The 115,343-nt window shown below is 63.3% G+C and carries 83 protein-coding genes, 1 tRNA gene and 2 pseudogenes (2 of these 86 cut by a window edge); 49 read left to right on the top strand and 37 right to left on the bottom strand.

Annotation, left to right across the window (positions count from 1 at the left end):
• The 16 genes from leuC to purF all read left to right on the top strand — a co-directional run.
• Nucleotides 1-1,381, top strand: partial view of a 3-isopropylmalate dehydratase large subunit gene (leuC, locus tag QCE62_RS33290; RefSeq protein WP_309927267.1) — the 3' portion only. The gene continues 29 nt to the left of window position 1, outside the view; the window shows 1,381 of its 1,410 coding nt (coding positions 30-1,410); the start codon falls outside the window, past its left edge; the stop codon is at nt 1,379-1,381.
• Nucleotides 1,382-1,405: 24 nt separating this feature from the next.
• Entirely contained in the window at nt 1,406-2,056 is a 651-nt protein-coding gene (gene leuD, locus QCE62_RS33285) for a 3-isopropylmalate dehydratase small subunit (RefSeq protein ID WP_309821142.1), read from the top strand.
• A 29-nt stretch (nt 2,057-2,085) separates the two neighbouring features.
• Nucleotides 2,086-3,153: a 3-isopropylmalate dehydrogenase gene (leuB, locus tag QCE62_RS33280; protein WP_309927265.1), complete on the top strand. Its 1,068-nt coding sequence runs from the start codon at nt 2,086-2,088 to the stop codon at nt 3,151-3,153.
• 143 nt (nt 3,154-3,296) lie between these two features.
• The gene (locus QCE62_RS33275; protein ID WP_309927263.1) at nt 3,297-3,464 is read left to right on the top strand and encodes a hypothetical protein; all 168 of its coding nucleotides are present in this window, start codon (nt 3,297-3,299) and stop codon (nt 3,462-3,464) included.
• Nucleotides 3,465-3,548: 84 nt separating this feature from the next.
• Nucleotides 3,549-4,670: an aspartate-semialdehyde dehydrogenase gene (gene asd / locus QCE62_RS33270; protein WP_309821139.1), complete on the top strand. Its 1,122-nt coding sequence runs from the start codon at nt 3,549-3,551 to the stop codon at nt 4,668-4,670.
• A gap of 162 nt (nt 4,671-4,832) precedes the next feature.
• Complete coding sequence (locus QCE62_RS33265) at nt 4,833-6,710, top strand: FimV/HubP family polar landmark protein (RefSeq protein WP_309927261.1); 1,878 nt, start codon at nt 4,833-4,835, stop codon at nt 6,708-6,710.
• A gap of 1 nt (nt 6,711) precedes the next feature.
• Nucleotides 6,712-7,515 (top strand): tRNA pseudouridine(38-40) synthase TruA, encoded by an 804-nt coding sequence (truA, locus tag QCE62_RS33260; RefSeq protein WP_309927258.1) that lies wholly within the window; start codon nt 6,712-6,714, stop codon nt 7,513-7,515.
• Nucleotides 7,512-8,180 (top strand): phosphoribosylanthranilate isomerase, encoded by a 669-nt coding sequence (locus tag QCE62_RS33255; protein ID WP_309927256.1) that lies wholly within the window; start codon nt 7,512-7,514, stop codon nt 8,178-8,180. Before truA ends, QCE62_RS33255 begins: the two co-directional genes overlap by 4 nt.
• 48 nt (nt 8,181-8,228) lie before the next feature.
• A complete protein-coding gene (trpB, locus tag QCE62_RS33250; protein WP_309927254.1) occupies nt 8,229-9,422 on the top strand; it encodes a tryptophan synthase subunit beta in 1,194 nt (397 codons plus the stop codon).
• A gap of 11 nt (nt 9,423-9,433) precedes the next feature.
• Nucleotides 9,434-10,297, top strand: coding sequence for a site-specific DNA-methyltransferase (locus QCE62_RS33245; protein ID WP_309927252.1), 864 nt, complete (start codon nt 9,434-9,436; stop codon nt 10,295-10,297).
• Between the two features lie 84 nt (nt 10,298-10,381).
• Nucleotides 10,382-11,179, top strand: coding sequence for a tryptophan synthase subunit alpha (gene trpA, locus QCE62_RS33240; RefSeq protein WP_309927250.1), 798 nt, complete (start codon nt 10,382-10,384; stop codon nt 11,177-11,179).
• A 73-nt stretch (nt 11,180-11,252) separates the two neighbouring features.
• On the top strand, nt 11,253-12,125 hold the full coding sequence (gene accD, locus QCE62_RS33235) for an acetyl-CoA carboxylase, carboxyltransferase subunit beta (protein WP_309821132.1): 873 nt from the start codon (nt 11,253-11,255) through the stop codon (nt 12,123-12,125).
• Between the two features lie 77 nt (nt 12,126-12,202).
• The gene (gene folC, locus QCE62_RS33230; RefSeq protein WP_309927248.1) at nt 12,203-13,513 is read left to right on the top strand and encodes a bifunctional tetrahydrofolate synthase/dihydrofolate synthase; all 1,311 of its coding nucleotides are present in this window, start codon (nt 12,203-12,205) and stop codon (nt 13,511-13,513) included.
• Between the two features lie 90 nt (nt 13,514-13,603).
• The gene (locus QCE62_RS33225) at nt 13,604-14,470 is read left to right on the top strand and encodes an SPOR domain-containing protein (RefSeq protein ID WP_309927246.1); all 867 of its coding nucleotides are present in this window, start codon (nt 13,604-13,606) and stop codon (nt 14,468-14,470) included.
• 9 nt (nt 14,471-14,479) lie between these two features.
• Nucleotides 14,480-15,019 (top strand): CvpA family protein, encoded by a 540-nt coding sequence (locus QCE62_RS33220; protein WP_309927244.1) that lies wholly within the window; start codon nt 14,480-14,482, stop codon nt 15,017-15,019.
• Between the two features lie 147 nt (nt 15,020-15,166).
• A complete protein-coding gene (gene purF, locus QCE62_RS33215; RefSeq protein ID WP_309821128.1) occupies nt 15,167-16,714 on the top strand; it encodes an amidophosphoribosyltransferase in 1,548 nt (515 codons plus the stop codon).
• Between the two features lie 66 nt (nt 16,715-16,780).
• Here the strand turns inward: purF and QCE62_RS33210 are convergent, their stop codons facing one another.
• The 13 genes from QCE62_RS33210 to QCE62_RS33150 form a co-directional block, all read right to left on the bottom strand.
• Complete coding sequence (locus tag QCE62_RS33210; RefSeq protein WP_309927242.1) at nt 16,781-17,548, bottom strand: AraC family transcriptional regulator; 768 nt, start codon at nt 17,546-17,548, stop codon at nt 16,781-16,783.
• 11 nt (nt 17,549-17,559) lie between these two features.
• Entirely contained in the window at nt 17,560-17,901 is a 342-nt protein-coding gene (locus tag QCE62_RS33205; protein ID WP_309821126.1) for an FKBP-type peptidyl-prolyl cis-trans isomerase, read from the bottom strand.
• A gap of 97 nt (nt 17,902-17,998) precedes the next feature.
• The gene (locus QCE62_RS33200) at nt 17,999-19,411 is read right to left on the bottom strand and encodes a hypothetical protein (RefSeq protein ID WP_309927239.1); all 1,413 of its coding nucleotides are present in this window, start codon (nt 19,409-19,411) and stop codon (nt 17,999-18,001) included.
• A gap of 10 nt (nt 19,412-19,421) precedes the next feature.
• Nucleotides 19,422-19,895, bottom strand: coding sequence for a hypothetical protein (locus QCE62_RS33195; RefSeq protein ID WP_309927237.1), 474 nt, complete (start codon nt 19,893-19,895; stop codon nt 19,422-19,424).
• A gap of 103 nt (nt 19,896-19,998) precedes the next feature.
• On the bottom strand, nt 19,999-22,350 hold the full coding sequence (locus QCE62_RS33190) for a polysaccharide biosynthesis tyrosine autokinase (protein WP_309927235.1): 2,352 nt from the start codon (nt 22,348-22,350) through the stop codon (nt 19,999-20,001).
• Between the two features lie 499 nt (nt 22,351-22,849).
• Nucleotides 22,850-23,887, bottom strand: a complete 1,038-nt coding sequence (locus tag QCE62_RS33185) for a glycosyl hydrolase (RefSeq protein WP_309927233.1) — start codon at nt 23,885-23,887, stop codon at nt 22,850-22,852.
• Nucleotides 23,888-23,977: 90 nt separating this feature from the next.
• Nucleotides 23,978-25,171 (bottom strand): glycosyltransferase, encoded by a 1,194-nt coding sequence (locus tag QCE62_RS33180; protein WP_309927231.1) that lies wholly within the window; start codon nt 25,169-25,171, stop codon nt 23,978-23,980.
• A 32-nt stretch (nt 25,172-25,203) separates the two neighbouring features.
• Nucleotides 25,204-26,286: a glycosyltransferase family 1 protein gene (locus tag QCE62_RS33175; RefSeq protein WP_309927229.1), complete on the bottom strand. Its 1,083-nt coding sequence runs from the start codon at nt 26,284-26,286 to the stop codon at nt 25,204-25,206.
• 10 nt (nt 26,287-26,296) lie between these two features.
• Complete coding sequence (locus QCE62_RS33170) at nt 26,297-27,451, bottom strand: glycosyltransferase (protein WP_309927227.1); 1,155 nt, start codon at nt 27,449-27,451, stop codon at nt 26,297-26,299.
• A gap of 581 nt (nt 27,452-28,032) precedes the next feature.
• A complete protein-coding gene (locus QCE62_RS33165; RefSeq protein WP_309927225.1) occupies nt 28,033-28,194 on the bottom strand; it encodes a hypothetical protein in 162 nt (53 codons plus the stop codon).
• A gap of 307 nt (nt 28,195-28,501) precedes the next feature.
• Entirely contained in the window at nt 28,502-29,773 is a 1,272-nt protein-coding gene (locus QCE62_RS33160) for a flippase (protein WP_309927565.1), read from the bottom strand.
• 423 nt (nt 29,774-30,196) lie between these two features.
• On the bottom strand, nt 30,197-31,699 hold the full coding sequence (locus QCE62_RS33155; RefSeq protein WP_309927223.1) for a N,N-dimethylformamidase beta subunit family domain-containing protein: 1,503 nt from the start codon (nt 31,697-31,699) through the stop codon (nt 30,197-30,199).
• 26 nt (nt 31,700-31,725) lie between these two features.
• Complete coding sequence (locus tag QCE62_RS33150) at nt 31,726-32,811, bottom strand: glycosyltransferase family 2 protein (protein ID WP_309821116.1); 1,086 nt, start codon at nt 32,809-32,811, stop codon at nt 31,726-31,728.
• Nucleotides 32,812-33,519: 708 nt separating this feature from the next.
• Here QCE62_RS33150 and QCE62_RS33145 point away from each other — a divergent pair.
• From QCE62_RS33145 to QCE62_RS33130, 4 genes are all read left to right on the top strand, one after another.
• Nucleotides 33,520-34,638, top strand: a complete 1,119-nt coding sequence (locus QCE62_RS33145; protein WP_309927221.1) for a sensor histidine kinase — start codon at nt 33,520-33,522, stop codon at nt 34,636-34,638.
• Nucleotides 34,639-34,699: 61 nt separating this feature from the next.
• Nucleotides 34,700-36,061, top strand: coding sequence for a hemolysin family protein (locus QCE62_RS33140; protein ID WP_309927219.1), 1,362 nt, complete (start codon nt 34,700-34,702; stop codon nt 36,059-36,061).
• Nucleotides 36,062-36,490: 429 nt separating this feature from the next.
• Nucleotides 36,491-40,432 carry a hypothetical protein gene (locus tag QCE62_RS33135; protein ID WP_309927218.1) on the top strand — a complete coding sequence of 1,314 codons (3,942 nt, stop codon included), beginning with the start codon at nt 36,491-36,493 and terminating at the stop codon, nt 40,430-40,432.
• Between the two features lie 49 nt (nt 40,433-40,481).
• Nucleotides 40,482-45,884 carry a hypothetical protein gene (locus QCE62_RS33130; RefSeq protein ID WP_309927215.1) on the top strand — a complete coding sequence of 1,801 codons (5,403 nt, stop codon included), beginning with the start codon at nt 40,482-40,484 and terminating at the stop codon, nt 45,882-45,884.
• 36 nt (nt 45,885-45,920) lie between these two features.
• On the opposite strand, the gene treY is transcribed toward QCE62_RS33130, so the two are convergent.
• From treY to glgX, 4 genes are all read right to left on the bottom strand, one after another.
• Entirely contained in the window at nt 45,921-48,863 is a 2,943-nt protein-coding gene (gene treY, locus QCE62_RS33125) for a malto-oligosyltrehalose synthase (RefSeq protein WP_309927213.1), read from the bottom strand.
• A complete protein-coding gene (malQ, locus tag QCE62_RS33120; protein ID WP_309927211.1) occupies nt 48,860-51,055 on the bottom strand; it encodes a 4-alpha-glucanotransferase in 2,196 nt (731 codons plus the stop codon). The genes treY and malQ overlap by 4 nt, the downstream gene beginning before the upstream one ends.
• Nucleotides 51,052-52,971 carry a malto-oligosyltrehalose trehalohydrolase gene (gene treZ / locus QCE62_RS33115; RefSeq protein ID WP_309927209.1) on the bottom strand — a complete coding sequence of 640 codons (1,920 nt, stop codon included), beginning with the start codon at nt 52,969-52,971 and terminating at the stop codon, nt 51,052-51,054. The genes malQ and treZ overlap by 4 nt, the downstream gene beginning before the upstream one ends.
• Nucleotides 52,972-53,047: 76 nt before the next feature.
• A complete protein-coding gene (gene glgX / locus QCE62_RS33110; RefSeq protein WP_309927207.1) occupies nt 53,048-55,273 on the bottom strand; it encodes a glycogen debranching protein GlgX in 2,226 nt (741 codons plus the stop codon).
• A 175-nt stretch (nt 55,274-55,448) separates the two neighbouring features.
• On the opposite strand from glgX, the gene QCE62_RS33105 reads away from it, so the two are divergent.
• Both QCE62_RS33105 and QCE62_RS33100 read left to right on the top strand, forming a co-directional pair.
• Nucleotides 55,449-56,099, top strand: a complete 651-nt coding sequence (locus tag QCE62_RS33105) for a hypothetical protein (RefSeq protein WP_309927206.1) — start codon at nt 55,449-55,451, stop codon at nt 56,097-56,099.
• Between the two features lie 286 nt (nt 56,100-56,385).
• Nucleotides 56,386-57,777 carry a hypothetical protein gene (locus QCE62_RS33100; protein WP_309927204.1) on the top strand — a complete coding sequence of 464 codons (1,392 nt, stop codon included), beginning with the start codon at nt 56,386-56,388 and terminating at the stop codon, nt 57,775-57,777.
• A gap of 94 nt (nt 57,778-57,871) precedes the next feature.
• Here QCE62_RS33100 and QCE62_RS33095 read toward each other — a convergent pair.
• Nucleotides 57,872-58,103 (bottom strand): annotated as a pseudogene (locus QCE62_RS33095) (1,4-alpha-glucan branching enzyme); the annotation flags it as partial.
• On the opposite strand from QCE62_RS33095, the gene QCE62_RS33090 reads away from it, so the two are divergent.
• Nucleotides 58,066-58,953, top strand: coding sequence for a hypothetical protein (locus QCE62_RS33090; protein ID WP_309927575.1), 888 nt, complete (start codon nt 58,066-58,068; stop codon nt 58,951-58,953). The pseudogene QCE62_RS33095 and the gene QCE62_RS33090 sit on opposite strands and share 38 nt — an antisense overlap.
• Nucleotides 58,954-59,110: 157 nt before the next feature.
• Nucleotides 59,111-59,465, top strand: a pseudogene (locus QCE62_RS33085) (IS5/IS1182 family transposase); the annotation flags it as partial.
• 237 nt (nt 59,466-59,702) lie between these two features.
• Here the strand turns inward: QCE62_RS33085 and glgB are convergent.
• The 5 genes from glgB to QCE62_RS33060 form a co-directional block, all read right to left on the bottom strand.
• Nucleotides 59,703-61,928 carry a 1,4-alpha-glucan branching protein GlgB gene (gene glgB / locus QCE62_RS33080; RefSeq protein ID WP_309927203.1) on the bottom strand — a complete coding sequence of 742 codons (2,226 nt, stop codon included), beginning with the start codon at nt 61,926-61,928 and terminating at the stop codon, nt 59,703-59,705.
• The gene (treS, locus tag QCE62_RS33075; protein ID WP_409017953.1) at nt 61,915-65,313 is read right to left on the bottom strand and encodes a maltose alpha-D-glucosyltransferase; all 3,399 of its coding nucleotides are present in this window, start codon (nt 65,311-65,313) and stop codon (nt 61,915-61,917) included. Before treS ends, glgB begins: the two co-directional genes overlap by 14 nt.
• A 95-nt stretch (nt 65,314-65,408) precedes the next feature.
• Nucleotides 65,409-68,813 carry a maltotransferase domain-containing protein gene (locus QCE62_RS33070; RefSeq protein WP_309927201.1) on the bottom strand — a complete coding sequence of 1,135 codons (3,405 nt, stop codon included), beginning with the start codon at nt 68,811-68,813 and terminating at the stop codon, nt 65,409-65,411.
• Nucleotides 68,814-69,187: 374 nt separating this feature from the next.
• On the bottom strand, nt 69,188-70,864 hold the full coding sequence (gene glgA, locus QCE62_RS33065; RefSeq protein WP_309927199.1) for a glycogen synthase GlgA: 1,677 nt from the start codon (nt 70,862-70,864) through the stop codon (nt 69,188-69,190).
• 334 nt (nt 70,865-71,198) lie between these two features.
• Entirely contained in the window at nt 71,199-71,870 is a 672-nt protein-coding gene (locus tag QCE62_RS33060; RefSeq protein ID WP_309927197.1) for a DUF1345 domain-containing protein, read from the bottom strand.
• Between the two features lie 158 nt (nt 71,871-72,028).
• Between QCE62_RS33060 and QCE62_RS33055 the strand changes: the two genes are divergently transcribed.
• Complete coding sequence (locus QCE62_RS33055) at nt 72,029-72,766, top strand: metallophosphoesterase (RefSeq protein WP_309927195.1); 738 nt, start codon at nt 72,029-72,031, stop codon at nt 72,764-72,766.
• A gap of 84 nt (nt 72,767-72,850) precedes the next feature.
• Nucleotides 72,851-74,170 carry a DNA topoisomerase IB gene (locus tag QCE62_RS33050; protein WP_309927193.1) on the top strand — a complete coding sequence of 440 codons (1,320 nt, stop codon included), beginning with the start codon at nt 72,851-72,853 and terminating at the stop codon, nt 74,168-74,170.
• A 27-nt stretch (nt 74,171-74,197) separates the two neighbouring features.
• Here the strand turns inward: QCE62_RS33050 and QCE62_RS33045 are convergent, their stop codons facing one another.
• The 3 genes from QCE62_RS33045 to QCE62_RS33035 all read right to left on the bottom strand — a co-directional run bounded on the left by QCE62_RS33045 (nt 74,198) and on the right by QCE62_RS33035 (nt 75,732).
• The gene (locus tag QCE62_RS33045; RefSeq protein ID WP_309927191.1) at nt 74,198-74,929 is read right to left on the bottom strand and encodes an RES family NAD+ phosphorylase; all 732 of its coding nucleotides are present in this window, start codon (nt 74,927-74,929) and stop codon (nt 74,198-74,200) included.
• Nucleotides 74,929-75,366 carry an MbcA/ParS/Xre antitoxin family protein gene (locus QCE62_RS33040; RefSeq protein ID WP_309927562.1) on the bottom strand — a complete coding sequence of 146 codons (438 nt, stop codon included), beginning with the start codon at nt 75,364-75,366 and terminating at the stop codon, nt 74,929-74,931. Before QCE62_RS33040 ends, QCE62_RS33045 begins: the two co-directional genes overlap by 1 nt.
• Nucleotides 75,367-75,459: 93 nt before the next feature.
• A complete protein-coding gene (locus tag QCE62_RS33035) occupies nt 75,460-75,732 on the bottom strand; it encodes a DUF2866 domain-containing protein (RefSeq protein WP_309927188.1) in 273 nt (90 codons plus the stop codon).
• A gap of 275 nt (nt 75,733-76,007) precedes the next feature.
• Between QCE62_RS33035 and QCE62_RS33030 the strand changes: the two genes are divergently transcribed.
• Nucleotides 76,008-76,253: a hypothetical protein gene (locus QCE62_RS33030; protein ID WP_309927186.1), complete on the top strand. Its 246-nt coding sequence runs from the start codon at nt 76,008-76,010 to the stop codon at nt 76,251-76,253.
• Entirely contained in the window at nt 76,250-76,558 is a 309-nt protein-coding gene (locus QCE62_RS33025) for a hypothetical protein (RefSeq protein WP_309927184.1), read from the top strand. The genes QCE62_RS33030 and QCE62_RS33025 overlap by 4 nt, the downstream gene beginning before the upstream one ends.
• A 104-nt stretch (nt 76,559-76,662) precedes the next feature.
• Here the strand turns inward: QCE62_RS33025 and QCE62_RS33020 are convergent, their stop codons facing one another.
• Entirely contained in the window at nt 76,663-76,821 is a 159-nt protein-coding gene (locus tag QCE62_RS33020) for a DUF3309 family protein (RefSeq protein WP_086971801.1), read from the bottom strand.
• A gap of 320 nt (nt 76,822-77,141) precedes the next feature.
• A complete protein-coding gene (locus tag QCE62_RS33015; protein ID WP_309927182.1) occupies nt 77,142-78,728 on the bottom strand; it encodes an inorganic phosphate transporter in 1,587 nt (528 codons plus the stop codon).
• Nucleotides 78,729-78,925: 197 nt separating this feature from the next.
• On the opposite strand from QCE62_RS33015, the gene QCE62_RS33010 reads away from it, so the two are divergent.
• Both QCE62_RS33010 and QCE62_RS33005 read left to right on the top strand, forming a co-directional pair.
• Nucleotides 78,926-80,410 (top strand): CHAD domain-containing protein, encoded by a 1,485-nt coding sequence (locus QCE62_RS33010; protein WP_309927181.1) that lies wholly within the window; start codon nt 78,926-78,928, stop codon nt 80,408-80,410.
• Nucleotides 80,411-80,466: 56 nt separating this feature from the next.
• Nucleotides 80,467-81,291: a TOBE domain-containing protein gene (locus tag QCE62_RS33005; RefSeq protein ID WP_309927177.1), complete on the top strand. Its 825-nt coding sequence runs from the start codon at nt 80,467-80,469 to the stop codon at nt 81,289-81,291.
• 21 nt (nt 81,292-81,312) lie between these two features.
• On the opposite strand, the gene QCE62_RS33000 is transcribed toward QCE62_RS33005, so the two are convergent.
• Nucleotides 81,313-81,999 (bottom strand): phosphatase PAP2 family protein, encoded by a 687-nt coding sequence (locus QCE62_RS33000; protein ID WP_309927175.1) that lies wholly within the window; start codon nt 81,997-81,999, stop codon nt 81,313-81,315.
• A gap of 322 nt (nt 82,000-82,321) precedes the next feature.
• Between QCE62_RS33000 and QCE62_RS32995 the strand changes: the two genes are divergently transcribed.
• Both QCE62_RS32995 and QCE62_RS32990 read left to right on the top strand, forming a co-directional pair.
• Nucleotides 82,322-83,494, top strand: a complete 1,173-nt coding sequence (locus tag QCE62_RS32995; protein WP_309927560.1) for a PHB depolymerase family esterase — start codon at nt 82,322-82,324, stop codon at nt 83,492-83,494.
• 128 nt (nt 83,495-83,622) lie between these two features.
• Nucleotides 83,623-83,796, top strand: coding sequence for a DUF3563 family protein (locus QCE62_RS32990; protein WP_309821089.1), 174 nt, complete (start codon nt 83,623-83,625; stop codon nt 83,794-83,796).
• 111 nt (nt 83,797-83,907) lie between these two features.
• Here QCE62_RS32990 and QCE62_RS32985 read toward each other — a convergent pair whose 3' ends face one another.
• The 3 genes from QCE62_RS32985 to QCE62_RS32975 form a co-directional block, all read right to left on the bottom strand.
• Nucleotides 83,908-84,729 carry a BPSS1780 family membrane protein gene (locus tag QCE62_RS32985; protein WP_309927172.1) on the bottom strand — a complete coding sequence of 274 codons (822 nt, stop codon included), beginning with the start codon at nt 84,727-84,729 and terminating at the stop codon, nt 83,908-83,910.
• An 8-nt stretch (nt 84,730-84,737) separates the two neighbouring features.
• Nucleotides 84,738-85,709 (bottom strand): homoserine kinase, encoded by a 972-nt coding sequence (locus tag QCE62_RS32980; RefSeq protein WP_309927170.1) that lies wholly within the window; start codon nt 85,707-85,709, stop codon nt 84,738-84,740.
• A gap of 125 nt (nt 85,710-85,834) precedes the next feature.
• A complete protein-coding gene (locus QCE62_RS32975; RefSeq protein WP_309927168.1) occupies nt 85,835-86,245 on the bottom strand; it encodes a hypothetical protein in 411 nt (136 codons plus the stop codon).
• 218 nt (nt 86,246-86,463) lie between these two features.
• On the opposite strand from QCE62_RS32975, the gene QCE62_RS32970 reads away from it, so the two are divergent.
• Nucleotides 86,464-87,990 carry an AMP nucleosidase gene (locus tag QCE62_RS32970; RefSeq protein WP_309927167.1) on the top strand — a complete coding sequence of 509 codons (1,527 nt, stop codon included), beginning with the start codon at nt 86,464-86,466 and terminating at the stop codon, nt 87,988-87,990.
• A 48-nt stretch (nt 87,991-88,038) separates the two neighbouring features.
• Here QCE62_RS32970 and QCE62_RS32965 read toward each other — a convergent pair whose 3' ends face one another.
• Nucleotides 88,039-88,788, bottom strand: coding sequence for a TIGR00730 family Rossman fold protein (locus QCE62_RS32965; protein WP_309821083.1), 750 nt, complete (start codon nt 88,786-88,788; stop codon nt 88,039-88,041).
• Nucleotide 88,789: 1 nt separating this feature from the next.
• Here QCE62_RS32965 and polA point away from each other — a divergent pair, with 1 nt between their 5' ends.
• The 3 genes from polA (at nt 88,790) to QCE62_RS32950 (ending at nt 94,182) form a co-directional block, all read left to right on the top strand.
• Nucleotides 88,790-91,528: a DNA polymerase I gene (gene polA, locus QCE62_RS32960; RefSeq protein WP_309927556.1), complete on the top strand. Its 2,739-nt coding sequence runs from the start codon at nt 88,790-88,792 to the stop codon at nt 91,526-91,528.
• A gap of 199 nt (nt 91,529-91,727) precedes the next feature.
• A complete protein-coding gene (locus QCE62_RS32955; RefSeq protein ID WP_309927163.1) occupies nt 91,728-93,098 on the top strand; it encodes an NAD(P)/FAD-dependent oxidoreductase in 1,371 nt (456 codons plus the stop codon).
• A 208-nt stretch (nt 93,099-93,306) separates the two neighbouring features.
• On the top strand, nt 93,307-94,182 hold the full coding sequence (locus tag QCE62_RS32950; RefSeq protein WP_309927161.1) for a dienelactone hydrolase family protein: 876 nt from the start codon (nt 93,307-93,309) through the stop codon (nt 94,180-94,182).
• A 6-nt stretch (nt 94,183-94,188) separates the two neighbouring features.
• On the opposite strand, the gene QCE62_RS32945 is transcribed toward QCE62_RS32950, so the two are convergent.
• A complete protein-coding gene (locus QCE62_RS32945) occupies nt 94,189-95,058 on the bottom strand; it encodes a sulfurtransferase (RefSeq protein WP_309927160.1) in 870 nt (289 codons plus the stop codon).
• A gap of 137 nt (nt 95,059-95,195) precedes the next feature.
• Between QCE62_RS32945 and QCE62_RS32940 the strand changes: the two genes are divergently transcribed.
• Nucleotides 95,196-95,456: a PepSY domain-containing protein gene (locus QCE62_RS32940; RefSeq protein WP_309927158.1), complete on the top strand. Its 261-nt coding sequence runs from the start codon at nt 95,196-95,198 to the stop codon at nt 95,454-95,456.
• A gap of 102 nt (nt 95,457-95,558) precedes the next feature.
• Here QCE62_RS32940 and QCE62_RS32935 read toward each other — a convergent pair whose 3' ends face one another.
• Nucleotides 95,559-96,665, bottom strand: coding sequence for an aromatic ring-hydroxylating dioxygenase subunit alpha (locus tag QCE62_RS32935; RefSeq protein ID WP_309821077.1), 1,107 nt, complete (start codon nt 96,663-96,665; stop codon nt 95,559-95,561).
• A 312-nt stretch (nt 96,666-96,977) separates the two neighbouring features.
• On the opposite strand from QCE62_RS32935, the gene QCE62_RS32930 reads away from it, so the two are divergent.
• The 4 genes from QCE62_RS32930 (at nt 96,978) to folE2 (ending at nt 101,166) form a co-directional block, all read left to right on the top strand.
• Nucleotides 96,978-97,316, top strand: a complete 339-nt coding sequence (locus tag QCE62_RS32930; protein ID WP_309927156.1) for an exodeoxyribonuclease VII small subunit — start codon at nt 96,978-96,980, stop codon at nt 97,314-97,316.
• On the top strand, nt 97,313-98,200 hold the full coding sequence (locus QCE62_RS32925) for a farnesyl diphosphate synthase (protein ID WP_309927153.1): 888 nt from the start codon (nt 97,313-97,315) through the stop codon (nt 98,198-98,200). Before QCE62_RS32930 ends, QCE62_RS32925 begins: the two co-directional genes overlap by 4 nt.
• A gap of 95 nt (nt 98,201-98,295) precedes the next feature.
• Nucleotides 98,296-100,212 carry a 1-deoxy-D-xylulose-5-phosphate synthase gene (gene dxs / locus QCE62_RS32920; RefSeq protein WP_309927150.1) on the top strand — a complete coding sequence of 639 codons (1,917 nt, stop codon included), beginning with the start codon at nt 98,296-98,298 and terminating at the stop codon, nt 100,210-100,212.
• 147 nt (nt 100,213-100,359) lie between these two features.
• Nucleotides 100,360-101,166, top strand: coding sequence for a GTP cyclohydrolase FolE2 (folE2, locus tag QCE62_RS32915; RefSeq protein WP_309927149.1), 807 nt, complete (start codon nt 100,360-100,362; stop codon nt 101,164-101,166).
• A 50-nt stretch (nt 101,167-101,216) separates the two neighbouring features.
• On the opposite strand, the gene QCE62_RS32910 is transcribed toward folE2, so the two are convergent.
• The gene (locus tag QCE62_RS32910; protein WP_309927147.1) at nt 101,217-102,134 is read right to left on the bottom strand and encodes a LysR substrate-binding domain-containing protein; all 918 of its coding nucleotides are present in this window, start codon (nt 102,132-102,134) and stop codon (nt 101,217-101,219) included.
• A gap of 104 nt (nt 102,135-102,238) precedes the next feature.
• Between QCE62_RS32910 and QCE62_RS32905 the strand changes: the two genes are divergently transcribed.
• The gene (locus QCE62_RS32905) at nt 102,239-103,480 is read left to right on the top strand and encodes an MFS transporter (RefSeq protein WP_309927145.1); all 1,242 of its coding nucleotides are present in this window, start codon (nt 102,239-102,241) and stop codon (nt 103,478-103,480) included.
• A 35-nt stretch (nt 103,481-103,515) separates the two neighbouring features.
• Nucleotides 103,516-104,142: a glutathione S-transferase N-terminal domain-containing protein gene (locus tag QCE62_RS32900; RefSeq protein ID WP_309927143.1), complete on the top strand. Its 627-nt coding sequence runs from the start codon at nt 103,516-103,518 to the stop codon at nt 104,140-104,142.
• Nucleotides 104,143-104,147: 5 nt separating this feature from the next.
• Here the strand turns inward: QCE62_RS32900 and tsaD are convergent, their stop codons facing one another.
• The gene (gene tsaD, locus QCE62_RS32895) at nt 104,148-105,176 is read right to left on the bottom strand and encodes a tRNA (adenosine(37)-N6)-threonylcarbamoyltransferase complex transferase subunit TsaD (protein WP_309821069.1); all 1,029 of its coding nucleotides are present in this window, start codon (nt 105,174-105,176) and stop codon (nt 104,148-104,150) included.
• A gap of 100 nt (nt 105,177-105,276) precedes the next feature.
• On the opposite strand from tsaD, the gene QCE62_RS32890 reads away from it, so the two are divergent.
• The 6 genes from QCE62_RS32890 to QCE62_RS32865 form a co-directional block, all read left to right on the top strand.
• On the top strand, nt 105,277-106,503 hold the full coding sequence (locus QCE62_RS32890) for an NAD(P)/FAD-dependent oxidoreductase (RefSeq protein ID WP_309927141.1): 1,227 nt from the start codon (nt 105,277-105,279) through the stop codon (nt 106,501-106,503).
• Nucleotides 106,504-106,798: 295 nt separating this feature from the next.
• Complete coding sequence (locus QCE62_RS32885; RefSeq protein WP_309927138.1) at nt 106,799-107,245, top strand: GatB/YqeY domain-containing protein; 447 nt, start codon at nt 106,799-106,801, stop codon at nt 107,243-107,245.
• A gap of 19 nt (nt 107,246-107,264) precedes the next feature.
• Nucleotides 107,265-109,142 carry a DNA primase gene (gene dnaG / locus QCE62_RS32880; RefSeq protein WP_309927136.1) on the top strand — a complete coding sequence of 626 codons (1,878 nt, stop codon included), beginning with the start codon at nt 107,265-107,267 and terminating at the stop codon, nt 109,140-109,142.
• A 457-nt stretch (nt 109,143-109,599) separates the two neighbouring features.
• Nucleotides 109,600-111,666, top strand: a complete 2,067-nt coding sequence (gene rpoD, locus QCE62_RS32875; protein WP_309821065.1) for an RNA polymerase sigma factor RpoD — start codon at nt 109,600-109,602, stop codon at nt 111,664-111,666.
• A gap of 146 nt (nt 111,667-111,812) precedes the next feature.
• Nucleotides 111,813-111,889: transfer RNA gene (locus tag QCE62_RS32870), tRNA-Ile, on the top strand.
• Between the two features lie 423 nt (nt 111,890-112,312).
• A protein-coding gene (locus QCE62_RS32865) for a hypothetical protein (RefSeq protein ID WP_309927134.1) crosses the window boundary here: on the top strand, nt 112,313-115,343 show its start. 5,924 nt of this gene lie beyond the right edge of the window; the window shows 3,031 of its 8,955 coding nt (coding positions 1-3,031); the start codon lies at nt 112,313-112,315; the stop codon falls past the right edge of the window.

Genomic DNA, 115,343 nt, shown 5'->3' with positions numbered 1-115,343 from the left:
GAACACACACGTGATCCACACGGAAGAGGACGGCACCTCGATCCTCTACATCGACCGTCATCTGCTGCACGAAGTGACGAGTCCGCAGGCCTTCGAAGGCCTCAAGCTCGAACAGCGCCCGGTATGGCGCATCAGCGCGAATCTGGCGGTGTCCGATCACAACGTCCCGACCACGGACCGTACGCACGGCATCGCCGATCCCGTCTCGAAATTGCAGGTCGACACGCTCGACCAGAACTGCGATAGCTTCGGCATCACGCAGTTCAAGATGAACGACCTGCGTCAGGGCATCGTGCACATCATCGGACCTGAGCAGGGCGCGACACTGCCCGGCATGACCATCGTCTGCGGCGACTCGCACACGTCCACACACGGCGCATTCGGCGCGCTGGCGCACGGTATCGGCACGTCGGAAGTCGAGCACGTGCTCGCCACGCAAACGCTGCTGCAGAAAAAGAGCAAGAACATGCTCGTCAAGGTGGAAGGGCAGTTGCCGCGCGGCTGCACCGCGAAGGACATCGTACTGGCCATCATCGGCAAGATCGGCACGGCGGGCGGAACGGGCTACGCCATCGAATTCGGCGGCTCCACGATCCGCGCGCTGTCGATGGAAGGCCGCATGACCGTCTGCAACATGGCCATCGAAGCGGGCGCGCGCGCCGGCATGGTCGCCGTGGACGACACCACCATCAGTTACCTGAAGGACCGTCCGTACTCGCCGCAGGGTGTCGAGTGGAACCATGCGGTCGAGTACTGGCGCCAGTTCAAGTCGGACCCGGACGCGCAGTTCGACCGCGTCGTCGAACTCAATGCCGCCGAGATCGTGCCGCAGGTGACGTGGGGCACGTCGCCGGAAATGGTGACGTCCATCGACGGCCGCGTGCCCGATCCCGACAAGGAAAAGGATCCGGTCAAACGCGACGCAATGGAACGCGCGCTGACCTACATGGCGCTCCAGCCGAATACGCCGATCGAATCGATCAAGCCGGACAAGATTTTCATCGGCTCGTGCACCAATGCGCGCATCGAGGATCTGCGCGCTGCCGCCTACGTCGTGAAGTCGCTGGGCAAGCGCGTGGCGTCGAACATCCGTCTGGCGATGGTCGTGCCGGGCTCCGGACTCGTGAAGGCGCAAGCCGAGCGCGAGGGCCTCGACAAGATCTTCACGAACGCCGGTTTCGAATGGCGCGAACCGGGCTGCTCGATGTGCCTCGCAATGAACGCCGACCGGCTCGATGCCGGCGAACGCTGCGCGTCGACGTCGAACCGCAACTTCGAAGGCCGTCAGGGCGCGGGCGGGCGCACGCACCTCGTGAGCCCGGCCATGGCGGCTGCCGCGGCGATCGAAGGTCACTTCGTCGACGTCCGCAAGCTCGCTTAAACATTTCGAAAAGGTCCGAACGTCATGGAAAAATTCAATGTGCATAGCGGGCTCGTAGCGCCGCTCGATCGCGAGAACGTGGACACCGACGCGATCATCCCGAAGCAGTTCCTGAAGTCGATCAAGCGCACCGGCTTCGGCCCGAACGCGTTCGACGAATGGCGTTATCTCGATGTCGGCGAGCCCGGCCAGGACAACAGCAAGCGTCCGCTGAACCCGGACTTCGTGCTGAACCAGCCGCGCTATCAGGGCGCGTCCATCCTGCTGACGCGCAAGAACTTCGGCTGCGGCAGTTCGCGCGAGCACGCGCCGTGGGCGCTGGACCAGTACGGCTTCCGCGCGATCATCGCGCCGAGCTTCGCGGATATTTTCTATAACAACTGCTTCAAGAACGGCTTGCTGCCGGTGGTGCTGTCGGAACAGGATGTCGACAAGCTCATCAACGAGACGAATGCGTTCGTCGGCTTCAAGCTGACCATCGATCTCGAAGCGCAGGTCGTGCGAACCGGCGACGGCACCGAGTACACCTTCGACGTGCCGGGCTTCCGCAAGTACTGTCTGCTGAACGGTTTCGACGATATCGGCCTCACGCTGCGCCACGCCGACAAGATCCGCCAGTACGAAGCCGAGCGTCTTGCGAAGCAGCCGTGGCTGAATCACCGGCTCGCCGGCTAAATCCATCACGATCAGGAAAGGAACACACGATGAAGATTGCAGTGCTGCCCGGCGACGGGATCGGTCCGGAAATCATGGCCGAAGCGGTCAAGGTGCTGAACGCGCTCGGCGAGAAGTTCGAGCTGGAAGAAGCGCCGGTCGGCGGCGCGGGCTACGAGGCGCACGGTCATCCGCTGCCCGAGTCCACGCTCAAGCTGGCGAAGGAAGCCGATGCCATCCTGTTCGGCGCAGTAGGCGACTGGAAGTACGACAAGCTCGAACGCGCGCTGCGTCCCGAGCAAGCCATCCTCGGCCTGCGCAAGCACTTGCAGCTGTTCGCGAACTTCCGTCCGGCGATCTGCTATGCGCAGCTGACGGGCGCGTCGTCGCTGAAGCCGGAAATCGTGTCGGGTCTGGACATCCTGATCGTGCGCGAACTGAACGGCGACATCTACTTCGGCGCGCCGCGCGGCGTGCGTCAGGCGCCGGATGGTCCGTTCGAAGGCGCGCAGGAAGGCTTCGACACGATGCGCTATTCGGAACCCGAAGTGCGCCGCATCGCGCACGTCGCTTTCCAGGCAGCGCAGAAGCGCCAGAAGAAGCTGACCAGCGTCGACAAGGCCAACGTGCTCGAAACCTCGCAGCTGTGGCGCGACACGATGATCGACGTGGCGAAGGAATACGCGGACGTCGAGCTGTCGCACATGTACGTCGACAACGCCGCGATGCAGCTGGTCAAGGCGCCGAAGGCATTCGACGTGGTCGTGACCGGCAACATGTTCGGCGACATCCTGTCCGACGAAGCGGCCATGCTGACGGGCTCCATCGGCATGTTGCCGTCGGCTTCGCTCGACAAGGACAACAAGGGCCTGTACGAGCCGTCGCATGGCTCCGCGCCGGATATCGCGGGCAAGGGCGTCGCCAATCCGCTTGCCACCATCCTCTCGGCCGCGATGATGCTGCGCTATTCGCTCGGCAAGACCGAACAGGCGGAGCGCGTGGAAAGCGCGGTGAAGAAGGTGCTGGAGCAGGGCTACCGGACGGGTGATATCGCCACGCCGGACGGCAAGATCGTCGGCACGAAGGAAATGGGCGATGCGGTGCTGAAGGCGCTGTAATCGCGGGAGGCGATTGGCCGCATCGCGGATAAAGCGGCCGATCGTCTCTTTTTACCGCTGTTCCTGCACGATCGATACGAATTTCACCCGGAAGACGCATCGCACCGACGAAAACAGCGGCTTATCGTGTATATTCTTTCGTCATGGCGAAGAAGTCTCAATTCTCTCTGGTTTCCATCGGACGCGGCGCACATGCCGTCGCCACGGAACTCGCCATCGGCACGCGTATCGACGCCATTCAAGTTGCGTCCGGGTTCTCCAAAACCACGCGCATTACGAAAATCTCCATCAAAGCGATCACGATTCGCTGATCGTCCCTCGTGTCCGAGCGTCTTCCCCGCGCGGCCACGCCGGGTAAAGATGCGGGGAAGCGTCCACTTCAAGGGTAGTGAGTCATGAACGTAGGTCTCGTTGGTTGGCGCGGCATGGTCGGCAGCGTCCTGATGCAACGCATGCAGCAGGAAGGCGATTTCGACTTGATCGAACCGGTGTTCTTCAGCACCAGCAATGCGGGCGGCAACGCGCCGTCGTTCGCCAAAAACGAGACGAAACTCAAGGATGCAACGAGCATCGACGACCTGAAGAAGTGCGACGCCATCATCACGTGCCAGGGCGGCGACTACACCAACGAGGTGTATCCGAAGCTGCGCGCGGCGGGCTGGAAGGGCTACTGGATCGACGCGGCGTCGGCGCTGCGCATGAAGGACGACGCAGTCATCATCCTCGATCCGGTCAATCTCGACGTCATCAAGGATTCGCTGGTCAAGGGCGGCCGTGATTTCGTCGGCGGCAACTGCACGGTCAGCCTGATGCTGATGGCGCTGGGCGGCCTGTTCCGCGAAAACCTTGTCGACTGGATGACGGCCATGACGTACCAGGCCGCATCGGGCGCGGGCGCGCAGAACATGCGCGAACTGCTCCAGCAAATGGGCGTGCTCTACGGCGCGGCCAAGGAAGATCTGGCGGATCCAGCCTCGGCCATTCTCGACATCGACCGCCGCGTGCTCGCCGCGATGAACGGCGAACGCATGCCGGTCGACAACTTCGGCGTGCCGCTCGCCGGCTCGCTGATTCCGTGGATCGACAAGGATCTCGGCAACGGCATGTCGAAGGAAGAATGGAAGGGCGGCGCGGAAACCAACAAGATTCTCGGCAAGCCGGCGATGGGCCAGCCGGGCTCGATTCCCGTCGATGGCCTGTGCGTGCGTATCGGCGCCATGCGCTGCCATTCGCAGGCGCTGACCATCAAGCTCAACAAGGATGTGCCGCTCGACGAAGTGAACGACATCCTGGCTTCGGCCAACGACTGGGTGAAGGTGGTGCCGAACGAACGTGAAGCGTCGATGCGCGATCTGTCGCCTTCGGTCGTCACGGGCACGCTCACGGTGCCGGTGGGCCGCCTGCGCAAGCTGGCCATGGGCGGCGAGTATCTGTCGGCGTTCACGGTCGGCGACCAGCTGCTGTGGGGCGCCGCAGAACCGCTGCGCCGGATGCTGCGCATTCTGTTGGACAAGTAAAGTAAACTACGCGCCTGAAGCGTGTAGCTGAAACAGGAAGGCGTCGCGTTTCACGCGGCGCCTTTTGTTTTGGGCGATCGCGTGCCGTATCGGGGCACAACCGTTTTCGAGCGGGCGGGCCGTGCCCGCGTCGCGTCAATCTCGCCGTATTCCGGAGCCTCAATGATCCAACGACCTCGCCGGTCTCTCGTTTCGACGTCGCGTGCAGCGTTGGCCGCGGTCAGCCTCACCGTATGCGCGATGTTCTGGGCGCATCCCGGCGACGCGTTCGCCCAGGCCAGCGATGCGGCCTCTGCCGCCGCGCCGGGTCAGACCTATGCGGTCAAGCCGGGGCAGTCGCTCAATGACATTGCCGGCGAGCTGACGGGATCGAAGGATCGTGACGTCAAGGCACGTGCGGCGCGCGCACTGTTCGACGCGAATCCGACCTCGTTCGGTAATCACGACATCAACAAGCTGAAGCTCGGCGCCGTGCTGAACGTGCCCGCCGATCTGAGCGGCGCGTCGGCGCCGGCAGCGGCTTCGGCTTCTGCCTCAGCTTCAGCGCCGGTGGAGGCGGCCACTGCCGCTTCCGCGCCGGTCGCGCCAGCTTCGGAAAGCGCGCCGGCCATGGCTGCGAGCGCGGCGCCCGCGTCGTCGGTTGCACCCGCCGCGAGCGCGCCGGCGGACACGGCATCGACGCCCACACAGACGACCGAACCGGCGCCCGCACCTGCCGTCACCGCCAGCGCCTCCGCCAGCACCGCGCCCGCCAAAAGCGGCGGCATGTCGCCGATGCTGATCGGCCTCGTGATCGCGGTCATCGTCGTGCTGATGGTGGTGATGCGGATGCGGCGAGGCAAGCAGCGTCCGACCGAGGCCGCGGACGACGCTCGCTCAGAGCGTGGACCTGAAGCTGGCGCGGCTGCTGCGGCGCTTGCGCGTGCTGATGAGCCTGTCGAGGAAAGCCAGCCTGAAATCGACGCAGCCGCGGCGAATCTCGAACGTGCCGAGGCGCCGCAGATTCCGGCGGCACGCTCCGAATCCGACTTGCCCCCGACGACCGAGGCACACCCTTCGACGTCCGCCCGCGCGACGCCGGAAGCGCCGCGCGAAGTCCCCGTTACCGAAGCGTTCACACCCGTCGCGCCGGCCGCGCATCACCCCGATTTCGTTCCGCCGATGCCTGGTACGCTGGCAGGCGGCGACGCCACGGAGCAGCAAGCACAAGAGGCGCTGGAGCACGAGAGGAGCGTGCGGGAAGCCGTCGCTCGCGAAGCCGAGTCCCGCGAAGCCGAACTGCGCAAGATGACGGAGCGCGAAGAACAGGCACGGGAAGCGGCGGAGAAGGAGATCGTCGGGCGGGAAGCGGAACTGCGTGACTTGCAGGCCCGTACGGCCGATGAGCCGGCGCACTCGCCTGATCTCGCGCCTGATGAAGAACCCGTGCTCAGGCACAGCTTCCCGATGCCGAAGTTCCCGCAGGAGGCTATCCAGGCGCTCGATTCGCTCGACATGGCGTTGCCGCCACGCATGGAACTGAAGGCAGAGCCGTCACCCGCGGCGCCGGTCGAACCCGCGCCGACAGCGGCGCTGGAACCGCCTCCGCGCGAGGCACTGCCGGACACGCCGCCGGTCAGCGCGCGGTCCGCCGGTGAACACGAGATCGACCAGACGCCGATCGAGCAGGCGCCTTTCGTGCCGCAGCCGGTAGCGAATCCTCCGGCGCAGGCTTCGGAGCAACCGTCCGTGGCGTCGCAGATCGAAGCGGGCACAGCAGGCGCGGCATCCGTGGCGGGGCTCGGCGCAACGCGCTTCGGGCCGCTGAGTCTCGATTTCGATCTGGGGCCGTCGTCGAGCGCGACCGAGCCGCTGCCCGCGCTGACGCCCGCACAACTCGCGACGATCGCCCGCAACAAGCTCGAACTGGCTGCCGAGTACATCGAACTGGGCGATCTTCAGGGCGCGCGCACCTTGTTGCAGGAAGTGATCGAATCGAACGATTCCGCCACGCGCCAGCAGGCCGCCACGCTGCTCTCGACGCTCGCGCCGCACTCCTGAAATGCGCATTGCTTTAGGCATTCAGTACGACGGCTCGGCGTTTTGCGGCTGGCAGTCCCAGCCGCACGGCAAGACCGTGCAGAACGCGCTGGAGCGCGCGCTCGCGGAGTTTGCGCAGACGCCGCTGCCGACGATCGTCGCTGGCCGCACGGATACCGGGGTTCACGGTCTGGGACAAGTCGTGCACTTCGACACCGACCTGGACCGCGCCGAGTTCTCCTGGGTGCGCGGCACCAACGCCTTTCTGCCGGAGACCGTCGCCGTGCAATGGGCCCGGCCGATGCCCGACGATTTCCACGCGCGTTTCGCGGCGTTCGAGCGCACTTACTATTACGTGCTAAACGTGAATCCGGTGCGCTCGCCGATGCTGGCGAGGCGCGCGGGCTGGGTCCATACGCCGCTCGATGTCGCCGCGATGCGCGACGCGGCTGCCTGCCTGATCGGCGAGCATGATTTTTCGTCGTTCCGCGCCGCCGATTGCCAGTCGAAGACGCCGGTCAAGCATCTCCATCAGATCGATGTGCGGGAACAGGGCGACTTCATCCACTTCCGCTTGCGCGCCAATGCGTTTCTGCATCACATGGTGCGCAACCTGATGGGATGTTTCGTGGCGATCGGCCGGGGGCGTCATCCGGCGTCCTGGATGGCCGACGTGCTCGCCGCGCGCGACCGGCGCGTCGCCGCGCCCACTTTCATGCCGGACGGGCTGTATCTTGCCGAGGTCGGCTATCCTGAACACTTTGCGGTGCCGCCGCCGCACCTCGCTGCCATGCCCTGGAGCGCCGTCTGGGCCGAGCCGACATGAACGAAACCGATCTGCATCGAACCCGCATCAAACTGTGCGGACTGTCGCGCGTCGAGGACGTGCAGCATGCCGTGGCGCTTGGCGCGGACGCCGTCGGCTTTGTGTTCTATCCGCCCAGCCCGCGCTCGGTGAGCGTCGCGCAGGCGGCCGAACTGGCCCGGCATGTGCCGCCGCTGGTCTCGATCGTCGGCCTGTTCGTGAATGCGACGCCCGACTGGATCCGCGAAGTCACGTCGAATGTGCCGCTCTCGCTGCTGCAATTCCACGGCGATGAAACCCCTGAACAATGCGAGGAACTGGCGCGCATTGCGGGTTTGTCCTATTGGCGCGCACTGCGAATTGGGCCTGATGCGTCCCCAGGCCATTTGATAGAATCGTCAAATCAGTTCAAAGCCGCAGGCGGCCTTCTGCTCGACGCCCTCGTCGAGGGCTTCGGCGGCGGTGGAAAGGTATTCGATTGGTCACTTATCCCAACAGATCTCGGGCATCAGGCCGTTTTGAGTGGTGGCTTGAACGCGCAAAACGTCCATGACGCCATTCGGCGTGTGCGCCCGTACGCGGTCGATGTCTCCAGCGGCATCGAAGTACCGGGCGCCAAGGGCGTGAAAGATCCCGCCCGAATGGCGGCATTCGTGCGCGCGGTGCGCGCAGCGGATGCTGGGTAAATCGAACGCGGAACGCACAGCCGGTCCGCGTAACCGAGAGTGACGCAAATGTACAACTTGCCAGACGAAAGAGGCCATTTCGGCCAGTTTGGAGGCGTGTTCGTCTCCGAAACGCTCATCCACGCGCTCGACGAATTGCGCGTCGCGTATGAAGCGGCTCAAAAAGATCCCGAATTCATCGCTGAGTACGAGTACGAGCTCAAGCACTACGTGGGCCGTCCGTCGCCCATTTATCATGCGCGGCGCTGGAGCGAGATGCTGGGCGGCGCGCAGCTTTATCTGAAGCGCGAAGACCTGAATCACACGGGCGCGCACAAGGTCAACAACGTGATCGGTCAGGCGCTGCTCGCTCGCAAGATGGGCAAGCCGCGTGTGATCGCGGAAACCGGCGCGGGCCAGCACGGCGTGGCGACGGCGACCATCGCGGCGCGTTTCGGCATGGAATGCGTGGTCTACATGGGCGCGGAAGACGTGCGCCGGCAGGCCGCGAATGTCTATCGAATGAAGTTGCTCGGTGCGACGGTCGTGCCGGTGGAATCCGGCTCGAAGACGTTGAAGGACGCCCTCAACGAAGCGATGCGCGACTGGGTCACGAATGTCGAGAACACGTTCTACATCATCGGCACGGTAGCGGGCCCGCATCCCTATCCGATGATGGTGCGCGACTTCCAGCGCGTGATCGGCGACGAATGCCGCGTGCAGATGCCTGAGATGGCCGGTCGTCAGCCGGACGCGGTGATCGCGTGCGTTGGCGGCGGATCGAATGCGATGGGCATCTTTTATCCCTACATCGACGACAAGGACGTGCGGCTGATCGGCGTCGAAGCGGCGGGAGACGGCATCGACACCGGCCGTCACGCTGCCTCGCTGATGGGCGGAAGCCCCGGCGTGTTGCACGGCAATCGTACTTATCTGCTGCAGGACGCGGACGGGCAGATCATCGAGACGCATTCGATCTCGGCGGGCCTGGACTACCCGGGCGTGGGCCCCGAGCACGCGTGGCTGAAGGACGAGGGTCGTGCCGAATACGTCGGCATCACCGACGACGAAGCGCTCAAGGCCTTCCACGACTGCTGCCGCATCGAGGGCATCATCCCTGCGCTTGAATCGAGCCACGCGCTCGCCTACGGCGCGAAGCTCGCGCAGACGCTGCCGCGCGACAAGGTGCTGCTCGTCAATCTGTCGGGCCGGGGTGACAAGGACATGCATACGGTCGCCGAGCGATCGGGCATCCAGTTCTGAGCCCCCGATAGATGCGCACCGTCATCGACGAGCCCTTGTCCGCCGGCGCTCTCACCAGCGCCGGCAGTGACATTCGCAACCGTGACTTTCTGGCCGATGCCGAGAACATCCCCAATGCGTCGATCGATCTGATCGTCGCCGATCCGCCTTATGGTCTGGGCAAGGATTACGGGAACGACTCGGACATGTTGTCCGGCGAGGCTTTCCTGGAGTGGACGTATCGCTGGCTTGACTTGGCGATACCGAAGCTGAAGCCCAGCGGCTCGCTGTACATCTTCTGCACGTGGCAATACTCGCCTGAACTCTTCGTGTTCCTGAAGCGGCGCCTGCTGATGATCAACGAGATCGTCTGGGACCGCCGTGTGCCGAGCATGGGGGGAACGACGCGTAAATTCACGTCAGTGCATGACAACATCGGTTATTTCGCGGTGTCGAAGGATTATTACTTCGATCTCGATCCGGTGCGCATCCCCTACGACGCAGAGACGAAAAAGGCGCGCTCGCGCAAGATCTTCGAAGGCAGCAAGTGGCTGGAGCTCGGCTATAACCCGAAGGATGTCTGGTCCGTATCGCGGCTGCATCGGCAGCACGCGGAGCGGGTCGATCATCCGACGCAAAAGCCGCTGGAGATCGTCGAACGCATGGTGCTGGCGAGCTGTCCGCCGGGCGGGCGCGTGCTCGATCCGTTCATGGGCAGCGGCACGACCGCAGTGGCCTGTGCCCGTCACGGCCGAGCTTTTACCGGCTACGAGATCAACGCGGATTACTGTGCAATTGCGGAAAACCGGCTGGCCGAGGATCGCAAGCCGAAACTGCCGGAGACCCGCCGCCGACCGCCGCTCGTGATCGACGCCGCGACTGAAACGGCCGAATAACGCCCGTAGCACGCATTTTCGTCGCAGATCGCCTCCGATGTCCGCACGACTTCAGAGGCCAACGAATCCGAATAGAGAATTCTCATGTCCCGTATCAAGAACACTTTTGCGGCGCTGGCCGCGCAAGGCCGGAAGGGATTGATCCCGTTCATTACCGCCGGCGACCCGAACCCGGAACAGACGGTCGACTTCATGCATGCGCTGGCCAAGGGCGGCGCGGACGTCATCGAACTGGGCGTGCCGTTTTCCGACCCGATGGCGGACGGTCCCGTCATCCAGCGTTCCTCGGAACGGGCGCTGGCGCGCGGCGTTACGCTGAAGCGCGTGCTCGCCGACGTGGCGCGCTTCCGCGAAACCAACGACACGACGCCCGTTGTCCTGATGGGCTATGCCAATCCGATCGAACGCATGGGCGCCCAGCACTTCGCGAAAGCCGCCCAGGAAGCTGGCGTGGACGGCGTGCTGGTGGTGGACTACCCGCCCGAGGAAGCTGCGGACTTCGGTCAGGCCATGACCGCGGCCGGCATCGATCCGATCTTCCTGCTCGCGCCCACGTCCACCGACGCGCGGGTGGCGGCGGTCGGCAAAATTGCGAGCGGCTATGTCTATTACGTCTCCCTCAAGGGCGTGACCGGCTCGGCAAATCTGGACGTTTCCAGCATCGCGAGTAAAATCCCGGCCATCAAGTCGCATGTGCCCCTGCCGATCGGCGTCGGTTTCGGCATTCGCGACGCGCAAACCGCCCGCGCCGTCGCCGAAGTCGCGGATGCCGTCGTGATCGGCAGCCGCCTCGTGCAACTGCTCGAGGAAGCCAAGCCCGACACCGCTGCCGCGTCGCTGACGAGTTTCATCGCGGAAATTCGTCAGGCGCTCGATGCCTGAGTAAAATACGCGCCGCCGCGGCCCGCCCGATTCTGGGCGCGCCGTGCGGCGACTGAATAGTCAAGGAAAAACGATGAGCTGGCTCGACAAACTGCTGCCGCCCAAGATCAAGCAAACCGATCCCAAAAGCCGCAAGGGCATTCCCGAAGGCCTGTGGGTGAAGTGCCCGTCGTGCGAGGCCGTGCTGTATCGCAACGACGTCGAGGCGAACCTGCATGTCTGCCCGAAGTGCAGCCATCACATGCGCATCGGCGCGCGCGAGCGGCTCGACCGCCTGCTGGATCCGGAAGGCCGTTATGAAATCGGCCAGGAAGTCGTGCCGGTCGATGCGCTCAAGTTCAAGGACAGCCGCAAGTACCCGGACCGCATCAAGGAAGCAATGGACGACACCGGCGAAACCGACGCCATGGTCGTCATGGGCGGCGCCATCCATACGATTCCCTGCGTGGTCGCCTGCTTCGAGTTCTCCTTCATGGGCGGCTCGATGGGTTCGGTGGTCGGCGAACGCTTCGCCCGCGGCGCGCGCAATGCGCTCGAACAAAACGTGCCGTTCATCTGCTTCACGGCTTCGGGCGGCGCCCGCATGCAGGAAAGCCTGCTTTCGCTGATGCAGATGGCCAAGACCACTGCCTTGCTGACCAAGCTGGCTGACGCCAAGCTGCCTTTCATCTCCGTCCTGACCGATCCGACGATGGGCGGCGTGTCGGCGAGCTTTGCGTTCCTGGGCGACGTGGTCATCGCCGAGCCGAAGGCGCTGATCGGCTTCGCCGGTCCGCGCGTGATCGAGCAGACCGTGCGCGAGAAACTGCCGGAAGGCTTCCAGCGCGCCGAATTCCTGCTGACGAAGGGCGCGGTCGACATGATCGTGGACCGCCGCAAGCTGCGCGAGGAAATCGCCCAGTTGATGGCGCTGATGACCCGGCAGCCGGCCGACGCCGTCGCCTGAGCGTGCCCCACGCAGCGCCGCGCCGCGCGTGAACCCTCAAGGTTCCGCGCGGCGTTTTTGCTTTCATCATTCCGCATATGAACACTTTTCCCTCCCTCGACGCCTGGCTTACCCATCTGGAAGCCGCGCATCCGGTCGGCATCGACATGGGGCTGACGCGCATCGGCCGGGTCAAGGACGCGCTCGGCCTGCACTTCGACTGCCCGGTGATCACGGTCGGCGGCACGAACGGCAAGGGCTCGACCTGCGCGATCCTCGAAACCATCCTGCTGCGCGCGGGTTATCGCGTGGGCTGCCACACGTCGCCGCATCTGCTGACCTTCAACGAAAGGGCGCGCATCGATGGCGCCGAAGCCAGCGATGCCGACCTGCTCGAGCACTTCGAGGCCGTGGAAAAGGCGCGCGCGAGCCTGCCTGAGCCGGTGTCGCTGACGTACTTCGAATTCACGACCCTGGCCATCCTGCATCTGTTCGCGTCGCGCGGGCTGGACGCGGTGGTGCTCGAAGTCGGGCTCGGCGGACGTCTGGACGCGGTGAATATCGTCGATACGGATTGCGCGGTGATCACGAGCATCGACATCGACCATACGGACTTTCTCGGTGACACGCGCGAGAAGATCGGCTTCGAGAAGGCAGGCATCTTCCGCCCGGGCAAGCCCGCGATCTGCGGCGATCCGTCGCCGCCGCAAAGCCTGATCGATCATGCCGAAGCAGTCGGTGCGGATCTCTGGCTGGTCGGCCGCGACTTCCGCTACGAAGCGCAGCCGGGCAACGAGCGCCAGCAGTGGAGCTATCTCGGCCGTGAGCAGCGTCGTTCGGCGCTCGCCTATCCGGCGCTGCGCGGCGCGAACCAGCTGATCAACACGTCGGCGGCGCTGGCGGCGCTGGAATCCTTGCGCGACCGCGTGCCGGTGTCGGCGCAGGACATCCGGCTCGGACTTGCCAACGTGGAACTGGCGGGCCGCTTCCAGGTGTTGCCCGGCAAGCCGCAAGTCATTCTCGATGTCGCGCACAATCCGCATGCAGCCGCGGTACTGGCGCAAAATCTCGGCAACATGGGCTACTTTCCGTACACTTACGCGGTGTTTGGCGCCATGCGCGACAAGGACATCGAAGGTGTGCTGACGCATCTGAAAGGCGAGATCGATCACTGGAACGTGACCGCGCTGCCAACGTCGCGGGGTGCATCGGCGGAGCAGCTGGAGAGCGCTTTGCGCGATGCCGGGGTCAACGACGGACCCGACAGCAGCGTTTCCCGTTTTGAAAACCCTGCCGCCGCCTTTCAAGACGCGTTAAGCAGGGCCTCCGAAAATGATAGAATTTTGGTTTTCGGCAGTTTCTACACGGTGGCCGGCGTCATGGCCTTCCGCAAGTCGCAACATCATTGAGCGGCATCACTGAGACGGGCGGCCGTCGGCGCTGATCGGCAGCATTCGCAGGATCAGCACTCGCGGGCACCCATCTGCACCAAGCGATACATGGGACTCTTCTCGTTCGGCAAGAAAGACGACTCCGGTCGCGACGCATATTCGGACTCCGGACGCGGTTCGCGTCAAACCGTCCGCACGGAACGCCGCACGCGCAGATCCGAGCGCACCGACGCCGACGCCATGATGCTCGACCCCACGCTGCCGGAAAAGCAGCGCGCGCGCCGCCGGCTGGTGGGCGCCATTGCGCTGGTGCTGGCGGCGGTCATCATCCTGCCGATGGTGCTCGACTCCCGCCCGAAGCCCGTCACCGACGACATCTCCATCGACATTCCGAATCGCCCCGCGCCGGCCATGAAGCCGTCGCGCGACGCGAACGACGCCGACACGCAAGCGGGCGTGGCCCACGATGGCCCGGTGAACGCGTCTAGTGTCACCGGCGGCATGACGCCGCCGCAGGCCGCGTCGTCGGCGGCGGTGGCGCAGGCCAAGCCGGAGGCCAAGGAAGCACCCAAGCCCGAAGCGAAGCCGCAGGCATCGAAGCCTGCCGCCACCGCTACTCAGGCTGCCAAGCCCCCCGCAGCCAAGCCGCAGGCCACGACACCTTCCGAAGACGCCAACGCGACCACCGCGGCCAACGCCGCTGCGAGCGCCGCGAACACGCCGGCATCGCCGGCCGGCAGCCGCTTCGTGCTGCAGATCGGCCAGTTCGACGACGAAACCGCCGCCCAGAACTGGGTCAGCAAGTTGAAGTCCGCGGGTGTGCCCGCATATCTCGAACATCGCAAGCAATCGGACGGCTCGACCCGTTCGCTGCTGCGCGCCGGGCCGTTCGCGGATCGCGCGGCGGCGCAGGCGGCGCTGGTCAAGGTGCGCCAGGCCGGTCTCGGCGGCGGCACCCGGTCGACATCGAACTAAGCGCATCCGATGTTCACCGCTTTCGACTATGGCGTGATGGCCGTGATCGGCCTGTCCGCCCTGCGCGGCATGTGGCGCGGCCTGCTGGCCGAGGCCTTCGGGTTGGTCGGGTGGATCGCCGCCATCCTGATCGCGGGGCGTTTTGTCGGGCTCGTCGTTCCGTATATTCCGGACACCTGGCCGGGCGGCGCGCTCACGCAATGGCTGGTGGCGTTCCTGCTGGTCGTGGCGGCGGTGCTGTTGCTGTCAAGCGTACTGTCCGCATTGCTGACGCGCGTCACGGAAGTGACCGGCCTGCGCGGCGTGGACCGCTCGCTGGGCTTGCTTTTCGGCCTCGTCAGAGGCGCTATATTGGTAGTCATCCTGGTCGCCCTGGCGGGCTTGACCGAACTACCTCAGAAAGATTTCTGGCGCAATGCGCTGCTGAGGCCGACGGCCGAGCAGGGCGTGCGTGAACTGAAACTGCTGCTCCCCGATACGCTCGCCGCGTATGTGCACGTCGCCCCCGCTGTTGGCTCCAGCGGCATGGCGCCAAACGCCGCACAATAGACGAACGGCCGGCTACATGGGGCGCGCGACGGCTCGAAGACCCACTTCGACCCGGTAAGGGCAGCTTCGTGCAGCCGGACGCGTGAATGCGTCCGCTGGACCAGCAACGCCTTCTCACCCCGTTTCGACTCTTTGAAGGACCATGCCATGTGCGGCATCGTAGGTGTAGTTTCCCAAAGCCCCGTCAACCAGCTGATCTATGACAGCCTGCTCCTGCTGCAACATCGCGGCCAGGACGCAGCGGGCATTGCCACGGCGAACGGCAACAACTTCCACATGCACAAGGCCAACGGCATGGTGCGCGACGTGTTCCGCACGCGCAACATGCGCAGCCTGCCGGGCAACGTCGGCATCGGCCAGGTGCGTTATCCGACCGCCGGATCCGCCGCGAGCGAGGAAGAAGCGCAGCCGTTCTACGTGAATGCGCCGTTCGGGATCATCCTCGCGCACAACGGCAATCTGACGAACTGGCCGCAGTTGAAGGACGAGATGTTCCGCATCGACCGCCGGCACATCAACACCGCATCCGACACCGAAGTTCTGCTCAACGTCTTCGCCCACGAACTGCAGCTCGCCAGCTCCGGCCTGCAGCTCGACGCCGCCGCGCTGTGGAAGGCCGTGGCCGGCGTGCATCGCCGGGTGAAGGGCTCGTATGCGATCGTGTCGCTGATCGCGGGCTATGGACTCGTGGCCTTCCGCGATCCGTTCGGCATTCGTCCGCTGGTGCTCGGCAAGCTGGAAACGACGACGGGCGTCGAGTGGATGGTGGCATCGGAATCGGTGGCGATCGAAGGCATTGGTTTCGAATTCGTGCGTGACGTGGAACCGGGCGAAGCGATCTTCATCGACAGCGACGGCAACCTGCACAGCCACCAGTGCGCCGAGAAGCCCGCGCTGAATCCGTGCATCTTCGAGCTCGTCTATCTCGCGCGTCCGGACTCGTGCCTCGACGGCGTGCCGGTCTACAACGCGCGCCTGCGCATGGGCGATTACCTCGCCGAGAAGATCAAGCGCGTGCTGCCGGACGTGGCCATCGACGTCGTCATGCCGATTCCCGATTCCTCGCGTCCCGCCGCGATGCAGGTCGCCGCGAAGCTGGGCGTCGAGTATCGCGAGGGCTTCTTCAAGAACCGCTACGTGGGCCGCACCTTCATCATGCCGGGCCAGGCGGTGCGCAAGAAGTCGGTGCGCCAGAAGCTCAATGCGATGGGCATCGAGTTCAAGGGCAAGAATGTGCTGATCGTCGATGATTCGATCGTGCGCGGCACGACGTCCCACGAGATCGTGCAGATGGCGCGTGACGCGGGCGCGAACAAGGTGATCTTCGCTTCGGCGGCGCCGCCGGTGAAGTACCCGAACGTGTACGGCATCGACATGCCGACGCGCGGCGAACTCGTGGCGCACGGCCGCACGGATGAGGAAGTGGCGCGCATGATCGGCGCGGACTATCTCGTGTATCAGGACGTGGAAGACCTGAAGAACGCGATCCGCGACATCAATCCGGAACTGAAGGACTTCGAGGCCTCGTGCTTCGACGGCAACTACATCACCGGCGACGTGACGACCGATTATCTGGATCGCATCGAGTCGGCGCGTCTGGCGCCGCAGTCGCAATCGGATCGCGATGCTGCGAGCGAAGCGATGGATGGCGGCATGGCGCGCTCACAGTTGCATCTGCAACTATCGGTCGAATAACGCGCTTTACGGCGTGATCTTGGGAGCCCGCTTCGTCTGTGAGGACGAGCGGGCTTTTTTGCAGAATCAGTGCGTGCGCGTGCTGCCCGCACGCCATTGTCCCGGCGCCATGCCGAAACGTTTCGTGAAGGCATGCGTGAACGTGCTCTGATCGGCGAAGCCGCAATCGAGCGCGATGTCCGTGAGCGCGGCGAGCGGATCGGCCAATCGTGTCAGCGCGGTATCGAGCCGCAGACGTTGCACATAGCGATGCGGCGTCTCGCCGAAGGCATCGTTGAACAGCTGGTGGAACCGCCGCATGCCGAAGCCGCAATGCGCCGCGAGATCGGCGATGCGCAGCGGCTCGGCGAGATGCCGGCGCAGCCACGCGTCGATGCGGGCGAAATCGAGGCCTTTCGAAGGGAATGCGGCATTGCCGGCATCGTGCATGAGCGCGCCGCACAGATGCGCGGCCGCTTGCCAGGCAAAGCGATGACACTCATGCGATTGACCGACGCCCGCGCCAGGTGCGAACCCGGCGACCAGCCGCGTGATGGAAGGATGAAGCGCGATGCAACGCGCCTGCTCGAAGAAGCGCTCGGGCACGGCGAGCGACGCCAGCGGAAGATCGAGCACGAGCTGGCGGTTGTCGCCGGCGGCCCAGTAATCGTGACGCGCGCCCGCTGGAATGATCCACGCGCCGCTTCGGTCGATACGCGCGCCGCGTCCGTCCACGGCCATCTCCATCGATCCCTCTACACCCAGCACGATCTGATGGAAGTCGTGGACCTCGGACGCCTGCGTCGCGGCATAGCGGCGTAGCGCAAGGGCGGGACGGGGCCGCGGCGCGTTCACGCGGACCTGGCTCAGACGTCGAGCAGTTCGACTTCGAACACCAGCGTGGCGTTCGGCGGAATCACGCCGCCCGCGCCGCGTGCACCATAGCCGAGTTGCGGCGGAATGGTGAGACGGCGCACGCCGCCGACCTTCATGCCCTGGACGCCTTCGTCCCAGCCGCGAATGACCATGCCGCCGCCCAGCACGAAGGCGAACGGGTCGTTACGGTCCTTGCTCGAATCGAACTTCTGGCCATCCGTGAGCCAGCCCGTGTAATGCACGCTGACCGTCTTGCCGGCGACAGCTTCGGCGCCTTCGCCGACAGTGAGATCTTCGTATTTGAGACCGGAATCGGTCGTGACAGTCGACATGGTTGCTCCCAGGTTGTCGGTGGTCGAAACCGCCATTGTAGAACGCCGCCGGAAGCAGGCGGCGCGCGAACCTCATGCGTGGAAGGGTTGAAAGTCCTCAGAGATGCCGGCCGCGCGGCCCGAAACGCGAGCCGATGCGCGGCCCGAGTTCCGGCGCGACATGCCGGCCAATCGACGTGCCGATGCTCGCGCCCAGTTGCGCGTCTTCCATGGCCGAGGCAGCGGCTTCGTCGCCGCGCTGTTGTCTCGCGAGCTTGAGCGCACGCACCCGGACATAGGCCATCGCGACCAGGGTCCACGGCGCGAGATAGGCGAACTCCGGCACCGAGACCATCATCATCGTCCAGGTAGCCACGCAGCACTGGCGCAACGCCATGCCGCGCGCATCCCAGTCGAGCTTGAATGCCGGATAGAGCATCAGCCCGCTGATGAAGATCGTGCCGATAATGCCGGTGTTGACCATCAACGTGGAGAACAGGTCGGTCGAGCGGACGTAGCCGAAACCGATGCCGAACAGCTGGTTCATCGGCGTCCCGTGGAACCAGAGGCGCATCGACTCGACGAACAGCAGCGCACGGTCAGAGCCCGACTCGTCCTTCTGTTCGAGCTTGTTCGTCACCATCTGCTTGAAGAGATCGGCGATGTAGTCCTGCGCGATATACGCGATCACGCACAGCACGAACAGCCCGATGAGCGCCTTGACCGGGTTGATGCCGAGCTTGCGCATGCGGATCAGCGCGAACACCGCATAACCGATCAGCACGGTGGACGAGGTGCTCATCAGCAGCGAGATGCCGATGATCCAGACCGGCCAGCGCACCCGCGAGGTGGCGTTGAAATACACCCAGAACGGGAACATGGACATGGCGTACATCGAGGGTTCGCCGGTCAGCGCCTTGAGGCGCTGGAAGCGCATGCCGCCGATGTCCATCTGCTGGAACGAACTGCCGTTCACCGTGCCGTCCGAGCGCACGATGCCCTTGCCGAACTGGTCGCCGAATGCACGGTTGGAGATGAAGTCGCCCGGCTGGCCCGTGATGACGAAGTACGCGACTTCGAACATCCCGTAGAGCGCGAAGAGCGTGATGGCGGCGAGCAGCCACTGGTCCCAGGTCGGCTTGTAGTAGTGGTACACGTAGGCCGCGTAGAGCACGACGGCGGCCACATAGACCGACTGCGTGAACATGCTCTTGCGCAGGATGAACGTGAACGGATCGGTTTCCTCGACCAGCACGATTCTGGAGAAGTCGGGATCGTAGGGGGCCATGACGTCCGCGACCTGCGTCGTGCAGAGCATCAGCAGCCATACCACGAGCGCCGCGCCCACGAAGTGCATCCAGCTCTTGCGCGCCCGGCCGCCGAACAGCAGCACGAGCGGCACCGAGAGGAAGCACATCATGTAGCCGATGGTCGTGCCCTGGATGGACGGGACGAGCAAAAACGACGTCACCGGCATCGCGAAGGCCCAGATCCTGTAGTAGAGGTCGGTCAGCGCCGCTTTTTCTTTCATCGTCGAATGGTTATACCCGCGTGGAACGGGCTTCTTCAAAATTCAGTGATCCGATCGGAACCGGCGCACTGCTTGCAGCTTCGTTTTCGGGTGCATGGTTCGGCTGTTCATCGACGGAGCCGAGCCAGTGATGCGAACTGAGCGACTTCAGGCGAGTTTCGATGCCTGATTCGCGCAGCGAGATGTAACCGCTGATGGACAGCAGCGCCATCACGAGAACCAGTAGTGCCCGCAACGGCGGTCGCCTGCGGGCGGCTTTCACGACGCGTGGCTGCGGCGTCGAATTCGCCGGCGCGGGCAGCCTCGGTACGAAGGCGCGCTCCGGCAGCCGATGGAAGTCGCAATGCGGACAGACCGGAACATCGGCCCCGACCGGCCTGCGACAACGCGGACACTGCTTGAGCCGATGCCTGAAGGAAAAACGCGCGCCCATTGGGTCACCTTGTGCGTACTCTTCCCCGATCCGGTCGGCTGCGCGCCACACGTCGGCATCCGCGCCGCAACCCCTTCAGCCTTTTGTCGCCCTACAACTTGAAACGCCGCGTGACATGTCACGCGGCGCTGTGTTCGACATCGGAATGCAGACGTCAGTTCTGTGCCTTGAAGGTGCTCGTATAAGCCGCCGCATAACCGTAACTGCGGCGATTGCTCGGACGACGCGGAATCGCGTTGAATACCGATCCCACGAGCCTGCCGCCCGCACGCTGCACCTTCTTCACCGTCTCTTCGATCTCTTCCTCGCTCTGGATGCCGGAGCGCAGCACGAGCACCGTGGAGCCGGCATCGCTTGCCACGATCGCCGCGTCGGTGACGACGAGGAACGGCGGCGTATCCACCAGCACGAGATCGAACTGATCGCTCATGCGCGCAAGCGTATCGCGGAAGCCGGGCATCATCAGCAGCTCGGACGGATTCTCCGGATAGCCGCCGCACGACAGGAACGACAGCCCCGGCACGCCCACATAGCGCAGCGCGTCGCCGAGCGGCATCTCGCCCTTCAGCACTTCGGAGAGACCGCCCGGATTCGACTGCTTGAAGAACGAGGCGATATGACCACGACGCATGTCGGCGTCGATCAGCAACACGCGCAGGCCGATTTCCGCGAGCAGCACGGCCAGGTTCGCCGCGACGAAGCTCTTGCCCGCCGAAGGAATCGGGCCGGTCAGCATCACGATGTTGTTCGGCGCGTTGGCCAGGTCGCGATACAGCTCGGTTCGCACTGCGCGCAGGGCTTCCACGGCAGGATCGTGCGGATAGCGCGAGGCAAGGACGCGGGCGTCGCGATGAGACTCGGGCACGTGCGGCATCGCGAAGGCATCATGCCGCGGCGCCTCGGTGTAGGCCAGCGCCTTGGGCGCGGCATGCCCTTGCGCACCCGCATAGGTGAGCGGCGCATGCTCGACCGGCGACACTGCGATCTCGTGATCCAGCATTGCCTGCTGGCGGCTGTACAGCACTTCGCCCAGCACCGGTACGGACAAGCGGCGCTCCACGAACATCGGATCCGTGACGCCGATCATTGCGTGACGGCGCAGGAAGATGAAGAACGTGCCGACGAAAAAGCCCAGGCCCGTGCCCGCGAGAATCACGAGCGGCTTGTTAGGCTTCACCGGACGATACGGACGCAGCGCGGTATCGACGATATGCGCGCCGCCGCTCGTGCTCGCACGGCGCACCGAGAGCTCCTCGGCCTTGTTGACCATGCCCATATAGATGGTCTCGGCCACGCGCGCATCGCGCGTCAGCTCAGCGTTCTGGCGCTCGGATGCCGGCATGCTGTCGAAGCGCGACTGGATCTGCTGGTTCGACGACTCGAGCTGCGCGATCTGCTGATCGAGATTCTGCACCTGCGGGCTGCTCGGCTGGAAGCGTTGCAGCATCTGCGTACGTTGCAGCTTGAGCGTGGCGAGCTGCTGCATCGACACGATGCTGCCTTGCAAATAGGCTTGCGCTTCGTTGATCGGCTGGACCGATTGCGACTTCGCGCGATAGGCGCTCAGGTTGCCTTCGGCTTTCTTCAGATCGGATTCGAGACGCGGCAGTTCTCCGCGGATGAATTCGAGCGTCTTCGTATCGTTGGCCTGGCGCGCCTGCACGGCGGCGCCGAGATACGCCTGAGCCAGCGCGTTGGCGACGTCGGCGGTGAGTTGCGGATCGTCGGCGTTGAAGGTGATCTGCACGACGCCCGTATCCTTCGACGATTCCGCGACCTTCGTCGTCTTCTTCATCAGCGCGATGGCGTCGAGCGTGTTGAGACGGGTCACGTCGAAATGCACGCCAGGGTGGCCCACGACATGATTGACCAGCATCGATACGCCGTTCGCCGACGCCGGGCGGCCCACCGTGCCGTGCAGGATCACTTCGCCGTCCGGATCGCGCAGCTCGTACTGGTTGTTGTCGAGGAGAACGAAGTCGAGCTTCTGGTCTTCGAGTGCGGGCGGAACATCGAGGCGGCCGATCTGCAGATCTTCACCGCCCCAAGCGTACGAGTCGAGACCGAACCACGCCGGTGCAAGATGCCCCTTCTTGGCGAACATGTTCGCAAGCTGGCCGAGGATCGGAAACGTGTTGGGCTTGACCCGGATGTCGAAGTGGAACTGCTTGACGACCGGCTCGAGCACCGAGCGGCTCTGCATCACCGAGATCTCGGCGGGCGCAATCTGGTTGACGGTTTGCCCCTGCTGCTGCATCTGCTGCTGGTTTTGCGGCGCGATGCCGAGCGCATTCGGATCCGGCGGATCGACCCGCACGACTACATCCGATGAATAGATGGGCTTGGCAAGAAATGCATAGGCGGACGCGAGGGCAGCCGCGACCCCGACGAACAGGAGCAGCATGCCGAGGTGATCGCGCAGCAGCCGGAGCATGTCGCCCGCGGTAAATTCACCGTCTTCCTTGCCGTGCCGCGAAGATGCTGAGTTGACATAGAGGGTGTTCAAAGGCGCCGTCCTCAGTTCGATAAGTTGAGCAGTTATTCCCGGACCATTGAAAAAGCGAAGATCCGCGCGGCATGTCCGCGTTGCGACTTACGTTGTTGTTGATCCGGCGCATGGCCGTTGGAACTTCAAGACCAGAGACGCGAGAGGCAGGTAGAACGAGCGAAGCGCGTGGCGCTTCTGGTTCGCATTGACGGAACACGTGGGCCCGTCGGAGTACGATCGCTGGTGAATGGAAGCACACTTCGTGCCTCGACACCGTGGCTGCCGCCTCGTGCGCGTCACCGCACCTTCATTGCGACGATTCGCTTGCGCAACGACACGAAAGGCCTTGAAGCAATTAGCATCAAGGCCATCTTCCGGTCACGAGGTGGGCGCGTCTGTTAAGTAGCGAACGTTCGATGCCTTGCAAGGTCGGGAACGGCACTTGCGCACGGCCTGTTTCGCGCGATAATCGGCGGTTCCGCTGCGACCGTATCGGTAGCATCAAAGCGTTAAAAATTTAAGGCATTGGATTAGCCTTGATGAAATCGCGCACGGTATTGAAGCGGGGCTTGCGTGTTTTTCCATCGTCGCCGATCACGCCGTAGTTGCCGTCGCCGCCATAGCGCTGATCGTCATAGAGCTCATAGAGCGTCACGTTCTGAACGTTGTAGGTCTTCGCAAGCGACACGAAACCCTTCAATGCATCCTTGCCCACGAGATAGCCGCCCGGATCCTGATGATTCGGACGCACGCCATACTCGGTGATCCAGATGGGCTTGCCATAGCTGTCGCGCAGACGTTCCAGCACGTTGACCTTGTTCTGGCCAGCCGCCGTGATGGAACCCATGTTCGAATACCAGTGCCACGCGGTGATGTCCCATTGAGGAATCGGGTGACCGCTCGAACCGTCCGGCTGCGTGCCCGCAAAGAGCATGTCTGTGAAGCCGTAGTGAAGCCAGCTGAACGACGTCAGCAGGATCTTCGCATCCGGATTGCTCTCACGAATGCCCTTGATGAGCCCGAGAATCGAGCCGCGCGCCTTCATGAACATCGCATTGTCATAGTCTGACGGATGCTCGCCGCTGCGGTCGGCGCCCTTGATGGTCCAGTTGTCGTACTCGTTGCCCACCTGGTAGTACGTAACCAGCCCCTTGAGCACGCGGCCCGCGGTCTTCCCGAGCGCATAGGCGCGTTCGTATGTCTCCTGCTCGTTCGCGCGCTTCTCCTGTTCAAAGGGCGTGACGAGCGCGAGTACGCCGATGCATTGCTTCGCGGCCGCGCGCGCGAAATCCGCGACCATGTGCGCGCTGCCTTCGCTGGAGACATCCTGCGCATACATGGTGATGCCCAGGTCGCGCAACTGCGAGATCTGCAGATCGTAATCGCTCATGCGATACGCGCCGCGATGTTCGAGATGACCCGCAATGCCATAGAACACGCCGGTCGTACCCTTGCCGCAAGCGAGCTTCGGCGGGGGCGGCTCGGCGGCTTCGGCATCGGCGATGATCGAGCGGTTGCTGTGATGCGCATCAGGCGAGCCGCTGCGCGAGGACATCAGAAGGGCCGCGCAAGACAATGCGCCCAATACGGATACGGCGACCAGGAAGGTACGCATCGGCGTTGACCTCTGAAAAGGTGCGCGCGGTTACTTGGCCAGCACGTCGGTATGGTTGGGCGCGGAATGAGCGCCTGCATCGCGCGGGGCGCTGGGTTGCAGCAGCACCTGTTGCGCTTGCGCGTCGAAGGCTTCACGCGAGAAGCGACGCCTGAATTCGCCACGCAGCGAGGCCATGGAGAAATCGCGTGCGGTGAAAATGCGCTCGACGAAGGCTTCGCGGTCATCGGCAGGGAACAGCAGTGCGTCGGGCAAGTACGAATCGAGTCCCGAGACCCGCGATACGACAATCGGCCGCTCAGCGAGCACGGCCTCGATCATCACGAGCGGCACGCCTTCATAGGCCGATGGCAGCACGAGGGCATCGCTTGCGACGATATAAGGCAGCACGTCCTTCTGCGGTCCGACCATGCGCACGCACGCGGACAGCGCGGGACTGGCCGCGATGCGCTCGCGCAGGCGCGGGTCATCCGGACCTTCTCCAACGATCAGCACGAGCGTATGACTGAAAGCCTTCGCATTGCGCTCGATGGCCTCCATGAAGAAGTCCTGACGCTTCTGCTGGAAATTCAGCCGGCCGATCTGCGCGACGATGGTCGTGCCGTCATCAGGCAGCCCGAGCGACTCGCGCGCGGCTTCCTTCGAGAGCGTCGAACGGCTGAAGCGGTCGTCGACGTAGTTCTCCAGGATCATCGTGCGCGCCTTGGGCGCGAGCTTGCGCAGCTTGTCGCGCAGATGATCGTTGAGCGTCACGTACTCGTCCGGCATGCGGTACAGCACGCGCTTCACGAGCCATTTGACCTGTTCCGCGCGGCCGGCCTTCACGGGCGCGTCATCCACCAGCGGCAGATAGCTCACCGCCAGCGTGCGCGCGCGGCGCGCGGCGATCAGTCCTGCGAGCCCCGAGGCGATCGTGCCTTGCGCGATCATGAGCTTGTCGAGATGCAGCGTGCGCAGCGTGGCCGCGGTCGAGCGAATCATGCGCAGCAGCGCGAAGATGTTGCCGCGGATGGACTCGGCCGTGTAGGTCAGCGCGATGACCTTGACCTTCGGATGCTGGGCCGCGAGTTCGCGCACATGACGCGACAACGCTTCGTTAGCAGCCGGCACGAGGACGTGCAAGGTCTCGACCTGCGCGCTCGCGACCAGCGCCAGCATGAAACGCTTCAGCATTTCCTCATGGCCGCCGTTGACGCCCGAGTCGCAATAGATTCCCAACTTCACCGGCTTTCTCCCTTGCAGCGCGCGTGCGCCCGTCATTGCGGCTTGTCGATGAACTGCTTGAGCAGACGCGCGCTCTCCGTCCAGCGGAAACGTTCGGCGTGCGCGAGACCGCGCCGGCGCAACTCTTCGCTCAGCGTGGGTGAGTCGAGCAGTTCGCGCAGCTTGCCCGCGATGTCATCGACCGAATAGGGATCGCAGTACACCGAGGCGTCGCCGCAGGTTTCCGGCAGGGCAGCGGCACGGCCGACGAGCGTCGGACAGCCGTTGCGCATGGCTTCCAGCGGCGGAATGCCGAAGCCTTCATAGATGGAAGGATAGAGGAAGCATGCGGCATGTTGATAAAGCGCCCGGAGCCGATGGTCGCTCACATAGCCCGCCTGCTTGATGTTGGGCGCGCTCGACAGGTCCTGGGCCTTGCCGAAGATCGTGGCGTTCTTCATGCCGACGATCACGAGATCGATCGACGGATCGTTCAGGCGCATGAAAGCCTCGACCAGCCGCTTGAAATTCTTGGTCGGATTCATGCTGCTCACGGCTAGCACATAGCGGTTCTTCGTGAGCTTGAGTTCGTCGAGCACCGACGTATCCGGCGTGATGTGATCGAGATGATCCGCCGCGAGCGGCACGACGCCGATGCGCTCCGCGGGCACGCCCACATGATGCGCCAGGCGATCGCGCGAGAACTTCGAATTGGTCAGCACGCAACTCGAGGTACGCGCGAGGATCCAGAACATCACGTGATACCAGGTGCGAAACTTCCACGAGAAATGCGACGGGGTGTCGAACACCGCGGCATCGTGCATGTAGATGATCTGGTTCGCTCGAAAGATCGAGCCGGAATTCGACAGATTCACGATGCGCGAACGTCCTGCGAACAGCGGCAATACGAGCTGCTCCCAGAAGACGCCCTTGCCGAAGCCGAGCTTGACGGTCTCGACGCCATCGACGGGATCCAGACCGGTTTGCGGCGGCACGGCGAGCGTCACATGCGAACCCTGCGGCAGTTGTCCGAGCGCCGCGACGAGTTCGCGCGCGACGCGCTGGACGCCGGTGGTTTTCTGGCTCGTGAAGCGTCCGTTATAGACAAGCTTGTTCGTAGCGATGGAAGTGTCCATGGGAGAGGCGTCAGAACTGGGAGTCGGAGCTGGTTTCATACGAGGCTGCCTCTTTGGAGGCGAGCGGCTCGCGCGTGGGCCGGTCGGAGCCGAGCTGGTAGACCGAGAGCCACTGACGGAAGATGGCGTCCATCGAGAAGCGCTTGCTGGCGGATTCCCTCGATGCAGCGCCCATGCGGGCGCGCAATGCGGGGTCGTCGCGCAGCATGGCAACGTACCTGGCCATGTCCTCCACGCTCGATGCAACGAAGCCCGTCACGCCGTGTTGCACGACATCGCGGTTGCCGACCACGTCGGTCACGACGGCGGGAATGCCCGCGACCTGTGCTTCGATCAGCGCGATCGGCATGCCTTCCCAGCGCGAGGTCTGCACGTAGATGTCGAGTTCGGAGGTCAGTTCGAGTGCGCGTTCGCGCGTGACCCAGCCGCTGCACGTGACGGCGCCGCTCGGCATCTGACCCGGCAGCTCCTCGAGATTGCCGCCGATCCACAGGAACTTGACCGACGGACCGCTCAGGTCGGTGGCGAGCTTCACGAATGCCTGATGGTTCTTTTGATAAGAAGCGCGACCGCTCATGCCGACGACGACATCGCCGGGATTGCGCTCGATGCGCGGCGGAATCTCAGGAACGTTCACGCCGTTCTCGATCATGCGCGCCTCGCGCGCACCCATTCGAGTTTCGATCTCGCTCAGCTCGCTCTTCGAACACGCGACGATGGTGCCGCCCATGCGAGCGGCGATGCGCTCGAAGCTCAGATAGGCAAACTGCTTGACGGGCGAGACATCGCGCCGCAGGAACGCCAGGCCATGCGGCGAATAGAACACGCGGGCACGCGGCGCGGCAATGCGTGCGGCGGCGCGGCCCAGCACGCCGGCCTTCGACGAATGCAGATGCACGACCGAAGGATCGAGTTCCTTGAGCTTGCGCACCAGGTTCCACAAGCTGGTCCAGTCGTTCTTGACGCTTACTTCGCGGAACATGCTGACGTAGGTAAGCTTGACGGCCGGATGAAAGAGCTTGGAAAAGTTAATCGGTGTTTCCTGCCGGATCGAATGAAGGATCGTTACGCCGACTCCAGCGGCCGCTGCGCGATTGGAAAGCTGCGTCAGCATTGACAGAACTCCGCCTCCGAAAGCCTCGGTTATATGTACGATCTCTTTCATATTGAACTCATCGTTTGGCGTGTCGCCGAGCGCCCGCGGCGACCGCATGAGAAGGAAGCGGCCTAATCGTTATCAGTTAAGGACATCACACTTTCAAGCACGCCGAATGCATGCAAGGTGGGCGGGCGCTAGCCCACCTGCAAAGAGCACATTAAAGAATCCGGTAATGTGCGCGTTGGAGTACTAATGGACCGTAAAACAAACCGATCCATTCGTGCCACGCGCTCCGACCCAAGCATTACTCGTTCCTCGCGACGACCTCCGCGAGAAACCCCGTCGAGCTTGCTCCCCAAGCCTGGATTCCAGGAGCCTCTGGGCCAGCCTGAGCAGGCCCGGAAGACGCCTTGATACCGGTCTTTGCGAAAATTGTTTCGCGTCGCGCCGATAAGGCGCAGGTCGGCCGTCTGATTACGACCACCTGCCGCGAGACGTAAAGCCCGATTGATCAATCATATTTTTGACTTCTCGAAGCCGTGCCTTTCGGAACGGCCTGAGCACTTTCCTTGAGCCCGTGCTCAGGACCCATCAACACAAAGCTTTACTCTGCTGATATGGCTGTTTCATTACTTTCTTCATCGCCGTTATTTGGCGGTGGAAGAATTCTGCTGAGCGATCACCGCTTCACAGACCTGCAGAAGCATGCGCAGATCCTTTAGCGGGACCGCGACCGATTGCATGCGCAGGCTCTGCGCCTGTTCGACCAGCTTCTGCACACGCTCGATCGACGTATCCTCTGATTCCATGTCGGACCGCTCACTTAATTAAATAACTGTTCGTACCAATACGATATCGACTCGACTCGCTCTGGTCCGTGCGCTGCTCCACATACAAGCATGCAACTTTTGGAGTAGGTCGCTATCGAAAGCGCTGCGCCGCACCAACGCCGCGCACGGATTCTTCATTGAGGGGCAGTCATTCACACTGCTGGCCCAATGCCTTCCATAACCTGCACGACACACTTGATGCTTTTATAGCACGCACTGTTTTAGCCATTACGTGCGCTCGACCGTGTAACTCGGCGGCTTAGGAGAGGCAGGTCACATAACGCGATCACGTGCCCGATCCCGCGCCTTCGGTGATGGGCCGGCGCAGGAACGGCACCTTCTGCAGATGCAGCGTAAGGGCCATCGCGCCTGCGACGCAGGTCTCCACGATCAGCACCGTGGCTGCGGCGCCCTGCTCGCCGAAAAGCTTCGCCAGCACGGCAAGCAACGCGAAGTTCAGCACCGCCGAACCGATCAGCACACGGCTGAAGTGGCTCTTCATGCCGAGCGGAAGCATCGTCTGAACGCCGAAGAGATCCGACAGTCCGGCCATGAGCGGCACGAACGCCATCCAGCGCAGCACTTCTACCGTAGGCAAGAACTGCGGACCATACAAGAGCTTTACTGCAAGCGGAGCCGCGAAGAAGATGCAGACTGATATGAGCGAGACGATCGAGCCTTGCAACACGAACATCTTGCGCAAGAACGCAAACGCATCATCCTTTGCGTGGTGCATGAGGAAGCTGACACGGGGATAAGCAGCGGTCTTGAGCGGCTGAAGCATATTCAATGCCGCGCGGATCAATTTGTCGCCGGCAGCGAAGTAGCCGGCCGCCACGTTACCGGAGATGAAGGTCAGCAGCACGATGTTGCTCGAGGCGTAGATATCCACCAGCGACGTCGCAATGAACACGCTCCAGCCTTCCTTCAGACGTTCGACAATGGTCTTGAACGACACTCTGACGAAATCGAGCTCGTGTCGAAAATACAAATAAATGCAAATTGCGACACCCGACAAAAGTGGGACAAGCGCATTCACGGCCATCGCGATATAGACATCGTCGTGCTGGCGCACGAACAGATACATCGCCGGAATGCTGAGCGCGCGGCCTACGAAGACGAAGCCGCTCAGCATCCCCAGGTCTTCGATGCCCTGGAAGTACCACGTCGGAATCAGCATGGCGCCGATGGCCTGGCCGTAGCCGAGCAACAGTAGCTCGCGATTCTCTTCGAGATAAGGAATGACGGAGGTCAGCACGATCAGGACGACCAGGCCGGCGACGGCCAGTGCAGCCTGCGTGAGGATCGTTTCCCAGAAGACCTGCGAACGCAACGCGCGGTCTCCACGATTGATCGAGACCTTCGGCGTAGCGGTAAGAGAGAAGCTGTAATTCGTGAGTGAAATGAAATATGCGGTAAATGCGAGGCCGAACGAAAGGCGTCCATATTCGCTTGGCCCCAGCACGCGTGCGAGCCACGGCAACGTCAAGAGCGGTGCAAGGTAGGTGGATACCTGCAGCGTCATCAAAATCGTAAAGTTCTTCTTGAATGAAGCCATTGAACGGTTTTCCCGGCTTGGAGCTGTGCGTGATCTTGATGACTGAGGGGCAAAGGCTGCAAACGTCGTGCGTTTGCGCCTGAGCGGTGGGCCTAAACATGACAGCGCCACAGGCGAATAGTTTCGCTTGTACGCCGCGCCGTCAATGCAGCATGCAATGAAAGCATGTCTGCATGCCCGCACGCTGTTCAGGTCGAATGGACGGATACAGCACGAAACGCACCGGTTCCGAGCACTCGCTTGCCCGGTGACGACGCGACTTGTACTACCGTATGCATTTGACAGGCCGCGGCCGCAATCATCAGTGGGTTGGCCCACGCAATGCCGGAGTCGCAACGATTTTGAGCGATTGAAAATCCGGCACAACCCTGTTAGGACTGTCAGGGTGCGGGCAGCAAACCAGCGAAGTCTGGGGGCTTCCGCTCAGGCGAGGGCGCCGTTGAGGGCACCGTCTCTTGCCAACGCTGCAACCCCTTTCGACGGCTCATCCGCTCCCACGTCCATGCGCGCAATCACGCGTGGCTGCAAACCGATGAAGCGGCGCACGACGTTGCGCGTGATCTGATCGACGATGACACGGCTCTCCGCTTCCGGGTCCATCAGCACGCGCGGCCAGTCGGTCGTGCCGCCGTTGAAGACGAGGCCTTGTTGCGGACCTCCGTTGCGATCGGGCTGGAACACGCCCATCGCGCCGACGCCGCCCATGTCCCATCCGGTCAGCTGCACCGTGTCCGCAAGCGTCACGAAGCCATTCGGCTCGGGCGGCACGCCATCCACCTCATAGCCCACCAGGCGGTCCTGCGCGCCGAAGGTCTGCCCATCGACGAGGCCCGTACCCGCGAAGATCCAATGGTCCGCCTGCCGCACGGTATATCCGATCGCCTCGCGTTCGCGCTTGATCCAGCCGCCGCGCAAACGCTTCCACACGCCGTACTTGCCGCCGCCATAGGCGTAGCTCAGGCCGATCAGGTTGGACTCGTCATAACCCGGCCATTTCTCGCCGAGCCGGTTCATCACCGTATAGTCGCCGTCGATCGGCGCGTCGCCGAAGTCGATGGGACGGAAGCAGGTATTGCCGCTGAAGATCGCGAGATTGCCGCCTTGCGCGATGAATTGCGCCACGCGCTCGCGCATCTGCGTCGACCAGTATTCGTGATGCCCGACGCTCAACATGCAGCGATAGTTCTCGAGCTTCAGATCCGTGCCGCGATGCAGATCGTGATCGGTATAGAAGTCGCATGCGATGCCTTCCGCGCGCAGCCAGCGAATGAACTTCGCATCCCAGTGTGTGAACTGCTGGCGCGGCGAGCGCGGATCATAAGGATCGGTCGGCTCGCCCAGTTGCGCGCCAAGCCCGCCGCCGGGGCGCTGGACGCTCACGGTGGTCTGCGGATGCGTGCGGTGGATCGGGTCGCCGTAATAACAGCCGCCGCCCATCGAGTTATAGGCGTGGTACGTGTTGATCGGCACGATGTACGCAATCTCCGCCGACGGCTTGCGTGGCCGCGCGATGACGAGCGCCATGCTGTCCGAAGCGGGCGGTCCCGCGAAGATGGGCTTGTGCGCGGCCGCGCGCCGGCCGAGTTCGTCGCGCGGCTCGCCGTTCGCGCCCACTTCATAGGCGATCGCAACGTACGCGCCGCTTTCGATGTCGTCGGCATTCGGCCTGATTGAGATGGTCGGCCAGTTCCAGTCTTCATCGTGACGCGGCCGTCCCGTGCGGCCCGGCGACTGGAACACGTATCTGCCGTTCTGCAACTGCGCCTGCACGGCGCCGCCCGGCTGCACGACGATGCCGCCCATGCTGGTCAGCGTTTCGTCATTGCCCTGGTGATAGATCGCGACAGAAAAACGCGAACCCGGCTGCACCGCGAGTTCGAACGACTCGCCCGCGGTGAAGCCGGGCCTCTTCGGGTAGATCTGCATGCTGAAGGCCCCTTACGGCATTTTTATCATTGTTGGCTGCCCGCGGACGGACGCCCGCGCAGATTGGCGGACGGCACGGCGCGCGCCGGCGCGGCAGGCGGACGCAGTTCGAGTCCGAGTACCCGCTTGACCACGCGCTTGGCCTGGAACCAGCGGCGATCCGCGACGATCTTCTTGTGGAACAACAACTCACTGGGCGTATCCCGCCGATTCGCCGCAAACGCGCGATAGTGCGCAGCGGTGGCCTCGACGGTCCGGATGGCTTCGGCGAACGCACTTGCATCGACACGCGCCGCCTGATGGCACGCGTACGAGAAGACCTTGTGGAACATCGCGAGCCAGAAGGCATCGAGCGGGCCGCCATTGCAGCGTTCCATGGTCTCTTCCGCGCAGATCGTGAGCGACGTGACCGTATAGGGCGTCGCTCTCGTCGTGATGCTGCCGGCGCGGCGCCGATAGAAGTAGAGATTGTCCGCGAGACGGAACAGCGTGCTGGCGCGCGCATAGACGAGCGGGATGGCCGCGGCATCTTCATACACGCGGCCTGCGGGAAACTCGATGCCGTCCCACAGCGCACGCCGGTACACGCGCGCCGCCGGAAAGACCTGATACACGCGGGCGAAGTCGAGCAGCGCGTCGAGATTGCACGGACGCGTGCCGACGGTCGCGGGATCGATCAGCTGCACCTTGTCGATCACCTTGCCTGCCGAATTGATGATCCCGACATTGAACTCGATGATGTCGGCGACGTTCTGGTCCAGCAGCGGCATGATCTTCTGCGTGAAGTCCTCGGACCAGACATCGTCCGAATCGAGGAAGCCGATGTAGGGCGACGTTGCTTCGGCGATCGCGCGATTGCGCGCGGCGGACACGCCGCGGTTCTCCTGATGGATCACGCGGATGTTGCGGCCCAGCTCCGTGCGCTGCACGTCGAGAATGCGTTCGAGCGTGTGATCGGTGGAACCGTCGTCGATGACGATGAGCTCGATCTCCTCCGAGCGCGGTTGCGAGAGCGCGGACGCCAGCGAGGCGGCGATGAAATGCTCCACGTTATACGCGGGAATGATCACCGACAGCAGGGTCTTGCGAGTACCGTTGTGGACGCGTGTCATAGCTCGTGTCACCGGTTAGTGTTGGTATTGAGGCCACCGTGGCAGAGGCCGGTTCATGCGCGCCGGCTGTCCAATGCGTCATTGGTCAGGTGGAATGCTATAGGGAGTTGTAAGCCGGGAATGTTCGCGTACGCACGCATGGAAATTCGCGGCTGCCGATTTATTTTTTTATTTGCGCGACGGCGCATATTTGGAAGCGGACGCCAAGCCGGTTCAAGCGCTTATCCCGTTCAAAACAGTTCCATTCACTCATCGATACGCGCAATGCCCCGTCGCCATTGCGTTTGCGGGCGCCGCTCGAGATCCGCATACGCGCATTGATTAATTGCCTGCTGTGGTTATATCAAAACAGATAACCCGCGAATTTGTAACGCGTGTTTAAAAATTTGCAAGACGAGTAACGCCGCTTTATGTCAGGAGCGAAACATGCTGCGAGCCCGAAGCGTCCGGTTCTTACGGACTGGAAGCTTGTCCGCTGAAACCGGTGCAGCGCACAACGTGATGACGTGTAACGTTTGCGCGTTGGCTTCAGACGGGAAACGAGCACGGAGGGCGGCAGCATGCACAGGAGGCACTCACATATAATGACTTGCAGAATCCATTCATGAAAGCCGTCTGCCTTCATGATCCGCATGTCTTCAGCGTCGTTGCGAAGCGTTGCCTTCCCTTGACATCAACCGCATCAGCCCAATAGCAAGGACCCTAACCGTGACAACGTCTTTTTCCAGTACGGTCGAACCGGGCGGCGCCCGGACCTTCGACGCGGCCGTTGCAGGTAACGACGGCGTGCTGGTGCTCGACGCCGCTCAGCGGTGCCTGTCGGCCGACGCCGTCTTTGCTCATCTCTTCGATCTGGATTCCGCTTCACTGAACGGCCGTACGCTGGCGGAAACGCCGTTGCCCGGTCCGCTTGCCGCCGTGCTCGGCGAAGTCGCCGACGCCGCGCTGGCCGGCAACGGCACGCGTCGCGCGCAGGTGAGCATCGGCGCGGACGCCGGGACGCGTTCCTTCGCGATCATCGCGCTGCCGGGTCAGGATTGCGTCACGCTGATCGTGTCGCCGTCGGCGTCGGAACGGGGTGAAGAACACGTTGACCGTGTGGCGCATCTGCGCGCCGAGGCCGCGCTCTTCATGCGCGATCATGTGCTGTCCATCGTGTCGCATGATCTGCGTGGTCCGCTGAACGCCATCCACAGCTGGGGTTATGTACTCGAGCGCAAGGTCGACGCGAACGATCCCGCCGCGCAACGCGCGCTGGCCGGCATTCGCTCGGGCGTCGAGCAGCAGGTGAAGCTGATCGAGCGGTCCGTCGATACGACGCGCGCCGAAACCAAGGCCCTGCAGGTCGCGCTCGCGCCGGTCGCCTTGCGTCCGTTGCTGGAGCAAAGCGCGGCGTTGGCGCGTGCGAGTGTGGCAAACGCGCGCGGCGTGACCATCGAACTGGATACGCCGCTCGCCGAAGAACAAGTGGAAGGCGATGCAGAGCGCCTTCTGCAAACGCTCTGGCTGATGCTGGCGTTTGCCGCCGAGGCAAGCCCGGCCGGCGCGGCCGTACGGGCGGCCAGCAACATCGAAGGCAGCATGTGGCGGACCGATGTGCGCTTCACCGCGTCGGCGCAGGCGCTCAGCGATACAGCTTCCCCTCATGTGCTCGAAGCGTTCGCGCGCCGCCAGGCGCTGGAACCGCGTGAAGGCGGGCGCATCGCGTGGGGGCTCGCTTTGTGCAAGCGCGTGTCCGAGGCGCATGGCGGCGGCTTCGAGCAGAGCGACATCGCGGATAACGCCGAGGTTACGTTGTCGGTGCGCATTCCTGTCGCAGGGATGTGAATTTACTTTCGATTTGCTGTCGCCTCTATACTGACGCTTTCCACTTTCGAAGAGAGTTGCCTTGGCTCAGGTCGTTGCGCTGATCGGCGCATTGTTGCTCGTCGCGTTGAATGGTTTTTTCGTCGCGGCGGAGTTCGGGCTCGTCAAACTGCGGCCCACGCGCGTCAAGGCAATCGCGCGGACCAACGGCCTGCCGGGCCGTCTGCTCGCGAAGGTTCACGGGCAGCTCGACGCCTATCTGTCCGCCTGCCAGCTCGGCATCACGCTGGCTTCTCTCGGTCTCGGCTGGATCGGCGAACCGGCCTTCGCGACCTTGCTGCATCCGCTCTTCGCGCTGATTGGCGTGGAGTCGGAAAAGCTCATCGATTCCATCTCGCTGTTCTTCGCCTTCACGGTCATTTCATTCCTGCACATCGTCGTGGGCGAACTCGCGCCGAAGTCGTGGGCCATCCGCCGCTCGGAACAGGTGGGGCTGTGGCTCGCCATGCCGCTGTACGGATTCTACTGGCTGATGTATCCGTTCATCTGGGTGCTGAACTCGAGTGCCAACTTCGTTTTGCGTCTCTTCGGCATGTCGGAGGAACACGGTCACGACACGCATTACTCGACGGATGAACTCAAGCTGATCCTGCGCGGCCGGCGGCACGGCGGCGCTTCCTCGTATAACGAGGACGAGTGGAATACCATCGCGCACTCGCTCGATTTCAGCCGCATGACCGTGTCCGACCTGATGCGCCCCGCGCACGAACTGGTCGGCTTGCGCAACGACCTGCCGATGCGCGATAACCTCGCCGTGATTTCGCGGCATCGCTTCTCGCGCTATCCGCTGTTCGCGGATGCGTCGGGTGAACGCGTGATCGGCATGATTCATTTGAAGGATTTGCTTCTCGCAGGCGACGGCCAGGGGCGCGGCTTCAACTTCCATCTCACGAAGCACGCCGATAAGCTCGATCAACTCGCCCGTCATGTGCGGCCGGTGCAGTATGTGGCGCCGAACCTCTCGGCGCTCGAACTGTTCCGCCGCTTTCGCAAGGGCGCGCCGCATCTGGCCATCGTGGGACGCAAGGGCGCGAAGCCGATCGGCTTCATCACACTCGACAACCTGCTCGGCGCGCTCGTCGGTCAGATCCACGACGAGTTCCGTCAAGGCGATGCGGACTGGTCGCGCATGGACGACGGCACGCTGATGGGCAAGGGCAGCTTGCCTGTCGTGTCGCTGGAACGGGCGCTGGGTATCGATATCGACGAAGGGCGCGCGGAGTCGGTCGGGGGTCTTGTCATCAATGCGCTGGGCGATCTGCCTGGCGAAGGGCAACGCGTGGCGTTCGACCAGTTCGATATCGTGGTGAAGAAGATGAAGGGGCCGCGCATCGTGCTGGTGCGGGTCTATCCACGAGAAGAAGCGCTCGAAGAAACGGAGTGAGCGTGCAAGGTTCTGACATGGCGCATAGGCACGCTTGCCGTTGAATCCGGTCTCAACATCATTCGACGGTCACGCCGGTTGATGGATTCATCGACCGGTTGACGCCTGCACGCACGCAGAGTACTTCCCGTCAGGTGCTTGTCTGCGAATTGTCGAATAGTGTCGCTGGTTAAGTCATGCGACAGGGTCCGGATACGATAAGAACGAGAAATACCCTGACCGGCATCGCTCAGTCTTCGCGGCTCAGCACGAGTCTCTCATCTCTTGTCCAAGCGTGATTCGCATGCGCGACTCAGGATGCTTCCGCACGCGAGCGCCATCGATCTGACGTCGGCCATGGCTGCCTTGCGCCCCCGGAATCTCCTTGGCGCGCTTGACGTGATGCTCGCTCGGGACCTGCCGTCTGTTAGCTGCGTGGGAGCGCAATTCATGCCGCAAGCCAAAGTCGATGAAGAGACACGCCCGAAAAATGCAGCATCGCTTGGAGCTCGGCGCAGCAGGCGTCGAACTGTTCCCGAAAGTGCAACGCATGGTGTGTTCGGTCATGCCTCGACTGAAAGCCACGAATCGGATCAGGACGCGGACGAGGGCAGTGCTGATCTACCTGTCGGCGCGCAGGGCGGCTTCATCGAAATTCTGATGCCGTTGGCGGGGCAAATGGCGTTCGAAATCGTGACGGCGCTCTTTGCAGGCTATCGCGACATGGAAGGTGCCTATGGCGACCTGCAACGCATGTACGCGCGGCTCCGCTCATCCGAAGAAGAAGACTGGACCCGGATTCTCGAAGACCTGAGTGCTTTCATGCGCAGGTGCGCGCCATTGCTCCCTGAAGCAATGCGCTCGAAAGTCGCCGCGACATGCGACGCGCTCGATCAGGTGGATCGGCTCTGGCATCTTTGCCTGTCGCTTCGGCAGACGATCGACAATCCCGATCTCGCGTGGCACGACAAGGCTGGACTGCTCTGGTCCGCGCTCGCTCGAGACGAGAACACGGCCTTTGCGCTACCGGATGCTGCCAGCAGGTGGATTGCTTATGCAGCCGAGGCTCAGAAACAGTTCACGACATCCTTGCAAGCTATCCAGTGTTTCGAAAGCCGGTGCAAAGCGGCGGAAAGCGGCGGTCCCGACGCGATTGACGCACTCCGGTCCGAGATTGCAAGGAGCGCATCCGGATTGCCCAGGCCGCTGCAGAACTTTCTCCACGACTTGCCGGTTGAGAGCAAGTTTTGGCCGGCCTATCGCGACAAGATGGGTCGGCTACGCGAGCACTTCGAGAAATTGGGCACGGTACGCAGCGTTTCCGAGGCGTTGCTGGGCATTAAAGCGCTGATTGCGGAGGGCTTGATCGACATGCAAGGGTCTTCCCCTTCATGCGGTCCGGGTCCTGATGTCGCCATCCAGATCAGCCAATGGTGCAAAGACTTGACCAACCTTCGTGTCGTTCTGAGCGGCACGCTGACAGCCGAAACTGCGATGGATGCGCTGGCGCAGGTCAGTGCGGCGCTTGACCTGTCCACCATGAGGCAGTTGCTCGGCGAACGGCTCGCCGGATCGCTTGGGCTGGCCACACAAGTGCTTGCTGGGCTGGGCGAAAGCTTCGGCTACCGTCGGGGAATCCATGGGCGCCTGGTCGCGGAGGTCGACCGCGACGTGCCGCTACTGAAGAAGCTCAAGCGCCTTGCTCGCCTGATATCGCAGTCCACGCTGATCCCGGAGGATATCCGCCCGGATCTCGTCGATGTGCCCCAGACGCTTGACACACTTGCAACCGCGCTGTCTTTCGGTTCCATGGACACGCAACAGCAGATGATGGAGCAGATCGCGAAAGGGCTGGACGCATTGAAGGAGCTTGTGGAACGTCCCTTAGTGCGGAAGTCGATGGGTGTCGAAGCGAGCATGCACATTGCACGCGTGATCGAAACGATTTCACAGGCGCTGGACATTGCAGGTCTGCTGGAGAAGCAGCTTCATCACGAAGCCACGTTCGAAACATTCTTGCGCGACTTCATGAACATGAGGGGCACCGGGACTGCGCTCTCCGAGTCGCTTGAAGAGGTTTCGGGCCTGGCCGACTCGATCCTGCAATCGCTGGAGCCGGACCGAAGCGCGCACAGGCTCGATTCGGCGGACGCGGTCTCGAAGGTCGGGAAGCTCGGCGCGCTGGTGAGATGGCTCGGTCATCCCGATGCCGGGAAACTGGTTCTGTCAGGCGTGCCTGCTCGACATAAGGAGGCTGCGCAGAACGCCATCAAGCTGTACCGCGAGATCGTTCGCTTTCCGGCCTTGGGGTCCTGGGACAGTCAGCGTGTATGGGTGCGGGAACACCTCGTCAAAGCGGATACGCTGCAACTGCTGATGGGTGCCGACGGAGACAGAATGAAGCGCTGGCAAAGCGCTTTGATCCAGAACGATGCTGCACTCATGCTGTTGAAGCGCCTCCTGCCGTTGATCAACAGCAACAACCTGACGGTGTCCAGTGTCCATTCGGCATTGTGTTCTCGCGAAGCCGTTGGCGTTGCACGGCAAGCGCTGTCCGCTGGCTTGTTCTACGTCGACAACACGGTGCTCTACGGTGTCGGAACCGTGGTGGAGCAGGGCATTGGCCTGGGTATGGCATTGAGCGACCCGGATGCGGCGACTCGCCAACGCACCGTGGAGGCGGTCCTTCAGGCACTCGAGGGCATGGTCCGGAGCGCGATGGCGAGATCGCTCATCGCGGCGAATCCAGGCATGGCGCTACTTGCAGACGCCTTGTATTCGATCATTTTCAGGCCAATGCTATGGACGCTTCTGACTGACGATGCGAATGCGCCGTCGGGACGGGAACAACAGTCATACAAAGACCTCGCAACGACGCTTGCTCGAGATTTTCTCAACGGTCGCCCGAACGCCATGGAAATCAAGGAGCGGCTCAAGCGATTCGCCTCGACGTCTCCGGCGCTGGAGGGATCGATACGCGCGGGTATGAACATCCTGGAGGGGATGGGTCAACGCATCTGGGAGGTTCATCTCGCCCTGGACGTGTATCTGCTGCTGTTCGCCGGCGAAGCAGAGCGCGTAGAGCGACAGCGGACGCTTGCCGCCACGCTCGAGACACTGCGGGCACACGGTCATGAATGGGCCGGACCGCTTGCCACGCTCGCTCCGTTGCTCTCCGATCTCTACGAAGCAAGAATGCTCGTGAAGCGTGAACTGCCGGAGGCGGATACGTGGTTCGAATGGAGCGCCAAGCTGAGTTCGATGCTGGCGGAGAGCAATGCGCCGCCTGTCTTTCGGTTGAGAAAAGCGCTTGCAAACCAGGTGGCGACTTCGCTTCGGAACGGATTTAACCGTCTTGTCGAACCTCGCTTGATTGGAGAAACAGGACATGGCGTCAAGGCTGATTTCCTTTTTCCCCGGGCGGATTCACAGTACGCGGCGTGGATCGCGCTGGCTCCAAAATTGGGGCGCGTGGCTGGCCCTCTACTCAAACGGGCAGCAGAGAGGCTCCAGTTACCCTTGATCAGCAGCGCAATCGCGCGACTACACGGTGCGCAGCCGAATGAAACCAGGTTGTCGGAATGGGGCTTGGCAACTGAATACGAGCATCGCGATGTTGCGTTGTCGGAAGAGGACAGGGTAATCACAGCGGAGGGCGAGCCGGACCCTCGGGGCCTCTACTACAAGGGGGTCAGACGTTATATCCGGGTAGAAGGCAAAACGTTCGGCATTGCATTCGATAACCACTTCTCGATCATCCGTCTCGTGAAGCCGGATGACTCGATGGACGCTGGACACTCTACCGGCCCCGCCATTGTTTTCCGTGATGGGCACTGGCTCATCACAGCTATCCACAAAATGCATGGGGGTGCGGACGATGGCGCAACCGAGGAACAGGCACGCATCGAAGCCGAGTCCCTCCTGCGAGAAGTTCAAGCGCTGTTGGACGTCATTGAGTCAGGCACCTGCGAATACGAAGATGCCGACGCTTTGAGGAATGCACTCCCAGACTTCCAGCTTACTTGCGAGCAGCTCGAAGCGGCGGTACGGGCACTTTCGCAGCCCACATTACCCTGGACGGCAATCGGCATGGGTGTCGGACTGTCGGTGCTCGGCCTGCTGTCACTTACCTATTACTGGTACACGTCCCGGTCACCGTTTGAGGAGCCGGGTCTGCCTCGACAGGACGTATCCGTGAACCGGAGGCAGGGTTTCAATCGGATGTTCAACCTGCCACTGAACGTCGTGTCGCAAGTCTGCAATAGAAAAGATCGAGTTCAGACAGACCATGCCGATGCGGTCTCGCTGAGACCGTTGGCAACAGACGCATCCCAGATTGTTGAAATGCCTCTCGTTTTTTTCGGGATCCGCGCCGACTCCGGCAGCATGTGATCGCGTCGCGAAGTATGCGGGCGTCGCACTTCTCGTATCGGGCGGGCTCGTGATCCTGGGAAGCTGGGGATGGGGACGCTTATGGTATCGGAGTGAACCCGAGCCTTCGAACGACAACGTCGAAGTTCCGCCCACACAGACCTCTGTCACGCTGTCCGACAGCGCGGCTCCGACTGGTTTGGAAACGCCGCATCCGCTGGAAAAGCGCGCATTGGAAGATTGGGAAACGCAGGGCAATCGTTCCGAACTCGAACTGTTCCTGGATCAAGAAACCGGATGGGATCTCGGTGATGATTTCGTCACGATGCCAGGAAGCATTGACCACGTGCTCTGCGTCTGTTCCGGGGGGGCGTACTACATTGTCGTCAATGCCAAGAACCACAAGATCACCAGGCCGCAGCGGGTGAGCTTCGAAGAAGATCCTTTCCAGATCGAGCCTTCGATCACCCATATGGCGAATCTCTTGCTGCGAGCAGGCACCCCCAGAGCGGTGGTGTATAGCGAGTCATTGGGATGGCGTTTCTCTCAACAGTGGAACAGCGGAACTTATCCCGAGATAACGCCGGAAGCGCCCCTGAATTACTTTGAACATGCCGAGGCACAGAACCCGAAAAGCTCTCCGAGCTATTGGCTCAACGCGTTTCTGCAAGCGGCGGATGGATCTGCAGCTTATTCGGGAGCTGGAAAACCCGCAAGAAGAAATGTTGCCGACCCCAAACGCCTGTTCTGGACACCGCAGTCTGGAAATCTGGTCAAGGCAAACAAGGCGTATTGGCCGATTACATGGTGGAGGCTGACGCCGTCCGGATCGGGACGGCAAGCGTTGTACACCGCGGCGGGACACGTCACTCACGGAAAGGCCAATAGTGACAAGACGTTGTTTGTCTATGATGAACCTCGAGGCTGGATGCCGGCAGTCTTTGCGAACGGTGAAGTGCACGTCTTTCACACGCTTGAAACCTTTCACAGGTTCGCTGCACGTCATCGCAGGACAGTTAAACCGCTGTTGTTGCCGTCCACGAAACCACTTGCCGACCAGGTTATCGATCGCAGATTGGCGGTATCAGGCGCAATTCCGAATTGCATGGTGTTTCGGGGAGGTACAGATCTGGGGCACGGTGTCTTTTCGGTTGTCGACAGTGCCTGGAATACGGTGGTGACCAAGAGCTACTACTATCGGAAGGACGATTGCTATCGAAAACTCGACTTGAAGGAATCGAGTCATGAAGATGGTCCCATTGCAAGCAGCGATCTCGCGTTATACGGGCATATCGGATATGAATTCGAACACGAGCCATACCTGCTGCACCTGGTGTTCAGTAAAAGGGAGGGACTGCTGCCGTCCATCATGAATGACCAGGGAATGCTGGACGGAATGCGCACGGTTGCAGGCGCAAGCAATACGAGCGCCTCGCCGTTGCTGTTGGAACTGGCTCGCAGATTTGGCAGCGAAGGAACCTATACCTACGCGGGACAGCTGCCTGGGAAGGACGGAAGCCTGTATCACGATCTCCTTGGCGAGCCTTCGGAACTCAAGATGTTCCTGGCTGGAAAGTACTGGCCATTCGAATGGAAGAATGCATCTGAAGGCGTCGTTCATGTTTCTTTCAGCGATGGGAGCCCGTATGACGTGCGGTTGTGCCTGAACGACCGGAACTGGACGCCGGAGTGGGGAGGGCGGCCCACCCCGCCATGGCTCACCGAGTGCCTGAAAATCATGATGTCTCAAGGACGGATGGGAGTCAGGTTGGTTGGAGAGGCAGAGAAGCAATGGGCGAGGCGTCCATTGATGGATGCGCCGGAAGTGCTCCGGATCGTGTCGGTGTGCCTGAGCCGCCTTGAAAAAGAAAACAGAGCAGGCCGTTCTGACGAGAGTTGGATATCCGTCATGATACTCAGTACGCAGCTGCTTGCATTTTTTGGTCGCGAAGTCAAAACCGGACTCACGAATCTTGAATTCTCCCCGCAGGTTCTTGTTCAGTTGAGCAGGATTCTCGCTGGGGAAGACGTCACGGAACGTATCGACACCGCAGCGATGGACGACGCAGCGGATCCCACAAATTCAGTCACCGCACTTGAGGAAATCGACGGAGAGTTGAAGGATATCGAGGCTCAGCAGGGCAATCTCTCTGAGTCGATTACCACGACCAAAGATGTCCTGAAGAAAGCGATTCATATTCTGACGGGGAAGCCAAGCCAGATCTTCAGCGATGTAAGTTTTGGAGATAAGCTGATACTGGCGAGCGAGGTGTTGTGGGACTACTTGCTCAAGTCGAACGATCAGACGCATAACTTGATTTGGGCAAAAAAATATCTCTCCTGGCTGACAAAGACACACAAGGAGCTGGAAACAAAGAAGAATGCCTTGAAGGATCGGCGCGAGCAACTTGGGTCGGAAGACGATTACAAGAGAACATGGCAAGCATACAGAGCGGGTCTCGAGAGGGGAAAATCGTTCGAAAAGAAATACTCGTTCCCGATCGATTGGAAGTCGCAACGTGACGACGTCAATCAACGCACACTCTGGGCTCAGTATTCCGGCGCGCTGGCCGAAGTCGCGCTCAGATCGCAATCAAGGAAGCCGCGCGGCGAAAACAATGAAGCAGCTGACGCCGAGGCGGACTCGGCAAGCTATTTCTTGTGGAAGCGATACTCGGAGATATCAAGATTCCAGCAACTGATTGGTGCCGTTGGCCAGAAGATAAAAGACAAAAAGATCCGGCCAAAAGGCCGCTATACGGATATAACAGATTGTGTCCAGTTTGCGTCGGACATCATCTACGAAGAAGATTCGAACGAAATTGAATTCTGCCACACGGATCTTGCGCTCTTGGCTGTATTGATCTACACGATCAGTACAACGTCGAAGAGTCTCGACAATATTCGAGAGCAGGATCACGAGGGCTTGCGCACTGCCTTCCTGGAACAAAGTCAGATGTTGCACCCTTATGCGGTGCTTCCCAGCAAACCTCAACCCTATGTGTCTCTTGCAGAGGTCAAGCCGTCATCGCTGATGGGTTCAGGTAACGAGCGTTACGAAAACTACAAGAAACAGTTTGATAGCTACCGGGAAGCAGGGCTCTCGTACGATGCTGGCGTGCTGGTCAGAAGCGGGTTGGAAAACGTACAACTTCGCTACGAAAACATGTATGACATCCGGACCATAGTGAATCTGGACATCGATTGGGTCGGTGCGAAGAGTCGGGCGCATTTCATCAAGCTGAGAGACAACTCATGTCTGTTCTATTTCATTTCAAAAAGCGTGACAACAGAAGGATTGCCCGAGCGTTGGAGCACCAGGATTGAGAAGAGTGTTACCGAGTGGAAAACCGGCATGGAATGGATGCCGGCAATGCCGATGTCGGCTAACGATGTACGAGACTATGGCGAGGCACTCAAGGCCATGCAGTCTTATCTTGGTGAAGCACTCTCCAATCTCACGGCCCATGGAAAAGGGCAAAGCGTATATTTTGGTGAAGTCAAGTATAAGGTAGACGACAAGGCGGAATCCGGCGGCCCTGAGTACCAGTTCACCACCACGCAAGAAAAGATCAGGGTGCCGGAGGGTACTGTCCTCGGCACTGAACTTGTGCCTTATCTGCTTCGGGAAACGGAGCGGGACCTGGACGCCATGACCGACCTGCTTTACACCTCAATGCTTGAACTCTCGCAGACAGACAAGTGGATCGGTTTCTTCGTATTGTTCTATAGCGAAGTCCGCAAAGCCAGTCTGGACAAGAACTACAGGGTCGATCCGTTCGCGATTCTCGTGGACGTCACCTCCCTTCTTCTGACCGTTATTCCCAGCGCTCAGGCCACGGCTCAGATCGTCAAGGGAATCAGGCCAATGTCGATGTGGACGCTTGGCATACGCACTGGCTTGCACGGACGTCAGTTGATCAATCACGTGACCGCCCAGATACCGAAAAAGGCGATGCTGAAAGTTGGCCGAGAGGTTGTCAGCATGCTTTATGAGCTGTTCTTTCCCTTCAGCTTTCCGTTCAATACACTGACGCTCAATTTCAGGGGGCTGATTTCAAAGAACCGACTGCTTATCATGCCCCGGTCTCCATTCGAGATTGTTTCGGATATACACCTCGTCAAAGGCTTCCTGGACAATACCATTCTTCCCGCGAAGATTGCGGCGCTGGGGAAAGCGCCGGCGAAGCCAAAGGGAAGAGTTCAGCGAGTCGGGCCTGAAATCTACCGAAGCGAGATCACCGTCACGGTCAACGAGAATCCATACGCGATCTACTACATCAAGGTCAAGGAAGACTATTACGAAATCGAATGGGACCCAAATTTCTTCCAGGCCTCTCTATCCAATCACTCCGCGCCGTTTGCACCATGGCTTCGCCGAAGGTTTGCCGACTGGGTCGAAACCACATCGCCCAGAGGCGGCGGGGGCTCGGTTTCGCCGATGTGGGCAGGCCCTGGCGTCGACCGGACATCGGATCAGGCAAAAAGCAGGGTGCAGGAACTGCGCCGTGCAAAGAGCGATGCACTCACGCTGCTGCGCTCGGCGCGGAATGTCGCGACGAGCGATGCGTCGGACATTCAAGTGAAGGTACAAAAGGTCTTTCAGATGTTCTGGCAGGACGCCGGTGAGGCGGCCATTCACAGCTTCGCGAGCAATGTGGCGAATATCATCGGATACCTGGCACAGGTCAGCGTTTCAAACGATGTAGCCTACTTGAACAATCAGGAAGGAGCGTGGCTGTCCGCCATGCCGGGCTCGGCTTTCGATCTTGCGCAGACGCGCGATGTGGCCGCTTCGATCAACGGGAACGACGTGGACGCTGATCACAATCAACAGGCTGGTGCCATAACAGGTCCGGGATTCGTCAGCGAAAACAGGATTACCGAGCCCACTCGATTCATTGCGCGGTCAGAGATCATACCGATGGCAATACGGGACGATAACTTTGATGTATCGGCCTATCAATACGACGTCACAGCGTATCTCGTGCGAGCGAACGAGCTCTGTCGGAACGTGATCCGGGAAGGATTCGTCGCGACGACGAGCAACAGAAGATCCCTTCGAAAGTGGGATGCACTGTTGGCGTCGGAGCCGCTGCGTCTGGCAACGCTTTCGGATGCAGACAGACAGTTGTTCATCGATCAACTGTCGCAGACATATGGAATCTTTTTGTTCGAGGGACAGCCGCGAAGCGCAAGACCTTCAGCGGCGTTCGTCGAAGCGGGTTCGCGGGGATGGAATGCGACGGGCGACGAGGTGGGCGTGGATATCTCCAGCCTGCTCAGAACAGATCGCACGCTGTCTCCCGGAGAGAGCGCGACGGCCGCAAGGGCGGCGGACCCCGATCTGTTTTCCTACCTCGTCATCGTGCTGAGCGACATCAAGGCGGATCCGGCGAGATTCGCCGATTTCACCACGCGGTTCTCACAGGCGGGGGTCAACGATCCCTTGCTATGGAAGTGGTTCCAATGAGACACCGCAAGCCGGATTGCCCGCCGAACCGCACGCTCAAGGCCGGGGCACCCCTTCTTCCACGAGCAATGCCACCGGCATCGCGCCCAATGCATCGCGTACGAGGAGTTGCGCGCCTTCGGCCTTCGGGGCATTCGGGCTCAGCCAGTCGAACAGCGCACGCGAGTGCAGCGCTTCCGGCAGCACGATAGCCGTATCGCCCCAGCGCTCCGCTGCAACCAGCGGCAGGTCCGCGTCTGCGTCGAGCAGAGGCGCTGCGAGCCGCGTCGCGACAACAACTGCAAACGCACTGCCCGCATGCCGCGCATAGGCAATCACATGTCCGGCTTGCTCACCCGTTACGTCGAGCGGAATGTACTCGCCTTGTGCAAACAGCGACTCGCAATGCTTGCGCAATGCCAGCGCGCGTCGCACGACCGCCAGCTTCACACGCCCGTCGCGCCAGTTGCCGATCTGCTCGGACGGCGCGCCTTTCTCCTCGATCTCCGCAAGCCACTTGCGCCGCAGATCGAAATCGACGGGCCGGCGATTGTCGGGATCCACGAGGCTGAAGTCCCATAGCTCCGTGCCCTGATACAGATCCGGCACGCCGGGCGCCGTCAGCCGCAAGAGCGTTTGCTGGAAGCTGTTCACCGCGCCCAGCGGCCCAAGCCGTGCGACGAACGCCGACAGTTCCTGCAGGAAGCCATTGCGCCTTTGCGGCGAGACGATATCGAACAGGAAGTCCTTGCACGCCTGTTCATAGGCTTCATCCGGCGCGAACCAGCTAGTGCGCAGCTTGGCTTCGCGCAATGCCTTCAATTGCCACTGTGCAACGCGCTCGGCCAGTTCGTGAACGCCTGCTTCATCGTCCGGCGCAAGCGTGAGCGGCCAGCAACCGACGAGCGTCTGATACAGCATCGCTTCCGCGGCGGGACCGGGGGCCCAATCATTGATGTCGCCGGTTTCGGCCAGACCTCCATTCGCGCCGCGCCGCAGCGGCGTGTTCAGCGTGGACCATTGCCGCAGCGTCGCCGCCCATTCATCCGGAATCTCGCTCAGCGCCGCAATGCGGGCGCGCACGTCCTCACCGCGTTTGTGATCGTGCGTGGCCGTGCACAGCATCGCGTGGGGGAACGCGGCGAATCGTTCCTGGTTGCCCGCATGAAAATCCGCGACCGACAACGCGAACTCGCCCGGGTCCGCGCCGACTTCGTTGCGCGAGATGAGCCGGCCATAGCGATAGCACGCCGTATCCTCGACCGCCTTCGCCGCCACGGGCGAGGTCAGTTGCGAGAACAAGGTCTGGGCGGCGCGGCGTTGTGAGCCGCTCGACAGCTGCTGTGCATTCTGTCCGGCCTGCGCCTGGCCTTGCGCTTGAGCATGATTCCGGTCGCGATCACGATTGCGCTCCGCCGCGCGGTCTCGTCCACGTTCGACGCGCGCCTCCTGCGGCGCTTCGTCGGGCAGCTTGCCGCCGAGCCATTGCGCGACCTGATCGAGCACGACATGATCCGCGCGCGGAAGCGTCGCGCGCGCGGCGTCCAGCGCTTGCGAAAAGAAGCGCTCGTCCTCGGCGCTGCGCACGCTGCCCAGCGGATAGATGCGATACACCGGGAAGTGCACGACCAGTTCCGCGACCACGCGGCGAATCGACGTAAAGGTGAAATCGCGCGTGTTCTGTGCATCGCGCGCAATACGGTGCAACGCGCGCGTCACGCGATCCAGTTCCGCTGCGAGGTTCTCGGCGAGAATCTTGCGACGCGCGCTGAGCGCTTCATCCGCGAAGTTCGCGCTCTTGCCCGTGAGCTCGGCCCACAGTGCGGCAAGCGGTTCGGCGCCGGCCGGATCGTGCAGCAGCGCGCCGACGTCGTTCATGAAGTCATAGCCGGTTGTGCCGTCCACCTGCCAGTCACGCCGCAACGGTTCGCCGCGTCCGAGAATCTTCTCGACCACGAAGTACGTATGGCCGTTGCCGTGTCTCAACGCTTCGGGCCGCGCCGCCGACAACTCTTCGAGCCGCGCGCGCAGACGTTGGCAGTATTCACGCGGTTCGGCGAGCCCGTCCACGTGATCGACGCGAACGCCGTCGATCAGCCCTTCGGTGAAGAGCCGGAAGATCAGCGCGTGCGAAGCCTCGAACACTTCGGGACGCTCGACGCGCACGCCGCCCAGCGTGCTTACATCGAAGAAGCGCCGCCAGTTCACTTCGTCGGCGGCAGTGCGCCACCACGCGAGCCGATAATGCTGGCGCTCCAGCAGGCGATGCAGACGGTCGCGGCCTGCTGGTGTATCGGACGAATGCGCGGCGAGGATCGCCTCGATCGCGGCCTGACCGCCTTCGGTCCCCGCGATCGTAATGAGCGCCGTACGCGCATCGGCGGCGCGCGGCTGGTCGGCGGGTTGCGTCGTGAGGCCGGCGAATCGCTGCGCCAGTTCAGGCGCTTCCTGGAACACGGCAGGATAGTCGACGGGACACACCGGAAACGCGTGCGCGTAATACGCGATCACGAAGCGCCCTTCATCCGCGCGATATTCGAGCTTGATCTTGCCGCCCTGCAACTCGTCGCCATAGGAGGCGCCGAGGAACGGCGCGAGCACCTTGCCGCGCAGCGCCGGGTCCGGCGAGTGCCAGTCCACATCGAAGAAGCGCGCGTGCGCCGCGTGCCGGCCCCATTCGAGAATGTCCTGCCACCACGCGTTCTCCGAGCCGCCCACGCCCATGTGATTCGGCACGATATCGACGATGAGGCCCATGTCATGCGCCCGGAGCTTCTCGACAAAACGGCGCAGCGCGTCTTCGCCGCCGAGTTCGGGATTGATCCGCGTGTAATCGACGACGTCATAGCCATGCGTGGAGCCGGCGGTGGCGGTCGTTATCGGCGAGACGTACGCATGGCTCACGCCGAGCGACGCGAAGTAGTCCACGAGCGCGGCGGCGTCGTCGAGAGTGAAGTCCTTGTGCAGCTGGAGCCTGAGCGTGGAGCGCGGAACGGTCATGGTGAGTCGGTCGGATTCGAAGTGGGTTCGTTCGGTTGGGCAGAACGCTTGCGCGCGGTGTCGGCGGCAAGCAGCCGGTCGGCGAAGGTGTCGTCCAGAAACAGTTCATCCACGGGCAGGGCCAGCCGCCGGCGCCAGTTCGGATGCTCGTCGATGGAGCCGGGCAGGTTGGGCTGTTCCACCAGCGCCAGCAGGTCTTCGAGCGGATAGGTGACGAGCGGTGCGGGCGTCGCGGCAACGAAGGCCAGCGCCTCGTCCACGGGCGGGTTGTCCACGTCGGGCGCTTCGACGTCGGCGGGCGCGATACCTGCCTCCTGAAACGCGCGCCACAGATGTTCGCGATCATCGCCACGTTCTTCCAGCGCTACTTCCACCGCATCGCGTCCGTCGGCGCGCGCCATCGTCTGGCCGATCTTCGAGCGCCACACGATGTCCTCGCCGCGCCACCATCCGGCGACCGTCGGCAGATCGTGCGTCGTGGTCGTCGCCGTGACGCCGCTGTCCCATTCGCGCGGCGGCTTGAAACCGGGGCCGTCCACTTCGCGCTCGAACCACAGCACGCGAATGCCCAGCAGGCCGTGTTCCTGGAGACGCTCGGTGAAACCGGGCGGCACCGTGCCGAGATCTTCGCCGACCACGATCGCGCGATGCCGCCAGGATTCCAGCGCGATCAGACGCAGCAGGTCTTCCAGCGGATAGCGCAGATACGCGCCGTCCTTGGCGCTTTCGCCTTCCGGCACGAGCCACAGGCGGCGCAAGCCGAGAATGTGATCGATACGGATGCCGCCGGCGCATTTGAACGCACAGCGCAGCATGTCAATGAACGCGGAGAAGCCTTGCGTGCGCATCGCGCGCGGCGAGAAGGTGGTGAGCCCCCACGACTGACCTGCCTGGTTGAACAGGTCGGGCGGCGCGCCCACGGAGACGCCGGTCAGCATTTCATCGCGATACGACCACGCATGACTGCCGGCGCTGTCGCAGCCCACGGCGAGATCGGCGACCAGTCCCACGGCCATGCCTGCATCGCGCGCGGCGTGCTGGGCATGCAGCAGTCCTTTCGCCGCGAGCCATTGGGTGAAGAGATAAAAGTCCACTTCCCGGCGATTGGCGCTGGCGAATTCGGCGACCGCCTCGCTGCGCGGATCGCGCAACGCTTCGGACCAGTTGCGCCAGTGGCCTTCGCCGTTCTCGGCGAGTTGCACGGCCTGCAAGGCCTCGAAACGCGCGTGATCTTCGAGCGGGCGTCCGCCATCCTCGACGAATGCGGCAAAGTCCTTCGCGAAGGCGGAATCGTGGTCCTGCGAGAAGGTGTCGAACAACGCGCGGAGAATCGCGAGGCGCGCCTGGCTGGCGCGTGGCCAGTCGATCAGCGTCAGTTCTTCCAGCGCGCGGAGTTCGTCGGCGAGACCGAGTCGTTCGACGACTGCGCGCACGGCGGGCGCGCCGAGCACCGCGGCGGGATCGACATGCGCGACGTTGAGAAACAGCCGCGACGACGGCGAATAGGGGCTGAACTTGTTCGGCTCGGCGCTGAACATCGCGTGCATCGGGCTGATGGCGACCGCATGGCCGCCGCGCCGCGCCGTCTGCGTGGCGAGCGAGGCGAGAGCGGTGAAATCGCCGATGCCGCCGTCGCCATTGCGGCGCAGTCCGTAGACCTGGGCCGCGACGCCCCACAGCGGCGGCGCGCTGCCAGCGTCATCGTCGAGCGCGCGCCAGGCGTCGTCGATCGTGTAGCAGCGCGCGGGCGCGACGGCCAGTGTCGTGCGATGGTCGTTGATGACGAGCGTGTGATATCCCGGCTCGGCGATGGGCGAGAGCAGTGCGGTCTCGCCCTTCGGCGACGTGAAGCGCCCGTCGATCACTTCGCCGCTTTCAAGCTCGATCCGATAACGTGCCCCCGACTTCGCCGCCGACACCGGCAGCGCGATGGCGCGGTCCACTTCGGCCGTGATGAGCGGCGGCAGCTTGCGGCCGCTGGTTTCGGCGTCGATGGCGGCCATGCTCTGCTTGATCTGCGTGGCATTCCCGCAGGGCAGGCCCAGCTTCTCCAGCAGGATGCGCAGCGTGGTTTCGGGAACGCGCCGCATTTGCTTGTGCGCGTCCTGCCATTCGACTTCGAAGCCGGCCCGTGCCGCGAGGGTTTCGATGCTGCTCGACGCACCGGCAGCGGTTTTGTCGGCGGCGCTCACAGTTTCTTTCCTTCGGCCGACGCCGGTTCGAAATGGCGCGCATCATGCGCGATCGCGTACTCGTTCACATCGCCGGTCAGCCACGCGAGGAAGGTGCGGCCGCCGAGTTCGCCGTCGCGGCTGCGATCCTGCGCACGCGCGGGCGTCTCGAAGATCACCTTTCCCTGCGGCGTCTCGCCGAGCGCGACGGGCGCTTCATCGAGGTTCAAAGCGACCGTGAGCGTTTCGCCGTCGCCGAGTTTCCAGCGCGCGACCAGCGCCTTTTCGCCGAGCACCGTCGCGCCCAGCGCCTTGGCACCCTTCAGGCGTGGCGTGATGAGCTTCGCGCGCACCGTCAGTGCCGACCGATAGAAGTGCAGCCAGGCGAGCCGGTCTTCCTCGTCCTGTTTGTGGGCCGAACTGGCGATGTTGCTGACCGCATGAGGCGACGACATCTCGAAGGTCTTGACGTCGTTCGGATCGGGAATCTGCGCGCGGCGCTTTTCATCGGTGAACGCGGAGAACTTCGCGAACTCCTTCCGACGCCCTTCGCGCACCGCGTCGGCGAGCTGGTCGTGATAGTCGGTGAAGAACAGGAACGGCTGCGTCGAGCCGTATTGCTCCTCCATGAACAGCAGCGGAATCTGCGGCGAAAGCAGCAACAGGCCCGTTGCCGCATGGAGCGCTTCGTCATTGGTCAGCGCGCGCAGGCGGTCGCCCATCGCACGATTGCCCACCTGATCGTGGTTCTGCAGGAACATCACGAAGCGGGTCGGCGGCAGGTGCGCGCTCTTCTCGCCGCGCGGCTTGCCGTCGTGGATCGGCGAGGGATCGCCCTGATACGCGAAGCCTTCAGTGAGAATTCGCGCCAGCTTCTCGATGGGATGGTCGGTATAGGCGCCGTAATAGCTTTCGCTCTCGCCCGTCAACAGCACGTGCAGCGTGTTGTGCGCGTCATCGTTCCATTGGGCTTCGAAGTGCGTTTCCAGCAGGGTCGCGGTGTTGTGTTCGTTTTCGAGCACGAGATGCACGTGCCGTCCGGCCTCCACCGAACTGCGGATGCGTTGCGACAACTCGCGCAGCCATTCGTCGTCGTTGATCGCATGCACCGCATCGAGGCGCAGGCCGTCGAAGCGATATTCGTTGAGCCAGTACAGGGCATTGTCGAAGAACAGGTCGCGCACCTGCGGCCGTTCGAAGTCGATGGCCGGTCCCCACGGCGTATGCACGCCCTCGCGGAAGAAGGTCTTCGCGTAGGCATCCAGGTAATTGCCGTCCGGGCCGAAGTGGTTGTAGACCACGTCGAGAAACACCATCAGTCCCAGTCCGTGCGCGGTATCGACCAGTTGCTTCAGTTCGTCCGGACGGCCATACGACGAGTCGGGCGCATACGGCAGCACGCCGTCATAGCCCCAGTTGCGGCTGCCGGAGAAGTCGTTGAGCGGCATCAGTTCGATGGCCGTCACGCCCAGTTGCGCGAGTTCGGGAAGGCGCGCGGTGACGCCTGCATAGCCGCCCATCGCACCGACGTGCAGTTCATACAGCACCGTCTCTTCCCAGGGCCGGCCATGCCAGTTCGTGTGGGTCCAGTGGTACGCGCGCGGGTCGATCACTTCGCTCGGCCCGTGTACGTCCTGAGGCTGAAAGCGCGACGCGGGATCGGGGACGGCCAGATTCTCGTCGAGCCGGTAGCGATACAGCGTGCCCGCGCCGCCATCGGCTTCCGCTTCGAACCAGCCGTCGCCGGTGGGCTGCATGGCGATCTGCTCCGGCACGCCGCCGGCGCGCTCGATTTCGACTTGCACGGACTCGCGCGACGGCGCCCAGAAACGAAAGCGCGTGCGCGGATGTTCGCGCGCGGCGCCCGTCAGATGAGCGCCGAAAGGAAGGCAATACGCATGTTGATGCTTGTGCGGATCGATCGGACGTTCGGACATGGTGGCCTGCCTGGTTCTCGTGAATGCAATGCAGTTGTGTTTCGACGAAGTTCCGCGCTCCAGCACGGTCCGCTTGTCACTGGGACGGATCGGAGTCTGGCGCGCGTTGCGGGGACATCGTGCCGGGATCGGGCGGCAGCGCGGTCAGGAGACGCGGCCCCTGGTGGGCGCCTGCCATCCATACCGCTTGCCAGTCCGCCTCGCCGGTAGGCTCGGCCAGCAGCACGACGATGCTGTGTGCGGCCACCTCCAGTTCACTGCCGACGAGCGGTTTTGTGATCGCGTCAGGTTCCGCGCTATCGAGGAGCACATTCCATTCCAAGTGCGGCGCGGGCGGGGTGAACGTGAGCGTTTGGGCCGATGCATTGAACATGATCAGCAGCACGTCGATCTCGCCGTCGACGCCCGGCCCGGCGCGCCGCAGCGTGAGGGCGCGTCCTTCGGGATCCTGCCACGCCTCGATGGCAAGCGCGTTGCCGCGTTCGTCGAACCAGCTGACGTCGTAGAGACCCGGGAGCACCTCGCGATCGCCGTAGAGAAAGCGCGTTTCGCGCAGGACCGGGTAGTTTTTTCGCAGTGCAATAACGCGCGCGACGAACTCCGTCATCACGACGCCTTCCGGGCGAGCCGCCGCATCCCAGTCGATCCAGGAGATCTCGTTGTCCTGGCAGTAGGCGTTGTTGTTGCCGCGCTGGGTGCGGCCGAATTCGTCGCCGCCGAGCATCATCGGCGTGCCGAGCGAGAGCATGGTCGTCGCGATCATCGAACGCGCGAGACGGGCGCGGACATCGAGCAGGGCGGGGTCGTCGCTGGCGCCTTCCACGCCCCAGTTCGCGCTGCAGTTCTCGTTATGGCCGTCGTTGTTGCCTTCCTGGTTGGCTTCGTTGTGCTTGTGCGAGTAGGCGGTGACATCGGCGAGCGTAAAGCCGTCGTGCGACGCCACGAAATTGACCGATGCCCAAGGCTTGCGGAAGCGCCGGTTGAACAGTTCCGCCGAGCCCGTGAGCCGCGCGGCGAGATCCGGGCGCATGCCGGCGTCGCCGCGCCAGAAGCGCCGCACGCCGTCGCGATACTTGTCGTTCCACTCCGCGAAACCGGGCGGATGATTGCCGACCTGATAGCCGTCCGGTCCGATGTCCCACGGCTCCGAGATCAGCTTGCGGGTGGAGAGGATCGGGTCCTGGCGGATGGCGTCGAAAAAACCCGAACCGGGATCGAAGCCATGACCTTCGCGGCCGAGGGTGACGCCGAGATCGAAACGAAAGCCGTCGATGTTGAACGCCGTGCTCCAATAGCGCAGCGAGTCCATGACCATTTGCAGCACGCGCGGGTGCGACAGGTTCACGGTGTTGCCGCAGCCGGTCTCGTTGATGTAATGGCGTTCATCGCCTGGAATCAGGCGGTAATAGCTGGCGTTGTCGAGGCCGCGCCATGACACGGTCGGGCCGAGTTCATTGCCTTCGCAGGTGTGGTTGTAGACCACGTCGAGGATCACTTCGATGCCTGCCGCGTGCAATTGGCGCACGGCGATGCGCATTTCGTTGAGCCGGTGCGTGGACAGATACGACGGCTCCGGCGCGAAGAACGCCGCGGTGTTGTAGCCCCAGTAATTCTTGAGACCGCGTTCGACGAGGAAGCGGTCGTTGAGGAACGCGTGCACGGGCAGGAATTCGACGGCCGTGATGCCGAGCTTCTGCAGATGTTCGATGAACCATGGCGAGGAGAGGGCCGCGAACGAACCGCGTTCGTGCTGGCGGATGTCGTCGCGGAGCATGGAGGTGCCGCGCACATGCGTTTCATAGACGATGGTTTCGCCCCAGGGCGTGTCGGGGCGCACGTCGCGCGACCAGTCGAAAGCGTCGTCGGTGACGATGCATTTGGGCATGGCGGGCGCGGAATCGCGGCGGTCCATCGACATGTCGAGCCGGTTCGAATGGACGCGATAGCCGAACAGCGCGTCCGACCAGCGCCAGGGGCCGACGAGCTTCTTCGCGTAGGGATCGAGCAACAGCTTGTGGGGATTGAAGCGATGGCCCTGCTGCGGTTGATACGGGCCGTGGGCGCGGAAGCCGTAGACGGTGCCCGGGTGTGCGCCGGGAAGGTAGCCGTGCCAGACCTCGTCCGTGCATTCGGGCAGGTCGAAGCGCATGAGTTCCTTGCGGCCCGTGCTGTCGAACAGGCACAGCTCGATGCGATGTGCGTTGGAGGAAAACACTGCGAAGTTCACGCCCAGTCCGTCCCAGTTGGCTCCCAGCGGGTAGGGCGCGCCGGGGAGCAACTTGTCGGGGAGTGCATTTGCCATGGGGCCTGTCCTTTTGGTTGTCGTGCGGCTTTACAACGTGGCGTAACGATAGGCAAAAAACGCGCCACAGCGATTTTCGCCTGACCGAAGGAATTTGTCCGTTGGACGGGACACATTGAGTCATCCCGTTCCTGTGCCGGCTCGCGACGTCAATGGGACCCTTCGGGAACTGCTCATGCCGCGTCGTGCGTTTCATGAAACAGCGCGCGCAACGACGCTAAAACTCAGAACGCGGATCCGTACGTCGCCGCTTGTGCTGGAAAGTCTCAGGCCGTCGAAGGATCTTCGCTATGAACAACAGTTTGGAGACTCCATCATGTCGACGGTCGCATTGGATGACCGCCCATCTTGTTTCAAGACGGGCGCAGGCGATGACCTGACGCTTCATCGCCATCCGGTCGGGCTTTTCGACGCTGCTTATTTGATGAAGGCCTGTCAACACGGAATGGGAGAAGTGAATGCTGATTCCGCAGCGCATTTCGCTCATAGCTTGAGTGCCGCTTTGATTCATGAGAGCGTACACGCAACGGATAAGTGCCGTTTCGAGGTATATCAAGCAATGAATCGTGAGGGACGCACGGTACTTGGACGGGTCCTGAGCGGCGCACGAGATAAGAAGCAAGGGTTCCAGAAGAGTCAGCGCGGATTTGCTCAGGCAGACGCGGAATCTTTCATGTGCGTGGTAGAGGGGTTGTCGATGTTGAGTCGCGATTCCGGAGCCCTCGACCGCTTCTTAGCCGCCTACAACAGATATCTGTCCGATCCCTCTGAAAACTTGTTCTGGCAGCATTTCCAGAACGAAGACGCTAAGGACATGCCTGCATGATCGCATCGAGTTGTGCATTGACGAGATCGAGCGTGATCGTGTGCATGATGACCGAATTTGCATCGCGCATCTGGAGAATCTCTGGTGCAACTAGCGCGATCGAAGAAACGACGCTCCGCCTGCAAACAAAAATTACCGCTCCTCCGTGAGAAGCGCGTGCCGAATGAATGCGACAGGGCTACATTGGCAATCCCGAACACGTTGAAATGTCGACGCCGATACCAGTCCCGAAAAGGGGCCGACTCGTTCCCTGCGCCGTACTGACCCACATAGCCCGCTCCAAGCCATGCCCAATCATGTGAAAGCGCTTGCGCCCCGAAAGACCGTTTCCAGGCCACGGCAAAAAGCTTCCGGTGAACTCAAGCGATGGTCGCAGCATGCACAGGCGCTGCATGAGATCGACGAGGATGAAGATGCCGTGTCCTGGCGTCGTCCGGCGGAATATCAGCGCGACGACGGACAAGGGTCGCTGCCGCCGTCCGCTGCCGGAACGTTCGAACTCAAACCCTCCGCGACCTTCTTTGGCGTTCAGGAGTTGATCGAGGACGACGAGACGCGATATTTCATCACGATGAGCGGCAAACTCCACGAGGTGGAGTATGTGAGCGAAACCGAATGGTTCAGATTGTCCGATTCCAACGCTCAGGCGAGGCATCGCGCAACTGTGTTCTGGCGGGGATCCGGCTGGGCGTTGAGTCCCCGATGGCGCATCAAGGGTTGGCAATACGACTCGAAGCCTTTTGGCTTTCGGGACCCGGATGTTCCGGAAGCACGCGCTCGCGAGATGCGTTCGGATCTGCGCAAGGCGCGGGATGCCGCAGCGCGGTCGACAAGCCAGGCACTGGAGGCGCTCGACGCTCCGGCGCTGAGCGGGGCAAGCAAGCGCTTGCTGGACATATTCTTCGGTGGCAGTTCTGAAGCGCTAGTTCATGAACTCGGACGGCGAATACGTGTATCGCGGCGCGTCCTCGAGAGCATTCGTCCGTCGCTGGAGATCCGCTATCGTGCCGCCGAAGGGAGGGCATTCATGTCCACGGTCTATGGCGGCCGACCTCCCCGTTTCACGTCGGGCTCAGGAAGCAGCCTGCATTTGCATCGCAGCGAGGGTGACGCCGGGAGGGGGCCGTATTTGATGTATGCGTACGACGCCGGCATGCGGGATATGCAAGAGCAGGAAGGGACCCGCTATGCTGGTGCGATGCGCGAGACACTGCTGCACGAGAGCTTTCATGTCACCAATCCCATCGAGTTCGATATTTACGAAGACAGGGTCGATGGAAAGCCGGACGTCGCGCCACTGATCACGCACGCCGCGCATGAAGTCCTGACGAAAGGCGCGGAAAACGTGCACGAGTTGCTTTTGAAGAAGACCTTGCTCATGCATCGGACGAAGGATTCCATCCACGAACCCGTGCCCACCTTCCTGGCCGAAGACGATGGACTGGATGAAGCGAGGCTTGAACGAGTGTGGTCGAATGAATCGGAGCGCAAGGCCATGCTTGCCGACATACTGGACAACTTTGCGCCCTATATGTTCGATAACCCCGACTCCTTCATGCGCGTGGTGGACGGACTGGCGATGCTGAACAGGAACCCGGCCGCGCTCGATGACTTCTTCGCAGATTACGAGGCGTTCCTGCATGACGATCGGCTGGTTCTCGACTGGAGTCGAAGCTAGCGCCCTGGCAGAGAGCCGCGTGCCAGCCATGAAGCGGCCGGCACGCGAAAGTATGGCTGCACCGGAGGACTCTCTCAATCCGCCCGCAAAACCAGTCGCGCACGCACTTCTGCAACCCGCCATGCAGTGCATCGTCGAGCAGATGCCGATGCGGCGATTCATCGTGATTGAACTCCGCAACCGCCCGAACTCGCCGCCCATGAACAAAAGCTTTTCCGCGGATACGTCCACATGAAGCCGAAGTAAGCCCGCCGATTGGCGAACTTCTGCCACCGGTCTCCTGGCATCTTGCCGATCAACGAGGCCTTCCCATGCACCACCTCATCGCAAGCAGCATTGGAGGCAATTGACGATCTGTCCTTGCGCGCCCCGCGAGATCGTCTTTTGGACATCTTTTTTGGAGACCACGGTGATCTGACTATTGCCAAACTGAAAAGCCGAATCCGCACCTCCAAGCTTGTCTTGGAGAGTCTGCGGCCGTCGAAGGATATTCGATATGCTGTGGGTGAGCCTGGCATGATCATGGGAACATGTTCCGTAGATGATGAACCCCCGCGCTACGTGACCGAGGAGAACGAAGAACTGCAACTTCATCCCAGTCCGTGGGAGAAGTATGACCTACCGTATCTGATGTTAGCCTTCGCTTCTGGAATCAAGTCGCTTGAAGCCCTGACGAAGTCTTCTTATCCAGAAGCGCTACGCAATACGTTGCTGCACGAGAGCTTCCATGTGACGAATCGCGATCCTTTCGACTTATATGCTCGTCATGACCGCGCAGGTTTGGTAGTAAGTTCAGTAGTCTTGCATGCAGCCCACGAAATCAAGAGTAAGGGAATTAAAGAAGTTCCTGAGTCTCTACTGAGGAAAACGTTTCTTCAGCACCAGACCATGACAGAGAATCGTACCCTTGAACGAAGCTTTCACCCCAGAGGCGGGCGCAGCGAACAGGCACGGATCGAATGCGCATGGCATGATTTTGGAACACGAGAAAAAGTGCTCCGCGACATTCTGGACAATTTTTCTCCTTACATGGCTGACAACCCTGATTCCTACAAGTTAGTGATAGACGGATTGTCCATGCTTGAAAAGAATCGCTCCTCGCTCAATCGTTTCTTCAAGGATTACGATCAATTCTTGACGGACGACTCGAACATCTTGGTCTGGAAATACTACTAGCAGGTCGTTGAATTACCTCGCCAAACAGTCATGCTGATCAAAAGGTTTAACGTTGAATCTAAAGTCATTGACGCCAGCGAGATGGAACGGATGCGCGGCAGCGAAGGATTGTCGAGTCAATGGACGAGCCGCCCACACCGAATGCCAATTGGCTTGGCAAAAACGCAGTATAGAAGCGCACCAATCCGCGACGGACGAACAAGCGCGCCTTTTTCGCAAAGGCAAGAGAACAGGAGCGATGCTCTGTTATATGGGTCATGTACTGACTGATAACCGACATGGACTGGTGGTCAACGCGCAGGTAACGCTGGCGACGGCGCCGCCGAGCGAGGCTGCACGGCGCAGATGCTTGCCGATGCTGCGAGAGTTTCACCAAGCGGCATCACGGTCGGTGCGGATAAGAACTACGACGCTGCCGGCTTCGATGCAGTTGTTGCGCGAATTGCGTCAGGCCGCATATGACTCAAAACGAAGGACGTTCAGGAGGCTTAGCGGTCGTTGAGCGAACTACATGTTGATGTAAACTCACGAGCAGCATCGAACGCTCACAAGAGCTCTTGCGCGTATCAGAAGCACGAGTTCAGCATGCGTCGCCATGCGTCTTGGCACGCCAACGACGAATACTTCAACCGGCTGCCAGATTGAGTGGGCTTGAATCCAGTCTCGCCAGGATCGTGCTTCCGCAAGGCCAATCGAAGGGCACATTACCCGTGGACCGCCGCTGAACTCTCAGCGGCGGTCCACGGCGCTCAGTCCGCCCGCAACACTACCGTCGCCAACGGCGGCAATGTCAACGCGGCTGACTGCCCCTTCCCATGACTCGGATAGTCATCCGTATGAATGACACCGCCATTGCCCATGTTCGATCCGCCGTACACGGAGGCGTCAGAATTGAACACTTCACTCCAGCGCCCGGCCCGTGGCATGCCGATCCGATAAGCCAGCCTCGGCACCGGCGTCATGTTGCAAACAACAACCAGATCACGCCCTTCGGCGTCCGTCCGCCGATACGCATACACGCTATTCCCGTTGTCATCCCCGACGATCCATTCAAACCCGCGCGGATCGCTATCCAGCTTGTGCAACGCCGGCTCACCGGTATAAAGAAAATTCAGATCACGCACGCACTTCTGCAACCCGCCATGCAGCGCATCGTCGAGCAGATGCCAATGCGGCGATTCGTCGTGATTGAACTCTGCAACCTGCCCGAACTCGCCGCCCATGAACAAGAGCTTCTTCCCCGGATGCGTCCACATGAAACCGAAGTAAGCCCGCAGATTGGCGAACTTCTGCCAACGGTCCCCCGGCATCTTGCCGATCAACGAGCCCTTCCCATGCACTACCTCATCGTGCGACAAGGGCAGCACAAAGCGCTCGGAATACGCATACACCATCCCGAACGTATAAAGATGATGGTGATACTGGCGATAGACCGGGTCTTCCTCCATGTAATGCAACGTGTCGTGCATCCACCCCATGTTCCACTTGAAGTCGAAACCCAGTCCGCCGCTTTCCACGCTTGCCGTCACGCCAGGCCAGGCCGTCGATTCCTCCGCCACCGTGATCGCGCCCGGAATCTGCCGCACTTCATGATTGAGGCGCTTGAGAAACGCAATGGATTCGAGATTCTCGCGCCCGCCATAAATGTTAGGCACCCATTCGCCGGCCTTGCGCGAATAGTCGCGATACAGCATCGACGCCACCGCGTCCACACGCAGTCCATCGACGTGATAACGCTTCAGCCACGCCAGGCCCGATGCAATCAGGAACGCGCTCACCTCGTTGCGTCCGAGGTTGTAGATCATCGTGTTCCAGTCCTGGTGATAGCCCTCGCGCGGATCCGCATGCTCATAGAGCGGCGTGCCGTCGAACTGCACCAGTCCATGCGCATCGTTCGGGAAGTGTGCGGGCACCCAGTCGATGATGACGCCCAGTCCCGCCTCGTGCGCCCGGTTCACGAACTCGGCAAACTGCTCCGGGGTGCCGAAGCGCGCGGAAGGCGCGAACTGCCCGAGCGGCTGATAACCCCATGAACCGCCAAAAGGATGCTCGGCGATCGGCATGAATTCGAGGTGCGTGAAGCCCATGCCCTTCGCGTAAGGAATCAGGCGCTCCGCCAGCTCATGCCAGTTCATGCCGCGATTGGCTTCTTCCGGCACGCGCAGCCACGACTCGGCATGCGCCTCGTAAATGGCAATCGGCGATTGCACCGTCTGCTTGCCGCCGCGTGAGGCCATCCAGTCGGAGTCGGTCCACGCGTAATGATCGATGGCATCCGCATCCGCGACCACCGAGGCCGTCGACGGCGGCTTCTCGCTCTGCATGGCGCACGGGTCGGCCTTGAGCGGCAGCGTGTGGCCATCGCGCGTGACGATCTCGTACTTGTAGCGCGTGCCTGCACCGATGCCCGGAATGAACAGCTCCCACACGCCCGAGCCGTGACGCAGGCGCATCGGATGACGTCGGCCATCCCACGTGTTGAAGTCGCCGACCACCGACACACGGCGTGCATTCGGCGCCCACACGGCGAAGCGCGCACCCGCCACATTGCCATGCGTGACCGGCCGTGAACCGAGGCATTCGAGCACCGCGTAGGGATCGGCATGCGAGAGACGCGTCAGCGACTCATCGGAGAGCACGGGACCGAACGAATACGTGTCGTGTGTTTCCTGCGGCGTGCCGTGCCAGTCGATCTTCAACCGATAAGCCGCAGGCCGTTCGACGAAGCCCGCATAGAGCCCGGCGTCGTGAATCCGCGTCAGCGCGCCGAGATGCTCGCCGCTCGCCGCATCGATGACGTTCGCACCGGATGCGCCCGGCAAGTAGGCGCGCACGACGTGGCCGACATCCGTCTGATGCATGCCGAGCATCGAGAACGGGTCGGGATGGCGCGCGTCGACGAGCGCATCGATATCGAGCGGATTGAGGCCGTGAGCCGGATTTCTGGTATCCGCCGGATCGCTACGATTGTTCATGGTGGGTTCCATCCGGATTGTCCTTGGTTGCTCCGTACACGGGTCGCGTGCCGGGTGCGGGCGGCTCGCCCGTGTCGCCCAGCAGGCGGCTCGCGAGCGACGCGAGACCCCGCAACGGAAGGCCGATCCAGGTCGGCCGGTTCGCTGCTTCGTAGCGGATTTCGTAAGCGGCCTTCTCGATCAGAAAAAGATCGAGCAAGGGCTCGAACACATCTTCAGCCGCAATCTGTTCAGGCGATGCAGCGATGGCTGCCGTGTACTCGCGCAAGAAGCTTTCCTCGGCAATCGTCCGCAGCCGTTCGAACAGCGCGCGCTTGCGGTCGGCGGTCAGCGCGGGCGCCACTTCGGTAGTGGACTGCGCCGCGGCGCTTGCGTACGACAGCGAACGCAGCAGCCCCGCGACATCGCGCAGCGGGCTCGTCTTCCTGCGGCGCTCGTCCAGCGCGCGCGCCGGTTCGCCCTCGAAGTCGATCAGATACGCATCGCCCTGCGCCATCAGCACCTGACCCAGATGGAAGTCGCCATGGATGCGGATGCACAGGGCATCAGCGGACGGCGCAACCAGCTTCTTCACGGCATCGACCAGCATGTCGCGCCGGTCCAGCAGGCTCTGTGCGAGGAACTTGTCGTGTTCATTGAACTCGCCGATCTTCTGCGCCACGATATCCAGCGCCGATTCGAGCAGCTTCAGCGTGCCGTCCATCCAGTTCTTCACGTCTTCCTTGCTCGCGCGCTGCGGCGCGAACGCGGCGTCGTCCGTGGGGCTCGCGAGCGCGACGTGCAATTCGCCCAGCCGCTTGCCGATCACGCCCGCAATGTTCGCGTAGCCCGTGAAGCCCTCGGCCTGTGCATCACGCTCCTGCGTGTTCTCGTCGACTTCGACCACCACCGCCAGTTCATCGACCGTGCGGCGCAGGTAATCGAGCGCGTAGTTCCACGCATCGCCCTGGTTGTCGATGAAGCCCTGCAGGATCACGAGCGTATGCGGTACGCCCTCCGGATCGACGCGCACCACTTCGCCATACAGCGGACCGGTGTTCGCGTAGCCGAGGCTCGTCAGATAGCGGCTCATCTCCGCTTCCGGATGAATGCCGCCGACCACGCGCCGCACGAGCTTGAGCACGACGGTATCGGCAATCACGAGCGAGCTGTTGCTCTGCTCGGCCGCAAGCCAGCGGATTTCCGGCGGCTGGGCCGGATTGAAGTCGAGCTGGTCGAGGCGTTCCGTCGGCAGGAAGCGGATTTCGCTCTTCTGTACGGTCGGCACGGCCGCGCGCTCCTTGAGCTTGCGCAGCACGCCATAAGCGAATTGCGGCACCGCGAACGCATCGGTCAGATGCCCGATGTTGCGGTTGCGGCGCACACGCGCCAGCGCCAGCTGCATGTACAGCGGCGAGGTGGTCTCCGTGCCCCATGCAATCGACAGCGGCAGCACGTAGCGCTCGCAGTGATCGCCGACATCGGCTTCGATTTCGGTGAACGCGAAGCCCGCGTTCTCGATCGTCGTCAGCGCGGCGAGGCGCACCGCATGCAGCTTCTGATCCTTCGATGCAAACCAGCGGCGCTTGCTCAGGTAGTTCGGCAGCACTTCGGACTCGAGCAGGCGCACGTTCTCGGGAGTCGGTCCGGTCTGGCCGGCGCGGATCACCATCGTGACGAATTCCGGCAACTGTTCGGACGGCGCCTGCGCCCAGGCGGGCCGCATGTTGCCCGGGCACAGCTGGAACCACAGGAAGCCATACGGCGGGAACGTCAGCAGATAGGTCAGTTGGCCGATCGGCGGGAACGGCGAATCGGCGGTCATTTCCAGCGGCACCGAGCCGGCGAACTCCGACAGGTCCAGCTCCACCGCCTGCGGCGCACGCGAGAGGTTCGCCACGCACAGGATGGGCGGCTCGCCTTCGAGTTCGCGCACATAAGCGAGGATCTTGCGGTTCGCCGGCCGCAGGAAGCGGATCGTGCCGCGCCCGAACGCATGCTTCGAACGGCGCACCGCGAGCATCTTGCGCGTCCAGTTCAGGAGCGAATGCGGATCGCGGCTTTGCGATTCCACATTGACCGCGTCATAGCCGTACAGCGAGCCCATCACGGGCGGCAGCACCAGCTGCTCGGGATCGGCGCGCGAGAAGCCGCCATTGCGGTCCGACGACCACTGCATCGGCGTGCGCACGCCGTCGCGGTCGCCGAGGTGGATGTTGTCGCCCATGCCGAGCTCGTCGCCGTAGTAGATGACCGGCGTGCCCGGCATCGAGAGCAGCAGCGAGTTGATCAGTTCGATACGCCGACGGTCGCGTTCCATCAGCGGCGCGAGCCGCCGGCGAATGCCGAGGTTCAGGCGCGCGCGGCGGTCGCTCGCATAGGTGTTCCACAGGTAATCGCGCTCGGAGTCCGTGACCATTTCGAGCGTGAGTTCATCGTGATTGCGCAGGAAGATCGCCCATTGATTGGTTTCGGCGAGGTCCGGCGTCTGCCGCATGATGTCGGTGATCGGAAAGCGGTCTTCGCTCGCAATCGACATGTAGATGCGCGGCATCAGCGGAAAGTGGAACGCCATGTGGCATTCGTCTTCGTCGCCGAAATATTCCTTCACGTCCTCCGGCCACTGGTTCGCTTCCGCGAGCAGCATGCGGTTCGGATACTCGGCGTCGATGGTCGCGCGGATCTTCTTCAGGATGTCGTGCGTTTCCGGCAAATTCTCGTTGTTCGTGCCTTCGCGCTCGACCAGATACGGCACCGCGTCCAGCCGCAGACCGTCGATACCCATGTCCAGCCAGAAGCGCATCACCGACAGCACTTCCTTCAGGACCGCCGGGTTATCGAAGTTGAGGTCCGGCTGGTGCGCATAGAAGCGGTGCCAGTAGTACTGGCCCGCGACCGGATCATGCGTCCAGTTGGACGGCTCCGAATCGATGAAGATGATGCGCGTCTCTTCGTATTTCTTGTCCGTGTCGGACCATACGTAGTAATTGCGGTGCGCCGAGCCGGGCTTCGCATGGCGCGCGCGCTGGAACCACGGATGCTGGTCCGACGTGTGATTGATGACCAGTTCGGTAATCACGCGAATGCCGCGTGCGTGCGCTTCCTGGATGAAGCGCTTGACGTCTGCGATCGTGCCGTAGTCGGGATGCACGTTGCGGTAGTCGGCGATGTCGTAGCCATCGTCGCGACGCGGCGACGGATAGAACGGCAGCAGCCAGATCGCATCGACGCCCAGCTCCGCGATGTAGTCCAGCTTCGCGAGCAGGCCGGGAAAATCGCCGATGCCGTCGTTGTTCGCATCGAAGAATGACTTGATGTGAACCTGGTAGATGATCGCGTCCTTGTACCAGAGCGGATCGTCGCTGAGAATCGACGCCTTCTTGTTGCGCTTCACCCTTGTATCCACGGTTTCGCTCCAATGTCCTGTCGGGCTCGCCAATGGCGGTTCGCCCCTGTTCTGGTGTGCTCTCGTTCGCCGCTGCTTTTTTATGTTTTATCGATTCATGCCGCCGTGTCCGGCTGAGGCTTCGGCAAGCCCCAGGGCGGCGCGATGCGCCAGATCGCGAACGGCAGCGAATGCGGATTGAGCCGCACGTGCTGACGCCGTCCGCGCCATTCGAAACGCTCGCCCGTCACCTGGTCTTCGACGCTCACCGCGTCCCATTCGTGCACGCCCCAGGCTTCGAGGGTCTGCCACGGCAATTCGATATCCGCGCCCTGTTCGTTGAACGGATCGAGATTGATCGCAACCAGCACGACGTTGTCGCGCGCGGCGTTCGCCTTCTCGAAAAACAGGATGTGGTCGTTATGCACGGGCAGAAAGTTGATGCCAAGATGCGACTGCAATGCCGGGTTCGCGCGGCGGATGCGGTTCAGCGCGGTGATCTCGGTGACGATATTGCCGGGCCGGTTCCAGTCCCATGCGCGCAGTTCGTACTTCTCGGAGTTCAGATACTCCTCGCTGTTCGGCAGCGCAGCCGACTCGCACAATTCGAAGCCGCTGTACACGCCCCACAGGCCCGAAAGCGTCGCGGCCAGCGCCGCGCGGATTACGAAGCCCGGCCGTCCCGAGCTTTGCAGGAAGCGCGGATTGATGTCCGGCGTATTCACGAAGAAATTCGGACGGAAGAATTCCTTCGCGTCGGTCTGCGTGAGATCGTGCATGTACTCGATGAAGTCGCGCTTGCTCTCGCGCCACGTGAAGTACGTGTACGACTGCGAGAAGCCGAGCTTCGCCAGCCGGTTCATCACGCGCGGGCGCGTGAACGCTTCGGCGAGGAAGATCACGTCGGGGTGACGCGCGCGCACGTCGCTGATGACCCATTCCCAGAACGGGAAAGGCTTGGTGTGCGGGTTGTCGATCCGGAAAATGCGCACGCCCGCATCGATCCAGTGCAGGAACACGTCGCGCAACGAAGTCCACAGTTCAGGCTTCGCATCCTGCGCATAGAAGTCCGGGTTGACGATGTCCTGATACTTCTTCGGCGGGTTTTCCGCGTAACGCAGCGTGCCGTCCGGACGCCATGCAAACCACGTCGGGTGCTCCTTGAGCCAAGGGTGATCCGGCGAGCACTGCACCGCGAAGTCGAGCGCGATCTCCAGGCCATGTTCATGCGCGGCTTCGAGCATGCGCTTGAAGTCATCGAGATTGCCGAGTTCGGGATGCACCGCCGTATGGCCGCCTTCCTTGCCGCCGATGGCATACGGACTGCCCACGTCGCCCGGCTGGGCCGTCAGCGTGTTGTTCTTGCCCTTGCGGTTCGCGACGCCGATCGGGTGGATCGGCGGAAAGTACAGCACGTCGAAGCCCATCTCGCGGATGCGCGGCAGCTTGCCGATCACGTCGATGAAGGTGCCGTGACGGTTCACGTCGTCGCTCATCGAACGCGGGAAGATCTCGTACCAGCTCGCGAAGCGCGCGGCGGCGCGTTCGGCGTCCACACGGTACACGACCGGATCGCGCGACAGGAACGGCCGGTGCCGCGCCGCCGCCACCGCTTTGGCGGTCGTGGGCGCCAGCACCAGTTCCAGCTTGCGCGCGTCGTTGGCCTTGGTGAATTCCTTGACGATGGCGTCGAGCGAGGCGCTGTCGGAACCGGCGTCGCCGGCGGTCTTGACTTCAGCGAGGATCAGCGCGAACAGATGCTTCGCTTCCTCCACTTCCAGTTCTACCGTCTGCCCGGCCTTCAGCTTCTTCTGCATGTGATCGACCAGCGACGCGTAGTCGTCGCGCCACGCCAATACGACGAACTCGTGACGCCCCACGCGTTCCAGCGGAATGCGCGCGCTCCACAGGTCGAGGCCGGCGGGCTGCACGGCGGTCATCGGCGCTTCGTGCCAGTCGGTTTCATCGGCGGCGCGCCATTGCACCGCGGCGGCGATCTTGTCGTGACCTTCGGCGAAGATCGCGGCCTGCACTTCCAGCGCCTCCCCAACGATGCGTTTCGCCGGGAAGCGTCCGTGATCCACCGAAGGCGTGACGCTTTCAATCGACACGCGCGGCGCAGCGATCGCCTCGGCCACCGATTTTTTGTCGGCCGCCTTCGCGCCGCGCTTGACCTGCGGCTGCGCGAGCAGGATGAACGGCTCGGCTTCCGCGCGGAACAGCCGCACTTCGCCCGCATGCAGCGTGAACGGCGCGAGCCGTTGGGCCTGGCCGAGGGTGTCATCGATGGGTGCGAAACGCGTGTAGTTGCCCGGCACCGATTCGAGCAGATGCAGCGTGTCCACATGCACCGGCGCGACGAGATCGGGATTGAAGACGGCCAGCACGGCGCCTTCGCTGCGCCGCAGATCGCCGCCGTCGGCGCGGATCAGTGCGGCGTAGGGCGTGCCCGCGCCAGTCAGCGAGCGCAGTTCACCGACGCTCGACAGCGTCGCCACATTGCGTTGCAGGTCATTGGCGCGGCGGATGCGCGCCGTCAGGTCGATGCGCTTCTCGCTCGTCGCGCGCGCGTATTCGGCCGCGACGCCATACTGCGGCGACAGCGGCAGGCCGATGCCGTATTCGAAGCCCATCGGCACCATCCAGCCGGTGCCGAGCGCGGCGGCGGTGTCGAGCACGCGCGTATAGGCGCGTTCGAGCAGCGCGGTGTCGCTGGTGTCGGTCAGGTCGCCGATGAAGCGCGTGCCGAACGGATCTTCCGGAAACGCCACCGGCGACGCAATGCGCGCCAGTGCCGCGTGCTCGTCGCACAGCCAGGCGCTCTTGAAGTCCCACCAGCGGGTGGAGGTGAAGACGGCGTCGAAGGCAGCATCGGAAAGGCCGTGCAGGTCATGTCGCGTGACGCCGACGGTCCACGCGAGCCAGCGCGACTCCGGATGCTTCTCGCGCACCGCCGCGCCGAGGCGCCGCCACACGTGCGCGGGCACCGCGTGCGGTGAATCGAAACGAAAGCCGCCGACCCCCGCGTCGGACATCTGGTTCAGCTCGCGCGCCCACCATTCGGTCAGGCGGTCCGCGGCTTCACCGTTCGTGAAGTCGGCCCAGGCGACATCGCGCTTGCGCGGCGGCATGCGCGGATCGAGGCGCGCATCGGCGCTTTCGAACGGCTGGAACCAGTGCTGGTTGTCCTGATAAAGGCCGCCTTCGGCGCTGACGCGATCGATCACGATATCGACCAGCAGCGTGAGTTCGTGCTTCCTTGCGGCGGCGGCGAGCTGGCCCAGGCCTTCGGCGGCGCTGCCGTCGAACTCGAATACGGGATGCAGACGGTGATGATCGGCGACGGCCTCGCGATGCCCGTTGCTGCCGGGCACGAACGGCGAGCCGATCAGGATGTGATCGAAGCCCAGCGAGGCCGCGTGCTCGAACTGGGCTGCCCAGTTCGCAAGAGGGCCGACGAGCAGGGGATCGATGAAGTAGATACGCGGCGCGTACGCATGATGAGCTTGATGGTTTTCCATCGTTCGTATTTTCCAGAGTCGTCCTGCGGTGGCGGGGATGCGGACTTCGATCGCGATCGCGCTCACGGACCAAACGGCTGAAGAGCCGGTCCGCACGTTCCGGCGCATGGCGCACTGCTGCTCGCGTGCGGACGACAGGCGCGCAACCGGTCGGGTGTCGACATCGGCCTGTTCGCCCTGCTTGCGTCACGCGTTACACGGTGCGCCGGGCGCAATTCGCGCTCGCGGCGCGCCACGCGTTCCCGGCAGTCGATCCCGACGGATGCCCCAGGAACATCGCACGGGGAGGGAGCACGTTGCGTGCCGCGCCCGGCACGCCGGCCGGGTCAGCTCTGCATCAGGGCACTACTATGGAGCAAGTGCAGGCGTCGCGCTCACGCACTGCGCGCGACCAGCGTTTTGTCGGTTGTGAGTGCATGCGCGTCCGGTGTCGGCACCGATACCGGCGCGTTCACGGCCTCGGCGGCACGGCGCGGCCGCAGGGCCGTCCGGCTCGGCCGGGCATCGCTCACGCCGGCGTACAGTGCGACCATCTTCGCGACGGCTTCGTTCCATCCGAAATCGCATGACATCGCGTTGCGCTGCAGCGCGCGCCACACTTGCGGACGCATATAGGCGTCGAGCGCGCGGGCGGCGGCGTGGAGAATGTCGTCGGCGCGTTCGCCGTCGAAGAGGAAGCCCGTGGGCGCATCAGCGGTCCGCTGCACGGGGGCGTGTGCGACGGGCTGGTCGTGCGTGCCGTCGCGCAGATACACGGACGGGCGCAGCACGTTGGAGGCGATGACATCGGCGTTCTGCGCTGCATCGACGATTGTGTCGGCGAGACCGCCCACGCGCGATGCGATCGGCAGCGTGCCATAGCGCATCGCATACATCTGCGTCAGTCCGCATGGCTCGAAACGGCTGCCGTGCAACAGGATGTCGGCGCCGGCATGCAGCAAGTGCGCGCGCCGTTCGTCATAGCCGATCGTCACGCCGACGCGATCCGGCCATTCCTGCGCCAGCTTGCGGAAGCCTGCTTCGATGTGCGCTTCGCCCTTGCCGATCACGGCCAGTTGCAGACGCGGATGCTGGGCCAGCAGACGCGGCAGCGCTTCGAGCACGACATCGGCGAGCTTCTGGCTGGTCATGCGGCTGCCGATTGCCATCACCGGCGCGAACGGATCGACGGGCAGGCCGAACTTGCGTTGCAGCGCGCGCTTGCAGGCATGCTTGCCGCGCATGTCGTCGAAGGAATAGTTGCGCTCGATGGTCGGATCCGTGGCGGGATTCCACACGTCTTCATCGATGCCGTTCACCACGCCCGACAGCTTGTCCGCGCAGCTTTGCAGCACGCCTTCCATCAGATGACCAAAGCGCGGCGTCAGGATTTCGCGCGCATAGTTTTCGGAGACGGTCGTCACGCGATCCGCGTGGACGATGCCCGCTTTCATCAGACTCAAGGCGCCGTAGAACTCGATGCTCTGCGGATCACTCAGCGCATGCACGAGCCACTTCTCCGGCACGCCGAGCGACGCACCAAGCGAGAGCGCGTAGTTGCCCTGGAATGCGAGGTTGTGGATCGTGAAAACGCTCTTTGCGTGCACGCCCGCCGCCTTCATCAGCAGCGGCGTAAGGCCGGTATGCCAGTCATGCGCATGCACGATGTCCGGACGCTTCACGTTGCGGACGCCTTGCGCAATCCGCACTGCGGCTGCCGAAAGCGTCGCGAAACGCACGGCGTTGTCCGTGTAGTCGCGACCCTGAGCGTCCTGGTAGAGGCCAGTGCGTGCGTACAGCTTGTCGCAGCGCAGCAGAAGCACGGGAACGCCGGTGCCGGGCATGCGGCCCCGCAGCAAGTCGGCGTCGCCGCCAGGCAGGCCGGCAAGCGTGCCGACCTTGGTGAGTCCTTCCGTCTGCGCTACCGCGTTTGGATAGGCGGGCAGCAGGATGGTGGCATCGACGCCGGCCTGGCGCAGCGCGGCGGCATAGGCGCTGACCATGTCGCCGAGTCCGCCGGTCTTGGCGAGCGGGACGGCTTCAGAGGCGACCAGCAGAACGTTCAAAGGCAAAATGGGCTCCTGAGCGAGAGGAACGCGCGGTCGATGCGCCGCGCCGGCGAAGCTGATTGGAGTTGTGCATTTGGGAATGGCTGGCGCAATGCAGCAATCGCCGTGCCACCGCTGCCTGGCTTATGTGCGGTGCAGCACGGCGTCGTCCGCCTTTCGTTCGAAAAGAGCGTCCGACCGCACTCGTCCGACGCGGCGCGCAACGGCGTCGGCGGCGCGTGTAAAACTGACAGCGGCGCGCGCCGCGTTTTTACACGCGTGTTCAGTGAGTGTGGGGAAGCCGCGTGACAGCGGCGTGATGAAGGCTGCGTTTCGCCTTCAGCCGCCTCAGCCGTCTTCAGCCGCCGACCAGGCTCGCCGCGATGTTGATCGAGAGTCCCAGCACCGCGAGATTGAAGAAGAACGACAGCACCGACTGGGCAAGCGCGCTGCGGCGCGCGGCGGTCGAGCCAAGCGCGATATCGGCGGTCTGCGAGGCGACCGCGATGGTGAAGGAGAAGTACAGGAAGTCCCAGTAGTCGGGCTTCAGGTGCTTGTCGGGGAAGCGCAGCGCGGGTTCGTTGTCGGGCGACTGATAATAGTGCCGCGCGTAATGCAGGGTGAACATCGTCGGGATCAGGAACCAGGCGCCGAGCATGGTCGCGCCGGTCAGCAGGTAGTTCGGCACGGCCTTGACGCCGAGGCTCTTCGCGGACGCCAGCTCGACGACGATCGCCACGATGCTCGCCAGCGCCGCCACGCTGACGATCATCAGGACCATCGCCGCGTTCTCGTCCTCGCGCTCGGCCAGCGCCTGCACGTCGCTCTGGCCGGCCGTGGCCATCTGCAGCCAGATCAACACGAGATACAGCCACACGGCCGTATCCCAGCCGATCAAGGCGCGCGCGGTCGGACGGAAATGCGCGGGCACCAGTGCGGCCACCACGCAGCCGACCATCAGGCCGATCAACATCCGCGGGCGGTTGCGCAGCACGGACGGGAGGAAGTTTTTTTGCTTGTTATTCGGCATGCACTAAGTCCAGACGGATGCGCGCGATGCCGCAATTATTGCCTATGAGCCTTTCAAACTGCGCAGCGCGTGCTTGGCGTCACCCGGGCGTGAACCATTCGGCTCCGAAAGCGAGCAAGCCCGCACACGCTGTCATCCACCGGCGCTAAGATCGACGCATGAATGGTCCTACCTATCCTGTCGTCTGCCGACATCCCGCCAACGACGCGGGCCGCGATTTCGTGGTCGGCGACCTGCACGGCTGCGTCGATGCGCTGCGCTACCTGCTGCACGAAATCCACTTCGATGGCGCGCGGGACCGGCTGTTCTCCGTCGGCGATCTGGTCGATCGCGGCACGGACTCGCTCGCGGCGGTCGATCTGATCGACAAGCCGTGGTTCTATCCGGTGCTCGGCAATCACGAGGATTCGCTGATCGCCGTGGCTACCGGCGCGATGCGCAGACAGGCGTGGTATGCGATCGGCGGTGCCTGGGCCGAGACGCTCGCCGACGATCAGCTCGGCGACCTCGCGGTGCGGCTCGCGAAACTGCCGCTGGTGCGCATCGTCGGCGAGGGCGCGCGGCGCTTCAACGTGCTGCATGCGGAGTTCTTCGGCAGCGACGCCGACCTCGACACCGCCGATTATTCCGACGACGTCCGCAACCAGATGCTGTGGGGACGCGGTCTCGCGCTTGGTCAGGCGGACCCCGGGCAGCAGCGCGGGCTGTCGCCCACCTACTGCGGCCACACGCCGATGCGCGCCATCAAGCAGATCGGCTCGCAGATTTTCATCGACACGGGCGCGTTCGCGTCGGAAGGGCGGCTGACCATCGTGCAGGCCGGCACGGACGAACGCTGGTCGGTGAAGGAACGCTGGGCCGCCTCCGAAGGCGCCCGCACACTGGCGCTGCCCTGACTCCCGCGCGGCGGCCGGCGCGCCCGGCACGGCCGTTGCTCGATGTCTTGCCATCAGTCGAACAAGAATCAGGCGAGGCACACGGTGGCGAGAATCGGACGAAACAATGAAGCGGGCGGCGGCGCGAGCGACGTGCCGGCCGGCGGCGTGCAGGGTTGCCCGGAAGATCTGCCGCCGGGCCTGCGCTACATGGACGACTCCCGGCGCGGCTATACGCGCGAATGGATCGATGGCGCGTTCGCGTTCTTCAACACGCTGGGCAAGCGTATCGACGACGAAGCCGAGGTGCGCCGCATCAAGGCGCTCGCGATTCCGCCTGCCTATACCGATGTCTGGATCTGCCCCGATGCCCGCGGTCACTTGCAGGCCACCGGCCGCGATGCGCGCGGACGCAAGCAGTATCGCTATCACCCGCAATGGCGCGAGACTCGCGACGCCACCAAATACGAACGCATGCTGGCCTTCAGCGCGGTGCTGCCGAAGCTGCGGGCGCGCGTGACGCGCGATCTGTCGCTGGACGGTATGCCGCGCAACAAGGTGCTCGCGACGGTGGTGCGCTTGCTGGACACGACGCTGATCCGTGTCGGCAGCGAGGAATATGCGCGTGAGAACCGCTCGTATGGGCTGACGACGCTGCGCAAGCGGCACCTGAAGGTCTCGGCGGGCACGCTGCGCTTCAAGTTTCGCGGCAAGAGCGGCATCGAGCACGATGTCTCGGTGAGCGACGCGCGGCTTGCACGCATCATCAAGCGCTGCATGGATCTGCCGGGGCAGGACCTGTTCCAGTATCTCGATGCCGATGGCGAGCGTCACTCCGTCAGCTCATCCGACATCAACGACTATCTGCACGAGATCACCGGCGCCGACTTCACCGCGAAGGACTATCGCACCTGGGCCGGCAGCGTGTTCGCGCTCGCGGCGCTGCGCAGGCTCAAGTGGGACACGGTGACGGAGGCGCGCAAGCATATTGTCGGGACCATCAAGGAAGTGTCCCAGTTGCTGCGCAACACGCCGGCGGTGTGCCGCAAATGCTATGTGCATCCCGCCGTGATCGAGGCTTTCGAGGCGGGCGGACTGGCCGAATCGATGCCGGCGAGCCGCCGTCACGGACTCAAGACCGACGAAGCCGCGCTCGCGATCTTTCTCGAACTGGACGCGAAGCGCCGTGCCCGCGAAGCGGCGCGCAAGCATCGCAAGGGCGCCGACCCGAGCGATGCGCGTCTCACCAACCTGCTCGACGCCTCCAGCCGCAAGGCGCGCGCCGGTGCGCTGAAGACCAGCGGCAAGCGCGCGGCGGCGCAGGCGCTGGAGCGCGTCGCGAAGAAGCCGGCGCCGAAGGCAGCGCGGCCGGCGTCGAAGAAGATCGCGCGGACGCGTTCGTCCACGGCGTTGGCTATCCGCTGACGTGACGTGCGTTGACGTGCGGTGCATTCAGCCGACCTGGTTCAGCTCGAACACATAGTCGATCGCGTGGCCGTTCCAGTTGTATTCGAGATAGGCCGCGTGGTGGCAGTCGCGCAGCATCGTCGTGCGGAGGGCCGCGAGGCACTCGCCCTGCGGGTCGCGCACCGACGGATACGCAATCCCCGCCGCGCCGGCCTCACGCGCCGCACGGCCGAGCGCGCGGCCCGCGCCGTAATCGACGGGATCGAGCAGACGCGCATCCAGGCCATTCCGTGCGATGGCGTCCCCGCGCAAATCCACCACTTCACCGTACGCCGTCACCGAATAGAGGCGCATCTGCTGCCGCAGCGGCGCTTCGTTGGTGGCGCGCAGAAAAAGGCTCGAGTGATAACGCGTTTCCTCGATGGCCGTCTGACGATCACGCGCGCAATAGAACACGCCGTAGTGTCCGTCGGAGAAACGGCTGCCGTTGGGATTCAGATGCGTGAACGCGGCCATGATCGGCCCGCAGCCCGGCCCGAAGCAGCGCTCGTCCTGCGGCACGAGATCCAGTTCGCCGAGTTCGGTCCGCAGGCGGTCGTTGGTCATCGCCTCCAGCGCGTACAACGCTTCGAAATCGTGCGGCGACGCCACGCGGTCGAACAGGTTCACAGCGGGAAAGCGAGTGGGAATCACGCGATACGCGGGCGACCAGTCGAGCAGGCCATGCGGCCAGCGCTCCCGCCAGTCGGACGGGTTCTTGCCGAATTCGATACCCATCACGCCCATCCGCCTCGCATCGCATCGAGGTACTGCCGAACGGCGAGCAGGTCGCTGATATTGCCCGCCAGCATGCGGTCGAGCGCCGGCTTGCCGCCGAAGGGCGGCGCGGTGTTGGGGCGGCGGATCCAGGTGTCGGCGGCGCCGGGGTCCGGCAGCAAGATCTGCAACGCCTTGTAGATGCCGAGAATGAGCGACAGGCGCTCGAGCTTGTCGCGTTCGAGCCGCGCCGATTCAGGCGCGTTCTTCCATTTGAAATATGTGGAACGCCCGGGCGAACCCAGCAGGATGATCTGCTCTTCGGCCGTTAGCGACCAGTCCCGGGCGATGTTGATGAAGGCGCGCAGGCCGGCGGCGGAAAGGTCGCCTGTACGCAGTGCCGGGGGCGGCGGCGTTTGGCCTGTCGCCGCTGAATGGGCGCGTGCGGCATGGGACATGTCATCAAGTCTCGAAAGGAACTTGATGACCATATTAGTCCATATGTGGATTAATTCAAGCGATGCATGAACTTTCGTGCTCGGCGCGACGGATCACGCGTCTTCATCGACGGGTCCGTAACGGCGGCCCGGCACATGCGCCCGCAACGCTTCAGCGATCTGCTTGGACGTGCAGTCGGCGGGGAAGATGCGGCACTGGACGCGCGGATCGTTCTTGCTTTCCCATTCGACCATCCGGTAGGCCGGACCGAACAACGGCTCGACCGGCGCCGACAGACGGCAGCGGCGCAGCGCGAGCGCGTGCTTCTTGCGCAGCGTCGGAGCGAGATTGGCGAAAGACGGGCGCGCAGTGGTGTTGGCAGGCATGGCACATTCCTCATCGTGGGCGGCTCGGACCGTCATCTGACGGTGCCAGCGGAGCCGGATCGCGCTTGGAGTGTGTCGGCCCAGAATTAAGCGCGCCTTAATTTCGAGATGGCTGAAGACAAGGCGCGTCGAAATGTCACCGGGACGGGGAAAAATGGCGTTGGCGCGCGGGTCAAGAGGGGTTGCTGCATTTTCACCACGTTGAAATCAGCAGGTTTGCCGGGGCGGTCGATTACTGTATATTCGTACAGCTTGTTCGTCACAGGAGCTTGCCGATGAATCGACACAGCGATTCGCTCGAAGCCGCCGCGCTCGAACGTTTCATGCGCGCGACGCGAGCCGTCCACGCAGCGTTCGACGCCACGCGAAGCGAGCCTGGATTAGAAGCAAGCGGCCAGTCCGCCGCGTGTTCACTCGGGCGACTCGACGCCGCGTTACACGAACTCGACACCTCCGAGCGCTCGCTCGACGCCATCCTCTCGCGCAGAGCGGGCCACTCACCGTTGGAGCGAAACCTTTGAAGCGCGCATTGCTCATTCTTCTGCTGGTCTTCGGCTCGCCGTCATTGTTCGCAGCCGAGCGTTACACGGAAGTCTGGAATCCGCCCGAGGCGCAAGCCGTGAAGGGCAAGCCGAAGTCCCACACGGGCAGCCCGGTCGCCGCGAAGAAAAAGCGCAAGAGCGCGACGGCGGTGAAGCAGGTGGCCGACAAGGCCGCGATCGAAGCGCCTGTCGTCACGGCACGGCCGAAGGCATCGTCGCCGAAACAATCCGATCCCATGATTCCGCGCAAGATCGAACCGAACGGGCAGGTCATGCGCGTCTGATAGCGCCGGACGGGTCAAGAAGATGAAAAGGGGCGCCCGGTCGGGCGCCCCTTTTCATTTGCGCAAGTCGCTACCCGCTCAATGCAGCGCGGGCGCGCGGGACGTCACAGCCGTCCCATCAGCAAAAGCACGATCACCACGATCAACACGACGCCGACAATACCGCTCGGCCCATAACCCCAACTGCGGCTATGCGGCCAGGACGGAATGGCGCCGATCAGGATCAGGATCAGGATGATCAGCAGGATGGTTCCGATCGTCATTTTGACGTCTCCTTGTTAATTGATCGCGATTGACGAATCGACACCCGGCGCGGCCTCCCAACTGCCTGCAACACAGTGCGCCGGGGCGGCGGAACTTGCTGCCGTCCGGTCCGAGGTGCGATCGACGAGAAGAGTAGAGCAATGGCTGTGCCAGTCAGCCTGAAACCCAGGCGGCACAAGGCTTCGGGCGTTTCCCGGACAGACGTCGGAACAGGCGGATTGTCAAAAATGACGAGCGAACGATAGGGGAAGCGCAAAATTTGCAACCGGCGGGAGCGCGGATCGCCGCGCTCCCGCCACGCACGCGTTCAGGCGGCGATTCAGAAGATGCCGCGGAACACCCAGAACAGGAAGCCCGCGAGCGCGATCGAAACCGGCAGCGTCAGGATCCACGCCAGCGCCAGGCTGCGCACCGTGCGCCATTGCAGGCCGGAACCGTTCGCGGCCATCGTGCCGGCAATGCCCGACGAAAGCACGTGCGTCGTGCTGACCGGAAGGCCGTAGGCATCGGCGGCGCCGATGGTCAGCATCGCGACGAGTTCAGCCGATGCGCCTTGTCCATACGTCAGATGCGTCTTGCCGATGCGCTCACCCACCGTCACGACGATGCGCTTCCAGCCGACCATCGTGCCAAGTCCCAGCGCTACCGCCACGGCTACCTTCACCCACGTCGGGATGAACTTGGTCGCGTGATCGAGCTGCTTCTTGTAGTTGTCGAGAGTCGCGAGGTCGGGTTGCGAGAACGCGGGCGTCTTCTGCTTCTCCATGATGCGCAGCGCCTCGGACGCGACATACATCTCGTTGCGCACGTTGCGTACGTTGCCTTGCGGCAGTTCAGCCATGGTCTGACTCGGGCGAACCTGCGATTCGATCGAGTCGACGAGGCTGTTCAGCGAGGCCACCGAGTCCGGTGCCAAGGTTTTCGTCTGGACGAACTTCTCGACCTGGGCGCGGGCATCGGCGGCGGGCGCGACGCCGTTGCTGTAGCGCTGCAACGCTTCGGCCGCGCTGTGGCTCACGGCGAGGAAGGTCTGCGTTTCGTTGGCCGTCACGGCCTTGTTGAGCGCATAGGCAGTCGGCACGGTGCCGATCAGGATCAGCATGATGAGGCCCATGCCCTTCTGGCCGTCGTTGGAGCCGTGCGCAAACGAGACGCCCGTGCAGGTCAGGATCAGCAGGCAGCGGATCCAGAACGGCGGCGGCGCGTTCTTTTCCGGCTCCTTGTAGAGCGCCGGCACGCGCACGACGAGCTTCAGCACATACAGCAGGAAGCCCGCGAGAATGAAGCCGACGATCGGCGAAAACAGCAGCGACTTGCCGACCGACACCGCCTGGCTCCAGTCGACGCCCGACGTGCCGTTCGAACCATGCAGCATCTGGTTCATCAGGCCGACGCCGATCACGGAACCGATCAGCGTATGCGAGCTGGACGACGGCAGGCCGAGCGCCCAAGTGCCGAGGTTCCAGATGATCGCCGCGATCAGCAGCGCGAACACCATGGCGAAGCCCTGCGAACTGCCGACGCCGATGATCAGTTCGACCGGCAGCAGTTGCAGGATGCCGAAGGCCACCGCGCCGCTCGAAATCAGCACGCCGATGAAGTTCCACATGCCGGACCAGACGACCGCCAGATTGGGTGTCAGCGAATGGGTGTAGATGACGGTGGCGACGGCGTTGGCCGTGTCATGAAAGCCGTTGACAAATTCGAAGCCGAGCGCGATCAGCAGCGCGACGCCAAGCAGCACATACGGAAGTACCGACGATTCCCGCACCGGCGCGAGATCTTCGAGCAGATGCATCACGCAATAGACGACGCCGGCCGCGATCACCAGCAGAAAGATCAGCAGGGCGTAGCGCTGGCCGGGAGAGCGGCCGCTCTCGGTTTGGGGAAAGACAACTTGATTCATGTCGCGTCCTTGAGGCTGGGCTTGTGCGCGTTGCGCGCGTGGGCGGCAAATAGGGAAACGGCGGATGGGTGCGTTGCGAAGCACAATCGATGATGTTTCACCCGCCGTGTGTCGATTTCGTGAAACACGCATCAATCGCGGATCAACCGTGAATTCATATGATCTGAACCGCGGCGCAGGCGCGTTCGGGAGGAAGCATGACGATATGGATCGAAATCGCGTTGCGGGCGGTGCAGCGAGAGGAGGGGCGGGCCACGCTGATCGCGGCGCTCGAGCGGATCGCCGCATTTGCCGGGCATCCACCCACGCGTGGGTTGCTCCATGTACGCGAGATTCCGCTGAAAGCGCCGGACTGGCGGCTGACGGTCGAAACCCAGAACGGCGCGCGCACCCTGCGCGCCGTCCTGACGGAACAGCCGCCCGTTCCCGGCTTTGCGCGCTACCGGAGCTTCGCGCGACCGGCGGGCGATGATCTCGCCGCATCGCTGCGCGAATTCGCCGAAGCCGAGGCCGGTTTGCGCGTGCCGCTGGCCAAGGCGCATCGGGTGATCGGCTTTGCTGCCCAGGCGGTGCCGGCGGCCGCAGACGGTCGTGAAATCGAGCGTATCGCATGGCGCATCGACATCGAGGGCGTATTCCTGCGCGCGTTGCTTGAAACCGCTGCCGATGGTCATCCGGAACTGCGCCTCGCCGCGCCCGCCGTCGATGGTTCGCTGGATGCGCTGTTCAGTCTCGCCGGCGCGGTCATCGACGCGACGCCTTTCGTCATGGCGTCCGGCGCGGCTTCCGCGCCGAGTGCCGATCCCGTTTGCGCAACGAGCCTCGATGTGCCTCCTTCAGCGACGCGGCGAGCGGCCTTCGTCGCGATGGCGGCGTCGGTGGCCGGGCAGTGGTTCGGCAACGAAGCTGCCGCGCGCGACGGTCTCGGCGACGAGCACGTACATCAGTTGCGGGTCGCGCAGAGGCGTCTGAAGACGCTTCTGAAGCTGTTTCGCGACGATATCGACGAGACCTGGCACACGCACATCGCTCCTGGACTTGCCTGGTTCGGCGGCCTTCTCGCCGATGCGCGCGACTGGGACGTCTTCGCCGGCACGACGCTGCCGGCCTACGCCGCTTCCGACGATGACGCCACCCGCTGGCAAGCGCTCATCGCGGCGGCGGAAGCGCGGCGGCAGGACGCGCGCGTAAGGCTGCGCGAGGCGCTCGCGTCGAAACGGCATGCGCGGCTCGCGCTGGCCTTCATCGAATGGCTCGCGCGCTTCGCGGTGCAGGAGGATGCCGCCCCGACGAGTTTCGTCGCGTTCGGGGCGAGGCGGATCCACAAGGACTATCGCCGGATCGCCGGCGTGCCCGATCTCGTCCGGCTTCCGGCGCAGGAGCGACACTGCGTGCGCATTCAGGCCAAGCGGCTGCGCTACGCGCTGGAATTCTTCCGCTCGATCCTGTCGTCCCGAACCCGCAAGCACGCCGGCGCGCTGCTCGGGCAACTCCAGTCCGCGCTGGGCGAAGCCAACGATGCCGCCGTCGCCGCCGACCGCCTCGCCGCGCTGCCCGAAGCCACCGACTATCAGCGCGGTTTCGCGCGCGCGTGGAGCGCGGCTACGTCGCGCACGGGCGCGCAGGAAGGCGAGCGCGTGTTGCGCGCGCTGCGTCGTCCGCGTCTGAAGGCGTCGTTATAATGCGGCACGCCGGATTGTTTCGATTTCAGTAACGGCGCGACCTCTGGAGACGAAGCATGAACGGTGACGAACCGCTCGCACGACGCGAGCCGCTCGAAATCGGCGGTTCCGTGTGGCTGACGAACGGGGCGGAAACGTTGGGCGGCGCGTCGCGCATTGCGCTGCTTGCCGCGATCCGCGACGCCGGGTCGATCACGGCCGCCGCCAAGCGGATCGGCATGAGCTACAAGGCCGCATGGGACGCCGTCGACACGATGAACAACCTCGCCGGCGAGCCGCTCGTGACCACGTCAAGCGGCGGCCGCGGTGGTGGCGGCACGACGCTCACGCCGGCAGCGCTGCGGCTCATCGAGACTTATCGCGTGGTGGAGCGCGAGCATCGCAAATTTCTGCAACGGGCGGGCGCGGCGATCGCCGGCTTTGCCCAGGACTGGCAACTGATCGGGAGACTGGGGATGAAAACAAGCGCACGCAATCAACTGGCAGGCAAGGTGACCAAGGTCACGCGCGGTGCCGTCAACGATGAAATCGAACTCGGCCTGCCGGGCGGCCAGACCATCGTCGCGGTCGTGACCCATGAAAGCACGCAGGCGCTTGGCCTGAAGGAAGGCAGCGACGCCTTCGCGCTGATCAAGGCATCGTGGGTGATGCTGATGGAAGACACGAACGCCAAGCTCTCGGCGCGCAATCAGCTGCACGGCACGGTCAGCAACGTGACGAAAGGCGCGGTGAATGCGGAAGTGTCACTGACGCTCGACGGCGGCACCACCGTGACGGCGATCATCACCAACCAGAGCGCCGACACGCTGGGACTCGCGCAAGGTCAGAAGGCGGTGGCGGTGATCAAGGCGTCGAGCGTGATCATCGGCGTGAACGACTGAGCCTCTGATTTCGACTGAATCTCAGGCGGCGTCTGGATCCGTCGCCTGAACCTCCGTCCGATGCTCCGGCGCACGCGGGCGTTTCACCTTCCAGCTGGCTCGCACATAGGGCCGTGCATGGCCCGACAAACCGAGGGCGATCTCGGTGATCCAGTGCTGCGTCGGCACCGGCACGCCGTGCAACGCGATGACGACCGCGGCGAAGCTCGCGGCCACGGGCATCGGCGCGAGCTTTCCGGGCTCGGCGCGCCACGCGAAGCGCACGAAAGCCAGCGCGACCACGGCGCCGAGCGCGCACCCCGCGACGACCTCCGACACCGAATGAGCATCGAGCACCACGCGCGATACGCCCACGGCCAGCCCCAGCAGCAATCCGGCTGCGACGCCGAGCGCCCGCAGCGAATTCCGCGCGGGCAGCAGCGCGACGAAAACGGCCACCGGCAGCACCGACGTCGACATGAGCGCATATCCACTGATGCCGGTGAAATCGAGATTGCGCATGCCGATTCCCCAGCCGATGAATGCGATCTTGCTCAGTGCGACCAGGCCGCTTGCGGTGCCAAGCAGCGCGAGCCATGCGCCCGCGTATTTCCAGCGATAGCCGAGCGCGAGCCACGCGGCAATGATGAGCGCGACCGGACCCATCACGCCGACACTGCCGAGCGCGGTGATCCAGTACCAGACGGAAACGGGAAGCTCCATGGACATTGATGGCTTGGGAATAGGGGTTGCTGCAGCGCGGTAGCCGACGGCTTGCACTGCCATCTCCTGTTTTGGCAGGCTAATCCTCAGCAGTATAACTGCCTGCTGCCGTACGCAATTATGTGACAACGTAGGCCGCGTTTACGGGTTACATCGCGTAACTTTCGTTTATTTTTCGCTATTTTGTTGAATTGCTGTTAATTCATCCCGATATGTCATGCGCGGACGAGCGATCGCTCGGGCAAAAGGTGTTATTGTGCATTGCACAACCCGGCGTGGAAATCCTGCTCGCGCCGTTCGATTGCCAGTTTCCAGAGGACCCAGCCGAATGTCGAAAAGCCTTACCAAGCTCTGGCTGCGCGGCTTGAGACGCCTGGTCGCCAGCCACGTTGAAGCGGTTCACGCTCCCAAGCCACGGACCAAACCCAAGGCCAAGCCCACGCCCACGCGGGCCAAGACCGTCAAGTCGAAACTTCAGTCGGGCGCGGCCGCCAAGGCGTCGTCGCCACGTACCGGCACGCGCCCGGCCGCGCGCGAGTCGCGGGTGCGGCCGCGTGCGTCGGCCTGGGCGCGTGGGAAGTGGGCGCGCTCCTACCATTCGGCGCCGCCGACATCGGCTGGCCGGCTGGTGAATCACTTGTCGTACGCGCTCTATCTGCCGCCGAACGAAAGCGCCGAGCGGATGCCGCTCGTCGTCATGTTGCACGGCTGTAAGCAGAACGCAGACGAGTTCGCCCAAGGCACGCGCATCAATCTCCTCGCCGATAAATACGGCTTCGCGGTGCTGTATCCGGAGCAGTCGAAGCACGAGCATGCGCATCGCTGCTGGCATTGGTACGACGACTCGGGCGGCGGCGGTGGCGGCGAGGCGGCTTCCGTGATCTCGCTCATTGACGCCATCGTCGCGGAGCACGATCTCGACGAAGAGCGCGTCTACGTTGCCGGGATGTCGGCCGGGGCGGGACTTGCCGCGCTGCTCGCGATCCGCCATCCGCAGACGTTCGCGGCGGTCGGGCTGCATTCCGGCGTGGTATTCGGCGAGGCGCATTCGGCCATCGGCGCGATGGATGTCATGCGCCGCGGCAGCCGCACGGATCCGGTCGCCTTGATCGATGCCGCCGTCGACGTTCGCGAGTACCCCGGCATGCCGGCGATCATCGTGCATGGCGAGCTGGATTCTGTCGTCACGGCCGCGAATGCCGAACAGTTGACCCGGCAGTTCTTGCGGCTGAACGGTTTCATTGATGCTGAAGGCAACCGCCGTGCGGGCGAAGTCCGCGAAGAGAAACTCGCCGACGGCGTAATCAGCGATTACGTCAAGAACGGCCGTCGGGTCGTGAAGACGTCGATTGTGCGCGGACTCGGCCATGCATGGGCCGGCGGCGATGACACCGTGGCCTTCCATTCATCGAAAGGGCCGGATTCAGCCGCCGTGATGTGGGAATTTTTCAAGCACCAGCGACGCTCCGGCGAGGCTGCCAGCAAGGCCCGCGTGGCGTAACGGGCGTCGAAGTGTCGCAAAATTGTGTTTGAGATCAGAGATTTATTTTGTCGGGGCTGGCGCTGGATCAGGGATTACCCTATAATCGCTTCATAGGTAGTAACCCTAGTATCCCAGCGAGGCCCACCATGTTCCTGCTCAGCCGCATTTTCCTGTTCCTGACCAAGTCTGCCGACCAGCGTGACCGCGAGCGCGACGACGCCTATCTCGCCGAAGCCACGGATGTCTACGATCTCGAATATCGTATGAAGAAGCTGGACCAGCGAGTCAAGACGCGTCATCCGCAGTGGATGTCGAACTAAGTCTCTGACTTGAGTTGTTCGCCGGATTATCTTCCGGCAGCAACGCATAAAGAAGCCGGCTCATTTGCTTGAGCCGGCTTTTTCTCGTCCCGAATTTTTGCGCGTGTCGTTCTAGACCTTCGGGGCGTCGGAGGTGTCCGGGATATCCGGCGTATCCGGCGACTGCACGCCGAAGCAGCCGCGATACGTGGCGTAGAACGAGCAATACAGTGCGGTAGTGACAAGAATCGACGCCGGCATCAGCACCGCCAATGCCATCTCCTGCCCGGCGCCGAGCGCCTGCATCAATGCGGTGAGGCCGAACGACACCGCAAGCGCAATGCAAATCCACAACACGCCGTAATAGACGAACGCCCCACGGTTGCGCCAGCACGACACCAGGCTGAAGAACAACGCCTTGGCGGGCGGCACGTCGTGCCATGCGACAAGAATCGGTGCGAACCAGAACAGCATCGCGAACGGGATGTAGCACGCCAGCGCAACGAGCACCGCTAGCGGACTGAAACTCGCCGCGACAGTTTCGGGGTCGCCGGCGGGCGCGTCGCCCATCATGAGGTTCAGCAGCGTGCCGCCGTCCACCAGCGCCGACACCGCGAAGATCACGGCCATCGCCACGACATACAACGCGCCGAGCGCGAGCAACCGGCGCGCAACGACGCTCCCGTACGAGCGGAAGCCGTCGACGAGCACGGTCGGCCAGACGGGTTTGCCGGCAATCGTGTTGCGGCATGCCGCCATGAAGCCGACCGCCACGCCCGGAATGAACAGGAGCGGCAGCACCGGCCCGATCAGCGGCACGCGCGAAATCAGCGTCATCACGAACAAATAGGCGAAGAACACCGTGAGAAACGCAAAGGGATTGCGGCGAAACAGCCAGATTCCCTGGCGGAACCACACGTAGCCGGTCTTGGCGGGGACTTCGATGAGTCGCATAGAGAGGATTAGCCTTGTGCGGATGGAGCAGCAGCCTGGACGCGCGCGCGCAGGATGCGTTCGAAATGACCCGGATCGTGCGCGTTCAGCATCTGCGCTTCACGCGGCCGATGAAAATCATGCAGGCGCGACACCCAAAACCGCATCGCGCCTGCGCGCAGCATGTCGTTCCAGTGACGCTCCTCGGCGGGCGTGAACGGCCGCACGGTCTGATACGCGCGCAGCAACGCATCGACACGCGCGGCATCCAGCGCGCCCGTGGCGAGATCCGTGCACCAGTCGTTGACGGTCACGGCAACGTCGAACAGCCATTTGTCGACGCCCGCGAAATAGAAGTCGAAGAAGCCGCCGAGACGCGCATGTTCGAGCCCCGGCGCGAACAGCACATTGTCGCGGAACAAGTCGCAATGACACGGGCCGCCGGGCAACGCCGCGTAATCCGCGGAGCCGAAGAACGCCGCCTGCCAGGCCAGTTCGCCCTCGAACAACTCGCGCTGCTCATGGCTCAGGAATTCAACGATCGACGGCGCCTTCTCCTGCCACCACGACAGGCTGCGCAGATTCGGCTGATGCTGCGGGAAATCGCGTCCGGCAAGATGCAGGCGCGCAAGCATCTGCCCGACCTCGATGCAATGCGCGGGCGACGGCGCAAGTTCAGGCGCGCCGTCCAGTTTCGTGACCACCGAAGCGGGCTTGCCATGCAGCATGCCGAACAGCGTGCCGTCACGGCGCGGCATCGGATCGGGCACGGGCACGCGATGCGAGGCCAGATGACGCATCAGATCGAGATAGAACGGCAACTGCGTGGCGCTCAGATTCTCGAAGATCGTCAGCACGAATTCGCCGCGCGTGGTCGTGAGAAAGAAGTTGCTGTTTTCGATACCGGACTGGATACCGCGCAATTCGACGACATCGCCGAGATCGTAGTCTTGCAGCCAGTCGCCGAGCTCGGCGTGGGTGACGGGGGTAAAGACGGCCATGCAGGGAAGCGTCGGTCAGGTTGGACGGCCCGGAGCGGGCCTGTGAAGATCGGCGCGGCCTGTCGGACGCCGCGCCGCGAGACCGCGACTCGCATTCGTAGCGAGTCCGGCGCGATCAGGAAAGATCAGTAACGCAGGTTGATCGATGGCAGGCGGGTGCTGGCCTTGCCGTTGTCGCGTACTTGCGGCGAGGTATCGGCGGGCGAGCTCATCTGGTAACGCGTGCCGAAGTTGGAACGCACGTCGATCTCGACCGGCTTGCCCTTGTCGCGGAACTCGGTGATTTCAGTGCCGTTCGTGCTCAGTTCGTGAAAGCTCGGCGTGCGCGGCGGCGAGATTTCGACTTTCGAGCTGACATTGGCCGGCGGGCGGTTGATGGCTTTCAGATCCGGAAGTCCCGCTGCTTCTTCCGGCGACATTTTCTGCGTGGCGGGTTGCGGCTCGATTTGAGCGGCTTGCGGCGCCGGCTGCGCGACTGCGCCGAGGCTTGCGGCGGCGAGGACTGCCGCGACGGCGGCGCAAAGGTGCAGCTTCATGATGGTTCTCCAGGCGATGGCCGGATTCTAGCAAAAAGCCTTGCCGAATCAGTGGAACGCCTTATTGTGCGCCGGTTTTCAGCATTTCGACGTGGCGCCGAAAAAACACTGTTGCACGGTGTGATTGCACGCACTCACGTGATCAGGGGCTTCATGGATCGGGCATTCTTCCGTGTTAATGTCGATTCATCGAGGGCATCAAAAAAAGACACAAGATCATGACAAACGACCGGACTCAAAGCACCCAGGGCACGCCTGCCAACGACTTCCCGACCGAATCCTTCGAAGATCCCGTCGCGGCCGTCACGCGGCTTTCCGCCATCTACGAAGCCAACACCGCATTCCTGCGCGATGCGTTCGCGCGCTATCGACGCAATGAGCAGTTCACGCATCGTGTGCGTGCGTGTTATCCGTTCGTGCGCGTGCGAACCGAGTGGAATACGCAGATCGATTCACGCCGCTCGTATGGTTTCGTCGCCGGGCCGGGCATTTATGAAACGACGCTCACGCGCCCCGACCTGTTCGGCGATTATTATCGCGAGCAGTTGCGCCTGCTCGCGAAGAATCATCATGTAGGCATTGAAGTGGGCGTGTCGGCGCAGCCGATTCCGATTCACTTCGCATTCGCCGAAGGCATTCATCTCGAAGGCGATCTGGACCGCGACCGTCTGCTCGCGATGCGCAATATCTTCGATACGCCGGACCTCGCGCTGCTCGACGACCGCATCGTCAACGGCACCTTCGAGCCCGGTCCTGGCGAGCCGCATCCGCTCGCGTTGTTCACGGCGGCGCGCGTGGACTTCTCGTTGCACCGGCTGCGCCACTACACCGCGACCTCGCCGACGCATTTCCAGAACTACGTGCTGTACACGAACTACCAGTTCTATATCGACGAATTCGTGAAGCTCGGCCGCACGATGATGTCGCGTGCCGACGACGAAGCCACGCGCGCCTATCGCAGCGAGTATTCATCGTTCGTCGAACCCGGCGACGTCGTCACGTATAACGCGAACCTCGGGGAACAGCCCGAGGAGGGCTCGGCCCCCGCGCGCCTGCCGCAGATGCCCGCGTATCACCTGAAGCGTGCGGACGGCAGCGGCATCACGATGGTGAACATCGGCGTGGGACCGTCAAACGCGAAGACGATCACGGACCATATCGCGGTGCTGCGCCCGCATGCGTGGATCATGCTTGGACATTGCGCGGGGCTGCGCAATACGCAGCGGCTCGGCGACTACGTGCTCGCCCACGGTTACGTGCGTGAAGATCACGTGCTCGATGACGACCTGCCGCTGTGGGTGCCGGTGCCGGCACTGGCGGAAGTGCAGGTGGCGCTGGAGAAGGCGGTCGCGCAGGTGACGCGGCTCGAAGGCACCGACCTGAAGCGCGTGATGCGCACGGGCACGGTGGCGAGCGTGGATAACCGCAACTGGGAACTCCGCGATCATCGCGAGCCGGTACGGCGGCTGTCGCAGAGCCGGGCGGTTGCGCTCGACATGGAAAGCGCGACGATCGCCGCCAACGGCTTCCGCTTCCGCGTGCCGTACGGGACGCTGTTATGCGTGTCGGACAAGCCGCTGCATGGCGAACTGAAGCTGCCCGGCATGGCCGACCAGTTCTATCGCGCGCAGGTGGATCAGCATCTGCAGATCGGCGTGAAGGCGATGGAGTTGCTGCGCATGAACGGGCTGTCGCAATTGCACAGCCGCAAGCTGCGCAGCTTCGCCGAAGTGGCGTTCCAGTAAGTCAGAAGCGTTGCATCGGGGCGAGCGGCGCTCGCCCCGCCACCCATCTCACAGATAGAACATCCGGTCTTCGTCCGACTTGCCTTCGGCGGGCTGTTCGGGCGCGTCCTCGCGGTCTTCATAGAAGCGCAGCACCGCGTCGAGCACCTGATCGGGATCGTCGATGACCTGCATCAGGTCGAGATCCTTCTCGCCGATCACGCCATTGGTCAGCAGCGTCTTCTTGAACCAGTCGAGCAGGCCGGCCCAGAACTCCGCACCGACCAGCACGATGGGCACATGGCGCGACTTCTTCGTCTGGATGAGCGTGAGGACTTCGGCGAGTTCGTCGAGTGTGCCGAAGCCGCCCGGCATCACCACGACCGCGTCCGAGTTCTTCACGAACGTGACCTTGCGCGTGAAGAAGTGACGGAAGCGCAGCGAGATGTCCTGCCATTGATTGCCGGACTGTTCATGCGGCAATTCGATGTTGAGACCGACCGAAGGCGACTTGCCCGCGTGCGCGCCCTTGTTGGCCGCTTCCATGATGCCCGGGCCGCCGCCCGAGATCACGGCGAAGCCCGCATCGGAGAACTTCTGCGCGATTTCAATGGTGCGCTGATAGTACGGCGACTCGGGTTTGAGACGGGCCGAACCATAGATGCTGATGGCAGGCCGGATCTCCGAGAGGTACTCGGTCGCCTCGATAAACTCTGCCATAATCGTGAACATCTGCCACGATGCGCGAGCCTTCTTGGCTGTCGCGCGCTCTTGATCTGCGAGCGATCGCAGACTCGGAATCACTTTTCTCTTGTTCATAATGCCTGAAGAACTCAGTCTTGAAGGTAAGACCCTGCTATTGGTCGACGGTTCTAGTTACTTGTACCGGGCCTACCATGCGATGCCTGACCTGCGAGGCCCCGACGGCGGTCCCACTGGCGCACTGTATGGAATGATCAACATGCTGCGGCGCTTGCGGCGCGAAATCAATGCAGAGTATAGCGCGTGCATTTTCGACGCCAAGGGCAAGACCTTCCGCGACGACTGGTACGCCGAGTACAAGGCCAACCGGCCCTCGATGCCGGAAGACCTCTCCAGGCAGATCGAACCCATTCACGTTGCCGTGCGCGCGCTCGGCTGGCCGCTCGTCATGATCGAGGGCGTCGAGGCCGACGACGTCATCGGCACGCTCGCCGTGCAGGCCGAGAAGCGCGGCATGAAGGTGATCGTCTCGACGGGCGACAAGGATCTGGCTCAGCTTGTGACGGATCATGTCACCCTCATCAATACGATGACCAACGAAACGCTCGACCGCGCCGGCGTGCAGGCCAAGTTCGGCGTGCCGCCCGAACGCATCGTCGACTATCTTTCTCTCATCGGCGATACGGTCGACAACGTGCCGGGCGTCGAGAAATGCGGACCCAAGACCGCGCTCAAGTGGCTCACGCAATACGACACCCTTGATGGCATCGTAGAACATGCGGGCGAGATCAAAGGTGCGGTAGGAGACAATCTGCGCAAGGCTCTGGACTTCCTGCCCATGGCCCGCAAGCTCGTTACCGTGCACACGGAATGCGCCCTTGCCTCGCAGATCGAATCAATCGATGCCACGCTCGCCAGCCGTCCCGAATCACGCGACGAACTGCGCGACGTGTTCCTGCGTCATGGCTTCAAGACCTGGCTGCGCGAGATCGAAATCGCCGATGCCGTCGAAGGGCCGAGCGACACGCCGCCCGCCGAAGTCACGGAGATCGAGCATCACTACGAGACCGTGCAGACGTGGGAACAGTTCGATGCCTGGCTCAAGCGCATCAACGAAGCCGAGCTCACGTCGTTCGACAGCGAGACCACGTCGCTCGATCCGCTGACTGCGCAGATCGTCGGCATGTCATTCTCGGTCGAGCCGGGTCATGCGGCTTATGTCCCGGTTGCGCATCGCGGGCCGGATGCGCCCGAGCAGTTGCCGCGCGACGAAGTGCTCGCGAAGCTCAAGCCGTGGCTCGAAGATGCATCGAAGAAGAAGGTCGGCCAGCATCTGAAGTACGACGAGCAGGTGCTCGCGAACTATGGCATCGAGATGCGCGGCGTCGAGCACGACACGCTGCTGCAATCGTACGTGCTGGAGTCGCATCGTCCACACGACATGGACAACCTCGCGCTGCGCCATCTCGGCGTGAAGACCATCAAGTACGAGGACGTCGCGGGCAAGGGCGCGGCGCAGATCGGCTTCGACGAAGTCCCGCTCGAACAGGCCGCGGCCTACGCCGCCGAAGACGCCGACATCACGCTGCGCCTGCATCGCGCGCTGTATCCGCAAGTGGCGCAGGAAGAAGGGCTGCTGCGCGTGTATCGCGACATCGAATTGCCCACGTCGCGCGTGCTGCGCAAGATGGAACGCAACGGCGTGCTGATCGACCGCGAGCGGCTCGATGCGCAGAGCAACGAGATCGCGAAGCGTCTCATCGATTTGCAGGCGCAGGCGTATGAGCTTGCGGGCGGCGAGTTCAATCTCGGCTCGCCGAAGCAGATCGGCCAGATCTTCTTTGAAAAGCTGCAACTGCCGATCGTGAAGAAGACGCCGAGCGGCGCGCCGTCCACCGACGAAGAAGTGCTGCAGAAGCTCGCCGAAGACTTTCCGCTGCCGAAGGTGCTGCTCGAACATCGCGGTCTGTCGAAGCTCAAGTCCACCTACACGGACAAACTGCCGCGCATGGTCAACGCCAACACCGGCCGCGTGCATACGAACTATGCACAGGCGGTCGCGGTGACGGGGCGGCTGTCGTCGAACGAACCGAACCTGCAGAACATCCCGGTGCGCACCGGCGAAGGACGCCGCATTCGTGAAGCGTTCATCGCGCCGCCGGGCCGCAAGATCGTGTCCGCGGATTATTCGCAGATCGAACTGCGCATCATGGCGCACATTTCCGGCGACGCCTCGTTGATGCGCGCGTTCAAGGAAGGCGAGGACGTGCATCGCGCGACCGCCTCGGAAGTGTTCAGCGTGACGCCGCTTGAAGTCGACAACGATCAGCGCCGCATCGCCAAGGTCATCAACTTCGGCCTGATCTACGGGATGAGCTCGTTCGGTCTGGCGTCGAATCTCGGCATCACACGCGACGCGGCGAAGCTGTATATCGACCGGTACTTCGCGCGCTACCCGGGCGTCGCCGCCTACATGGAGAACACGCGTCTCGCCGCGAAGGCGCATGGCTTCGTCGAGACGGTCTTCGGCCGGCGTCTGTGGCTGCCCGAGATCAACGGCGGCAGCGGTCCGCGCCGGCAGGCAGCGGAACGCGCGGCCATCAATGCGCCGATGCAGGGCACCGCCGCCGACCTCATCAAGCTCTCGATGATCGCCGTGCAGGACTGGCTCGAAACCTCGGGCACCGGTGCGAAGATGATCATGCAGGTACACGATGAACTCGTGCTCGAAGTCCCGGAGGAAGCGCTCCCCGAAGTCAGGAAGCGCTTGCCTGAACTCATGTGCGGCGTCGCGCAGCTGAGGGTGCCGCTCGTCGCGGAAGTGGGCGTCGGCAACAACTGGGAAGAGGCGCACTGACGCCCTGAGCTTCATCGAGGCCTGCTGACACACGCCGCGCGAAGGCCTATGCTGCTTCGGATGCATATGCCCGGCATGTCATCGACGCGCTTGTGACTGTCATCGGGCCTCGCGCACAATCCGTTCATCGAGGAAACAAGCACGAACGAACACAACGGGCACGACAGCGGACCGGTTATAAAAGCACAGGGAGAGTTCCATGCATCGCTTCATCATCGTCGGCGGAGGGGCCGGCGGCCTCGAACTCGCGACGCGTCTCGGCGACCGCTTCGGCAGCACGGACAGCAAGACGCCGCCAAAAGCGCAGATCACACTGGTCGACCGCAATCCGACGCACATCTGGAAGCCGCTGCTGCATGAAGTCGCCGCGGGCAGCATGGACCCGTTCACGCAGGAACTCGAATACGCGGCGCAAGCCCTGTGGCATGGCTTCGAGTTCCAGCAGGGCGATCTGATCGGACTGGACCGCGCGAACCGGCGCATCAGGATCAGCGCGCTGCGCGACGAGGAAGCCGGCGAACTGCTGCCGGAACGCGACCTGGAGTACGACACGCTGGTCATCGCCATCGGCAGCACGACGCATTTCTTCGGCGTCGAGGGCGCACAAGCCAATTCCATCGCGCTCGATACCGTCGGCCAGGCCGAGCTTTTCCGCAAGCGGCTGATCGCGGCGTGCATTCGCGCCGAGCACGTCGCGCCCGAGCCGGTGGCCGCCGGCATCGACGAAGCCGAAGCCGAAGATCCGCCGGGCGTCGATCCGGTGCCGCGCATCCAGGTGGCGATCGTCGGCGCCGGCGCGACCGGGGTGGAATTGTCGGCGGAACTGCGCAACACGGCGCAGGTGCTGTCCGCCTACGGGCTGCACAAGCTCGACCCGAAACATGACATCGGCATCGTGTTGATCGAGGCCGGGCCGCGCATCCTGCCTGCGCTGCAGGAGCGCGTCTCCACCGCGACCGCCGAACTGCTCACCAAGCTCGGCGTGAAGCTTCTGACCGGCGAAACCGTCGCGCAGGTGGGCCGCGACTCGATCCACACGGCGAGCGGCAAGATGATTCGCGCGGACCTCACGGTGTGGGCGGCGGGCATCAAGGCGCCGGCCATCCTTGCCAACCTGGACGGCCTGCCGACCAACCGCCTCGGCCAGCTGAACGTGCGCCGCACGCTGCAAACCGAAATCGACGACAACATCTTCGCCCTCGGCGACTGCGCCGCGTGCCCGTGGCCCGGCAACGAGCGCAATGTCCCGCCGCGCGCGCAGGCCGCGCATCAGCAGGCGAGCTTTCTGTTCAAGTCGTTCGAGCGGCTGCTGCAGGGCAAGCCGCTGCCGGAGTACACGTATCGCGACTTCGGCTCGCTGGTGTCGCTCGGGCATTACAGCGCGGTCGGCAACCTGATGGGCGGGCTGATCGGCGGCAACATGCTGATCGAAGGGCTGTTCGCGCGCTTCATGTACATGTCGCTGTACCGGCTGCATGTCGCCGCGCTGCACGGCTATGCACGCATGGTGCTCGACACCGTCGCGCACTGGCTGCGCCGCTCCACCGCGCCGCGCGTGAAGCTGCATTGACGCTCACTGGTCTGGAATAGAAGCGCTGCGTCGTTCGTTCAAAGCTGTTTAGAATGAGCGGCGCGCTTTTCCGGAAGCGCACGTTCTTCGTCGTGCAGCGCCGCGCGGCGTGCAGCCTTGGGCACGCCGCGCGGTTTCAAGGATCCGTGCCGCGCATTGCCACCGCCATCGAGCGTGCAATGCGACGGCCTCGCCACGGGAGCCACGCATGCTAGACCCAGAAGTCGACAGCCTCATTCCGCACGTCCCGTTCAATCGCCGCAACTTCATCAAGGCAAGCATCGGCACCGGCTTCGCGGCCGCCGTGCTGCCGGTCTCCGCGCAGACCATCCACACCGACAGCGACGGCCTCGAAGCCGGCGCCATCGGCGTGCGGGGCGCGGACGGCACGCTCGTGCCGGCGTATCGCGCGCAACCCAAGGGCAAGACGCATCTGCCGGTCATCATCGTCATTCACGAGATCTTCGGCGTGCACGAGCACATCGCCGACGTGTGCCGGCGCTTCGCGAAGCAGGGTTATCTGGCGATCGCGCCGGACCTCTACACGCGCCAGGGCGACGCCTCGGCCTACAAGTCGATGCAGCAGCTCAACGAACAACTCGTGTCGAAGGTGCCGGACGCGCAGGTGATCTCGGACATCGACCAGACCGTCAAGTGGGCGGGCGAGCATGGCGGCGATCCGAAGCGTGTGGGCATTGTGGGCTTCTGCTGGGGCGGACGCATCTCGTGGCTGTATGCGGAGCACAATCCGTCGCTCAAGGCGGCGGTCGCTTTCTATGGACGGCTCGTCGGCAACAAGACGGAGAACACGCCGAGCAATCCGCTCGATCTCGCCAGCGGGCTCAAGGTGCCGGTGCTCGGGCTGTATGGCCGGCTGGACCAGAGCATTCCGCAGGACACCATCGAGCAGATGAAGCAGGCGCTCGCCAACGATCCGCCGCCCGCCCGCAACTCGCAGTTCGTCGTGTACGACGACGCCCCGCACGCGTTCTTTGCCGATTACCGGCCGAGCTATCGCAAGGCGGACGCGGAAGACGCCTGGAAGCGCGCGCTCGCGTGGTTCCGCGAGCACGGCGTCCGGTAAGGCGTCTCAGGGCTTCGCGCCGGTCGCGACGGGCCTGCCCGGATCGGCGCTCCACTCGCTCCACGAGCCGGGATAGAGCGCGGCGCCGTGCAGCCCGGCGATTTCCATTGCAATGGCGTTGTGACACGCCGTCACGCCCGAGCCGCATTGCAGCACGATGCGGTCGGGCGAGGTCGCGCCGATCAGCGTGCCGAAGGCCTCGCGCAGGTCGTGCGCGGTCTTGAAGCGGCCATCGGCGTTCAGATTGTCCTTGAAGAAGTGATTCAGCGCGCCCGGAATGTGGCCGCCGACGGGATCGAGCGTTTCGTTCTCGCCGCGATAGCGGTCGGCGGCGCGGGCATCGATCAGCAGGTGATCACGCGTGCCGATGCTGCGCTCGATCGCCGCGGCATCGATGGTCACCTGCAGCGGCGCCGCCGCCTTGAACGTACCCTGCGTGCGCGCCGGCACGGCGGTCTCCAGCGGCTGTCCGGCGGCTTCCCAGGCGTTCAGCCCGCCGTCGAGCAGCGCGACGGAATCGTGTCCCAGCCAGCGCAGCAGCCACCAGAGACGCGCCGCATACATGCCGCCCTGCGCGTCATAGGCGACGACCTGGCGTCCTTCGTCCAGTCCGAAGCTCGCCAGTTTTTCGACGAGCGCCGCGCGCTCGGGTAACGGGTGCCGTCCGTTCGAGCCGGTTTTCGCGCCCGACAGGTCGCGATCGAGATGCAGGTAATGCGCGCCGGGAATGTGACCGGCGGCGTAGGCGGCCGCGCCTGCTTCGGGCGCGGCGAGGTCGAAGCGGCAGTCGAAGACCAGCACGCTGCCGGGCGCGGCCGCGTGCCGGTCGGCGAGGTTCGCGGCGGAGATGAGCGTGGTGTAGTGGGTGTGCTGCATGGCGGCTCCTGGAGCGACGCTCGTTTGGCGAGGGGAGTTGTCAGTCTAAACACACAAGGGGTGGGTCGTCACCGGTCCAGCGACAAAGCGGCGCGGATCTTGCGGCTGCGTCCGGTATTCATACGACGGAGGCTTCAATGAAAACAACCAAACTGCGGGTTCTGCTGGCGACGGCGACCGTACCGGCCGCTCTCACCGCATTCGCCGATACCCCCGGCGCGGACTGGATGCCGAAGGAACAGGCCATTCAGAAGCTGAGCCAACAGGGCTATGCCAACGCCTATCTGAAGGCCGATGACGGTCATTGGGAAGGCGAGGCCACCAAGGGCGGGCGGATCTACGAACTGCACGTCGATCCCCATTCAGGTGCAATCACGAAGAGCGAACCGAAGCACTGACGCCAGACCGCGCGGCTGCCCATAGTCCGCGCAGGAAGCAAATGGCCCGACCGGCTTGCACCGGTCGGGCCATTCGTCATTCTGAAGCTTGCGTCGCGACCTTCAGATCGTCCCGAGCTGATGCCGCAGGAATTCGTGGAAATGCTGCATGCCGGATTCCATCGGGCTCTGGTACGGACCGACCTGGTTCTCCCCGCGTGACATGAGTGCGCGGCGGCCGGCGTCCATGCGTTCGGCGATCTCGTCGTCCTCGCGCGCGGTTTCCATGTAGGCGGCGCGCTCGGCCTCGATGAACTCGCGTTCGAACAGCGCAATTTCCTCGGGGTAATAGAACTCGACGATGTTCCGCGTCTTCTGCGTGCCCTCCGGGATCAGCCACGACACGACCAGCACGTGCGGATACCACTCGATCATCAGGCCGGGGTAATACACCATCCAGATCGCGCCGAACTCGGGCGGCGTGCCGTTGCGGAAGCGCAGGACTTCGTCGTGCCACTTGCGATACGTCGGGCTGCCCGGCTTCTCGAGATTCTTGTGGACGCCGACTGTCTGGACGCTGTACCAGTCGCCGAATTCCCATTCGAGGTTGTCGCACGACACGAAGCTGCCGAGTCCCGGATGGAACGGCGCGACGTGATAGTCCTCGAGATAGACCTCGATGAAGCTCTTCCAGTTGTAGTTGCACTCATGCACTTCAACGTGATCGAACATGAAATTCGAGAAGTTGAAATGCCGGGCGGTGCCAAGCCTGGCGAGATCCGCAGCGACGTTGCGGCCCTCCGATTCGAACAGCAGCCCCTGCCAGTTCTGCAGCGGGGTCTTGCCGAGGTTGAGGCAGGGCTTGTCCGCGAAATGCGGTGCGCCGAGCAGCTGACCGTCGAGGTCATAGGTCCAGCGGTGCAGCGGGCAGACGATGTTGTCCGCGCTGCCGCGGCCATTGAGCATGATGGCCTGACGATGGCGGCACACGTTCGACAGCAATTCGATATTGTTCTGCTGATTACGAACGAGCACGCGCCCTTCGCCTTCACCCGGAAGCGCGAAATAGTTTCCCGCTTCCGGCACCATGAGTTCGTGCCCGATATAGCGTGGACCCTGCTTGAAAAGTATGTCGAGTTCGCGCGTAAGAAGCGCTTCGTCAAAGTAAGCCGTGACTGGCAGTTGGCTATGAACAGCCTTGAGCTGCAATGCATTGCTCAGATTGGACATTCCCACTCCCGATGAAAACGTGAAAGCAGTGAACAACCCAACCATCGATGGATTCGATTTAGGGAGCCCGCGATTATACCGAAATCCCCCTCTTTGGGGAGCTTAAGGTCTTGATTTGGGTATAAATTGTGTCGGGAGTTCCGCGCGATCGCGTCGCGGGCAGACACGTTTCGCATTCCGCCGGCGAATTCACGAACGATGCGGCAACGCACTGTTAGCACTTCCGGATAGCCCGGATGCGGGTCGAAATTTTGTCTTTTGCCGTAGAATGTGCGACTTGGCTCCAAAAATTAAATTGCACATCCACGATTCATGGCGAAAACCGCTGTTCAGGACACAGGTGAGGTCACCGGCGCGAGCAGCGCCGAAGCGCCCGGCGCGGACGCCGCGCAGCTTCCGGAGAATTACGAAGCGGCGCTGGGCGAACTCGAATTGCTCGTGGCGCGCATGGAAGAGGGCGCGCTGAGTCTCGAGGAATCGCTTGCGGCGTACCGTCGCGGCGCCGCGCTTGTAGGGTTTTGCCAACAACAGCTCGAAAAAGTCGAGCAGCAGGTACGCGTCCTCGATGGCGAGACGCTCAAGCCGCTGCCCGCCGAGGTACAGCGCGCCACCCAGGGTGCAACGAAAGACAACGGGGACGACGACCTATGACCTTCGAACAATGGATGCGTGCCACGCTCGACCGCGTCGAGACAGCGCTGGAGCACTATCTGCCGGGTACCGATGTCGCGCCGGCGCGTCTGCACGAAGCCATGCGCTATGCCGTGCTCGGCGGCGGCAAGCGTGTGCGTCCGCTGCTGGTCCATGCGGCCGGCGAACTGACCGGCGCGAGCGCGCAGGCGGTGGAAGCGGCCAGCGCGGCGCTCGAAATGATTCACGTGTATTCGCTGGTGCATGACGACATGCCCGCCATGGATGACGACGCATTGCGTCGCGGCAAGCCCACGGTACATATCCAATATGACGAAGCGACGGCATTGCTCGTCGGCGATGCGCTGCAATCGCAGGCCTTCGTTGCGCTGACCGCGGCCGGCAACGGTCTGAACGATACCCAGCAGGCCGCGCTCGTGCGCGAGCTGGCGGTCGCGAGCGGTTCGCTCGGCATGGCGGGCGGGCAGGCCATCGACCTCGAAAGCGTCGGGCGCAAGCTCTCGCGTCCCGAGCTCGAGACCATGCATCGCAAGAAGACAGGCGCGTTGTTGCGCGCGTCGGTGCGCATGGGCGCGCTGGCGGGCGCAACGCCGGACGCAGAGGCGCTCGCGGCGCTGGATCAATACGCCGCCGCGGTCGGCCTTGCGTTCCAGGTGGTCGACGACATCCTCGATGTCACCGCCGACTCCGCCACGCTCGGCAAGACGGCGGGCAAGGACGCGCAGCATGACAAGCCCACTTACGTGTCGATCATCGGTCTCGACGCGTCGCGCGAACTCGCGGCGCAGCTGGGCCGCGACGCGCACGGCGCCATCCAGCCGTTCGGCCCGCGCGGCCAGCGGCTGGCCGAGCTTGCAGACCTGGTCGTGAACCGGGTGAATTGATTGTTGAACGCGTGACGAACCCCACGGCGCGAGCGGTCCGACCCGGAAGCATCGCGCTGAACGAATCACGCCAGTTTTCCTAAAATGGGACGACGATGTACGACCTGCTGAAATCCATCGACGATCCGGCCGACTTGCGTGCCCTCGATCGACGCCAACTGCAACCGCTAGCCGACGAGCTGCGAGCCTACGTGCTCGACAGCGTCTCGCAGACGGGCGGGCATCTGTCGTCCAATCTGGGCACTGTCGAGCTGACAATCGCGCTGCACTATGTGTTCGATACCCCTGCTGACCGCATCGTCTGGGATGTCGGCCATCAGACCTATCCGCATAAGATCCTCACCGGCCGCCGCGACCGGATGTCCGGACTCCGCCAGCTGGGCGGCATCTCCGGCTTCCCGCGCCGCTCCGAGTCCGAGTACGACACCTTCGGCACCGCGCATTCGAGCACGTCGATTTCGGCGGCGCTCGGCATGGCGGTCGCGAACAAGCTGCAGGGCGACAACCGCTACTCCATCGCCGTGATCGGCGACGGCGCGATGACCGCCGGCATGGCCTTCGAGGCGATGAACAACGCGGGCGTCGCCGACGACCTGCCGCTGCTCGTCATCCTCAACGACAACGACATGTCGATCTCGCCGCCGGTCGGCGCGCTGAACCGGCATCTCGCGCGTCTGATGTCGGGGCGTTTCTACGCCGCCGCGCGCGCGGGCGTCGAGCGCGTGCTGCGCGCCGCGCCGCCCATGCTGGACCTCGCGCGCAAGCTCGAAGAACACGCGAAGGGCATGATCGTGCCGGCCACGCTGTTCGAGGAGTTCGGCTTCAACTACATCGGCCCGATCGACGGTCACGACCTCGATTCGCTGGTTCCCACGTTGCAGAACATCAAGGAACTGCGCGGTCCGCAATTCCTGCACGTGGTGACAAAGAAAGGCCAGGGCTACAAGCTCGCCGAAGCCGATCCGGTGCTTTATCACGGCCCGGGCAAGTTCAATCCGGCCGAAGGCATCAAGCCGTCGACGGCGCCTTCGAAGAAGACCTACACGCAGGTGTTCGGCGAATGGCTGTGCGACGCCGCCGCGCAGGATTCGCGCGTGGTCGGCATCACGCCGGCGATGCGCGAAGGCTCGGGCATGGTCGAGTTTGAACAGCGTTTCCCGGAGCGTTACTTCGACGTCGGCATCGCCGAGCAGCACGCGGTGACCTTCGCGGGCGGCCTGGCGGCGGACGGCATGAAGCCGGTCGTCGCGATCTATTCCACCTTCCTGCAACGCGCGTATGACCAGCTGATCCACGACGTGGCGCTGCAGAACCTGCCGGTCGTGTTCGCCATCGACCGCGCGGGCCTCGTCGGGGCGGACGGCGCCACGCACGCGGGCAACTATGACCTCGCGTTCCTGCGCTGCATCCCGAACATGACGGTGATGGCGGCATCGGACGAGAACGAATGCCGCCAGATGCTCTACACGGCGTTGCAGCAATCCAACCCGACGGCCGTGCGTTACCCGCGCGGCGCGGGCGCCGGTGTCGCGACCGTCAAGCAGATGACCGCGCTGCCGGTGGGCAAGGGCGAGATTCGCCGCGAGTCGTCGCAGAAGCTCGGCTCCGGCAAGCGCATTGCCATCTGCGCGTTCGGCACGATGGTCGCGCCGTCGCTGGCCGCGGCCGGGGAACTCGATCTCACCGTCGCGAACATGCGCTTCGTGAAGCCGGTCGACACCGACCTGCTGCGCGAACTCGCCGCCACGCACGATGCCATCGTCACCATCGAGGAAGGCACGATCATGGGCGGCGCGGGCTCGGCCTGCGTGGAAGCGCTGCTTGCGGGCGGCGTGCTGAAGCCGGTGCTGCAACTCGGTCTGCCGGACGTGTTCATCGATCACGGCGATCCCGCGAAGCTGCTTGCGAGCGTGGGCCTCGACGCGGCCGGCATCGCGCGCTCGATTCGCGAACGCTTTCTCGATGCCGTTGAGAGCGAGCAGGCAGGCAAGCTGACCAAGCGCGTGGCCTGAAACAGTACGGCGCGCTCGGGGCGCACCGTATGGAATGATTCAAGTGATTCGCTTCACACACGGCGCGGGCTCCAATCCGCGCCGTGTGCGCTTCAAGCATTGAACCGCCCGCATCGTCATGACGCGCGGCGCATAAGGACATAACAAATGAACCAGATGAATCCCGCCTTCGTGATGCCGGACGTCCAGAGCACGCCGGACACGCGTCAGATCGACATACAGCGCGTCGGCGTGAAGGGCGTGCGGCATCCGTTGTCGGTGCTTACGGCGAATGGCGTGCAGCCGAGCGTCGGCGTATGGAATCTTGACGTGCACCTGCCCGCCGACCAGAAAGGCACGCACATGTCGCGCTTCGTCGCGCTGCTCGAAGACAATCGCGAGCCGCTCGACCAGCCCGCGCTGCGTGCGCTGCTTGCCGACATGCTGACCCGGCTCGAAGCGCATTCGGGACGTATCGAAGTGAGCCTGCCTTACTTCGTGATGAAGACCGCGCCGGTGTCCGGCGTGCAGAGCCTGCTCGACTACGAGGTGACCTACCTCGCCGAACGGCGCGACGGCGAAACCCGCCTGTCGATGAAAGTGCTCGTACCCGTGACGAGCCTGTGCCCGTGCTCGAAGAAGATCTCGCAATACGGCGCGCATAACCAGCGATCGCACGTGACCATCACGGCCGAACTGGCGGGCGAAGTGGCGGTGGAAGAACTGATTCGCATCGCCGAGGAAGAGGCGTCGTGCGAACTGTGGGGACTGCTCAAGCGGCCGGACGAGAAGTTCGTCACCGAGCGGGCGTACGAGAATCCGAAGTTCGTCGAAGACCTCGTGCGCGATGTCGCCACGCGCCTGAACGCGGATGAACGCATCGTCGCGTACACGCTTGAAGCCGAGAATTTCGAATCGATTCACAACCACAGCGCGTATGCGGTGATCGAGCGGGACAAGCGCCGCGACGCCTGATCCTTCGCGCCGCGTCTTCCAGAGAGCCGGTCTTCGCACCGGCTCTTTGCTTATGCGAACGCGGTTTCCGACGAAACATGCGCTTCCCGCACCGATTCCACCACCAGCGAGGCCAGCCGCTCGACCAGCGGCGAGCCGACACCCGACGCGCGATGCAGCGCCAGCGGAATGGACGGCAGCGCGGGCAAGCCGCCTTCGTCGGCGTCGAGCGGACGGACGGTCGCGGGCAGGCCGTAGCTCGTGCGCACCGTCACGCCCAGTCCGGCAGCCGCAGCCGCCCATAATCCCGACAGGCTCGGGCTCGTGAACGCCACGCGCCAGCGGATGCCGGCGCGGTCGAGCGCCGCGGCGGCCGCGCTGTGGAACAGGCACGGCCGGTCGAAGGCGATCAGCGGCAACGGTTCGTCGAGGTCGAAATGCCACGGCACGCTCGATGACGCGATCCAGCGCATCGGCGGGGCGGCGATTGCTTGCGGCAGATTGGCCGCCTGGCTTTCGTCGCTGACGCCTGCCGCGCCCCAGACGAGCGCGAGATCGAGCTGCGCGCCGTCGATGCGCTCCAACAGTTCGGTATTCCGTGCGACACGCGCCTCGATGCGCACTTTCGGATGCGCGCGCGCGAAACGTCCGAGTACGTCGGGCAACACCACTTCGCCGAAGTCTTCCTGCAGCCCGAGCCGGATCCAGCCTTCCAGATCGACGCCGCGCACCGCGACAGCCGCTTCATCGTTCAGTTCGACGAGACGCCGCGCGTAGTTGAGCATCACTTCGCCGGCATCCGTGAGCGCCAGTCCGCGGCCGGCCTTGCGAAACAGCGGCGTGCCGGCCTGTTCTTCCAGCTTGCGAATCTGTGCGCTCACTGCCGAAGTCGAGCGGCCGACACGGTCCGCCGCCCTCGCAAAACTCCCCAGATCCATGCCCGCGACGAAACTGCGCAGCACGGCAAGGTCGAAAGTCGTCTGGCTCATGGAATCATCCTGTTTATCTGAACGGATGGTGAAAAACTTTGCGATTTTCAGGATGATCCTAAGCCTTCAGACTGGTCGCAGTCAAACTTCATCCGGACTGCGTCATGGATATTTCCTGGGTATCGAACTCGATCAAGTCGCCCGCGCTCGACAGCCGGCATCGCTGGAAAGTGCTGGGCGTGGGCGTCGCGGCGAACGCGAGCGTGTCGGCGGCGGCGACCGGCTTTCCGACGACCGCCGTCTGGGTTCGCTCGGCGTATCACCTCAGTAACGGCCAATTGGGCGTTGTGCTGGGCGCGCTGGGGCTGGGCGTCGCATTGTCCGAACTGCCGTGGGGCGTGCTGACGGACCGCTGGGGCGATCGGCCGGTGCTGCTGACCGGCCTGCTGACGACCGCTGCGGCGCTCATCGCGATGGCCCTGTTCGCCACGCCCGCCACGGCGAGTTTTGCGTGGCTGGTCGCTGCGATGTGCGGCCTCGGGCTGCTCGGCGGCAGCGTGAACGGTTCGAGCGGGCGCGCGGTGATGGCCTGGTTCGGCGAAGGCGAGCGCGGCTTTGCCATGAGCATTCGCCAGACCGCCGTGCCGCTCGGCGGCGGCATCGGGGCGGCGTTGTTGCCGTGGCTGGCGTCGACGCACGGGTTCTCGATCGTCTTCGGCGTGCTGGCCGCGATGTGCCTTTTGTCGGGCGCGTTCGCGTGGCGCTGGCTCCACGAACCGCCGTTCGCGCAGCACAAGCCGGCGCCGGGCAAGGTCCGGCCGGCGCAAGGCACGCCCTTGCGCGACGTGCAGGTGTGGCGCGTCGTGTTCGGCATCGGCGTGCTGTGCGTGCCGCAGTTCGCGGTGCTGAGTTTCGCGACGATTTTCCTGCACGACGCCGCGCGTTTCGGCGTGACCGCGATCAGCGCGACGATGGGCGCGCTGCAACTCGGCGCCATCGGGATGCGTGTCTGGAGCGGTCGGCATACGGACCGCCACGGGAATCGCCGCGCTTACCTGAAGATGTCCACGGTTGTCGCCTGTGCGTCGTTCGTCGTGCTGGGTCTCGCGACGGCGCTCGGCGCGGTCCATCTGCCGGTATTGCTGGCCGCGATGCTGATCCTGGCAGGCGTATGCGTGTCCGCATGGCACGGCGTGGCCTATACCGAGCTCGCGACGCTCGCGGGCACCGCACGCGCCGGCACTGCCCTCGGCATGGCGAACACGGCGGTGTTCGTCGGCTTCTTCCTGACGCCGCTCGCCATTCCGCATGTGCTCGCGCTGGGCTCCTGGCCGCTGGTCTGGCTGGCGGCGGGCGTGTGCGCGTCGCTCGCGTGGCCGTTGTTCCCGAAGCCCGCACGCGCTTAAACTGGCCGTCCGACACAACACCCGTGGAGCGCATCTTGATCCTGATCGGCCAATACGATTCCCCGTTCGTGCGGCGCGTCGCCATCGCGGCGAGTCTTTATGGCATGGCGGTCGAGCATCGTCCGTGGTCCGTCTTCGGCGATGCCGACAAGATCGCGCCGTTCAATCCGCTGATCCGCGTGCCGACCTTGGTGCTGGATTCCGGCGACGTGCTGATCGAAAGCGCGATGATCCTCGATTACCTCGACGAGCAGGCCGGCGCGGCGCACGCGCTGATCGCGGCGGAGGGGCCGGAACGGCGTCACGCGCTCAAGATCTGCGCGCTGGCCACGGGTCTCGCTGACAAGGCCGTTGCGCTGGTCTATGAACGCGTGCTGCACAAGGAGCGGTCGCAGACCTGGCTCGACCGCTGCACGGGTCAGGTCGAGCGCGTGCTGAATGCACTGGAAACGGATCGCGCCGCGCGTCCGGCGGCATTCTGGTTCGGCGATGCAATCGGCCACGCGGATATTGCCGTGGCCTGTGCGCTGCGCTTCGCGCGCGAGGCGCATCCGGAGATCTTCACATCGACCCGATGGCCCGCGCTGATCGCCCACAGCGACCGGTGCGAGATGCTGCCGGCGTTTGCGTCGATCGTGCAGCCGTTCAACCCGCCGAGATAAACCGATCAGGCGCGCGCCAGCGAGGACAAGTCCCAGCGCGGCTTCACAGTGAACGCGTAGTCGCGCACGGCCTGCTCCGGCCAGCGCGACAGGCGCAACGCGCCGGCGAGCGCGATCATCGCGCCGTTGTCGGTGCAGAGCGAGAGATCGGGGTAATGGACGTCGAAGCGGCGCTTCTTCGCCGCCGCCGACAACGCTTCGCGCAGTTGCCGGTTCGCGCCGACGCCACCCGCCACCACCAGCCGCTTGAGGCCCGTCTGCTTCAGCGCGGCGAGCGACTTGGCGACCAGCACGTCGACGGCGGCATCGACGAAACCGCGCGCCAGATCCGCCTTGCCCTGTTCGCACACATTGGCGCCGAGCTTGCGGCTCTGCGTCAGCACGGCTGTCTTGAGCCCGCTGAAGCTGAAGTCGAGGTCGCCGGAGTGGAGCATCGGACGCGGCAGCACCACCGCGCCCGGCGTGCCGAACTCGGCCAGCCGCGACACTTCCGGGCCGCCCGGATAACCGAGGCCGAGCAGCTTGGCAGTCTTGTCGAAGGCTTCGCCGGCGGCATCGTCGAGCGTTTCACCGAGGGTTTCGTAGACGCCGACATCGGTCACGCGCATCAACTGCGTGTGCCCGCCCGAGACCAGCAGCGCGACGAACGGAAACGGCGGCGGCTCCGCCACCAGCAGCGGCGACAGCAGATGCCCTTCCAGATGGTGAATGCCGACGGTCGGCTTGTCCCAGGCCATCGCGAGCGCGTTGGCGACGCTCGCGCCCACCAGCAGCGCGCCCGCGAGCCCCGGCCCTTGAGTGAACGCGATGGCGTCGATGTCGCCGCGCGCCGCGCCCGATTGCTCCAGCACCTCTTCGAGCAACGGCAACGCGCGCCGGATGTGATCGCGCGATGCCAGTTCCGGCACGACGCCGCCGTAATCGCGATGCATCGCGATCTGCGAATGAAGGGCGTGCGACAGCAGGCCACGTTCGGTGTCGTAGAGGGCGAGGCCGGTTTCGTCGCAGGAGCTTTCGATGCCGAGAACGAGCATGGGAGTGAGACTTCGGAAGGAACAAAAAAGTATAGCAGCGGCGGCCCGTGCGCGTTCCGTGGCCCCGAGCCGTCCCGGCGCAGCGGTTAGAATGCGCGCCATGGAATCCTTCGATATCGCCGTCATCGGCGCGGGCGCGGCCGGCATGATGTGCGCGGCCGTGGCCGCCCAGTCCGGGCGCCGCGTCGTGCTGATCGACCACGCCGCGCGTCTCGCCGAAAAAATCCGCATCTCCGGCGGCGGGCGCTGCAACTTCACCAACAGCCACGCGCAGCCGGCCAACTTTCTCTCGGAGAATCCGCACTTCTGCCGCTCCGCGCTGGCGCGCTATACGCCGCGCGACTTTCTCGCATTGCTCAAGCAGCACCGCGTGAAATGGCACGAGAAGCACAAGGGCCAGCTTTTTTGCGACGACTCCAGCGAAACGATCATCGACATGCTCAAGCGCGAGTGCGACGCGGGCGGCGTGACCTGGCGGCGTCCGGTTACGGTTCACGAGATTCGCCACGACGGCGCGCGCTTCACGCTGGATACGAACGCGGGCGCGCTCGGCGCGGCGGCGCTCGTGATCGCGACGGGCGGGCTCTCGATACCGAAGATCGGCGCGACGGACTTCGGCTATCGGGTGGCGAAACAATTCGGCCACACGCTCGTCGACACCCGGCCGGCGCTCGTGCCGCTCACCTTCACGTCGACCGACTGGGAGCCGTTCGCGGCGCTATCGGGGCTGTCGTTGCCGGTGCGCATCGGTGCGGGCAAGGGCAAGACGCGCGGGGAGTTCGACGAAGACCTGCTGCTCACGCATCGCGGCGTGTCCGGGCCGGGCGTGCTGCAGGTGTCGAGCTACTGGAATACCTCTGAGCCGGTCGAGATCGACCTGCTGCCCGGCATCGACGCCACCGCCATGCTGCTCGAGGCCAAGGCGGGCTCGAGGAAGCAGATCGGCAACTTGCTGGCCGCGCATGTGCCCGCGCGCCTGGCGCAGGCGTGGCTCGCGGCGCACAAGGTCGCCCTCGATGCCCGTCTCGCCGATCTCCCCGACCGCACGCTGCGCGCGCTCGGCGCATCGCTGTCGAACTGGACGCTGACGCCGAGCGGCACCGAGGGCTATCGCAAGGCGGAAGTGACGCGCGGCGGCGTGAATACGCGCGAACTGTCGTCAGCGACGATGATGAGTGCGCGCGTCGCCGGGCTGTACTTCATCGGCGAGGTGGTCGATGTGACCGGCTGGCTTGGTGGCTATAACTTCCAGTGGGCGTGGGCCTCGGGCGTCGCGGCGGGCAAGGCGGCGGCGGAGCACGTGCGGAGCGAGGCGACGGCCGGTTGAGAATCGCCTGAAAGCTGCTCCGGTCGCCGGTCAATTGTTCCGGAACGGGGGTTTTGGCGAGTCTCGAAACGCGAACCCGTTTGCTATACTCAACCGGTCATCGGAGGAAGCCCTCCGCTCTGGCTGGCACGCGGGAGCGTCGTTGTGGCACGCCTTGCCGCGGCCCGGAATGGCCCGCAGAAAAGTCCCGCTTGAGGATGCGTTCCCAAGCGGGTTTTTGCTTTCACGATCACGCCACCGCCGGGCCAGCCGGAATCCAGTTATCGCCATTTATCGCAATTGCACCGGGTGAACGATGAGCCTCAAGGACCAGATCAACGACGACATGAAGACTGCCATGCGCGCGCGCGAAACCGAGCGCCTCGGCACGATTCGGCTGCTGCTCGCGGCAATCAAGCAGCGTGAAGTCGACGATCGCGTCACACTCGACGACGCCGCCATCACGGCCGTCATCGACAAGATGATCAAGCAGCGCAAGGATTCCATCAGCCAGTTCGAAGGCGCGGGCCGCACCGATCTCGCCGACAAGGAAAAGGCGGAACTCGCCATCCTGTCCGCCTACATGCCGGAGCAGCTTTCCGCCGACGCCATCGCCGCCGAAGTACAGGCCGCCATCGCGGCGAGCGGCGCGGCCGGTCCGCAGGACATGGGCAAGGTGATGGGCGTGCTGAAGCCAAAGCTCGCCGGCAAGGCCGACATGACGGCCGTTTCGGCACAGGTGAAGGCGGCGCTCTCCAAGTAAATCTGCTGCCGACTGCCCGGTGATTCCTCACGCTTTCCTGCAAGACCTGCTCAACCGCGTCGACATCGTCGACGTGGTGGGCCGCTACGTCCAGCTGAAGAAGGGCGGCGCGAACTTCATGGGCCTCTGTCCGTTCCATAACGAGAAGAGCCCGTCGTTCACGGTCAGCCCGACCAAACAGTTTTATCACTGCTTCGGCTGCGGGGCGCACGGCACGGCCATCGGCTTCCTGATGGAGCATACCGGCCTGACCTTCCCGGAAGCCGTCAAGGATCTCGCGCAAGGCGCCGGACTCACCGTGCCGCAAGAGCCGTCGTTTCGCGGCGGCGGATCCGGCGGCGAGAGTGCGCCGAGCCGGGCCGTCAGCGTCGCGCTGACCGACGTCATGCAGACCGCCTGCGATTTCTATCGCAAGCAGTTGCGGGGAGCGCCGAATGCGATCGCCTATCTCAAAAAGCGTGGGCTGACGGGCGAGGTGGCTGCGCGCTTCGGGCTCGGTTATGCGCCGGATGGATGGCAGAACCTCGAAACCGCGTTTACCGATTATCGGGATGAGAACCTGGTCGAAGCGGGGCTCGTGATCGTCAGCGAGAAGACCGATGCGCAAGGGCAGGCGCGCCGCTACGACCGTTTCCGCGAACGCGTGATGTTCCCGATCCGCAATGTGAAGGGCAACGTGATCGGCTTCGGCGGGCGCGTGCTCGACGGCGGCGAGCCCAAGTACCTGAACTCGCCCGAGACGCCGCTCTTCAGCAAGGGCAGCGAGCTGTACGGATTGTTCGAGGCGCGGCTCGCCGTGCGTGAACTGGGCTACGTGCTGGTCGTCGAAGGGTATATGGATGTCGTCGCGCTGGCGCAGCTTGGCTTTGCCAACGCGGTCGCGACGCTCGGCACCGCGTGCACGCCGGTTCACGTGCAAAAACTGTTTCGCCAGACGGACACGGTGGTGTTCAGCTTCGATGGCGATTCGGCGGGGCGCCGCGCCGCGCGTCGCGCGCTGGAAGCGGCGCTGCCGCACGCGGCGGACAACCGCACGATCAAGTTCCTGTTCCTGCCGAAGGAGCACGACCCGGACAGCTATGTTCGCGAGTTCGGGACGGATGGTTTCGGCGAACAGGTTGATCGCGCGATGCCGCTGTCGCAGTTCCTGCTGAACGAGGTGCTGAACGACAAGGAACTGGAGCAGCCGGAAGGCCGCGCGAAAGCGCTGTTCGACGCCAAGCCGCTGCTTCAGGCCTTGCCCGCGAACGCGTTGCGCGTGCAGATCCTGCACATGCTGGCGGACCGGCTGAGCACGCCGTTCACGGAGATCGCCGCGCTGTGCGACATTGATTCGCGCGCGGCCGCCGTGGCCCGCGCGAACGTGCCGAAGAGCGAGCGTCGCCGGGTGACCGGCCAGGAACAGCGGGCGTTACGGAACCTGGTGATGTATCCGGGCATTGGCGTGGCGCTCGATCAGGAAGCCGAGCGCACGCTCGTCACCATGACCGAACACGGCGAGTTGTTCAGCGAGGTGATCGGGCACGCGCGTGAACTGGGTGGTGAGGCCGAGTTCCAAATGCTGTCGGACGTCTTGAGAAATGCAGCAAATGCGCCCACGTACGAAGATATCTTCCAGGAAATTCTCGCCTATGATGAAAACGTTCGCGATTTGCTGTTGCGCGATCCATCCGACGAGGATGCGGCGCAGCGGGTCGAGGAACAGAAGCGTTTGCTTGCCGAGGAGCTGCAGGCCACGGTCGTGAAGCTGAGGCATGACAGCTATCGCGCGCGGCTGGATCAACTGGCGCGGCAAGCCAACCTTTCGGCGGAGGAAGTGGCGGAGTTTTCGGATCTGTCGGCGCGGGTCGCGCAGATCAAGGCCGGGCGCGTTGCCAGTCCGGATAGCGGAAAGTGAAATGCTATAATTAAAAGTTCAAATGGAAGTGCTTTTTGTCAACTGCTTGTGTCGCCGAACTGTTGTTTAACGTCCACGGCGCAACATCGGCGGAGTGGTTGAAAAAGGGCATTCGAAGGGCTTTCTGCAGGCCATGGAAGACGCAGGCGGCACGCGGAGCCCGCGACGGCGCAGGCTGAACGGACGCTTTCACGGCAACTTCTGTTGCGAAGTTCGTCGATTTGCGTGGCGTAGGCCGCATAAGTCATACGAAAACAAGTGAAACGCACGCCGGCGTACAGACGGGCGGAAGGGAAGCGGCTGCTATTGCGGGTAGGGCGAGACAGGCAGTTGATTCTTGTCGGATCGGCGGTAGCGCTCCGGGCAGGGCACGCAGGACGAAGCAGCGTGCGCATATTGGGTATTCACGGTTCCATCGGCTGTTGTCCAGCAGCCGCGAGTCGAGACTAAAGCCGGTATGGCGAACTCCATGACGAAAAAGCTGAACGATGTATCCGTCGAAGACGACGCAATGCAAAACGCAGAGTCTGGCGCCGCCGCTCCCGCGGCGAAGGTCGAAAAGGCCAGGGCTCGCGATCGCCGCGCGAAGGAGAAGGCACTTCTGAAGGATGCGTTCTCGTCGAGCGCGCCGGGCACGGTCGAGGAACTCGAGGAGCGGCGCGGCAAGCTGCGCGCGCTCATCAAGCTCGGCAAGGAGCGCGGCTTTCTCACCTATGGCGAGATCAACGATCACCTTCCGGACAACTTCACGGAAACCGAGGCGATCGAAGGCATCATCAGCACGTTCAATGACATGGGCGTGGCGGTGTACGAACAAGCGCCCGACGCCGAAACGCTGCTCCTGAACGACAACGCGCCGAATGCCTCTTCCGACGACGAAGTCGAGGAAGAAGCCGAAGTCGCGCTTTCCACCGTCGATTCCGAATTCGGCCGCACGACCGACCCCGTCCGCATGTACATGCGCGAGATGGGCACGGTCGAACTGCTGACGCGCGAAGGCGAAATCGAGATTGCGAAGCGCATCGAGGACGGCCTCAAGCACATGGTCATGGCCATCTCCGCCTGCCCGACGACCATCGCCGACATCCTGGCCATGGCCGAGCGCGTGCAGAACGAGGAGATTCGCGTTGACGAACTCGTCGACGGCCTGATCGATCCGAACGCCCAGGACACGGACGGTTTTTCCGAACAGGAAGCCGAGGCGATCGAATCGGAAGACGAGGAAGCCGAGGAAGAGAAGGACGGCGACGAGGAAGAGGAAGAAGAGGACGACGGCGCCGCCCAGGCCAGCGCCAACGCCGCCCAGCTCGAAGCCCTGAAGCTCCAGTCGCTCGAGAAGTTCGCGCTCATCAGCGAATGGTTCGACAAGATGCGCCGTGCCTACGAGAAGGAAGGCTACAAGTCGAAGGCGTATCTGAAGGCGCAGGAAGCCATCCAGACGGAGCTGATGAACATCCGCTTCACGGCGCGCACCGTCGAGCGCCTGTGCGACACGCTGCGCGCGCAGGTCGATGAAGTGCGCCAGGTCGAACGGCAGATCCTCCATACGGTCGTGGACAAGTGCGGCATGCCGCGCGCCGAGTTCATCACGCGTTTCCCGGGCAGCGAGACGGATCTCGACTGGTCCGAGAAAGTAGTTGCCGAAGGGCACGATTACAGCGCCGTGCTGGAGCGGAACATTCCCGCCATTCGCGAGCAGCAGCAGCGTCTGCTGGACTTGCAGGCGCGTGTCGTATTGCCGCTGAAGGATCTCAAGGAAACGAACCGCCAGATGGCGGCGGGCGAACTGAAGGCGCGTCAGGCGAAGCGCGAGATGACCGAGGCCAATCTGCGCCTCGTGATTTCCATCGCGAAGAAGTACACGAACCGCGGTTTGCAGTTCCTCGATCTCATTCAGGAAGGCAACATCGGCCTGATGAAGGCGGTGGACAAGTTTGAATACCGTCGCGGCTACAAGTTTTCGACTTACGCCACGTGGTGGATCCGGCAGGCCATTACGCGTTCCATCGCGGACCAGGCGCGCACCATCCGCATTCCGGTTCACATGATCGAAACGATCAACAAGATGAACCGCATCTCGCGCCAGATCCTGCAGGAAACCGGTCTCGAGCCGGATCCGGCAACGCTCGCCGAGAAGATGGAAATGCCGGAGGACAAGATCCGCAAGATCATGAAGATCGCGAAGGAACCGATCTCCATGGAAACGCCGATCGGCGACGACGACGATTCCCATCTCGGCGATTTCATCGAGGATACGAACACGGTGGCGCCGTCGGATGCCGCGCTGCATGCCTCCATGCGCGATGTCGTAAAGGACGTGCTCGACTCGCTGACGCCGCGTGAGGCGAAAGTGCTGCGCATGCGTTTCGGTATCGAGATGAGCACGGATCACACGCTGGAAGAAGTCGGCAAGCAGTTCGACGTGACGCGCGAGCGCATCCGTCAGATCGAGGCGAAGGCGCTGCGCAAGCTGCGTCATCCGAGCCGCTCGGACAAGCTGAAGTCGTTCCTCGAAGGCAACTGAACGGGCACGGCGGGCTTGTATTGAGAGGCGTAGTGAGGCACACTCGCTAGCCTTCGGAAACGCCCAGCGCACGGTTCAGACGTCAGGAAAGCGCCGATCGCGGCGCTTTCTTTTTGCCCGTCGCGTTTGAAGGCCAGTAGCGCCTGGGGCCGGAAGCTTAATTGGTATAAGCTGTCGACTCATAATCGACCGATAGTGGGTTCGAATCCCACCCGGCCCACCAGTCCCTCTGATCTCCCCAATTGACGCCCGAGCCCCGCTCGTACGCGTCGCCGCAAGCACCTCCTCCCAAACGCCTCACCGCTTCACTCAAAGCAACGCTCAGGCATCCAGACGAAAATTCGTTCATCCGGTTTCTCATCAATGCATTAAATCGTCTCGCGTTTTCAACACGATGCTCCGCTTTGTAAATTAGTGTCCTGATTTAAACATGAAGAAGTCGTGTGCGTAGCATCGATGACATTGATCGCACCGGCCGAGCCGGGAATCGATCGGTCAATCTGTAGCATGCCCGCAGTGATGCGACGTGTTTTCCAGGCCTGATATCCGTTTCCCAGTCGCTTTCGCATTTTGCGCTGGGCATCACTCGAGCTGCTTTTCTCTGACATCGATTTACCGATGCCCGTACAAAGCGAAGGAGCACGCGATGTGGGAATGGGAGAGGCGCGACGAAAGTCAGCCACGCCGCAGAGGCACAAGTTCGCCCGATGCTTCGTTCAACCTCTTCACGGACACGAGTCCGCACGCGTCGCGCGGGAGGCTTGAACACAATCCAATGCCGGATCAGGATGACACGCCCCCGAGCTTCGACTCCTCCGCTTCGCCAGACAGCGTCTTCATCCGCACGGTGCAAGATCTGGTGACGCGTATCGCGCTGCGCTTCAGCCAGGACGTCGTTCAACACTGCTGCGCCGGCGAAACGGCCTTTCACGATCTCCAGCGCCTCTACACTCGACGCGAAGACTGGCTCACAACGCTCCTCCAACTCGGCGAGTTGCTGCCGGCCTACGCCGCTTACCTTCCTGAAACCTGCGGACCGCAAGCAACCCGCGCCGCCGCAAAGCTGAACGACGCCCTGACCCTCTGGCGCGCAGCCGACAGCTTCTATCGAACCATGCGAAGTGATGCCCGGGCCGACGCATCCTGGCTCGAAAGCTTCGCCGCGTGCCTCGCGCTTTTCGATCAATGCATCGCGGTGCTGCCGGATAACACGCGCGACGTCGCTCGAACTGCCATTGATTGGCTCAAGCGAGGACTGGCCTGCTACGCCGCCTTCGATGATCTCACTCAACGCCTCAAGGCCACGCAGACGAACGACAGCCTCTCGATGGCCGACAAGCTCGCGCAGGCCAGTCATCTGATCGAACTGCAAGCGGACCGGTTGCCGGAGACCTGGAACGCATCGCTGCGCGCCGCGCTGCGGTCGTGGGCGACGCTTAGAGCGTGCATGCGTCGTATGGACGACGCCCGCGCCATCTTCGAGCGTGCGGGCAATCTCACGGGTCTCGCTCAAGCCCTGCTCACCTTGCTCGGGGACGAAGGGAGAACGGGCTTCGCCTCCTTCGACCGCTTCATCACCTATTGCAGGGCGCTCAGCGAGGCCTATCTGGTGGTGAGCAATCGCCTCGGCGGAGACGGCTCCGCCGATGAACCCAGCGCAGCGGGCTCGCTCCATCACCGGCTTGCGGCGCTCGTCGGCTTCCTTGGGGGACCGGCAGGCGCGCCGTTAAGAAGCCACATACCGGAACCCGTATTGATCGTCATCGACACGGCCAACGTGCTGATGCAGCAATATCAGACGGCCGAGCGTCTCCATGGTGCGTTCCACGAGATCCACAACAGCGCTGACACGTTGACCGCGAAGCTCGGCGCATCGTCGAGTCTCATCAGAAGTCAAGCGGGCCGGCTTCTGCCTGAAGCCGCGCGCACGCCCCTCATGGCCATCGCCGAATTGCTCGATGGTCTGCTCGCATCGTGGAGGGGCAGCGACGGATCATCGGCGGAGTCGCGTGTCAGGTCGATCGAACGCGCCATCACGCAACTGGAACGCGCGGCGCGTGATCCGGGCCTGGCACGCGTGCTGCCCGAATCCGCGCGCACAGGCGTGCAGCACGTCCTGCGCTCCTGCCAGATGCTGACGGGACAACTCGGCGCGCTGCTCAAAGCGCACGGACACGGCAGCTTCGCCGAATTCCTGCAAACCTTGTTGAGGGAAGACGGACCCGCGGCATGGCTTCCCCAAGTGCTTCAGCCCGTACTGGAATGGGCGCGAATGCTCTCGCATGTCGCAGAGCAATCCGATACCTCGGATCTCCCCGCGTATCCCGCGCAGGCAGGCGTGCCCGAACAACTCGGCTGGCTTGCGCATGCACTGCAGAACCCGGACCGGATCGAAGTCTTGCTGAAGCATGTGGCGCCGGAAACGCGCAGCATGTTGCGGACCGGTTCTGTGCTGCTGCAACACACCTTGGCAGGTCCGCAAAGCGACGCGCTACCCGCGCAGGCGCAATGGCTCCTGAGCCTGATACAAAGCGCCGAAATGCGCGAGCTTCTTGCGCTCGGCGGTGTGTCGCAAGACCAGTGGATGAATGGCTTCGTCGATACGGCGCTGGCCCAGGAACTGTTCAAGGGCTTCATCGAGGCGACGCGAGCAGATTCGGTTCTTGCCAGCGCTCAAGTCGCGCTGATGCCTCTGGCCAACTTCAAGGTAATGGCAAGCGCGGGCGCAACCGCTGTCTGGCACGCGCTGGGATACGCGCCATTGTTCGGGGTGGAGCGGGTCCTGCAAGGCTTGCTCGGCCAGGTGACGATAGAAGACTCATGGCAGGCCACGGTCAACAAGCTGCTATCGGGCATGGCTCAGGATGTCGCATCGGTCAAAGGGATCATCGACGAGATACACGGCATCGGCAAGGAGATATCCGCGCGCCTGCCGCGCATGCTGTCACACGCCGACAGAACCGACGTCGCGCGTACCGAAGACAAGCGTCTCGCAGAACGCGTCGGCGAGCTTCGTCGACGCATCCGCGAACGCGTGGAAGCGCTCGGCGACAACCCGAATCTCACCGACCTGAGAAGCAACCTCGTCGTCATTCGGGAGACGTTCGGCGAGATCAGGCAGATCGCACGCGATGTGGAAGTCGCGGACGACATCAAGCTGCTCATCGAGGCGACCAAGGACCTCTGCCCGCTGATGCTGGAGTCGTTCAGCGAGACCCACTTCAGTCACGCATTGACGGCGATCCGGCGCTTCCCGGCAAAGCCGGAAGCGGGCGACTGGCAAGCCATGTTGAGCGGATTCCAGGGATTCGAGCAGACCAGACCGCTCTATCGCGCGTTCATCGTGGTCAGGCTCACGTGGCTGACGGCCCGGCTGGCCACGGCGGATCCCGCCGAGCGTGCATGTGGGCTCGATGAACTCACACGCGAGTTGAGTCACATCGCCGATGCGTCCTTCGAGGGAAGCGACGCCATCGCCGGCTTGCGGCACATGCTGCCGCTGTTGCCCGATCTGCTGGCGGCGCGCGAGCATATCGAATTGCCGCAAGCCGGTTCCTGGCTCGAGTGGGCGTCCAGGCTGACGGGTGCGCTGGCCGCGAGCGAGGCGCCCGTCATCAGGCGGCTCAGGCATAACCTGGAGCAGCAGACCGAGGCGTGGATACTCGGGAAATTGCATC

This window comes from Caballeronia sp. LZ033 (assembly GCF_031451265.1).
Taxonomy (GTDB): domain Bacteria; phylum Pseudomonadota; class Gammaproteobacteria; order Burkholderiales; family Burkholderiaceae; genus Caballeronia.
This window is presented reverse-complemented; position numbering and strand designations above follow the sequence as displayed.

Bases quoted from the DNA above. Each gene is read 5' to 3' on its own strand.
- leuD (WP_309821142.1), top strand. From the start codon at position 1,406: ATGGAAAAATTCAATGTGCATAGCGGGCTCGTAGCGCCGCTCGATCGC.
- leuB (WP_309927265.1), top strand. From the start codon at position 2,086: ATGAAGATTGCAGTGCTGCCCGGCGACGGGATCGGTCCGGAAATCATG.
- QCE62_RS33275 (WP_309927263.1), top strand. From the start codon at position 3,297: ATGGCGAAGAAGTCTCAATTCTCTCTGGTTTCCATCGGACGCGGCGCA.
- asd (WP_309821139.1), top strand. From the start codon at position 3,549: ATGAACGTAGGTCTCGTTGGTTGGCGCGGCATGGTCGGCAGCGTCCTG.
- QCE62_RS33265 (WP_309927261.1), top strand. From the start codon at position 4,833: ATGATCCAACGACCTCGCCGGTCTCTCGTTTCGACGTCGCGTGCAGCG.
- truA (WP_309927258.1), top strand. From the start codon at position 6,712: ATGCGCATTGCTTTAGGCATTCAGTACGACGGCTCGGCGTTTTGCGGC.
- QCE62_RS33255 (WP_309927256.1), top strand. From the start codon at position 7,512: ATGAACGAAACCGATCTGCATCGAACCCGCATCAAACTGTGCGGACTG.
- trpB (WP_309927254.1), top strand. From the start codon at position 8,229: ATGTACAACTTGCCAGACGAAAGAGGCCATTTCGGCCAGTTTGGAGGC.
- QCE62_RS33245 (WP_309927252.1), top strand. From the start codon at position 9,434: ATGCGCACCGTCATCGACGAGCCCTTGTCCGCCGGCGCTCTCACCAGC.
- trpA (WP_309927250.1), top strand. From the start codon at position 10,382: ATGTCCCGTATCAAGAACACTTTTGCGGCGCTGGCCGCGCAAGGCCGG.
- accD (WP_309821132.1), top strand. From the start codon at position 11,253: ATGAGCTGGCTCGACAAACTGCTGCCGCCCAAGATCAAGCAAACCGAT.
- folC (WP_309927248.1), top strand. From the start codon at position 12,203: ATGAACACTTTTCCCTCCCTCGACGCCTGGCTTACCCATCTGGAAGCC.
- QCE62_RS33225 (WP_309927246.1), top strand. From the start codon at position 13,604: ATGGGACTCTTCTCGTTCGGCAAGAAAGACGACTCCGGTCGCGACGCA.
- QCE62_RS33220 (WP_309927244.1), top strand. From the start codon at position 14,480: ATGTTCACCGCTTTCGACTATGGCGTGATGGCCGTGATCGGCCTGTCC.
- purF (WP_309821128.1), top strand. From the start codon at position 15,167: ATGTGCGGCATCGTAGGTGTAGTTTCCCAAAGCCCCGTCAACCAGCTG.
- QCE62_RS33205 (WP_309821126.1), bottom strand. From the start codon at position 17,901: ATGTCGACTGTCACGACCGATTCCGGTCTCAAATACGAAGATCTCACT.
- QCE62_RS33200 (WP_309927239.1), bottom strand. From the start codon at position 19,411: ATGAAAGAAAAAGCGGCGCTGACCGACCTCTACTACAGGATCTGGGCC.
- QCE62_RS33185 (WP_309927233.1), bottom strand. From the start codon at position 23,887: ATGTCCTCGCGCAGCGGCTCGCCTGATGCGCATCACAGCAACCGCTCG.
- QCE62_RS33175 (WP_309927229.1), bottom strand. From the start codon at position 26,286: ATGGACACTTCCATCGCTACGAACAAGCTTGTCTATAACGGACGCTTC.
- QCE62_RS33170 (WP_309927227.1), bottom strand. From the start codon at position 27,451: ATGAAAGAGATCGTACATATAACCGAGGCTTTCGGAGGCGGAGTTCTG.
- QCE62_RS33165 (WP_309927225.1), bottom strand. From the start codon at position 28,194: ATGGAATCAGAGGATACGTCGATCGAGCGTGTGCAGAAGCTGGTCGAA.
- QCE62_RS33160 (WP_309927565.1), bottom strand. From the start codon at position 29,773: ATGGCTTCATTCAAGAAGAACTTTACGATTTTGATGACGCTGCAGGTA.
- QCE62_RS33155 (WP_309927223.1), bottom strand. From the start codon at position 31,699: ATGCAGATCTACCCGAAGAGGCCCGGCTTCACCGCGGGCGAGTCGTTC.
- QCE62_RS33150 (WP_309821116.1), bottom strand. From the start codon at position 32,811: ATGACACGCGTCCACAACGGTACTCGCAAGACCCTGCTGTCGGTGATC.
- QCE62_RS33135 (WP_309927218.1), top strand. From the start codon at position 36,491: ATGCCGCAAGCCAAAGTCGATGAAGAGACACGCCCGAAAAATGCAGCA.
- treY (WP_309927213.1), bottom strand. From the start codon at position 48,863: ATGACCGTTCCGCGCTCCACGCTCAGGCTCCAGCTGCACAAGGACTTC.
- treZ (WP_309927209.1), bottom strand. From the start codon at position 52,971: ATGTCCGAACGTCCGATCGATCCGCACAAGCATCAACATGCGTATTGC.
- glgX (WP_309927207.1), bottom strand. From the start codon at position 55,273: ATGGCAAATGCACTCCCCGACAAGTTGCTCCCCGGCGCGCCCTACCCG.
- QCE62_RS33105 (WP_309927206.1), top strand. From the start codon at position 55,449: ATGCCGCGTCGTGCGTTTCATGAAACAGCGCGCGCAACGACGCTAAAA.
- QCE62_RS33100 (WP_309927204.1), top strand. From the start codon at position 56,386: ATGCCCAATCATGTGAAAGCGCTTGCGCCCCGAAAGACCGTTTCCAGG.
- glgB (WP_309927203.1), bottom strand. From the start codon at position 61,928: ATGAACAATCGTAGCGATCCGGCGGATACCAGAAATCCGGCTCACGGC.
- QCE62_RS33070 (WP_309927201.1), bottom strand. From the start codon at position 68,813: ATGGAAAACCATCAAGCTCATCATGCGTACGCGCCGCGTATCTACTTC.
- QCE62_RS33060 (WP_309927197.1), bottom strand. From the start codon at position 71,870: ATGCCGAATAACAAGCAAAAAAACTTCCTCCCGTCCGTGCTGCGCAAC.
- QCE62_RS33055 (WP_309927195.1), top strand. From the start codon at position 72,029: ATGAATGGTCCTACCTATCCTGTCGTCTGCCGACATCCCGCCAACGAC.
- QCE62_RS33045 (WP_309927191.1), bottom strand. From the start codon at position 74,929: ATGGGTATCGAATTCGGCAAGAACCCGTCCGACTGGCGGGAGCGCTGG.
- QCE62_RS33040 (WP_309927562.1), bottom strand. From the start codon at position 75,366: ATGTCCCATGCCGCACGCGCCCATTCAGCGGCGACAGGCCAAACGCCG.
- QCE62_RS33035 (WP_309927188.1), bottom strand. From the start codon at position 75,732: ATGCCTGCCAACACCACTGCGCGCCCGTCTTTCGCCAATCTCGCTCCG.
- QCE62_RS33030 (WP_309927186.1), top strand. From the start codon at position 76,008: ATGAATCGACACAGCGATTCGCTCGAAGCCGCCGCGCTCGAACGTTTC.
- QCE62_RS33020 (WP_086971801.1), bottom strand. From the start codon at position 76,821: ATGACGATCGGAACCATCCTGCTGATCATCCTGATCCTGATCCTGATC.
- QCE62_RS33015 (WP_309927182.1), bottom strand. From the start codon at position 78,728: ATGAATCAAGTTGTCTTTCCCCAAACCGAGAGCGGCCGCTCTCCCGGC.
- QCE62_RS33010 (WP_309927181.1), top strand. From the start codon at position 78,926: ATGACGATATGGATCGAAATCGCGTTGCGGGCGGTGCAGCGAGAGGAG.
- QCE62_RS33005 (WP_309927177.1), top strand. From the start codon at position 80,467: ATGAACGGTGACGAACCGCTCGCACGACGCGAGCCGCTCGAAATCGGC.
- QCE62_RS33000 (WP_309927175.1), bottom strand. From the start codon at position 81,999: ATGTCCATGGAGCTTCCCGTTTCCGTCTGGTACTGGATCACCGCGCTC.
- QCE62_RS32995 (WP_309927560.1), top strand. From the start codon at position 82,322: ATGTCGAAAAGCCTTACCAAGCTCTGGCTGCGCGGCTTGAGACGCCTG.
- QCE62_RS32990 (WP_309821089.1), top strand. From the start codon at position 83,623: ATGTTCCTGCTCAGCCGCATTTTCCTGTTCCTGACCAAGTCTGCCGAC.
- QCE62_RS32985 (WP_309927172.1), bottom strand. From the start codon at position 84,729: ATGCGACTCATCGAAGTCCCCGCCAAGACCGGCTACGTGTGGTTCCGC.
- QCE62_RS32980 (WP_309927170.1), bottom strand. From the start codon at position 85,709: ATGGCCGTCTTTACCCCCGTCACCCACGCCGAGCTCGGCGACTGGCTG.
- QCE62_RS32975 (WP_309927168.1), bottom strand. From the start codon at position 86,245: ATGAAGCTGCACCTTTGCGCCGCCGTCGCGGCAGTCCTCGCCGCCGCA.
- QCE62_RS32970 (WP_309927167.1), top strand. From the start codon at position 86,464: ATGACAAACGACCGGACTCAAAGCACCCAGGGCACGCCTGCCAACGAC.
- QCE62_RS32965 (WP_309821083.1), bottom strand. From the start codon at position 88,788: ATGAACAAGAGAAAAGTGATTCCGAGTCTGCGATCGCTCGCAGATCAA.
- polA (WP_309927556.1), top strand. From the start codon at position 88,790: ATGCCTGAAGAACTCAGTCTTGAAGGTAAGACCCTGCTATTGGTCGAC.
- QCE62_RS32955 (WP_309927163.1), top strand. From the start codon at position 91,728: ATGCATCGCTTCATCATCGTCGGCGGAGGGGCCGGCGGCCTCGAACTC.
- QCE62_RS32950 (WP_309927161.1), top strand. From the start codon at position 93,307: ATGCTAGACCCAGAAGTCGACAGCCTCATTCCGCACGTCCCGTTCAAT.
- QCE62_RS32945 (WP_309927160.1), bottom strand. From the start codon at position 95,058: ATGCAGCACACCCACTACACCACGCTCATCTCCGCCGCGAACCTCGCC.
- QCE62_RS32940 (WP_309927158.1), top strand. From the start codon at position 95,196: ATGAAAACAACCAAACTGCGGGTTCTGCTGGCGACGGCGACCGTACCG.
- QCE62_RS32935 (WP_309821077.1), bottom strand. From the start codon at position 96,665: ATGTCCAATCTGAGCAATGCATTGCAGCTCAAGGCTGTTCATAGCCAA.
- QCE62_RS32930 (WP_309927156.1), top strand. From the start codon at position 96,978: ATGGCGAAAACCGCTGTTCAGGACACAGGTGAGGTCACCGGCGCGAGC.
- QCE62_RS32925 (WP_309927153.1), top strand. From the start codon at position 97,313: ATGACCTTCGAACAATGGATGCGTGCCACGCTCGACCGCGTCGAGACA.
- dxs (WP_309927150.1), top strand. From the start codon at position 98,296: ATGTACGACCTGCTGAAATCCATCGACGATCCGGCCGACTTGCGTGCC.
- folE2 (WP_309927149.1), top strand. From the start codon at position 100,360: ATGAACCAGATGAATCCCGCCTTCGTGATGCCGGACGTCCAGAGCACG.
- QCE62_RS32910 (WP_309927147.1), bottom strand. From the start codon at position 102,134: ATGAGCCAGACGACTTTCGACCTTGCCGTGCTGCGCAGTTTCGTCGCG.
- QCE62_RS32905 (WP_309927145.1), top strand. From the start codon at position 102,239: ATGGATATTTCCTGGGTATCGAACTCGATCAAGTCGCCCGCGCTCGAC.
- tsaD (WP_309821069.1), bottom strand. From the start codon at position 105,176: ATGCTCGTTCTCGGCATCGAAAGCTCCTGCGACGAAACCGGCCTCGCC.
- QCE62_RS32890 (WP_309927141.1), top strand. From the start codon at position 105,277: ATGGAATCCTTCGATATCGCCGTCATCGGCGCGGGCGCGGCCGGCATG.
- QCE62_RS32885 (WP_309927138.1), top strand. From the start codon at position 106,799: ATGAGCCTCAAGGACCAGATCAACGACGACATGAAGACTGCCATGCGC.
- rpoD (WP_309821065.1), top strand. From the start codon at position 109,600: ATGGCGAACTCCATGACGAAAAAGCTGAACGATGTATCCGTCGAAGAC.